The sequence below is a fragment of the Arthrobacter globiformis genome (assembly GCF_030818015.1).
Classification (GTDB): Bacteria; Actinomycetota; Actinomycetes; order Actinomycetales; family Micrococcaceae; genus Arthrobacter; species Arthrobacter globiformis_C.
In genome coordinates this window covers 3757660-3870399 of record NZ_JAUSZX010000001.1, presented here as the reverse complement: position 1 = coordinate 3870399, position 112740 = coordinate 3757660, and the positions used below count along the sequence as shown (strand labels likewise).

At 65.5% G+C, this 112740-nt stretch carries 113 protein-coding genes, 3 tRNA genes and 1 pseudogene; 84 read left to right on the top strand and 33 right to left on the bottom strand.

Translation table 11 applies throughout. The features are described from left to right. Positions 1 to 279: a putative quinol monooxygenase gene (locus tag QFZ23_RS18155; RefSeq protein WP_003804267.1), complete on the bottom strand. Its 279-nt coding sequence runs from the start codon at positions 277 to 279 to the stop codon at positions 1 to 3. A 103-nt stretch (positions 280 to 382) separates the two neighbouring features. Between QFZ23_RS18155 and QFZ23_RS18150 the strand changes: the two genes are divergently transcribed. After that, positions 383 to 2056: an AMP-binding protein gene (locus QFZ23_RS18150; protein ID WP_306925031.1), complete on the top strand. Its 1674-nt coding sequence runs from the start codon at positions 383 to 385 to the stop codon at positions 2054 to 2056. Between the two features lie 69 nt (positions 2057 to 2125). Here QFZ23_RS18150 and QFZ23_RS18145 read toward each other — a convergent pair whose 3' ends face one another. After that, positions 2126 to 3127, bottom strand: a complete 1002-nt coding sequence (locus tag QFZ23_RS18145; RefSeq protein ID WP_306925029.1) for a DNA-3-methyladenine glycosylase family protein — start codon at positions 3125 to 3127, stop codon at positions 2126 to 2128. 152 nt (positions 3128 to 3279) lie between these two features. Between QFZ23_RS18145 and QFZ23_RS18140 the strand changes: the two genes are divergently transcribed. The 8 genes from QFZ23_RS18140 to QFZ23_RS18105 all read left to right on the top strand — a co-directional run bounded on the left by QFZ23_RS18140 (position 3280) and on the right by QFZ23_RS18105 (position 12175). After that, entirely contained in the window at positions 3280 to 3684 is a 405-nt protein-coding gene (locus QFZ23_RS18140; protein WP_306925026.1) for a VOC family protein, read from the top strand. 277 nt (positions 3685 to 3961) lie between these two features. After that, on the top strand, positions 3962 to 5347 hold the full coding sequence (locus QFZ23_RS18135; RefSeq protein WP_306925024.1) for a cystathionine beta-synthase: 1386 nt from the start codon (positions 3962 to 3964) through the stop codon (positions 5345 to 5347). A 72-nt stretch (positions 5348 to 5419) separates the two neighbouring features. After that, positions 5420 to 6583: a cystathionine gamma-synthase gene (locus QFZ23_RS18130; protein ID WP_306925023.1), complete on the top strand. Its 1164-nt coding sequence runs from the start codon at positions 5420 to 5422 to the stop codon at positions 6581 to 6583. Then, positions 6580 to 7905: a glycosyltransferase 87 family protein gene (locus QFZ23_RS18125; RefSeq protein WP_306925021.1), complete on the top strand. Its 1326-nt coding sequence runs from the start codon at positions 6580 to 6582 to the stop codon at positions 7903 to 7905. Before QFZ23_RS18130 ends, QFZ23_RS18125 begins: the two co-directional genes overlap by 4 nt. Positions 7906 to 7937: 32 nt before the next feature. Next, positions 7938 to 8486 carry a winged helix-turn-helix transcriptional regulator gene (locus QFZ23_RS18120; RefSeq protein WP_306925019.1) on the top strand — a complete coding sequence of 183 codons (549 nt, stop codon included), beginning with the start codon at positions 7938 to 7940 and terminating at the stop codon, positions 8484 to 8486. Next, positions 8483 to 9970: an MFS transporter gene (locus tag QFZ23_RS18115; RefSeq protein ID WP_306925016.1), complete on the top strand. Its 1488-nt coding sequence runs from the start codon at positions 8483 to 8485 to the stop codon at positions 9968 to 9970. Before QFZ23_RS18120 ends, QFZ23_RS18115 begins: the two co-directional genes overlap by 4 nt. Positions 9971 to 10082: 112 nt before the next feature. Then, positions 10083 to 11435, top strand: a complete 1353-nt coding sequence (locus QFZ23_RS18110; protein WP_306925014.1) for a glycosyltransferase 87 family protein — start codon at positions 10083 to 10085, stop codon at positions 11433 to 11435. Next, positions 11432 to 12175 carry an SDR family oxidoreductase gene (locus tag QFZ23_RS18105; protein ID WP_306925012.1) on the top strand — a complete coding sequence of 248 codons (744 nt, stop codon included), beginning with the start codon at positions 11432 to 11434 and terminating at the stop codon, positions 12173 to 12175. Before QFZ23_RS18110 ends, QFZ23_RS18105 begins: the two co-directional genes overlap by 4 nt. A gap of 46 nt (positions 12176 to 12221) precedes the next feature. Here the strand turns inward: QFZ23_RS18105 and QFZ23_RS18100 are convergent, their stop codons facing one another. The 5 genes from QFZ23_RS18100 to QFZ23_RS18080 form a co-directional block, all read right to left on the bottom strand. Then, positions 12222 to 13886, bottom strand: coding sequence for a phospholipase D family protein (locus QFZ23_RS18100; protein ID WP_306925010.1), 1665 nt, complete (start codon positions 13884 to 13886; stop codon positions 12222 to 12224). Positions 13887 to 13936: 50 nt separating this feature from the next. Continuing rightward, positions 13937 to 15157, bottom strand: a complete 1221-nt coding sequence (locus QFZ23_RS18095) for an acyl-CoA dehydrogenase family protein (protein ID WP_306925008.1) — start codon at positions 15155 to 15157, stop codon at positions 13937 to 13939. A 74-nt stretch (positions 15158 to 15231) separates the two neighbouring features. Further along, the gene (locus QFZ23_RS18090; protein WP_306925006.1) at positions 15232 to 16755 is read right to left on the bottom strand and encodes an APC family permease; all 1524 of its coding nucleotides are present in this window, start codon (positions 16753 to 16755) and stop codon (positions 15232 to 15234) included. A 13-nt stretch (positions 16756 to 16768) separates the two neighbouring features. Next, positions 16769 to 17989, bottom strand: coding sequence for a glutathionylspermidine synthase family protein (locus QFZ23_RS18085; protein WP_306925005.1), 1221 nt, complete (start codon positions 17987 to 17989; stop codon positions 16769 to 16771). 2 nt (positions 17990 to 17991) lie between these two features. Next, positions 17992 to 18675 carry a Tat pathway signal protein gene (locus tag QFZ23_RS18080; RefSeq protein WP_306925003.1) on the bottom strand — a complete coding sequence of 228 codons (684 nt, stop codon included), beginning with the start codon at positions 18673 to 18675 and terminating at the stop codon, positions 17992 to 17994. 192 nt (positions 18676 to 18867) lie between these two features. Here QFZ23_RS18080 and QFZ23_RS18075 point away from each other — a divergent pair, with 192 nt between their 5' ends. The 4 genes from QFZ23_RS18075 (at position 18868) to QFZ23_RS18060 (ending at position 22643) form a co-directional block, all read left to right on the top strand. Continuing rightward, positions 18868 to 19521: an MOSC domain-containing protein gene (locus tag QFZ23_RS18075; protein WP_306925001.1), complete on the top strand. Its 654-nt coding sequence runs from the start codon at positions 18868 to 18870 to the stop codon at positions 19519 to 19521. 506 nt (positions 19522 to 20027) lie between these two features. Then, a complete protein-coding gene (locus QFZ23_RS18070; RefSeq protein WP_306924999.1) occupies positions 20028 to 22157 on the top strand; it encodes a DEAD/DEAH box helicase in 2130 nt (709 codons plus the stop codon). Between the two features lie 279 nt (positions 22158 to 22436). Next, a tRNA-Thr gene (locus QFZ23_RS18065) sits at positions 22437 to 22508 on the top strand. A 61-nt stretch (positions 22509 to 22569) separates the two neighbouring features. After that, positions 22570 to 22643, top strand: a tRNA-Met gene (locus tag QFZ23_RS18060). A 210-nt stretch (positions 22644 to 22853) separates the two neighbouring features. Here the strand turns inward: QFZ23_RS18060 and QFZ23_RS18055 are convergent. Further along, positions 22854 to 23615 (bottom strand): HNH endonuclease family protein, encoded by a 762-nt coding sequence (locus QFZ23_RS18055; protein WP_306924997.1) that lies wholly within the window; start codon positions 23613 to 23615, stop codon positions 22854 to 22856. Positions 23616 to 23827: 212 nt separating this feature from the next. Here QFZ23_RS18055 and QFZ23_RS18050 point away from each other — a divergent pair, with 212 nt between their 5' ends. The 3 genes from QFZ23_RS18050 to QFZ23_RS18040 all read left to right on the top strand — a co-directional run bounded on the left by QFZ23_RS18050 (position 23828) and on the right by QFZ23_RS18040 (position 26892). Further along, on the top strand, positions 23828 to 24391 hold the full coding sequence (locus tag QFZ23_RS18050) for a dihydrofolate reductase family protein (RefSeq protein WP_306924995.1): 564 nt from the start codon (positions 23828 to 23830) through the stop codon (positions 24389 to 24391). Positions 24392 to 24452: 61 nt separating this feature from the next. After that, positions 24453 to 25112, top strand: coding sequence for an NAD(P)H-binding protein (locus tag QFZ23_RS18045; RefSeq protein WP_306924993.1), 660 nt, complete (start codon positions 24453 to 24455; stop codon positions 25110 to 25112). 208 nt (positions 25113 to 25320) lie between these two features. Next, positions 25321 to 26892, top strand: a complete 1572-nt coding sequence (locus tag QFZ23_RS18040) for a Na+/H+ antiporter (protein ID WP_306924991.1) — start codon at positions 25321 to 25323, stop codon at positions 26890 to 26892. Positions 26893 to 27025: 133 nt separating this feature from the next. Here the strand turns inward: QFZ23_RS18040 and QFZ23_RS18035 are convergent, their stop codons facing one another. Next, on the bottom strand, positions 27026 to 28228 hold the full coding sequence (locus QFZ23_RS18035; protein WP_306924989.1) for an ROK family transcriptional regulator: 1203 nt from the start codon (positions 28226 to 28228) through the stop codon (positions 27026 to 27028). A gap of 229 nt (positions 28229 to 28457) precedes the next feature. Here QFZ23_RS18035 and QFZ23_RS18030 point away from each other — a divergent pair, with 229 nt between their 5' ends. The 5 genes and pseudogenes from QFZ23_RS18030 to QFZ23_RS18010 all read left to right on the top strand — a co-directional run bounded on the left by QFZ23_RS18030 (position 28458) and on the right by QFZ23_RS18010 (position 34542). Beyond that, the gene (locus QFZ23_RS18030; RefSeq protein ID WP_306924987.1) at positions 28458 to 29765 is read left to right on the top strand and encodes an ABC transporter substrate-binding protein; all 1308 of its coding nucleotides are present in this window, start codon (positions 28458 to 28460) and stop codon (positions 29763 to 29765) included. Between the two features lie 23 nt (positions 29766 to 29788). Beyond that, positions 29789 to 30737 (top strand): annotated as a pseudogene (locus tag QFZ23_RS18025) (carbohydrate ABC transporter permease). Then, on the top strand, positions 30737 to 31663 hold the full coding sequence (locus tag QFZ23_RS18020) for a carbohydrate ABC transporter permease (protein ID WP_306924985.1): 927 nt from the start codon (positions 30737 to 30739) through the stop codon (positions 31661 to 31663). The pseudogene QFZ23_RS18025 and the gene QFZ23_RS18020 overlap by 1 nt, the downstream one beginning before the upstream one ends. A 52-nt stretch (positions 31664 to 31715) precedes the next feature. Continuing rightward, positions 31716 to 33425, top strand: coding sequence for a glycoside hydrolase family 13 protein (locus tag QFZ23_RS18015; RefSeq protein WP_306924983.1), 1710 nt, complete (start codon positions 31716 to 31718; stop codon positions 33423 to 33425). Between the two features lie 151 nt (positions 33426 to 33576). Further along, a complete protein-coding gene (locus QFZ23_RS18010) occupies positions 33577 to 34542 on the top strand; it encodes an aldo/keto reductase (protein WP_306924982.1) in 966 nt (321 codons plus the stop codon). Positions 34543 to 34646: 104 nt separating this feature from the next. Here QFZ23_RS18010 and QFZ23_RS18005 read toward each other — a convergent pair whose 3' ends face one another. Together QFZ23_RS18005 and QFZ23_RS18000 are read right to left on the bottom strand one after the other, a co-directional pair. Then, a complete protein-coding gene (locus QFZ23_RS18005; protein ID WP_306924980.1) occupies positions 34647 to 35567 on the bottom strand; it encodes a TauD/TfdA dioxygenase family protein in 921 nt (306 codons plus the stop codon). A 56-nt stretch (positions 35568 to 35623) separates the two neighbouring features. Continuing rightward, on the bottom strand, positions 35624 to 36661 hold the full coding sequence (locus QFZ23_RS18000; protein ID WP_306924978.1) for an ABC transporter substrate-binding protein: 1038 nt from the start codon (positions 36659 to 36661) through the stop codon (positions 35624 to 35626). Between the two features lie 318 nt (positions 36662 to 36979). On the opposite strand from QFZ23_RS18000, the gene QFZ23_RS17995 reads away from it, so the two are divergent. The 8 genes from QFZ23_RS17995 to QFZ23_RS17960 are packed head-to-tail and all read left to right on the top strand — an operon-like array spanning position 36980 to position 43543. Then, positions 36980 to 37843 (top strand): HpcH/HpaI aldolase/citrate lyase family protein, encoded by an 864-nt coding sequence (locus QFZ23_RS17995; RefSeq protein ID WP_306924976.1) that lies wholly within the window; start codon positions 36980 to 36982, stop codon positions 37841 to 37843. Positions 37844 to 37870: 27 nt separating this feature from the next. Next, positions 37871 to 38812: a DUF2797 domain-containing protein gene (locus QFZ23_RS17990; RefSeq protein ID WP_306924974.1), complete on the top strand. Its 942-nt coding sequence runs from the start codon at positions 37871 to 37873 to the stop codon at positions 38810 to 38812. Between the two features lie 32 nt (positions 38813 to 38844). Next, on the top strand, positions 38845 to 39069 hold the full coding sequence (locus QFZ23_RS17985; protein ID WP_306924972.1) for a DUF3188 domain-containing protein: 225 nt from the start codon (positions 38845 to 38847) through the stop codon (positions 39067 to 39069). A 35-nt stretch (positions 39070 to 39104) separates the two neighbouring features. After that, positions 39105 to 39566, top strand: coding sequence for an FAS1-like dehydratase domain-containing protein (locus tag QFZ23_RS17980; protein ID WP_306924970.1), 462 nt, complete (start codon positions 39105 to 39107; stop codon positions 39564 to 39566). 2 nt (positions 39567 to 39568) lie between these two features. Beyond that, positions 39569 to 40006: a MaoC family dehydratase gene (locus tag QFZ23_RS17975; protein WP_306924967.1), complete on the top strand. Its 438-nt coding sequence runs from the start codon at positions 39569 to 39571 to the stop codon at positions 40004 to 40006. Between the two features lie 12 nt (positions 40007 to 40018). Further along, entirely contained in the window at positions 40019 to 41290 is a 1272-nt protein-coding gene (locus QFZ23_RS17970) for an MFS transporter (protein ID WP_306924964.1), read from the top strand. Between the two features lie 34 nt (positions 41291 to 41324). Then, the gene (locus QFZ23_RS17965) at positions 41325 to 42392 is read left to right on the top strand and encodes a UDP-N-acetylmuramate dehydrogenase (RefSeq protein WP_306924961.1); all 1068 of its coding nucleotides are present in this window, start codon (positions 41325 to 41327) and stop codon (positions 42390 to 42392) included. A gap of 44 nt (positions 42393 to 42436) precedes the next feature. After that, entirely contained in the window at positions 42437 to 43543 is a 1107-nt protein-coding gene (locus QFZ23_RS17960) for a winged helix DNA-binding domain-containing protein (RefSeq protein WP_306924959.1), read from the top strand. 398 nt (positions 43544 to 43941) lie between these two features. Here QFZ23_RS17960 and asd read toward each other — a convergent pair whose 3' ends face one another. From asd to QFZ23_RS17895, 13 genes are all read right to left on the bottom strand, one after another. Continuing rightward, the gene (gene asd, locus QFZ23_RS17955; protein ID WP_306924957.1) at positions 43942 to 45084 is read right to left on the bottom strand and encodes an aspartate-semialdehyde dehydrogenase; all 1143 of its coding nucleotides are present in this window, start codon (positions 45082 to 45084) and stop codon (positions 43942 to 43944) included. A 76-nt stretch (positions 45085 to 45160) separates the two neighbouring features. Further along, positions 45161 to 45562 carry a hypothetical protein gene (locus tag QFZ23_RS17950; RefSeq protein ID WP_306924955.1) on the bottom strand — a complete coding sequence of 134 codons (402 nt, stop codon included), beginning with the start codon at positions 45560 to 45562 and terminating at the stop codon, positions 45161 to 45163. Further along, a complete protein-coding gene (locus tag QFZ23_RS17945; RefSeq protein WP_306924953.1) occupies positions 45549 to 46202 on the bottom strand; it encodes a hypothetical protein in 654 nt (217 codons plus the stop codon). The genes QFZ23_RS17950 and QFZ23_RS17945 overlap by 14 nt, the downstream gene beginning before the upstream one ends. A 9-nt stretch (positions 46203 to 46211) precedes the next feature. Continuing rightward, on the bottom strand, positions 46212 to 47291 hold the full coding sequence (locus QFZ23_RS17940) for a WXG100 family type VII secretion target (RefSeq protein WP_306924951.1): 1080 nt from the start codon (positions 47289 to 47291) through the stop codon (positions 46212 to 46214). A gap of 119 nt (positions 47292 to 47410) precedes the next feature. Then, positions 47411 to 47629 (bottom strand): NF038396 family protein, encoded by a 219-nt coding sequence (locus tag QFZ23_RS17935; RefSeq protein ID WP_306924949.1) that lies wholly within the window; start codon positions 47627 to 47629, stop codon positions 47411 to 47413. Between the two features lie 3 nt (positions 47630 to 47632). Further along, positions 47633 to 48217: a dihydrofolate reductase gene (locus QFZ23_RS17930; protein ID WP_306924947.1), complete on the bottom strand. Its 585-nt coding sequence runs from the start codon at positions 48215 to 48217 to the stop codon at positions 47633 to 47635. Beyond that, positions 48214 to 49017, bottom strand: a complete 804-nt coding sequence (locus tag QFZ23_RS17925; RefSeq protein ID WP_306924945.1) for a thymidylate synthase — start codon at positions 49015 to 49017, stop codon at positions 48214 to 48216. Before QFZ23_RS17925 ends, QFZ23_RS17930 begins: the two co-directional genes overlap by 4 nt. 9 nt (positions 49018 to 49026) lie before the next feature. Next, positions 49027 to 49494: a GntR family transcriptional regulator gene (locus tag QFZ23_RS17920; protein WP_306924943.1), complete on the bottom strand. Its 468-nt coding sequence runs from the start codon at positions 49492 to 49494 to the stop codon at positions 49027 to 49029. Then, positions 49491 to 51149, bottom strand: coding sequence for a hypothetical protein (locus QFZ23_RS17915; protein ID WP_306924940.1), 1659 nt, complete (start codon positions 51147 to 51149; stop codon positions 49491 to 49493). Before QFZ23_RS17915 ends, QFZ23_RS17920 begins: the two co-directional genes overlap by 4 nt. 159 nt (positions 51150 to 51308) lie before the next feature. Next, the gene (locus QFZ23_RS17910) at positions 51309 to 52280 is read right to left on the bottom strand and encodes an NUDIX hydrolase (RefSeq protein WP_306924938.1); all 972 of its coding nucleotides are present in this window, start codon (positions 52278 to 52280) and stop codon (positions 51309 to 51311) included. A gap of 11 nt (positions 52281 to 52291) precedes the next feature. Beyond that, positions 52292 to 54541, bottom strand: a complete 2250-nt coding sequence (locus QFZ23_RS17905) for an RNA degradosome polyphosphate kinase (RefSeq protein ID WP_306924936.1) — start codon at positions 54539 to 54541, stop codon at positions 52292 to 52294. A gap of 105 nt (positions 54542 to 54646) precedes the next feature. Then, on the bottom strand, positions 54647 to 55618 hold the full coding sequence (gene mshD / locus QFZ23_RS17900) for a mycothiol synthase (protein WP_306924935.1): 972 nt from the start codon (positions 55616 to 55618) through the stop codon (positions 54647 to 54649). Between the two features lie 272 nt (positions 55619 to 55890). After that, on the bottom strand, positions 55891 to 56589 hold the full coding sequence (locus tag QFZ23_RS17895; protein WP_306924933.1) for a winged helix-turn-helix transcriptional regulator: 699 nt from the start codon (positions 56587 to 56589) through the stop codon (positions 55891 to 55893). A 221-nt stretch (positions 56590 to 56810) separates the two neighbouring features. Between QFZ23_RS17895 and QFZ23_RS17890 the strand changes: the two genes are divergently transcribed. The 6 genes from QFZ23_RS17890 (at position 56811) to QFZ23_RS17865 (ending at position 62291) form a co-directional block, all read left to right on the top strand. Then, positions 56811 to 57602, top strand: coding sequence for a permease (locus QFZ23_RS17890; protein WP_306924932.1), 792 nt, complete (start codon positions 56811 to 56813; stop codon positions 57600 to 57602). 163 nt (positions 57603 to 57765) lie between these two features. Further along, positions 57766 to 58410 (top strand): FABP family protein, encoded by a 645-nt coding sequence (locus QFZ23_RS17885; RefSeq protein WP_306924930.1) that lies wholly within the window; start codon positions 57766 to 57768, stop codon positions 58408 to 58410. Between the two features lie 120 nt (positions 58411 to 58530). Continuing rightward, positions 58531 to 59253 carry a flavodoxin family protein gene (locus QFZ23_RS17880; RefSeq protein ID WP_306924928.1) on the top strand — a complete coding sequence of 241 codons (723 nt, stop codon included), beginning with the start codon at positions 58531 to 58533 and terminating at the stop codon, positions 59251 to 59253. A 41-nt stretch (positions 59254 to 59294) separates the two neighbouring features. Beyond that, positions 59295 to 60380 carry a CAF17-like 4Fe-4S cluster assembly/insertion protein YgfZ gene (gene ygfZ, locus QFZ23_RS17875; protein WP_306924926.1) on the top strand — a complete coding sequence of 362 codons (1086 nt, stop codon included), beginning with the start codon at positions 59295 to 59297 and terminating at the stop codon, positions 60378 to 60380. Further along, complete coding sequence (locus tag QFZ23_RS17870) at positions 60377 to 60769, top strand: ankyrin repeat domain-containing protein (RefSeq protein ID WP_306924925.1); 393 nt, start codon at positions 60377 to 60379, stop codon at positions 60767 to 60769. Before ygfZ ends, QFZ23_RS17870 begins: the two co-directional genes overlap by 4 nt. A 4-nt stretch (positions 60770 to 60773) precedes the next feature. Continuing rightward, positions 60774 to 62291: a DHA2 family efflux MFS transporter permease subunit gene (locus QFZ23_RS17865; protein ID WP_306924924.1), complete on the top strand. Its 1518-nt coding sequence runs from the start codon at positions 60774 to 60776 to the stop codon at positions 62289 to 62291. Here the strand turns inward: QFZ23_RS17865 and QFZ23_RS17860 are convergent. The 5 genes from QFZ23_RS17860 to QFZ23_RS17840 all read right to left on the bottom strand — a co-directional run bounded on the left by QFZ23_RS17860 (position 62288) and on the right by QFZ23_RS17840 (position 66543). Further along, the gene (locus tag QFZ23_RS17860) at positions 62288 to 63013 is read right to left on the bottom strand and encodes a GNAT family N-acetyltransferase (RefSeq protein WP_306924922.1); all 726 of its coding nucleotides are present in this window, start codon (positions 63011 to 63013) and stop codon (positions 62288 to 62290) included. The genes QFZ23_RS17865 and QFZ23_RS17860 overlap by 4 nt on opposite strands. Before the next feature lie 124 nt (positions 63014 to 63137). Beyond that, positions 63138 to 64163, bottom strand: coding sequence for a 6-phosphofructokinase (locus QFZ23_RS17855; RefSeq protein ID WP_306924920.1), 1026 nt, complete (start codon positions 64161 to 64163; stop codon positions 63138 to 63140). Between the two features lie 237 nt (positions 64164 to 64400). Continuing rightward, positions 64401 to 64655, bottom strand: coding sequence for a PspC domain-containing protein (locus QFZ23_RS17850; RefSeq protein ID WP_306924917.1), 255 nt, complete (start codon positions 64653 to 64655; stop codon positions 64401 to 64403). Positions 64656 to 64658: 3 nt separating this feature from the next. Further along, positions 64659 to 64943, bottom strand: coding sequence for a hypothetical protein (locus QFZ23_RS17845; RefSeq protein ID WP_306924914.1), 285 nt, complete (start codon positions 64941 to 64943; stop codon positions 64659 to 64661). A 1-nt stretch (position 64944) separates the two neighbouring features. Beyond that, complete coding sequence (locus QFZ23_RS17840) at positions 64945 to 66543, bottom strand: PspC domain-containing protein (protein ID WP_306924913.1); 1599 nt, start codon at positions 66541 to 66543, stop codon at positions 64945 to 64947. A gap of 125 nt (positions 66544 to 66668) precedes the next feature. On the opposite strand from QFZ23_RS17840, the gene QFZ23_RS17835 reads away from it, so the two are divergent. After that, a complete protein-coding gene (locus tag QFZ23_RS17835; protein ID WP_306924911.1) occupies positions 66669 to 68084 on the top strand; it encodes an ATP-binding protein in 1416 nt (471 codons plus the stop codon). After that, positions 68081 to 68758, top strand: coding sequence for a LuxR C-terminal-related transcriptional regulator (locus tag QFZ23_RS17830; protein ID WP_306924909.1), 678 nt, complete (start codon positions 68081 to 68083; stop codon positions 68756 to 68758). Before QFZ23_RS17835 ends, QFZ23_RS17830 begins: the two co-directional genes overlap by 4 nt. A gap of 213 nt (positions 68759 to 68971) precedes the next feature. Here QFZ23_RS17830 and QFZ23_RS17825 read toward each other — a convergent pair whose 3' ends face one another. After that, on the bottom strand, positions 68972 to 70189 hold the full coding sequence (locus QFZ23_RS17825) for a pyridoxal phosphate-dependent aminotransferase (protein ID WP_306924908.1): 1218 nt from the start codon (positions 70187 to 70189) through the stop codon (positions 68972 to 68974). 273 nt (positions 70190 to 70462) lie between these two features. Here QFZ23_RS17825 and QFZ23_RS17820 point away from each other — a divergent pair. From QFZ23_RS17820 to rplL, 9 genes are all read left to right on the top strand, one after another. Then, positions 70463 to 70535 (top strand) — tRNA-Trp (locus tag QFZ23_RS17820). Positions 70536 to 70631: 96 nt separating this feature from the next. Further along, a complete protein-coding gene (gene secE, locus QFZ23_RS17815; protein WP_306924906.1) occupies positions 70632 to 70901 on the top strand; it encodes a preprotein translocase subunit SecE in 270 nt (89 codons plus the stop codon). A gap of 116 nt (positions 70902 to 71017) precedes the next feature. Then, positions 71018 to 71941 (top strand): transcription termination/antitermination protein NusG, encoded by a 924-nt coding sequence (nusG, locus tag QFZ23_RS17810; RefSeq protein ID WP_306924904.1) that lies wholly within the window; start codon positions 71018 to 71020, stop codon positions 71939 to 71941. A gap of 133 nt (positions 71942 to 72074) precedes the next feature. Then, positions 72075 to 72506: a 50S ribosomal protein L11 gene (gene rplK, locus QFZ23_RS17805; protein WP_003803853.1), complete on the top strand. Its 432-nt coding sequence runs from the start codon at positions 72075 to 72077 to the stop codon at positions 72504 to 72506. 184 nt (positions 72507 to 72690) lie between these two features. Further along, the gene (gene rplA, locus QFZ23_RS17800; protein WP_306924901.1) at positions 72691 to 73398 is read left to right on the top strand and encodes a 50S ribosomal protein L1; all 708 of its coding nucleotides are present in this window, start codon (positions 72691 to 72693) and stop codon (positions 73396 to 73398) included. Between the two features lie 189 nt (positions 73399 to 73587). Further along, on the top strand, positions 73588 to 74679 hold the full coding sequence (locus tag QFZ23_RS17795) for a GNAT family N-acetyltransferase (protein WP_306924899.1): 1092 nt from the start codon (positions 73588 to 73590) through the stop codon (positions 74677 to 74679). Positions 74680 to 74760: 81 nt separating this feature from the next. Beyond that, on the top strand, positions 74761 to 75870 hold the full coding sequence (locus tag QFZ23_RS17790; RefSeq protein WP_306926927.1) for a GNAT family N-acetyltransferase: 1110 nt from the start codon (positions 74761 to 74763) through the stop codon (positions 75868 to 75870). A 293-nt stretch (positions 75871 to 76163) separates the two neighbouring features. Further along, on the top strand, positions 76164 to 76766 hold the full coding sequence (gene rplJ, locus QFZ23_RS17785) for a 50S ribosomal protein L10 (RefSeq protein ID WP_306924897.1): 603 nt from the start codon (positions 76164 to 76166) through the stop codon (positions 76764 to 76766). Between the two features lie 74 nt (positions 76767 to 76840). Then, positions 76841 to 77218 (top strand): 50S ribosomal protein L7/L12, encoded by a 378-nt coding sequence (gene rplL, locus QFZ23_RS17780; protein WP_306924895.1) that lies wholly within the window; start codon positions 76841 to 76843, stop codon positions 77216 to 77218. Between the two features lie 113 nt (positions 77219 to 77331). On the opposite strand, the gene QFZ23_RS17775 is transcribed toward rplL, so the two are convergent. After that, entirely contained in the window at positions 77332 to 77838 is a 507-nt protein-coding gene (locus QFZ23_RS17775) for an aminoacyl-tRNA deacylase (RefSeq protein WP_306924893.1), read from the bottom strand. Further along, positions 77838 to 79037, bottom strand: coding sequence for an acetyl-CoA C-acetyltransferase (locus QFZ23_RS17770; RefSeq protein WP_306924891.1), 1200 nt, complete (start codon positions 79035 to 79037; stop codon positions 77838 to 77840). The genes QFZ23_RS17775 and QFZ23_RS17770 overlap by 1 nt, the downstream gene beginning before the upstream one ends. Before the next feature lie 392 nt (positions 79038 to 79429). Here QFZ23_RS17770 and rpoB point away from each other — a divergent pair, with 392 nt between their 5' ends. From rpoB to QFZ23_RS17735, 7 genes are all read left to right on the top strand, one after another. Further along, positions 79430 to 82936 carry a DNA-directed RNA polymerase subunit beta gene (gene rpoB, locus QFZ23_RS17765; protein WP_306924889.1) on the top strand — a complete coding sequence of 1169 codons (3507 nt, stop codon included), beginning with the start codon at positions 79430 to 79432 and terminating at the stop codon, positions 82934 to 82936. Between the two features lie 101 nt (positions 82937 to 83037). Next, on the top strand, positions 83038 to 86937 hold the full coding sequence (locus QFZ23_RS17760; protein WP_306924887.1) for a DNA-directed RNA polymerase subunit beta': 3900 nt from the start codon (positions 83038 to 83040) through the stop codon (positions 86935 to 86937). A gap of 413 nt (positions 86938 to 87350) precedes the next feature. Continuing rightward, positions 87351 to 87725, top strand: coding sequence for a 30S ribosomal protein S12 (rpsL, locus tag QFZ23_RS17755; RefSeq protein WP_003803830.1), 375 nt, complete (start codon positions 87351 to 87353; stop codon positions 87723 to 87725). A 1-nt stretch (position 87726) separates the two neighbouring features. Next, entirely contained in the window at positions 87727 to 88197 is a 471-nt protein-coding gene (gene rpsG / locus QFZ23_RS17750) for a 30S ribosomal protein S7 (protein ID WP_003803829.1), read from the top strand. A 69-nt stretch (positions 88198 to 88266) separates the two neighbouring features. Beyond that, positions 88267 to 90381, top strand: coding sequence for an elongation factor G (gene fusA / locus QFZ23_RS17745; RefSeq protein ID WP_306924884.1), 2115 nt, complete (start codon positions 88267 to 88269; stop codon positions 90379 to 90381). 255 nt (positions 90382 to 90636) lie between these two features. Next, positions 90637 to 91827, top strand: coding sequence for an elongation factor Tu (gene tuf / locus QFZ23_RS17740; RefSeq protein ID WP_003803827.1), 1191 nt, complete (start codon positions 90637 to 90639; stop codon positions 91825 to 91827). Positions 91828 to 91988: 161 nt separating this feature from the next. After that, positions 91989 to 92114, top strand: a complete 126-nt coding sequence (locus QFZ23_RS17735; RefSeq protein ID WP_306924882.1) for a hypothetical protein — start codon at positions 91989 to 91991, stop codon at positions 92112 to 92114. Positions 92115 to 92159: 45 nt separating this feature from the next. Here the strand turns inward: QFZ23_RS17735 and QFZ23_RS17730 are convergent, their stop codons facing one another. Further along, entirely contained in the window at positions 92160 to 93620 is a 1461-nt protein-coding gene (locus QFZ23_RS17730; RefSeq protein WP_306924879.1) for a GH1 family beta-glucosidase, read from the bottom strand. 397 nt (positions 93621 to 94017) lie between these two features. On the opposite strand from QFZ23_RS17730, the gene rpsJ reads away from it, so the two are divergent. From rpsJ to truA, 31 genes are all read left to right on the top strand, one after another. After that, on the top strand, positions 94018 to 94326 hold the full coding sequence (gene rpsJ / locus QFZ23_RS17725; RefSeq protein ID WP_003803825.1) for a 30S ribosomal protein S10: 309 nt from the start codon (positions 94018 to 94020) through the stop codon (positions 94324 to 94326). Positions 94327 to 94343: 17 nt separating this feature from the next. Next, positions 94344 to 94994 carry a 50S ribosomal protein L3 gene (gene rplC, locus QFZ23_RS17720; RefSeq protein ID WP_003803812.1) on the top strand — a complete coding sequence of 217 codons (651 nt, stop codon included), beginning with the start codon at positions 94344 to 94346 and terminating at the stop codon, positions 94992 to 94994. 4 nt (positions 94995 to 94998) lie between these two features. Then, positions 94999 to 95619 (top strand): 50S ribosomal protein L4, encoded by a 621-nt coding sequence (rplD, locus tag QFZ23_RS17715; RefSeq protein ID WP_306924875.1) that lies wholly within the window; start codon positions 94999 to 95001, stop codon positions 95617 to 95619. After that, positions 95616 to 95921 carry a 50S ribosomal protein L23 gene (gene rplW, locus QFZ23_RS17710; protein WP_011692807.1) on the top strand — a complete coding sequence of 102 codons (306 nt, stop codon included), beginning with the start codon at positions 95616 to 95618 and terminating at the stop codon, positions 95919 to 95921. The genes rplD and rplW overlap by 4 nt, the downstream gene beginning before the upstream one ends. Positions 95922 to 95950: 29 nt before the next feature. After that, positions 95951 to 96790, top strand: a complete 840-nt coding sequence (rplB, locus tag QFZ23_RS17705; RefSeq protein ID WP_003803804.1) for a 50S ribosomal protein L2 — start codon at positions 95951 to 95953, stop codon at positions 96788 to 96790. Positions 96791 to 96802: 12 nt separating this feature from the next. Continuing rightward, positions 96803 to 97084, top strand: coding sequence for a 30S ribosomal protein S19 (rpsS, locus tag QFZ23_RS17700; protein WP_003803803.1), 282 nt, complete (start codon positions 96803 to 96805; stop codon positions 97082 to 97084). 38 nt (positions 97085 to 97122) lie between these two features. Further along, entirely contained in the window at positions 97123 to 97488 is a 366-nt protein-coding gene (rplV, locus tag QFZ23_RS17695) for a 50S ribosomal protein L22 (protein ID WP_003803798.1), read from the top strand. Beyond that, complete coding sequence (gene rpsC, locus QFZ23_RS17690) at positions 97489 to 98325, top strand: 30S ribosomal protein S3 (RefSeq protein WP_003803796.1); 837 nt, start codon at positions 97489 to 97491, stop codon at positions 98323 to 98325. Then, on the top strand, positions 98326 to 98742 hold the full coding sequence (gene rplP / locus QFZ23_RS17685; RefSeq protein ID WP_003803795.1) for a 50S ribosomal protein L16: 417 nt from the start codon (positions 98326 to 98328) through the stop codon (positions 98740 to 98742). 2 nt (positions 98743 to 98744) lie between these two features. Next, positions 98745 to 99074, top strand: a complete 330-nt coding sequence (rpmC, locus tag QFZ23_RS17680) for a 50S ribosomal protein L29 (RefSeq protein ID WP_003803792.1) — start codon at positions 98745 to 98747, stop codon at positions 99072 to 99074. Beyond that, positions 99071 to 99376: a 30S ribosomal protein S17 gene (gene rpsQ / locus QFZ23_RS17675; protein ID WP_076801234.1), complete on the top strand. Its 306-nt coding sequence runs from the start codon at positions 99071 to 99073 to the stop codon at positions 99374 to 99376. Before rpmC ends, rpsQ begins: the two co-directional genes overlap by 4 nt. Positions 99377 to 99783: 407 nt before the next feature. Continuing rightward, the gene (gene rplN, locus QFZ23_RS17670; protein ID WP_003803789.1) at positions 99784 to 100152 is read left to right on the top strand and encodes a 50S ribosomal protein L14; all 369 of its coding nucleotides are present in this window, start codon (positions 99784 to 99786) and stop codon (positions 100150 to 100152) included. Between the two features lie 3 nt (positions 100153 to 100155). Beyond that, positions 100156 to 100515: a 50S ribosomal protein L24 gene (gene rplX / locus QFZ23_RS17665; RefSeq protein ID WP_003803770.1), complete on the top strand. Its 360-nt coding sequence runs from the start codon at positions 100156 to 100158 to the stop codon at positions 100513 to 100515. Next, positions 100515 to 101096, top strand: coding sequence for a 50S ribosomal protein L5 (gene rplE, locus QFZ23_RS17660; RefSeq protein WP_003803769.1), 582 nt, complete (start codon positions 100515 to 100517; stop codon positions 101094 to 101096). Before rplX ends, rplE begins: the two co-directional genes overlap by 1 nt. Before the next feature lie 78 nt (positions 101097 to 101174). Beyond that, on the top strand, positions 101175 to 101573 hold the full coding sequence (rpsH, locus tag QFZ23_RS17655) for a 30S ribosomal protein S8 (RefSeq protein WP_018769139.1): 399 nt from the start codon (positions 101175 to 101177) through the stop codon (positions 101571 to 101573). A gap of 18 nt (positions 101574 to 101591) precedes the next feature. Beyond that, entirely contained in the window at positions 101592 to 102128 is a 537-nt protein-coding gene (gene rplF / locus QFZ23_RS17650) for a 50S ribosomal protein L6 (protein ID WP_306924873.1), read from the top strand. 2 nt (positions 102129 to 102130) lie between these two features. Then, the gene (gene rplR / locus QFZ23_RS17645) at positions 102131 to 102514 is read left to right on the top strand and encodes a 50S ribosomal protein L18 (RefSeq protein ID WP_003803763.1); all 384 of its coding nucleotides are present in this window, start codon (positions 102131 to 102133) and stop codon (positions 102512 to 102514) included. Continuing rightward, positions 102511 to 103227, top strand: coding sequence for a 30S ribosomal protein S5 (rpsE, locus tag QFZ23_RS17640; RefSeq protein ID WP_306924872.1), 717 nt, complete (start codon positions 102511 to 102513; stop codon positions 103225 to 103227). Before rplR ends, rpsE begins: the two co-directional genes overlap by 4 nt. A 3-nt stretch (positions 103228 to 103230) precedes the next feature. Continuing rightward, the gene (rpmD, locus tag QFZ23_RS17635) at positions 103231 to 103437 is read left to right on the top strand and encodes a 50S ribosomal protein L30 (RefSeq protein ID WP_003803757.1); all 207 of its coding nucleotides are present in this window, start codon (positions 103231 to 103233) and stop codon (positions 103435 to 103437) included. Beyond that, positions 103437 to 103922: a 50S ribosomal protein L15 gene (gene rplO, locus QFZ23_RS17630; protein ID WP_306924871.1), complete on the top strand. Its 486-nt coding sequence runs from the start codon at positions 103437 to 103439 to the stop codon at positions 103920 to 103922. Before rpmD ends, rplO begins: the two co-directional genes overlap by 1 nt. A gap of 196 nt (positions 103923 to 104118) precedes the next feature. Next, the gene (gene secY / locus QFZ23_RS17625; protein WP_306924870.1) at positions 104119 to 105429 is read left to right on the top strand and encodes a preprotein translocase subunit SecY; all 1311 of its coding nucleotides are present in this window, start codon (positions 104119 to 104121) and stop codon (positions 105427 to 105429) included. Between the two features lie 5 nt (positions 105430 to 105434). Next, on the top strand, positions 105435 to 106004 hold the full coding sequence (locus QFZ23_RS17620) for an adenylate kinase (protein ID WP_306926926.1): 570 nt from the start codon (positions 105435 to 105437) through the stop codon (positions 106002 to 106004). 121 nt (positions 106005 to 106125) lie between these two features. Continuing rightward, complete coding sequence (gene map, locus QFZ23_RS17615; RefSeq protein WP_306924869.1) at positions 106126 to 106953, top strand: type I methionyl aminopeptidase; 828 nt, start codon at positions 106126 to 106128, stop codon at positions 106951 to 106953. A 128-nt stretch (positions 106954 to 107081) separates the two neighbouring features. Continuing rightward, complete coding sequence (locus QFZ23_RS17610; RefSeq protein WP_306924868.1) at positions 107082 to 108080, top strand: P1 family peptidase; 999 nt, start codon at positions 107082 to 107084, stop codon at positions 108078 to 108080. A gap of 169 nt (positions 108081 to 108249) precedes the next feature. Continuing rightward, a complete protein-coding gene (gene infA / locus QFZ23_RS17605) occupies positions 108250 to 108471 on the top strand; it encodes a translation initiation factor IF-1 (protein ID WP_011775571.1) in 222 nt (73 codons plus the stop codon). A 70-nt stretch (positions 108472 to 108541) separates the two neighbouring features. Further along, entirely contained in the window at positions 108542 to 108655 is a 114-nt protein-coding gene (gene rpmJ, locus QFZ23_RS17600; RefSeq protein WP_009358722.1) for a 50S ribosomal protein L36, read from the top strand. A gap of 173 nt (positions 108656 to 108828) precedes the next feature. Beyond that, positions 108829 to 109203: a 30S ribosomal protein S13 gene (gene rpsM, locus QFZ23_RS17595; RefSeq protein ID WP_003803743.1), complete on the top strand. Its 375-nt coding sequence runs from the start codon at positions 108829 to 108831 to the stop codon at positions 109201 to 109203. A gap of 71 nt (positions 109204 to 109274) precedes the next feature. Then, the gene (gene rpsK, locus QFZ23_RS17590; RefSeq protein WP_102973678.1) at positions 109275 to 109676 is read left to right on the top strand and encodes a 30S ribosomal protein S11; all 402 of its coding nucleotides are present in this window, start codon (positions 109275 to 109277) and stop codon (positions 109674 to 109676) included. A 131-nt stretch (positions 109677 to 109807) separates the two neighbouring features. Further along, the gene (locus QFZ23_RS17585; protein WP_003803733.1) at positions 109808 to 110818 is read left to right on the top strand and encodes a DNA-directed RNA polymerase subunit alpha; all 1011 of its coding nucleotides are present in this window, start codon (positions 109808 to 109810) and stop codon (positions 110816 to 110818) included. 78 nt (positions 110819 to 110896) lie between these two features. Then, the gene (rplQ, locus tag QFZ23_RS17580; RefSeq protein WP_306924866.1) at positions 110897 to 111496 is read left to right on the top strand and encodes a 50S ribosomal protein L17; all 600 of its coding nucleotides are present in this window, start codon (positions 110897 to 110899) and stop codon (positions 111494 to 111496) included. A gap of 31 nt (positions 111497 to 111527) precedes the next feature. Then, the gene (gene truA, locus QFZ23_RS17575; RefSeq protein ID WP_306924864.1) at positions 111528 to 112418 is read left to right on the top strand and encodes a tRNA pseudouridine(38-40) synthase TruA; all 891 of its coding nucleotides are present in this window, start codon (positions 111528 to 111530) and stop codon (positions 112416 to 112418) included. Positions 112419 to 112740: the final 322 nt, after the last annotated feature.

The window sequence follows — 112740 nt, the reverse complement described above, 5'->3', positions numbered from 1 at the left end:
CTAGAGGCGTTCCACCTGGACGGGTTCGGCCAGGAGGGCGCTGAGGGATTCATTCAGGTCCTGCAGCGCAATGCCTTTGGAGTGCGCGTCGAGGGCCTCTTCGGACTCCCACCGCTCGGTCAGGACCAGCTTCTCCTCCGTCGCCTCGGTGAGCTCGTACCGGATGCAGCCGGGCTCGTTGACTACCTCGTCAATGGCGATTTCCAGGGCGAGCTTCACGCGGAAGAACTCGCCGTCGTTGGGGATGAACGTGGCCTGCAGGTCGATGGGTGCACTCATGGATTTCACAATACCGGCCGGCGTGAGTGCGCCCGGACCGGTCACGCCAAACGGGCCGGCCGTATTGCTTCTCTTGCACCGGGCTGCTTGATAGCGTGCCATCATGCGCGCTTACACCGCCGGGGACGCGGACGTCCCCCTGCTCGAGGAGACCATCGGCGAGAACTTTGAGCGCGTGGTGGCGCAGTTCCCCCTGCACGATGCGCTGATCGAGGCTGCCGCCGTGCCGGGGGCGGACGCCCGCCGATGGAGCTACACCAAACTGAACGACGACGTCGACCGCCTCGCCCGCGGTCTCCTCGCCCTGGGCGTCGCGAAGGGTGAGCGGATCGGCATCTGGAGTCCGAACTGCGCGGAATGGACCATCCTGCAGTATGCCACGGCGAAGATCGGGGCGGTCCTGGTCAATGTGAATCCGTCCTACCGCAGCCACGAGCTGGAGTTCGTGGTGAAACAGAACGGCATGCGGATGCTGGTCACGGCGCCGTCGGACCGGAACAGCGACTACGTGGGGATGGCACGCCAGGCGCTCACCGGTTGCCCGGACCTCCGTGAGCTCGTGTTCCTGCCCGACTTCGAATTAGAAGGGCTCGACGCCGGCGTCCCCTTGGGTGAGCAGGAGCTCACGTACGCTGAGCTGCTCAAGCGGGCGGACGCCGTCGGGCATTCCGAACTGAGGGCCCGCATGGCGGCCCTCGATCCGCACGATCCGATCAATCTGCAGTACACGTCGGGAACCACGGGCTTCCCCAAGGGCGCCACGCTGACGCACCACAACATCCTCAACAACGGGTACTCCATCGGCGAGCTGCTGGGCTATACGGAGCATGACCGGGTGGTGATTCCGGTGCCGTTCTACCACTGCTTCGGGATGGTGATCGGCAACCTGAACGCGCTGAGCCACGGTGCCGCGACGATCATCCCGGGACGCGGGTTCACGCCGGCCGCCGCGCTGGAGGCGGTGCAGGATTTCGGCGGCACCTCCCTGTACGGGGTTCCCACCATGTTCATCGCCGAGCTCGCGCTGCCCGACTTCGCCTCGTACGACCTCTCCACGCTTCGCACCGGGGTGATGGCCGGTTCGCTGTGCCCCATCGAGGTGATGAACCGGGTGATTTCCGAGATGAACATGAAGGATGTGGCCATCTGCTACGGCATGACCGAGACGTCGCCGGTGTCCACCATGACCCGCGCCGGGGACACGCTGCAGCAGCGGACGGAAACCGTGGGACGGACCATGCCGCGGCTGGAAAGCAAGATCGTCGACCTGGCAGGGGAAGTTCTGGAGCGCGGCGAGATCGGTGAACTATGCACCCGCGGCTACGCAGTCATGCAGGGGTACTGGAACCAGCCGGACAAGACTGCCGAGGCCATCGACGCGGACGGCTGGATGCACACTGGCGACCTGGCACGCATGGACGACGACGGGTACGTGGTGATCGAGGGCCGAATGAAGGACATGGTGATCCGCGGCGGCGAGAACATCTACCCGCGCGAGATCGAGGAGTTCCTCTACACGCATCCGTCCATCCAGGATGTGCAGGTGATCGGGGTGCCCGATGCAAGATACGGCGAGGAGCTCATGGCCTGCATCATCCTCAAGCCCGGGGCCGAACCTCTGGACGCGGCGGCGGTGGCCGAGTTCTGCCGGGGCAAGCTGGCTCACTACAAGGTGCCCCGCTACGTCGACGTGCGCGACAGCTTCCCCATGACCGTGTCCGGGAAGGTCCGCAAGGTTGAGATGCGCGAGGAAGCCGTCGCCCGGCTGGGCCTCTGAGCGCGAACGGACACTTGTGGCCCCGGAAAGAGGGGCATAAGTGTCCGTTCGCGCTTGGTCTGTGGCGGGTCAGTGGCTGCGGTGGTCCTGGATGGTCATCCGCGGACCGAAGGTGGGTTTCCGGAAGCCGCTGAGACCGAGCATGCGAACCACCCGCTGCCGGTGTCCCGCCCACGGTTCCAGCAGGGCCAGCATGCCGGCGTCGTCCGTCCGCCGTCCGGTCAGCGCCGCGCCAACGTATGCGGCCAGATGGTAATCACCCACCGCGATGGAGTCGGGACAGCCGTGCGTCCGCTGCACCACTTCAGCGGCCGTCCACACGCCTATTCCCGGGATGGTCTGCATGTTGGCGGCTGCCTCCGCTGCCGGGAGGGAAGCCAGGCGTTCAAGCGCGACGGCGGAGCGCAGGGCGCGCATGACGGTCGCCGACCGCTGTGGGCCGACGCCCGCCTTGTGCCACTCCCAGGACGGAATGCCGAGCCACCCCTCAGCGGTGGGCCGGACCAGCAGCCCGGGAGGTGCGATGGTACCGGTGCCGGGGGCGGGCGTTCCGTGGCGGTACATGAGGTAACGGAAACCCCGCCGCGCCTCGATGACGGTGACCTTCTGCTCCAAAATGGTGGGCACGAGGGAGTCAACCATCCGCCCGGTGGACGGGAGTCGGACGCCGGGGTTCCGGCGTCGGGCTTCACGGACCATATGGGGGAGCGTCGTGGAGAACGAAGGCTCGTCGAACGGCGACCAGTCGTCACCGGCGCCAAGGAGCCGGGGAACGCCTGCGAGGGCAGCGCCCGAGCCGGGGCCCCAGGCCTGGGCATCGACGTAGGGGCCGCCGTTGCCGTCCGGTCCGGATCCCGCCGGACCATCCACGGTGAGCCGCAGCGTTACCGGTCCCTCCGGCGTCGTGAACGCCATCCACAGCCCGTCCGGCAGGGAGGAGAAGGAGGGGTCACCGTTGCCGCGCATCAGGATGCCCAGGGTGCGGTGTAGGTCATACGGGCCGCCCGGATGCCATCTGAGGGACGCATCCGCCGCGGCTGCCAGCCGGGCGGGGGCGTCAGCAATGGTCATACAAACATCGTCCCACGCCGGGCCGACAAACCTGCCGCCGGTCCCGCCGGGAGGGTTTCGCCAGGCCCTTACCGGGGACTGTGCCCAGGTCTAGAATCCCGAGTGTGGCGCGGGTCCGCCGTGTCCCTTCCTTCGAGTTGTAGGTGATCGCAATGGGTGGAGTGGTGCATTTTGAAATCCCCGCGGACGACCAGGACCGGGCGAGAAACTTCTACAATCAGGCCCTCGGCTGGCGGATCGACCCCATGCCGGAGATGGACTACAACGTGGTGATCACCACGCCGATGGACGAGAAGACGGGCAGGCCCACGGAGCCGGGCGCCATCAACGGCGGCATGATGGCCCGGGAAGGGGAGCTGACCACGCCCGTCATCACCGTGGACGTAGAAGACATTGATGCCACCCTGCGGACGGTAGAGCAGCTGGGCGGTTCCGTAGTGAAGCCCAAGGACACCATCCCGGGCATGGGCCACTACGCGTACTTCAAGGACACCGAGGGCAACATCCTGGGGCTCTGGGAGAACCTCCCCGCTGATTCCGGCGGTGCTTCCGGCTGAGTCCAGCTCGGTCGGCTGAGTCCAGCCCGGCCGACTGAGGCCGCTGCCGGCAGACCCAGGCGCGGCCCGCCGGACGCCGGCCCGGGCTACCCCTCGCAGCACAACCACTTAGAGGGTCCAGTCCAAGGCACGGTTCCTTTCAACGACACTGATGCGGCGCCCGGTCCCGGGTGCCGTAGCCGGCTTGCCCTGCCGGCTCGGTCCTTGGCTAGGCATGGCCGCCGGGACGGCGCGTGCCCGCGCAGGTCCCTCGGTCCAAGACGGTAAGTTGGTACCCATGAAGTACGCCCAGTCTGTCCTGGACCTCATCGGCAACACCCCGCTCATCAAGCTCAACCACGTCACCGAGGGCATCAAGGCCACCGTCCTCGTGAAGCTGGAATACGTGAACCCCGGCGGATCCATCAAGGACCGCATCGCGGCGAAGATGGTCGAGGAAGCCGAGCGCGACGGCAAGCTCAAGCCCGGTGGCACCATCATCGAGCCCACCTCCGGGAACACCGGCGTGGGCCTTGCCCTGGTGGCGCAGCAAAAGGGCTACAAGTGCATCTTCGTGGTACCGGACAAGGTGGGCGAGGACAAACGCGCCGTCTTGGAGGCCTACGGCGCGGAAGTGGTGGTGACGCCCACCGCCGTCGAACCTGACAGCCCGCAGAGCTACTACGGCGTGTCCGACCGCCTGGTCACCGAGATCCCCGGCGCGTACAAGCCGGACCAGTTCTCCAACCCCGCGGCGCCGCTGAGTCACTATGAGACCACCGGCCCCGAGATCTGGCGGGACACCGACGGCAAGGTGACGCACTGCGTCATCGGCGCCGGCACCGGCGGCACCATCACTGGCACCGGCCGCTACCTTAAGGAGGTGTCGGCGGACCGTCCGGAGTCCGACGGCGGCCGGGTCAGGATCATCGGGGCCGATCCCGAAGGCTCTGTCTACTCAGGCGGCACCGGGCGACCCTACTTCGTGGAGGGCGTAGGCGAGGACATGTGGCCCGCCAACTACGACAAGTCGGTCCCGGACCACGTCCTCGCGGTGAGCGACGCCGATTCCTTCGCGATGACCCGGCGGCTTGCCCGCGAGGAGGGCCTGCTGGTGGGCGGCTCCTCGGGAATGGCCGTGGTGGCAGCCCTGCGGACCGCGCGGGACCTCCCCGAGGACGCAGTGGTGGTGGTGATCCTGCCCGACTCCGGCCGCGGCTACCTCGCCAAGATCTTCAACGACCAGTGGATGCGCTCCTACGGCTTCCTTTCCGGCGGCGAGGAGACCTCCGTGGGCGAAGTCATCAAGTCCAAGACGGGCGAACTGCCGGACCTGGTGCATATCCATCCGAACGAAACCGTCCGCGACGTCATCAACATCATGAACGAGTTCGGCGTCAGCCACATCCCGGTCCTCTCGCAGGAACCGCCCGTGGTGATGGGCGAAGTGCTCGGCGCCGTGGACGAACGGACCCTGACCGCCAAGCTGTTCCGCGGCGAGGCCAAGCTGACGGACAAGATCGCCGAGCACATGGGGGAGAAGCTGCCGGTGATCGGCTCGCTCGAAACGATCTCGGCAGCCCGCGAACTGCTCTCCGACGTCGACACTGTGATGGTGACGTTCGTTGGCGCTCCCATAGGCATCCTGACCCGCCACGACCTCCTCGCCTACCTCAGCAACTGACCCGGTGGTTGAGCCTGTCGGAAGCTGGATCCCGACACGCTCGATCAGCGGTTTCAAGCCGAAAGGAAACTTATGTCTGTCTCTGAGAACCAAGGATTCAACACCCGCGCCGTGCACGCCGGCCAGGCTTTCGAGCCACGGACCGGCGCCGTTGTTCCGCCCCTGCACTTCAGCTCGACATATGCCCAGGACGGCATCGGCGGGCTGCGGGACGGCTACGAATACGGCCGCGGCGGCAACCCGACCCGTGACGCCCTGCAGGAACAGCTCGCGGCGCTCGAGGGCGGCACCCACGCCTACTCCTTCAGCTCGGGACTCGCGGCCGAGGACTCGCTCATCCGCGCCCTGATGCGGCCCGGGGACCACATCGTTCTCGGCAACGACGCCTACGGCGGAACTTACCGGCTGATCAGCCGCGTGCTGGGCGAGTGGGGGATCGGCAACACCCCCGTGGACATGTCGGATCTCGATGCCGTTCAGGCTGCGGTTGCCGCCAACAAGACCCGCTTCGTCTGGGTGGAGACACCGTCCAACCCGATGATGAAGATCACGGACATCGCGGCACTCGCCAAGGTGGCGCACGACGCCGGGGCCCTCCTGATCGTCGACAACACCTTCGCGTCGCCCTACCTGCAGACCCCGCTCGACCTGGGTGCCGACGTCGTGGTCCACTCCACCACCAAGTACATCGGCGGCCACTCCGACGTGGTGGGCGGTGCGATCGTGGTCAATGACGCCGGCCTGGCCGAGAAGATCGGCTTTGTGCAGTTCGCCGTTGGCGCCGTTTCCGGCCCGATGGACGCCTTCCTCACCACGCGCGGGCTCAAGACCCTGGGCGTGCGCATGGACCGGCACAGCGACAACGCCCAGGCCGTGGCCGAATGGCTCCTGGAACGCCCCGAGGTGGAAGCGGTCCTGTACCCGGGCCTGCCCTCGCACCCCGGCCACGAGCTGGCCAAGAAGCAGATGAAGAAGTTTGGCGGCATGATCTCGGTGCAGTTCAAGGGCGGCGAGGCCGCTGCACGCAAGGTGGCCGAATCGACGTCGGTCTTCACCCTGGCGGAATCGCTCGGCGGCATCGAATCGCTGATGAACTACCCCTCCGAGATGACCCACGCCTCGGTCAAGGGCACCGAACTGGCCGTCCCCGTGAACCTGATCCGGCTCTCCTGCGGCATCGAGGACGTCGAGGACCTCATCGCCGACCTTGAGCAAGCCTTCACGCACATCCAGTGACGGCCTCCCCGCAGACGCAGGAAGGCGCCGGCGCCCGGCAGGAAACCGGGAGTCCGGGTAAAGCCCGCCGGGCCGTCCTCGGCTGGCTGGCGACGGCCGGCGGTGCTGCCGCCGTCGTCCTCGCTTTGATGTGGCTGTACGCCGAGTATGCCCCGGTCATGAACGACTTCGAGGTCTACTACTACGGCGGCACCAAGGTGCTGCAGTCCGGCGAGGCCGGCATCAGCGAGCTGTACGCGCCCCGGGACGGGCTGCCGTTCACCTATCCGCCGTTTGCCGCGCTGCTGTTCGCCGGCCTGGCCAGTATGAGCCTGGGCCAAAGCGGGCAGCTCTTCATCTGGGCCGCGCTGGGCGGGGCCGCGGTGGTTTCCGCCTGGCTTGGCCGGCACTACTTCGGGCTGACCCGCTGGCGCGACGCTTTTGCGGACTGGCGGTTCCGGACCGTGGCGCTAGCCGGGACCGGGGCCATCGTGCTGCTGGGGCCGTGGCGGGACACCTTCGTGTTCGGGCAGATCAACATCATCCTGATGGGCCTGATCCTGGCCGACTTCGCGCTGCACGGAAAATCCCGGGCGGGTGAGATCCGCTGGCCTGCCGGCCTTCTGATCGGGGTCGCTGCCGGCATCAAGCTGACACCGCTCGCGTTTGGCCTCTACTTCCTGGTGCGCCGCGACTTCAAGGCCCTGGGCTGGATGGCGGCCGGTTTCCTCGGCTCCATCGCCGTGGCCTGGGCCGCCCTGCCGCAGGCGTCCGTGACGTTCTGGACCAAAATCCTGCCCAACACCGGGCGTATCGGCGATCCGGGGTACGTGGACAACCTGTCCCTGAAGGGGCTGCTGCTCCACCTCGGACTGCCGGACTCGGGATTCACCAGCCTGCTCTGGCTGGTGCTCGCGCTCGCCCTGGCCGCACTCACTGCGCTGGTGATCCGGTGGGCGGTGGCCGTTGAGGAAAACTTCGTGGCGGTGTCCGCGACAGCGGTGCTCATGCTCCTGGTCAGCCCGGTCTCGTGGTCCCATCACTGGGTATGGATCGCGGTGGCACTGCCGTCCATGGCCTTCGCCATGCACCGCGTTCCCTCCCGGACGGGCCTGATGCGGCTGGCCGGCTGGCTGGTGGTGGCGGCCTCCGCCGTGGCCTTCTACCTTGCGCCCAAGGACCTCGCGATGGCCGCCGGGGCCGAGGTGTGGGGCGTGAACCCGCGGACGCAGTGGCCGCTGATGGTCTCCAGCCTGGGTGTGCTGTGCGGCGTGGCCCTCCTGGTGTACTGGGCCGCCGCGTACCGGCCCTCACGTACAGGGATCCGTCTCCAGAGCGCCTAGCTTTCTTCAAGAAAGTCAGCTATGGTCGCAACATGGCTCTCCGCTCCGACTGGTCCCAGCGCAACTGCAGCATGGCCCGCGGCCTGGACATTTTCGGTGACCCTTGGGGCATGCTGGTCCTCCGCGAGGTCTTCTTCGGCAACGGCCGCTTCGACGCGATGAAAACGCGCCTCCAGGTGGCTGACTCGGTCCTCACCCGGCGGCTTGCCTTCCTGGTGGAGTCCGGCCTGCTGGCAAAACAGCCCTACGACGACGGCGGCCGCACCCGCCAGGAATACGTCCTCACCGCAAAAGGCGAGGACGCCCTGCCGGTGCTCAACGCAGTCGTCATCTGGTCCGAAAAGCATTTGCAGGCGCCGTCGGAGCTGGCCCATATGTACGTCGTCCACGCCACCTGCGGGCAGCGCACGGCGTCGGCTGACACCTGCACGGAATGCGGTGAACGGCTCACCGCGGAGAACACCCGCTGGCACAGCCTGACCCGGAGCAGCGCACCGCTCCCGCTGGCAACTGCCCGACAGCGACCCGACAAACCGACCAACCGCGTTCAAGGCGGCGGAGACGAAGGAACAGCCGCATGACCACACCCGAGGACACCGGAGTTTTTGTACAGATTTCGCGCCCTGAAGGCTTAGAGGACGATACGAGTACAAGAACCCCAGAGCAGGGGGCGAAAACCCCGGAAGAGGGGCCGAAGAAACGGCGGCGCCTGCATCCGGCATGGGCCGTGGCGGCGGTGGCGTTCCTGGCGCTCGTGGGTGCCGCCGGGTTCCGTGCCGCGCCCGGTGTTCTGATGGTTCCGCTGCAGCAGGAGTTTGGCTGGTCCACCACGGTGCTGTCGTCCGCTGTAAGCATCAACCTCGTGCTGTTCGGGCTGACGGCTCCGTTCGCCGCGGCCCTCATGGAACGGTTCGGCATCCGGGCCGTCACCGCCGTCGCCCTCGGGCTGATCGGCGCCGGCAGCGCCCTGACTGTGCTCGTCAACCAGTCCTGGCAGATCCTCCTCACTTGGGGCCTGCTTATCGGACTGGGCACCGGTTCCATGGCCCTGGTGTTCGCGGCCACTATCGCCAACACCTGGTTCACCAAGAGCCGGGGCCTGGTGATCGGCATCCTGACGGCCGGCAGCGCCGCCGGGCAGCTGGTCTTCCTGCCGTTCATCGCGATGCTCGCCCAGGATCCGGGCTGGCGCCAGGCCTCGCTGCTCATCGCCGCCGGCGCGCTGGCCGTGGTTCCGCTGGTGCTGAAGTTCCTGAAAAACTCACCGGCCGACGTCGGGGCGTTGCCTTACGGCGCCGAGGAACCGTCCGGTGCGGGCGAAGGAACGACGGCTGTGGCCCCTGCCGGGGCCGCGAACGGGACCGGCGGCGGGAACACCGACCGCGGGAACGCCGCCGACGAGGCGGCGGCGGAACCCCGCCGCAACGCCGCCGTCCGGGCACTGCAGGTGTTCAGGCGTGCCAGCAGGAACCGCACGTTTTGGGCGCTCGCCGCCGGGTTCGCCATCTGCGGCGCCACGACGAACGGGCTGATCGGCACCCACTTCATCCCGTCGGCCCACGACCACGGCATGCCCGAAACCACCGCCGCCGGCCTGCTCGCCGTCGTCGGGATCTTCGACATCCTGGGCACCATCGCCTCCGGCTGGCTGACCGACCGGTTCAACCCGCGGATCCTGCTGGCCGTGTACTACCAGTTCCGCGGGATCGGGCTCCTGGTGCTCCCACTGTTGCTGGGCTCGTCGGTCCAGCCCAGCATGATCGTGTTCGTCGTGATCTACGGCCTCGACTGGGTGGCCACGGTTCCGCCCACCGCCGCGATCTGCCGCCAGGTGTTCGGCGCCGACGGCAGCGTGGTGTTCGGCTGGGTGTTCGCGGCGCACCAGCTGGGCGCCGCCGCAGCCGCCCTGGCCGCCGGGGCCATCCGGGACGCCACCGGCCACTACACGTATGCCTGGCTGGGAGCCGCCGCGATGTGCACCATCGCCGCCGTCATCAGCGCCACCATCCGCAAAGACGCCGGACGACGCAAGCCCGTAGCGGTGGCAGTTGCTTCAGTAGACTGAGCGGGGCGCCCTCGGGCGCGGCTCTTGCGGCAGAACGCGCTACGCGTCCCGGAGGCGCACATTGCCGGACGACAGCGGGGAACACTGAATGGCACTGCTTACTGCCCGAACAATGGATGAAAGACCCGCCGGCCGGCCCGATCAGTCAGCGGAACCGCGGCTGGCTTGGGGCCTGCGGCTCCGCGGCCGCTGGCCCGCCCTCGCCGGCCTCGAACTGGTTGTCCTTCTGGCCGTGCTCGCCGCCGCCGTCTTCGTCGCGTCCCGGCTGGACGCCTGGGGCGACAAGGGCCTGGACTTCAGCGTCTACTGGTACGGCGGCAGGATCCTCAACGACGCCGGCCTGGCGACGTCGGGCCTCTACCAACCCACGGTGAATTGGGCAGGCGGGCCGGAATTGCCCTTCACTTACCCGCCGTTCGCAGCGCTGCTCTTCAGCCTGCTCGCCAAACTGCCGCAGACCACCGCTCTGCTGCTGTTCAACGCCGCCGGCGTGGCTGTGGCGGCTTGGGTGGCCGCACTCGGAGTCCGCTACTGGAACAGCAAGCCCGGCTGGCGCAGCACCTTTGCCACCCTGACCTTCCGGTCCGCGCTCAACCGGCTCGGTGCCGTTGTGCTTTTCCTGGCTGTCCTGAATCTGGGGCCATGGCGTGAAACCCTGGTCTTCGGTCAGATCAACATCCTGCTGCTCGGGCTGATGGCGGCGGACCTGCTGTCCCGCAGCCCGCACTGGCGGAACGGCGTTCCCGGTAGCGGCTTCCTGGTGGGAGTGGCGGCCGGCATCAAGCTCACGCCCCTGGCCTTCGGCCTGTATTTCCTGGTGCGCAAGGACTGGCGCGGACTGCTGAACATGGGCGCCGGCTTTGCCTTCACCGTGCTGCTCGGCTGGGTGCTCCGCCCGGCCGAATCCCTCAGCTTCTGGCTGGAGATACTTCCCGACACGTCCCGGATCGGCGGCGCCGGTTACGTGGACAATCTCTCCATCAAGGGCGCCTTGCTGCACTTCGGGGTTCCGGCGGACGCCGTGAACGTGCCCTGGCTGCTCCTGAGCGTGCTCGTTGTGGGTCTGGGCGCGGCCGTCATCAGGACCGCCAGCAGCCAGGGCTCCAGGGTGGTGGCCATTTCCGCCACCGCCCTCACCATGCTGCTGGTCAGCCCCGTCTCTTGGTCGCACCACTGGGTCTGGATGGCGGCAGTGCTTCCGGCGTTCGCCTGGACGCTGCGCGAAACTCCGCAGCGGCACCGGCTCTTGCGATGGGGAATGGGCGCCGTCCTGGGCGTGTCCGCGGTGGTGTTCCTGTTCTCGCCGAAGACCATCGGCACAGCCCTGGGCGCCGAAAACCTTGACCTTCAGACGCCGGTGCCGTGGATCATGGCGTCCAGCGCCGGGGTGTTCTGCGCGCTTGCCATCATGGTGTGCTGGCTCGTTGTCCTCCGGCGCGATGCCGTGGCGGAGCTGGCGGAATGAGCAGCGCACTGGTCACCGGAGTCGGCCGGCTCGCCGGAATCGGGGCGGGGATCGCCCGACACCTGGCCACCGACGGCTGGGACCTGGTGCTGACCTACTGGCAGGACTACGACGCCCGCATGCCCTGGGGAATCCGGCCGGACGACGTCGGCCGGCTCACCGCCGAACTGGAGGCCATCGGCTCCAAGGTGGTGGCGCTGCCCGCCAACTTTCAGGACCCGGGTGCCGTGGACCGGCTAATGGCAGAGGTGGCCGCGCAGGCAGGAACGCTCCACGGGATGGTGCTCAGCCACGCCGAATCCGTCGACTCGGGCCTTCTGGACACCACCCTCGAAAGCTTTGAGCGCCATTTCGCCGTGAACACCCGGGCCAGCTGGCAGCTGATCCGCGCCTTCGCGCAGCAGGCAACGGGCGACGGCGGCGCGATCGTCGCGCTGACCAGTGACCACACAGCGTTCAACCTTCCGTACGGTGCGTCCAAGGGGGCGCTCGACCGGATCGTGATCGCCGCAGCCCGTGAGCTCGGACCGCTGGGCATCAGCGCCAATGTGCTGAATCCCGGACCCGTGGACACCGGCTGGATGGATGACGAGACCCGCGAACGGCTGGCCTTGCACCAGCCCGGCGGCAGGCTGGGCACCCCCGCCGACGTGGCGGGAACGGTGGCTTTCCTGCTGTCCCCGGCAGGTCGCTGGGTGTCAGGGCAGCTCATTAAGGCCGACGGCGGGTTTTCTGCTTAACGCTTTTGGCGGCAGAGCCGCTGAGGGGCAGCGCTGCTTCTAGTACCTAGAACGGGGTAGTGCCGCGCATCCGGCGGGGGCGGCCGTCCGGGTCCACTACAAGGCGGTTTGCAGCGTCCGCCCAGAGACGCTGAAGGGGCGGCACGGGTTCTGGAATGTGGTGCCGCACATGTCCCTTGGGACGTGGCGAGCGGCGGCCGGTTTTGTGCCAATGGTCCAGGGCATCGGCGGCGGCGTTCCACAGTTTGAGCCCGGCCGCCGGGGCGCCTAGCTGAGGGTCATTCTGGTCCAGACCCAGGTGTTCAGCCCAGAGTTGGAGCCGCAGCCCGTAGGCCAATGGTCGGGAAGCGCCGGGGCCCGAGTCTGCGCCGGGCGGTTCCCAGTGACTGGCAGTGGTGTCGATCACGGCGCAGGTGAGCTCGCTGTCAGTGGTCCAGGATCGACGGTTGAAGTTGTCCGATCCGCAGGTGAACCAGATGTCGTCGATGATGCAGATCTTGGCATGGACATAGATCGGAGTCCCGGCGCTGTTTTCCAGGTCAAACACCCCAACTCTGTCGGGTGCAACTCGGCGCATCATGCTGATCGCGCGCATTTGCCCGACCCGCTTGGGTGGCCCTGCGAGAATACCGTCAGAGTCCGGGTAGCGGGGGACGACGGCGATCACGTTCAACTCGGGGTTGCGTTCGAGGGCCGCTGCGATTCCGGCTGCGACCTCTGCCGACCACAGGTACTGGTCCTCGATGTAGATCAGTGAGCGGGCCCGGGCGAAGGCTTTCGTGTAGGCCCGGGCAATGCTCCGCTCACCATTAGGTGCGAACGGGAACGGCGGATGCTTCATGCCGTAGGTGCGCAGCAGCTGCACGGCGTGCGGTCCCGCAGGCGGTGGGGGCGGCGCAGTGGCGGGGAGCGGTTCGGGGTGCCGTGGCATATCGGCCAGGCGTTGCAGCAGCATCCGGTAGGGTGTGCGGCGGTCCAGGGGATGGGGGTCATTCCACCGTTCGGCGAATAATGCCAGCACATCTGCCACAACCGGGCCACGCAGTTCGAGCGCGGCATCGTGCCATGGTGGTCGTTTCCCGTACCGGGAATCCATGGCCACCGCCTGCGGGTCCCCCGCGTGATCGGCATCGTCCCGACGGCTGTGGGAAAGGTCGATCCCGCCCACGAATGCGACGTCCCGCGAGGGGTCGTCACGCCGGCGGATGACGACCAATTTTTGGTGATGGCAGCCGAAGAGGCGCACGCGCTGATCCAACAGCACCTCCCCGCCCGCGTCGTTGATCTGGCGGCTGAGGAGCTCGTTGGACCGGCCACTCATCGGGGCCGACACGCGCTCCCCGTGGGATCGCCAAATCAGGCCGCGCACTTCCACTCCCGCTCGGGCTAACCGCGTCAACAACTCACCGATGGTCGGTCCGTCCGCCGTCAGCCGCTCGTCGGAATCGCCACGCCAGTCGGTGAACCACACACGGTCTCCCGCATGCAGGGCCGACAGCTCCTCATGCAGCCGGGCGAAGTAGGCCGCCCCATGAATCAGGGGCCGCACGAGGTTGCCCTCCGACCAGGACGGCGATTCGGCACCGCCCGCGTGCACGTCGGCGGCCGCATTCCCCCGCTCAGCGCCACTCAAGAACCAGGCACCGGCACTCCTGTCCACTCGATGTTCCCCGGTCCTTCCCAAGGCCAGGAAATCGTCAGCGTCGGCCATGTGCCCAGTATGCTCCGGCAATGCGGCCCGGCGAGAGCTGAACGTTGGGCTCACCGGAACGCCGGCAGGCCGGTGATGTGCTGGCCGAGGATCAGGGTGTGCACCTCGTCCGTTCCTTCGTAAGTCCGCACCGACTCGAGGTTGGCGGCGTGCCGCAGGGGCGCATAGTCGAGCGTGATGCCGTTGCCGCCCAGGATGGTCCGGGCTTCCCGCGCCACCTTGATCGCCTCGCGGACGTTGTTCAGCTTGGCCAGCGAGATCTGCTCCGGGCGGAGCCGGCCGGAGTCCTTGAGCCGGCCCAGGTGCAGGGCGAGCATGGTGCCCTTCTGGACCTCGATCAGCATGTTGACGAGCTTCTCCTGCGTCAGCTGGTAGCCGGCCAGCGGCTTCCCGAACTGCAGGCGCTCCAGCGAATACTGCAGCGCCGCCTCATAGGAATCACGGGCCGCGCCCATGGCACCCCACGCGATGCCGTACCGTGCTTCGTTGAGGCAGCTGAACGGGCCGCTCAGTCCCCGGGCACCCGGCAGCAGCGCCTCCGGACCCAGCCGGACGCCGTCGAACGTCACATCGCACTGGATCGACGCGCGCATGGACAGTTTCCGCCCGATCGGCGTGGCGGTGACGCCCGCCGTGCCGGCAGGCACGAGAAAGCCGCGGACGCCGTCGTCGGTCCTTGCCCAGACCACCAGGACGTCGGCGACGGAGGCGAGCCCGATCCAGCGCTTCGCGCCGTCCAGGACCCAGCCGGCGTCCTCGCCGGTCCCGTCCTGCCGTGCGGCGGTGGTCATCGACGACGGGTCCGAGCCCGCCGTCGGCTCGGTCAGCGCGAAACAGCCGATCACCTCGCCGGCGGCCATCCGGGGGAGCCACTCCTGTTTCTGGTCCTCCGAGCCCCATTTGTGGATGGCGCTCATCGCCAGTGACCCCTGGACCGAGACGAACGTGCGGATTCCGGAGTCGCCGGCCTCCAGCTCCATGGCAGCCAGACCGTACTCGACGGCGGACCGGCCGGGGCAGCCGTAGCCCTCCAAATGCATGCCCAGGACGCCCAGCTCACCCAGCTGCGCGGGCAGGTGCAGAGGGAAGACGCCCTGCTCGTACCAGTCGGCGATGTCTGGGCGGATCTGCTGGTCGGTGAAGTCCCGGATCCGCTGCCGCAGGGCCAGCTCATCGGGGGTCAGCAGGGAATCCAGGGCCAGGACATCCGAAGGGTCCGGGAGACCGTACTCGGCCGAAGCCTCCGCAGGATCAAGGGCGTCATTGCTCATTGCAGCATCCTACGTGCCCAGTGATCCCGTACCGCGACATTGGCCGTCCCGCGCCGCGGTCTACCGGCCGCTTCTCACCGGTCCGCAGGAACCCTCGTTCCGCCCAGGAAGTACTCGCGGGTTGACGGCAGGAACCGGCAGACCGCGGCCAGCACCACGCCCAGGGCCAGCAGCACCACGCCGCTGACAAAGGCCCCGCCGACGCCGAAGATCTGCGTGTTCCCGTAGGCCGGATCCCACATCTGCGCCGCCGAGACGAAGAACGCCGCGGTCAGCAGCAGCGCCCCGAGCAGCGGAAGGATTCCGCGGAACCACAGGTTGCGCGCGGACTCACGCAGGGTGTCCCGGAAGTACCAGGCGCAGGCAAAACCGGTGAGGGCGTAGTAGAAGGCGATGAACAGGCTGATGGAACTGATGGAATCGGACAGCAGGTTCTCGCTGAGGAAGCTCATGGCCACGTAGTACACGATGGCCGCGGCGCCCATCACCTGGGTGGAGAAGCCGGGGGTCTGGTTCCGCTCGTGGACTTCCCCGAACTTCGGCGGCAGTGCCCGGTGCACGCCCATGGACAGGGTGCCGCGGGCGGTGGGAAGGATGGTGGTCTGGGTGGAGGACAGCACGGATGCCAGCACCGCCACGACAATCAGCCAGCCCCACGGACCCAGCACCACGTCCTTCATCGCCAGGAACACGTCGTCCTGGTTGTCGGCGTTGGCCAGCCCGATTCCTTCCGTCCCCACGGACGCGTACATCATCACCAGCAGCGCCACCGAGACATAGATGGCAACCAGCACGAATGCGGAGATCACCGCCCCGCGGCCCGGGGTGGTGGCCGGATTCTCGGTCTCCTCGTTCACCGCCAGGCACGTGTCCCAGCCCCAGTAGATGAACAGGGCCAGCAGGATGCCGTGGACCACCGCGCCGGGATCGGCGAACGCCCCGGCCGCGTTGAACCATTCAACGTCGAAGGGCTGGCCCGCCGGCGCCCCGCCGGTGAGGCCCGCGATCCTGGCAATGATGGCCACGGCGAAGATGCCCAGTGAGATGTACTGGACGTAGGTCAGGGTCCGCTGGACGTGCTCACCCAGCCGGATCCCGCGGTAGTTGACGAGGGTCATGAAGGCGATGAAAACGACGCCGGTGGCGGTCACCACCGCCTTGTTCCCCGCCAGGGACCCGTCGCCGACGAGGAGCCAGAGGTACTGGCCTGCCACCTGCGCCAGGTTCGCCAGGACCACGACGCCGGCCAGGGCCACGCCCCAGCCGCCCAGCCATCCCGCCCACGGGCCGAAGGCGCGGCGGGCCCAGATGAAGGTGGTGCCGCAGTCCGGCATGGCGCTGTTGAGCTCGCGGAACGCGTAGGCGATGAACAGCACGGGAATGAAGCCCAGGACCAGGATCAGCGGGGTGTAGTTCCCGTTGACGGCCACGATCAGGCCCAGCGTCGCGGCCAGGGAGTACACCGGGGCGGTGGAGGCGAGGCCCAGCATCACGGAGTCGCCAAGGTCCAGGATCCCGGCGCGGAGTCCTTTGCCGGGGACGGCACTGCCGGGCTGGCCCCCGGCGCCGCCGGCCGCCGTCGTCGTTCGGGTTCTCATTGGGTACCTGTTCTCATAGCGCAATACCTGCCTTGTTCGCGTTGGCCTGGGCCGCCTGGACGCTCAGCGGCGCCGGCGCGTCAATGGTGTTCGGGACGAAGCGGCAGAAATAGTCGGTGACCGGCCCGTCGGATTCGCGGATGCCGCAGCCCACCGATTCGCCGTCCACCACCCACAGGCCCAGAACCGGATGGTTGCCGTCGAAGTCGGGGAGGGAATGGTACTGCTGGTAACACCAGCCCTCGCGGCCGTATCCGCCCGGCTTCTCCAGGCTGATGCCCTCCGCGTGGATCCGGATGTTGTCGCCTTCGCGGCCGTGCAGCGGCTTGGCCACCCACTCCCGCAGCGGCCCCGGATCATTGAGATAGGCCGGGAGCAGGTTCGGGTGGTTCGGGTAGAGGTGCCACAGGGCCGCTAGGAGCGCCTTGTTGGACAGCAGCATTTTCCAGGCCGGCTCCACCCAGCGGGGATTGTGCGAGCGCTGCAGCAGGCGGTGGCCGAATGGCTCCTTCATCATCAGCTCCCAGGGGTAGAGCTTGAAGATGGTGCTGATCATGAAGTTGTCCATGTCCACGAAGCGGTTCAGGTTGGGGTCCCAGCCGATGTCCGACATGTTGATGCCGATGGTGGTCCACCCGGCCTGGCTGGCCACGTCCCGCATATAGGCGGCCGTCATCCAGTCCTCGCCTGACTCCTCGGCCTCGGAGTGGGCCACGTGCAGGGTGCTCATCCCCGTGCGGTACTGGAGCTTCTTCCACTGCCGGATCAGTGCCTCGTGGATCCCGTTCCACTGGTCCTTCTCCGGGAAGACGTCCTGCAGCCAGAACCACTGGGCCACTGCCGCCTCGATGAGGCCGGTGGGAGTGTCCGCGTTGTACTCGAGCATCTTGGCGGCACCGCCCTGGCCGTCATAGATGAAGTCAAAGCGGCCGTAGATGTCCTGGTCCCCGGCCTGCAGCGACTCGGCGGCCAGTTCCAGCGCCTGAGGGCCGATGCCGATGGGGCCCATCGCACCCGTGGCCAGGAACTTCGCGGCCTCCAAACACATCCTGTGCATGTCCTCGGCGGTGACCTCCAGCGCCTCCACCTCGTCCATGGTGAATTCGTAGTAGGCCGCCTCGTTCCAGTACTCGATCTTCTTGCCGCCGGGCAGGGTGGTGGTGGAAAACACCAGGCCCTGTTCTTCAATCTTCTGCTTCCAGTCCGGCCGGGGCTCCGAGAGTAACCGCTTCACGCCTAGCCTCCCGTGCTTCCGCCTTTGGAGCTGCTGCCGAAGCCGCCCCTGCTGACCGTGCCGCCTTTGCTGCTGTAGCCCGTGGACGTCTTGGCCCCCTGCGGCACCGTCCTGGTGAAGTTCGGATAGGCCGTCCTGTTCTGGCCGATGCCCGGAACGCTGGCCCCGCGCGCATAGAAGTACCAGGCATACAAGGCCCCGCCGCGCCCGGCCGAGCTGTTGCACTGGGTGTCCTCGACGCGCTCGCCGGTTTCCTCGTTGAAGCAGACCTGGGCGTAGTCGGGGTCCTGCTCGTTGCTGGCCACGATCGCCGTGATGGTGCCGGCCAGAAGCGCTGTGACGCCGAGGCCCACCACTACCGTGCGGCGCTGCGACCGCTTCTTCCGAGCTGCCGCATCGCGCTCGCGGTCACGCGCGAACGGATCGAAGACGGGGCTGGGCTGGGGGAAGCCTGTTTGCTTCTGGTTTCCTTCTCCCGGGGTTGCCTTGCCCGGGGTTTCCGTGTGGGGCTTTCCGCTGCCTGGCTTTCCCCGGCCTTCCTCTCCCGGCGTGCCGGGGGTCAGCAGCTCGGGGTGGAGTTCCGGTTTGGGCACCTGCCAGGGCGGCGGCTTGGCCGGACCGCCGCCAGGCGCGCCATCGCCCCGGTCCCCGTCAGCGTCCTTGCGCGGGTCTTTCTCCGGGTCCATGGTTTCCCCTTGCTGCTCCATGCTGTTGCCTACCTGTGCCGGTCACTGCCGATGAAGCAGCTGCCCGACTGCCAGTGAAATACTCCAGCAAGCCTAGTGGCTGGGACGGTCGCGAGGTGAATAAATTATCGGAAAACAACCCGGGCGGAAACACCAAAGGCGCTGGTCAGGCCGAGAACCTAGACTAATGCCATGCACACAGCCACTCTTCTTGCCGTTTGCCGGGTCCACCAGCTCCTTCCGGACGAAGGAAGCGTCGGCGTTACCGCCATCGACAAGCGCCCCGTGGATGGGCCCGTGAAGGTGCACAAGCTGGGCCTGCACGGTGACATCCAGGCCAGCCGCATCCACCACGGGGGAGAGGACCAGGCACTGTACGCCTATTCCCAGACCGACGCCGACTACTGGATCGGTGAACTGCAGCGCGAACTGCCGCCCGGGATCTTCGGTGAGAACCTGCGCGTGGCAGGGATCGAGACCACCGGTGCCGTAATTGGCGAACGCTGGCGGATCGGCTTGGACGTCGAGGTTGAGGTCACCTCCCCGCGCGTGCCCTGCGCAACCTTCCAGCGGCGCATGGGGGAGACTCAGTGGGTCAAGCGCTTCACGGAGGCGGGCCGGGTGGGCGCCTACCTGCGTGTCATCAAGACCGGCACAGTGCAGGCAGGCGACCACATCCACCGCCTCTTCGTGCCCAAGCATGGCGTGACCATCGGCCGCTGGTTCAGCGAGCCCGACGTCGATGCCATCGAGGCCTTGCGCGACGCCGAGGCCGACGGCGAAATCCGCCTGCAGCCGGAGTACCACGAGCGATTTGAGAAGATGCTCCACCGCTTGGGCCGCTAGCAGCCCGTGTGTAGTGCGGCCGCGAGTCCCCCATTTCTGCGCCGCTATAGGCAGCCTGCACCGGGGGTGCCCCTGATTTGGCGACCGGGCAGGGCGCGCCCGGACGCAGAAACCGGTGCAGAATTGCCGCGTGTGCGCAAGGTCACCGCCCCTGCCGCAGCCCCGGTTAGCTTGCGGGCGGCGGCATGCTTTACACTTGAAACATCCCCCACTCCGGAAATCCCTTATTCCTGCCCAATTCTTGAGGCAGGACTGGCAAGTGTTGGGGCCCGCAAATGTGATGCGGGCATTTTCATAGGGAGAGCCGGCTGAAGAAAACGCTGTACAGACTGCTGGGATAGCAGCCAAGAGATGCAGTGCGAAGTCCTGCCACGGGATTGCGAAAGCGCCGGACTTCTACGTGACCGGCCGGTCAATGTATGCCCGGCGCCCACGGCACATGTACTGCGGCTCCGCTCACCTCGGGTTGTGCCGCCTGGCCCCCTATGGATGAGGAATATTTACCTATGCCCGAAAATCACGACAACGCCAACGAGACGGCTGCCGCCGAAACCGCCAACGTTGAATTCACCGAGGCTGCTGTCCCTGCAGCCGAGCCCGCCGTGGCCGCAGCCCCCGCCGACGCTCCTGCAGCCGAGCCCGCCGAGGCCGCAGCCCCCGCCGCTGAGGCCCCCGCTGCCAAGGCCGATGAAGACGATGAAGAAGGCGTGAAGTTCGCCGATCTCGGCATCGACGGCCGCGTGCTGGCCGCCCTGCAGGACGTCGGCTACGAAAAGCCTTCCCCGATCCAGGCAGCAACCATCCCGCTGCTGCTTGAAGGCCGCGACGTCGTGGGCCTCGCCCAGACCGGCACCGGTAAGACTGCAGCATTCGCAGTACCGGCACTGTCCCGCCTGGCCGAGCTCCACGACCTCAACGGCCCGTCCCGCAAGACGCAGGCCCTGGTTCTCGCCCCAACCCGCGAGCTCGCGCTCCAGGTTGCCGAGGCCTTCACCTCGTACGCCAAGCACATCGATGACTTCACCGTCCTCCCCGTCTACGGCGGCTCCGCCTACGGCCCCCAGCTCGCCGGCCTGCGCCGCGGTGCACAGGTTGTCGTCGGTACTCCCGGCCGAGTGATCGACCACATTGCCAAGGGCTCCCTGGATCTCTCCGAACTGCAGTACCTGGTGCTGGACGAGGCCGACGAAATGCTCCGCATGGGCTTCGCCGAAGACGTGGAGCAGATCTTCCAGCAGACCCCGTCGGACCGCCAGGTGGCACTGTTCTCCGCCACCATGCCGAGCCAGATCCGCCGGATGTCCAAGCAGTACCTGAACAACCCGGCCGAGATCTCGGTGAAGTCCAAGACCACCACCGGCGCGAACACCCGTCAGCGCTACCTGCAGGTTATGGGCCCGCACAAGCTCGATGCCATGACCCGCATCCTCGAGGTCGAAGAGTTCGACGGCGTCATCGCGTTCGTCCGCACCAAAATGGCCACCGAGGACCTCGCCGACAAGCTGCGCGCCCGCGGCTTCCAGGCTGCCGCCATCAACGGCGACATCCCGCAGCAGCAGCGCGAACGTACCGTTGACGCGCTCAAGGAAGGTCGCATCGACATCCTGGTTGCCACCGACGTCGCCGCCCGCGGCCTGGACGTCGAGCGCATCAGCCACGTGGTCAACTACGACATCCCGCACGACACCGAGTCTTACGTGCACCGCATCGGCCGCACCGGCCGTGCCGGCCGATCCGGCGATGCGATCCTGTTCATGACTCCGCGCGAGAAGTACTTGCTGCGTTCCATTGAGAAGGCCACGCGCCAGCCTGTAGAGCAGATGCACCTGCCCACCGCTGAGACCGTCAACACGCTGCGTCTGGGCAAGTTCGCCGAGCGCATCACTGAGACGCTCGAGTCCGAAGACGTGGCGGCATTCCGTGACCTGATCGCGTCTTACGAGGAAGAGCACAACGTGCCGGCAGCAGAAATCGCTGCGGCACTGGCTGTGATGGCGCAAGGCGGCCAGCCGCTGCTGGTCAAGGAACTGCCTGCTGCTCCGGAGTACCAGAAGCGCGAACGGTCCAAGGACGGCTTCGGCTCCCGCGGCCCGACCCGCACGCTGACCGAGGGCAACGCCACGTACCGGATCGCCGTCGGACGGCGCCAGCGCGTCATGCCGGGTTCCATCGTGGGCGCCATCGCCAACGAAGGCGGCATTTCGTCGTCGCAGATCGGCGGCATTGACATCCGCTCGGACCACTCGCTCGTGGAGCTCCCGGCCGACCTGAGCCCCGATCAGCTGAAGGCCCTGTCCCGCACGCGGATCGGCGGCGAGCTGATCCACCTCGAGCTGGACTCCGGCCGCAAGCCTTCCGGTGACCGTGGCAGCTACCAGGGCAACCGTGGCGGCGACCGCGGCGGCAACTTCAAGGGCGGCGGGGGCTTCAAGAAGGAGTTCCGCAAGAACGACGGCGAGCGTTCCTCCGCTGACCGCGGCGGCCGCTCGTACAGCGAGCGTTCCGAGCGCGGCTTTGGCGGCGACCGGGGTCAGTCGAGCGACTCCCGCTTCGGCGGTCACGGTGATGGCGCACGCAAGCCCCGCCACGGCAACGAGGGCGGCCACCGCGACTTCAACCGCAAGGGCAAGTGGTAGTCACCTCATCGCGACGAACCGCGTGATGATGACGCTGCGGTGAATTCCGCATCCGAATAGAAACAGGCCGGCTGATGCCGGCCTGTTCCTATTTAAGGTCGTTCTACCTGGCGGTGTGTTCGCTTCGTCACATCCGCGTCCTGAAGGTCCTGCAGCGGCATCCAACAGGGGCCTGCAGCCCGCTCCAAGCCTGTATTTCCGGGGTTTTTGACCCTGGAGAACCCCGTTCCGCCGCCGATTTGTTGAGTGCGAAATCTTCGGGTAGAGTATTTACTCGTTGCCCCCCTAGCTCAGTGGTAGAGCGCGTTCTTGGTAAGAACGAGGTCACCGGATCGATTCCGGTGGGGGGCTCGGAATGAGGGCCTGTGTCAAGGCGGTCTTGACCGGCTTGACACAGGTTTTTCTCATTCGTGGCGGTGTAGCTCAGTTGGTTAGAGCGCACGACTCATAATCGTGAGGTCGGGAGATCGAGCCTCCCCACCGCTACAGAATCTGCAGGCCAGAGGCAATCAGCCCCTGGCCTGCTTTTGTTTTTGGGCCATGGCTCATCCGGCCCGAGCCGTCGTGGGGCACTTTGGGGGAACCGGCGTCGTAATTACGAAAAGCCCCGCACTGCCTTTGCGGCGGTGCGGGGCTATTTGGCTGCGGGGGCTATTTGCCTGCGGCGTCTATTTGCCTGCGGGGCTCCCCGGAGGCCTACGCGCGGGTGACGCTGATGCGCACGTTCGGGCACGAGTCTGCCCAGCGGATCAGGGCGGCCTTCTCGGCGCTGTCCACCCGCAGGCCCCACCGGATCTTCACCGCGATCCAGTTGCCGATGTACTCGCAGCGGTTCGCCGGCGGCATCCATGCCTCTGGACCCCGGGCTTGCTTGGCGGAGTTCAGTGCCGCCGTCTGCGCGTTCAGGGACCGACCGTCGCCGAGGTCGTTGTAGAACGCCACCCGGCGCGCCTGCGACCAGTAGCGGGCGCCCGAGCCCCACGCCTCATGGACGGGAACCGTGTGGTCGATCTCCACGGCCGACGCCAGGGTGTGCGTGCGGTTGTCCCACCTGGTCACCCAGCGGGCCGTGCGCACGGTGCACCGGCGCGCGGTGGTGTACGTCGCGGTGGCCTTCGCCTCCTGCAGCAGGACCTCGGCCCGGGTGTTCTGGCAGTCACGGTTGGTGTCCAGCCAGGTGCCGAAGTAGCGGGTCCGGTCGTAGCCGGCATTGTTCTCCGCGGCCACCGTGAGGGCACGGGCGGCGGTCCGCAGCGGCGCGGAATAGTAGGTGGCAGCCTCGGCGGGGACTGCCAGCCCGGTGAGCAGCAGGCCGGCGGCCACGGCGGTCGCGGACAGCGACCGGGCCCAAAGGCCGGACCTGACGGACGCAGTGATGGCCACCACCCGGCGTCGGGCCGATTTGAACGGGCCGGTGTGGTTCGACGGGCCTGTGTGATTGAACGTGCCTAGCGGCATGATTCCCCCTGATGATTCCTGAAACAGTATGAATTGCTTGATGTGTCAACCAGCATGCCAGCCGGAATAGGGGAGAACCGGATCCTTGATCAGGTCCTGATGGAATCCTGTGGCAACGCTGCGGATGGCTCCGGAACCAGCGGAACCGTTGTCATCCGGGCGCCATGAACCTAAGGTCGGACTGCACACCGCAACGGACAACAGGAGCCGGCATGGCCAGACTGATCTACTCGGGACTCATGTCCCTCGACGGCTACATCGCGGACCGGGACGGCAACTTCGACTGGGCCGAGCCGGACGCCGAGGTGCATTCCTTCGTCAACGAGCTTCAGCGGTCGGCGGGGACGTACCTGCTCGGCCGCAGGATGTACGAAGTGATGGCCGTCTGGGAGCATCCGGAGGACTTCGGCGAGATCCCCGGTTACATCCGCGACTTCGCCGACCTCTGGAAGGCGGCGGACAAGGTGGTCTTCTCCCGCTCGTTGGAGGATGTGACCACCGCCCGGACCCGGATCGAGCGGGAGTTCAGCGCCGATGCCGTCGGACGGCTCAAGGCCGACGCTAGCCGGGACCTGGCCGTGGGCGGCGCCGAACTTGCCGCGGCAGCCATCCGGGCGGGGCTGGTGGACGAGTTCCAGATGTTCCTCTCGCCCGTGGCGGTCGGCGCCGGCAAGCGCTTCCTCCCGGACGACGTCCGCCTCCGGCTTGAGTTGCTGGAGGAGAAGCGGTTCGGCAACGGCACTGTCTTCCTCCGCTACGCCAACCGGACAGCGTGACCGGTCCGGATGAGGGAGTGCCGGCCTGCGGCGGGCACCGCGCCTGGGACACAATGGGGACATGACCCGCATCGCAATCATCGGTGGCCACGGCAAGGTGGCCCTGCAACTGTCCGCCCTCCTCACGGAACAGGGGCACAGCGTCACGTCCTTCATCCGTAACCCGGACCATGCGGCGGATGTCGCCGCCACCGGCGCGTCGCCGTCGGTCCTTGACGTTGAAAAGTCGACGACGGCGGACGTCGCCGCCGCGCTCGGGAACCACGACGCGGTGGTCTGGTCAGCCGGCGCCGGGGGAGGGGACCCGGCCCGCACGTATGCGGTGGACCGCGACGCCGCCATCCGTTCCATGGACGCGGCCGCGGAGGCCGGCGTCGGGCGCTATGTGATGGTGTCCTACTTTGGGGCGGGCCCGGACCACGGGGTTCCCGAGGGGCACAGTTTCCACGCGTACGCCGAGGCCAAGGCCGCCGCCGACGAGTACCTCCGCGGCACCAACCTCGAATGGACCATCCTGGGTCCGGGGTCGCTGACCGAAGGGCCGGGAAACGGGCTGATCGACGTGAGCCCCGAAGACGCCAGTTCCGGCACGCAGACCTCGCGAGCCAACGTGGCTATCGTTGCCGCCGCGGTGCTTGACCTGCCGGATACTGTCGGCCGGACCATCGAATTCCGCGACGGCACGCAGCCGGTGGCGGCCGCGCTGGCCGGCCTGCAGTAGCCCTGCAGCCGAAGCCCGACGAGAACAACAGCACAGCGCGAACGTACACTTGGGGCCCCAAAAAGAGGGTTCGTTTAGGGCCGCAAGTGTACGTTCGCCCCGGTCCGGGCGGCGTTGGGCAGGAGTAGGGCCGCGGTGTTCCCGGTAGGGTTGAAAGGCAACGGCCGCCCTCCGTCCGAGGCGTGGCGCACTCGGGGAAAGTGGGCACATGGACCAGCTGGCACTCATCATCGGCCTCCTGCTCGCCACCGTGGTCGCCGTGGGCCTCGGGGACCGGCTGCGGCTGCCCTATCCGGTCCTAATGCTGCTCCTGGCCGTGGCGCTGACGTTCATCCCGGGCTTCCCGGACATCGAGATTCCGCCGGAGCTGATCCTGCCGATCTTCCTCCCGCCGCTGCTGTTCGCCACCGCGCAGCGGAGCTCCTGGGCCGTCTTCCGGGTCCGGTGGCGCACGCTCATCATGCTCGCCGTGGCCCTGGTGGTCATCTCCACCGCCGTTGTCGCAGGCGCCGCGTGGATCATGATTCCGGGGATCGGCATCCCGGCCGCCATCGCGCTCGGAGCCATGGTGGCACCGCCGGACCCTGTTGCGGTGGAGTCCGTTGCCGGCCGCGTGCACATGCCGCGGCGCCTGATCACGGTGCTGCAAAGCGAAGGGCTCTTCAACGACGCCGCCGCCATTGTCATCTTCCAGGCAGCTGTTGCCGCCGCTGTCGGTGGCACCAGGATAGGGCCCGACGTCGTCCTCAAGTTCGTGGTAGGGGCGGCACTTGCCGTCGTGGTCGGCATTGCCATGGGCTGGCTGACGTCGCTGATCACCCGGCTTGTGGCGTCCATGGTGGCCCGCAGCGCCGTGACGCTGGTGGTGCCGTTTGCCGCCTACATCCTCGCGGAGGAATTCCACGCCTCCGGTGTGATCGCCGTCGTGGTCACCGCCCTGGAGATGCAGCGGCACGCCCGGCCGCAGGACGCCGCCGAGCGGGTGACCCGGACGGCCTTTTGGGACGTGGTGGAGCTGCTGGTGACGGGGCTTGCGTTTGGGCTCGTGGGGCTCGAGATCCAGGACGTGGTCCGGGCGGAAGGGGCCGGCATCCTGGGCATGGCGGGCACCGCCGCCGTGGTCTGCGTACTGGTCTTCGCCGTGCGGTTCGGCTGGCTGGGCCTGCTGGCCCTGTCCGCCCGCCACCGCACGAACCTGCTGCAGCCGACGTCCGCCAAGGAGGTGCTGATCCTGACGTGGTGCGGCATGCGCGGGCTGGCCACTCTGGCGCTTGCGCTGGCGCTGCCGCTCACTCTCGCGGACGGCACGCCGTTCCCGGCGCGGGACCAAGTACTCGTCACCGCCTGCGCGGTGCTGCTGGCGACCCTGGTGCTGCCGGGTCTGACCCTGCCGTGGCTGATGAAGGTCCTGAAGGCGTCCCAGGACGGCACGGAAGAGCGTGATGCAGCGCGGCTCCTGGCCCGCCGTGCGCAGGCGGCCGCCGTGGCCGCGCTGAAGGACAACGAGCTCGTGAAGGAGCTGCCGCCGGAGAAGGTGGCGCTGGTGAAGGAGAAGATGACCCGGCTCCATGCCGAACTGCTGGACGGAAGCCTCCGCAACGAGAGCCTGGCCGAGAAGCGTGAGCGGGGCAGGGAGCTGGCCATCACGGTCCAGACAATCGCCTTGGACGCCGCGCGGCAGGAGGTCGTCGCAGCCCGCAGCGAACCGGACATGGATCCCGAGGTGGCGGACAGGGTGCTGCGCCAGCTCGACCTGCGGACCATGATCATGCCGGAGTAGCCCAGCGCGAACGTACACTTGGGGCCCCAAAAGGGACATGCTTTTTGGGGCCCCAAGTGTACGTTCGCGCTCGTCGTGGGTCGCTGCGGGAGGGGTCTGCTGCGGGAGGGCGCCTGTCTCCTGAGGGCCGCGGCTAGGCCGGGACGTTGAGCTCCAGGTCCAGGGTGTTCGCCTCCACGTAGTCTAGGGCCCGCCGGACCGCGCCCACGGTGACGATCGAATCGCCCAGCGGCGAGACCGCCACCCGCGGCGGGGTGGCCGTGAATTCCGGGAGCCGGGTCGCAATAGGCTCGATCAGGACCCCGGCAGAGTTGGCCACGGCCCCGCCGATCACCACGAGGTCGGGGTTGATCAGGGTGGCCACAGAGCCGATGACCCGGGCCATCCTGTCGGCCAGCCGGTCAAGGATCTTCAGTGCCTCCGCGTCGCCAGCAGCTGCCGCGGCAAAGACGTGCTCCGCCTCGGCCCCCGTGGCGGCGTGTTCGCGGAGGGACGTCTCGGCGGTGCCCTCAAGCGCCTCCGCAGCCCAGGTCCTCGCCAGCGTCGCGATGCCGAAGGTGTCGCCCACGCCCTCTACCAGGTCCAGGTACGCGAGTTCACCGGCGCCGCCGCCGCTGCCGTGCAGCAGGCGGCCGTCTTCGATGACGCCGGAACCGAAGCGTTCACTGGCCAGGATCACGACCACGTCGTCCACGCCCGCCGCGGCGCCCCGCCACCGGTCGCCGAGGGCGGCGAGATTGGCGTCGTTCTCCAGCAGCACCGTCCATCCGTGCAGCTTGTCCAGCGCGGATTTAAGCCCGACGTCGAACAGCCCCCAGAAATGCTGGGCCGTGAGGATGTTGCCTTTCCGGTCCACCGGAGCCGCCATACCGGCGCACACGGCCAGCACTGCGTCGGGAGAGGCCCCCACACTGTGCAGCGCCATCATGGCGGCCCGGTCAATGACAGCAACGCGTTCCTCGGCGGAGATGTCCTCGATCTCAAACGGCTGGCTGGCCCGTCCCAGCGCCTTGCCGCGAAGATCGGACACCACCACCGTCGCTTTTGAGAACCCCACGTCCATTCCCAGGACGTAGCCTGCCCGCTCGTTGAGTTCGAACCGGCGGGCGGGCCGTCCCTTCTGGTAGCCGCCAAAGGCGCGCTGGTTCTCCAGCTCGGTGATCCACCCGCGCTGCATGAGGTCCTCGCATACTGAAATGGCGGTGGCCCGGGTCAGGCCGGTGGCTTGGATGACCTCCGTCACCGTCACCGCGCCCGAGGCGCGCATGAAATCCAGGACCGCTCCGGCGCTCACGCGGCGAAGCAGCTGTGGCGTGGCCGCCGTCATCTCGGACATGGTGTTGACCTCCTTGTGCTCTGCCCCACATAATACTTGAGGAACTAAATTTAGATTCCATATAAAGTACTCACGTGGGCCGGACGGCCGCCGGCCACGGGATTCTCCTTCCAGCTTTTTCCTCAGCCTTTTGCAAAGGAGCAACTGTGAACTGCCCTTCCCAGCACCGCCGGTTCCGGAATCCGCAACGCCGCGCCACCTCCCAGCACTCCGTCCAGGCCTCCGCACTGTGAGTGCAATCCCGCTCAGCCGCGAGACTCCGCTCAGCCGGCGCGCGCTGTTCAAGGCGGCCGGCCTTGCAGGTGCAGCAGCTGTCCTTCCGCTGGGGGGCTGCGGCTCCGTGCCCAGCAGCCAGAACGGCGTCACCACCCTGCGCTTCATGCAGAACAAGCCCGAGGTGGTGGCCTACTTCAACCAGGTGATCAAGGACTTTGAGGCGCTCAACCCGGACATCCGCGTCATCCAGGACTTCAATGAGGGCAACTTCGTTCCGGGCCTGGTCCGCAACGACCCGCCCGACGTCGTGACCCGCGGCTTCGCCCAGGCCACCGCCGACTTCGTCCGCAAGGGCGTGTTTGCAGATCTTTCGGACCATCCAGCGGCAGCCACCATCGACCCCAAGGTCCAGGACCTGATCAGTTCCTGGGGACAGTACAACGGGCACGAAACCAGCGCCCTCCCGTTCTCCCTGGCAGCCGCCGGGGTCATCTACAACCGGGACATCTTCGAGGCCCGGGGCGTGTCCGTCCCCGCCACCTGGGACGAATTCGTGGCGGCCTGCGAGAAGTTCAAGGCCGCCGGCATCACGCCCATCTACGGCACGTTCAAGGACAGCTGGACCCTCGGCCAGGGGATGTTCGACTACCTCGCGGGCGGCTCCCTGGACGTCGCCGACTTTTTCGCCGAGCTCGCCGCCAAGGGTGCCACCATCAGCGAAGACGCCAAAGAGTCGTTCACCAGCAACTTCGGTCCGGTCCTACCCAAGATGCTTGAGCTTGCAGCCTTCTCGCAAAAGGGCGCCACGAGCAAGAACTACGCGGACGGCAACGCCGCATTCGCCAAGGGCCAGGCGGCCATGTACCTGCAGGGCCCGTGGGCGCTGTCCCAACTGGTGGCTGCAAACAAGGACGTCAGGCTCGGCAGTTTCCCGCTGCCCGTCACCAACAACCCCGCGGACACCAAGGCCCGGGTCAACGTGGACATGGCCCTGTCCATCACACGCAACACGCCGAACATGGCCGCGGCACGCAGGTTCGTCAGCTACCTGCTGGAGCCCTCCGTCGTGGACGCCTACAACGAGAAAAACGCGGCGTTCTCACCGCTTAAGGAAGCACCCGCCGTCGAAAATCCCCAGATCACCGGCCTCGCCGCCTCCGTGCGGGAGGGGCGGTACTACCAGGGAGCAACCACCTACTTCCCGCCGTCGGTACCGCTGTACAACTACATCCAGTCCTTCGTGTACGGCAAGAACGGCGAGCAGTTCCTTTCCGCCCTCGACGACGAATGGCGCCGGGTCGCCGAGCGCACCGCGGTCTGACCCGCCCGAATCCAGGAGCCCCCATGACTACAACCTCAGAGATGGCGCAGGCAGCCCCGCCCGCCGCCTCGACCGTTCCCCCGAAGACCCCGCTGCGGTCCATCCGCGCCAAGGGCCGCATCGACCCCGCGTACTACTGGATGGTGGTGCCGGTCCTGGCGCTGTTCGCCTTCTTCATCACCCTGCCGGCACTGGTGGGCGTATTCTTCAGCCTGACGAACTACGCCGGCTACGGCGACTGGAAGTTCATCGGACTGTCCAACTACGTCAACATCTTCCGGGACCCGGCCATCCTGCAGTCCTACATCTTCACGTTCGTCTTCGCACTGACCACCACCGTGGTGGTCAACATCGTGGCCCTCGCAATCGCCCTTGGCCTGAACGCCAAGATCAAATGGCGCACCGGCATCCGCACCGTCTTCTTCATCCCCATGGTGCTCTCCGCCCTGGTGGTGTCCTTCGTGTTCAACTACCTGTTCTCCAACACCCTGCCCGTGCTGGCGGACCGCTTCGGTGTGACGCCCCTGGCCACGAGCATCCTGGCCAACGAGAATCTCGCCTGGCTGGCCATCGTGCTGGTCACGGTCTGGCAGGCGGCTCCCGGCGCCACCATCATCTACCTGGCCGGGCTGCAGAGCGGTCCCGTCCGAGGTGTATGAGGCCGCGGACCTCGACGGCGCCGGCAGCTTCCGGCAGTTCGCGAGCCTGACGCTGCCGCTCATCCTCGGGTACCTCGTCATCAACGTGATCCTCGGCTTCAAGGGCTTCCTGGGTACCTACGAAATCATCGTGGGCCTCACCGGCGGCGGGCCCGGCATGGCAACTCAGTCTGTGGCTATGCGCATCTTCTCCGGCTTCACCGGCGGGGATTACTCCTACCAGATGGCGAACGCCGTCATCTACTTCCTGATCACCCTGCTGATCTCCGTCATCCAGCTGCGCCTTATCCAGCGCCGGGGGGTTTCTCTCTAATGACAGCTTTTCCACTGGCCGCCCGCCGCACCGGCCGTTCAAACAACCCAGGCCGCGCCAAACACCCAACCAACCCAGTCCGCCGGAAGAACCGCTCCGGCCGGGAGGGCTACAAGATCAACTGGTGGCTCACCGCGCTGATGCTGGTGGCCTCCCTGACCGTGCTGCTACCGCTGTACTTCACCGTGGCCATGGCCCTGAAGTCCCCAGACCAAATCGGAACCGGCACGGGGTTGGAATGGCCCGGCCCGGTGAACTGGGAGAACTTCGGCGCCGCCTACGTGGCAACGAATTTCCCGCGGGCGTTCATGTCGACGGCGTTCGTCACCGTGCTTAGCGTCCTTGGTTCGCTCGCCTGCAGCTCGCTGGTGGCGTACGCCATCGCCAGGAACTGGAGCCGGAGGTTCTTCCGGGGCTCCTTCGTGTACCTGCTCTCGGCCATGTTCATCCCGTTCCCGGTGATCATCCTGCCCCTGATCAAGCAGACGGCCCTCCTCGGCCTGGACAACCCGGGCGGCGTGGTGTTCCTGCACGTGCTGGGCGGCATCTCGTTTAACACGCTGCTGTACATCGCCTTCGTCCGCTCCATTCCAGTGGAGCTGGAAGAATCGGCCCGGCTTGACGGCGCTACCACGTGGCAGGTGTTCCGCAGGATCATCTTCCCGCTGCTGGCCCCCATGAACGCCACCGTGGGCATCTTCGCCTTCCTCGGCTCATGGAACGACTTCCTGCTCCCGCAGATGATGATCGCCGATCCCGCCCTGCAGACCCTTCCCGTGGTGCAGATGCTCTTCCAGGGAGAGTTCAACACCAACTACAGCCTCGCGTTCGCGTCCTACCTGATGGCCATGGCACCCACTTTGGTGGTTTACATCCTTGCCCAGCGTTGGGTACTGTCCGGAGTCATGCGCGGGGCCGTCAAGTAGACCCATCAAACCAGTCCAGCAACAACCCCAACCACAAGAAAAGGATCATCCCTTGTCCACCACCGCCACGCTGGCAACCCTTTCCGATTCCGACCGTTTGGCCGATCCGAACTGGTGGCGCCAGGCGTCCGTCTACCAGATCTACCCCCGCAGCTTCTCCGATTCGAATGGCGACGGCCTGGGCGACATCAAGGGCATTACGGCCAAGGTCCCGTACCTGAAGTCGCTCGGAATCGACGCCGTCTGGCTCAGCCCGTTCTACCCGTCGGCGCTCGCCGACGGCGGCTACGACGTGGATGACTACCGCAACGTTGACCCGAAGCTCGGCACGCTGGAGGACTTCGACGAGATGGCCGCCGCCCTCCACGCCGTCGGCATCAAGCTGATCGCCGACATCGTTCCGAACCACTCCTCGGACCGGCACGAATGGTTCAAGGAAGCCCTGGCCTCCCCGAAGGGCTCCCCGGCCCGGGACCGCTACATTTTCCGGGACGGCAAGGGCCCCAACGGTGAGTTCCCGCCGTCGGACTGGGATTCCGTCTTCGGCGGCCCCGCGTGGGAGCGCATCACCGAGCCGGACGGCACCCCCGGCCAGTGGTACATGCACATCTTCGCCAAGGAGCAGCCGGACCTGAACTGGGCCAACAGGGAAGTCCGCGACGACTTCCTCAAGACCCTGCGCTTCTGGTCGGACCGCGGCGTGGACGGTTTCCGCGTTGACGTGGCGCACGCGCTCACCAAGGACCTCACCGAACCGCTGCTGTCCAAGCTGGAGCTTAGCGCCGCCAACACCGGCACGGACGGGTTCGACGACGGGTCGCACCCGTTCTGGGACCGCGACGAGGTGCACGAGGTCTACGCCGAATGGCGCGAGGTCTTCAACGAGTACAACCCGCCGCGCACCGCCGTCGCCGAGGCCTGGGTGCACGCCACCCGCCGGGCCCGCTACGCCAGCCCCGAAGGCCTGGGCCAAGCGTTCAACTTCGACCTCCTGCAGGCGGACTTCGACGCCGAGGAGTTCCACGAGATCATCACCCGCAACCTGGCAGAGGCAGCAGCCACCGGCGCCTCCTCCACTTGGGTGTTCTCCAACCACGACGTCGTCCGGCACGCCACCCGCTACGGCCTGCCCAAGGGCTCCAAGGGCCAGCACGCCAAAGGCCAGGACGGCAAGGCCTGGCTGCTGGCCGGCGGGCCCGAAAAGGATCTCGACGTCGAGCTCGGCAAGCGCCGCGCCCGCGCCGCCACGCTCCTCATGCTCGCGCTGCCCGGCTCCGCCTACCTGTACCAGGGCGAGGAACTGGGCCTGCAGGAAGTGGCGGACATCCCGGAATCCGAACGGCAGGACCCGTCGTTCTTCCGCAACAGGGGAGTGGAAGTGGGTCGCGACGGCTGCCGCGTGCCGCTGCCGTGGTCCGTGGAGGGCACGTCCTTCGGGTTCGGCGACGGCGGCGCTCACCTGCCGCAGCCCGACTGGTTCAGCAGCTACGCCGTTGAGGCGCAGGACGGCACCCAGGGCTCCACGCTCGAGCTCTACCGCACTGCCCTGAAGCTCCGCCGTGAGCTGCAGGCCGCCGAAGAGCTGGAATGGATCGAAACCGGAAACCCGGACGTCCTGCACTTCAGCCGCCCGGGCGGCTGGCAGGCAGTGACCAACTTTGGGGACACCGCCGTCGACCTTCCCGCGGGCACGGTGCTGGTGAGCAGCGCACCGCTGGAAGGCGGCAAGCTGCCGGCCAACACCACGGCCTGGCTGCGCTGACTCCAACTGGCTGCGCTGACCACTGACTGAATGACAAGCCGCTGGCGCACCCCGGTTCTGACCGGGGTGCGCCAGCGGCCCGCTTTAACCGCCTTGTGGGCACCCGGGCCAGCCTCTGTGCGGGGCCCGGAACAAATGAAAGAGTGATGCCATGACTGAACAGACTGCAGCACCCTACGGCCGGCTGCTCTACGGCTGCATGGGCCTGGGCGGGGACTGGTCGACTGAACCCCACGAAATCACCGACGTCGAGGCCGCCGCCGAGGCCATCGATGCGGCCCTGGACATCGGCGTCACGCTCTTTGACCACGCCGACATCTACCGGCACGGAAAAGCCGAGGCCGTCTTCGGCGAGGTCCTGGCCGGCACCAGCGGGCTGCGCGAGCGCATCCAACTGCAGACCAAATGCGGGATCCGGCTGAACGAGCGGGGGCTGGAAACCCACTACGACCTGAGCGCGGACGCCATCATCGAGCGCGTGAACGGCAGCCTCGAGCGCCTGCGCACCGACTACGTGGACATCCTCCTGCTGCACCGCCCGGATCCCCTGATGGACCCCGCGGAGGTGGCGGCCGCCGTCGGGAAGCTGATGGCGGAAGGCAAGGTTCGGGCGCTGGGCGTGTCCAACATGTGCGCCGCCCAGATCGAGTTCCTGCAGGACAGCCTCGAGACTCCGGTGGTGGCCAACCAGCTGGAGCTCAGCCTGCTCAAGCGCGACTGGCTGGAGAGCACGGTGCTGGTCAACCATCCCGATGCCCAGGGCTACAGCTTTCCGCACGGGACGCTGGAGTACTGTGCCCGGGAGGGCATCACCTTGCAGGCCTACGGCGCCCTGGCCCGCGGCCATTACACCGGCAACCCGCCCGAGCGGCCCACTCCGGCCGAGAGCGCCACGGCTGCGCTGCTCTCGGAGATGGCCCGCGAGAACGGCACCACCGTCGAGGCGGTGCTGCTGGGCTGGCTCATGAAGCACCCGGCCGGCATCGTGCCGGTCATCGGCACGGCCAACCCCGACCGGATCCGTGCCTGCGCAGGGGCAGCCCGCGCGGCCGAGGCCATGACGCGGGCCGAGTGGTACCGGCTGTGGGTCACGGCCCGGGGTAGCAACATCCCTTAAACCCAACTAGGTCGCAGCTGACGGTGTTCTGAGCACTTAGAACGCCATCTGCTGCGACCTACTTGGGGGGGCGGAAGCGCCGCGGGCCCATCAGGCCAACAGCCCTAGAGCGGGGCGACCTCCGAGTACGTGGAGGCATCACCCTTCAGGGCCTGGCTCTGCTTGCCGTCCACGCCCACCGGGATGTCCCCGGCGATGGTGACGCGGTTGAGCTTGCGCGGCTGGCCGTCGTAGTTGTCCGGTGCGTAGTGCTGGGTGATGCGGTTGTCGAAGAGCACCAGCTGGTTGGGCTCCCAGTTCACGCGGACCACGTTTTCGGGACGGGTCACGTAGGCCTGGAGCAGGCGGATGATGTCCTTGGACTCGGTGTTGGACAGACCCACGATCCGCAGGCGCTGCGCGAAGCCCCCAATGAACAGTCCGCGCTCGCCGGTCAGCGGGTGGACCCGCACCACGGGGTGGGCCGTCTCGAACTTGAGCCGGCTGAACTCCTTGCGGCGCTCCTCGGCGTTGGCGTGCTCCAGGTTCTTGGGCACCGAGTAGTCATAGTCGTTGGTGTGGATGGCCCAGAGGGTGTCGGCGAAGTTCCGCAGCTCGTGCGGCAGGTCGCTGTAGGCGCCGGCGGAGGAGGCGATCAGCGTCTCGCCGCCGTAGGCCGGGACGTCGATGCTGCGCAGGGTGGACGCCTGCGGCGGGTTGACCACGAACGTGACATCCGTGTGCCAGTTGTTGGCCGAACCGTTCTCGCTGTCCACCGGCAGGACGTTCTCTTCGCCCTCCACGGACGCCACGGTGGGGTGCGCTTTGGTGAGCGGGCCGAAGTGGCTGGCGAACTTCACCTGCGCCTCGTCGGAGAGGATGTTGGCTTCACGGAACACCAGGGCCTTGTGCTCGTTGAGGGCCGCACGGATCTGTGCAACGGTCTCTGCCGGCAGGTCGCCGCTGAGGTCCAGGCCGCGGATCTCGGCGCCGATGCGGGAGCCCAGCTTGGAGAATTCGAGCTTTGTTTCGGTAATGACAGTCATCGTTCTTTCCTCACTTTGTGTTGCGGTTACTTCGAATCGGGCGTTACTTGAGGGCGTTACTTTGAATCGGTCAGGAGTCCGTTGAACTCATTGGTGTACAGCTTCTTGGCGTCCAGGTCGGACTTGATGATGCCGGCGGACTTCAGATACTCCTCCCAGCGGGTGAAGTCCTCGTCCTTGATCTCGCCCTTGGCGGGGACGCCGACGCTCTTCCAGTACTGCAGGGCGGCAGGGTTCTCATTGCGGCCGCGTTCCTTCAGGATCTTGGTGAGCCGGGCAATGACTTCCTTGCGGGGCGTGGTCCGTTCCCACTCGATGGCCTTCGCCACGCCCGTGGTGAAGGTCCGGACCGTGTTGGGGTTCTGGGCGAGGAAATCCTCCCGGAAGACATAGGGTCCGCCGGCAAACGAGCCGAACAGGTCAAAGTCGCTGAAGACGGACCGCAGCCCGCCGTTGGCGACGGCTTTGTCCTGCAGGATGCTGCCAAGCGCGCCGGCGTCCACCTGGCCGCGGCGGATGGCTTCCTCCGTGTCGTTCGGCGGCACCACCACGAGCTGGACCTGCTTGATCTCGTCCGCGCTCAGGCCGTTCTTGCGGAGATAGGTGTTGATGACCGCCTCGGAATGTGCGCCTAGGGTGTTCACGGCGATCTTCTTGCCAATGAAGTCCCGGGCAGTCTTGATCGGGCTGTCTTCCTTCACGTAGAAGCCGTTGAAGGTCTTGCTGTCCTCGCCGTAGTAGTTGATGACGGCCTTCACCGGAGCGCCGGCCTCCACGAGCTTCACCACAGCGCCGGCGAACGCGCCGCCGAAGTCGGTCTGGCCCGTCGCTGCGGACTGGATGTCCTGCGGGCCGCTGATGGTGTTGCCCACCCAGTTCAGCTTGACGTCGCCCAGGTAGCCGAGGTCCTGCGCCAGCTCCGGAAGCGTGACGTTGTTGGCCCAGCCCTGGTAGCGGAGCTCCTTCACTTCATTGGCACCGGGAGCGCCGGTGCCGCCTGTGTCATCGCCGGCGGCGCTCCCGCCGCAGCCGGACACCGTCAGGGCGATGACGACGGCGGCCGCAGCACTCAGGATGGTCAGGTGTCGTTTCATTGGGGGTTCCTTCAGGGGGTTGGTTGGCTGGTGAGCCAGGTTCTTGGCGGCCACTGCAACGACCGATGGATCGATGTAAGCGCACTCGACAGGACGCAGAAAAGTGCCCGGGTCACGGCGGGCAACCGTTGGAAATCCGCGGAAACACGGCGCAACAGCGGGTCATGAGGCGCCCCGTTGCGGCCGGTGAATCCTCGTGACGGGAGGTGCCGGGACGTCATTCCGTCGGCGGTACACTGTGGCTTTTGTTCGTATTGGTCTGCCCGGCGGGGCCGATCTGCGTCGCGCACACGGGCGCGCGCCCGATACGGTAGAACCATGACGTCTACTTCCACAGCCGAGATCACCCGGCACGAACGCAATATCCCCGCCGAGATCGCCCGGTCGTGGCTGCTTGTCAACGCAATGAAAACCGAGCTTTTCGACCAGTCCGCCGTGTCCCGCGCGGACTCGATCATCCTGGACATCGAAGACGCCGTTGACCCCTCGCAGAAGGACGTTGCCCGCGAGAATGTGGTGAACTGGCTCTCCGGCGGTGGCCGGGCCTGGGTGCGGATCAACGACGCCACCAGCAAGTTCTGGGCCGACGACCTCGCGGGCCTGCGCGGCACGCCGGGGCTGCTCGGCGTCATGCTGGCCAAGACGGAGTCGGCCGACCAGGTCACCGAGTCCTTCCACCGCATGGACGGCAAGACGCCGGTCATCCCGCTCGTGGAATCGGCTCTTGGCATCGAGGAAGCCAACCACATCGCCAAGGCCCAGGGTGCGTTCCGCTTGGCCTTCGGCTCCGGCGACTTCCGCCGCGACACCGGCATGGCGAACACCCAGGAGGCCATGGCCTACCCGCGCGCCAAGCTCGTCGTCGCCAGCCGGGTGGGCAACCTGCCGGGCCCCATCGACGGGCCCACTGTGGGCACCAACCACCCCATCCTGCGCGAGCAGACCGGCGTCACCGTAATGATGGGTATGACCGGAAAGCTCTGCCTGGCCATCGACCAGACCAGCGTCATCAATGAGGTCATCAGCCCCACGCCGTCGGACGTGGCTTGGGCCACCGACTTCATGGCCGACTTCGAGGCCAACGGCCGCGTCATCCGCGACGGCTCCGACCTGCCCCGCCTCGGCCGCGCAGAGAAGATCATGAAGCTCGCGGTAGCGTTTGGCGTACAGCCAGCGCTCTAGTCTGCATCAGCATTACCAGGAGACCCCGTGACCGATACCCGTTATCTGGTGCACGGGGTCTTTTGGGATGGGCCGCCGGCCGTTTCCGCATCGTCCGACGGCGGCCGGCCGGTCCTGCGCCTCCAGCACCGTTCCGGCGGGTTCAGTGAGATGACGCTCGACGCCGGCACCCGCCTCGGGTTCCGGCTAGCGGACGGCGTCAAGCACTGCCTCGGCCACACCAGGGTTTTTTCCGCCACCGAGCGCCGGCACGTGACGTGCCCGGGCAGCGCCCCTGCGGTCCGGGGCAGCCAGTGCGAGACCTGCCAACTGGCAGACGACACCCGGCTGATCCACGACTTCCACCGCGGCGGACGGGTCCCGGCCGGCCTGCGGGACTACCTCATGCAGCCGCACTCGCTCTATGTCGCCACGTTCGCCAACGGTGCCAGCAAGATCGGCACGGCGTCGCGGCCGCGCAAATGGAACCGGCTGGCTGAGCAGGGTGCGGTGGTTGCCCGTTACGTCGCGCTGGCGGAGGACGGGCGGGTGGTGCGCGTCCTGGAGGACCTGGCCACGAGCGAAGCTGGCCTTGCCCAGCAGGTGCGCGGCGCGGTGAAGACTGCCGCACTGACGGACCCGCTCCCCGGCGAAGAGCTTGACCTCCTGAACCGGAGCCGGGCGGAGGACGTGCGGACGCTCCTGGCAGGCACCGCCGTCGGGGGTTTTGCCATCGTGGATGAACAGTGGGTCCGCCCGGCGCAGGCCGCGGAGCTCTGCGCGGCTGCTGCCCGGCACGCGTACCCTCACGGGATGCACAGCGGAAGTCACGGCTTCACCCTCAGAGCCTTGTGCGGCAGCCACGGCTTGGCCGGTCTGGACGGCTCGGAGCTGGACTTCGTGGTGAACCTCGGGCTGCTGAAGGGCCGCCTGGTGGAACCGGGGGAGTACAGCTCGGAAGTGCCGGCGGTGCAGGAACCCCTTTTCTGAGGGCACACAGGCTGACTGGGTAAACTGGCACGGTGCTGCACGAATTCTGGGCCACCGCGCCCAAGTCCTACAAAATCCTGGTCTTCGCCGCGATGGGCCTTATCGCCGTCGGTCTCATCCTCAACATCGCAGGCAATGTCGCCGCCAACCAGGGACTCATGATCGGTTCCTTGCCGGTGATCGGCCTGGGCCTGGTGCTGCACATGGTCGGTCTGGTGGTCCGCGGCCAGAGTGTGCGGAAGAACATCCCCAAGTAGGAAACCCGCGTGCCGGCCCCGATAGGCTTGAACCCATGACTATCAATCCGGACCTGCAGGGCCGAAGCTACCCTGCCGCAGAGGTTTATGACGTCGGCCGCGAGAAAATCCGCGAGTTCGCCCGAGCCGTCAAGGCCACCCATCCCGCCCACTTCGATCTTGACGCCGCACAGGGCCTCGGCCACCCCGACCTCGTGGCACCGCCCACATTTGCGATCATCATCGCCCAGCGCGCCGACGCCCAGCTGATCGAGGACCCGGAGGCCGGCATCGACTTCTCCCGCGTCGTCCACGCGGACCAGCGCTTCACCCACCACCGCCCCATCTTTGCCGGCGACCGGCTCGTCGCCGAACTGCACGTCGACGGCGTGCGTGCGATGGGCGGCGGCGCCATGATCACCACGCGCAGCGAGATCTTCGCGCTGACGGACGGGGACGGGCGCGAGCCGGTTTCCACCACCAAGTCATCCATCCTGGTCCGCGGAGAGGGACAGTAGCCATGAGCCCCACATTCGAAGAACTCAGCGTCGGCCAGGACATCGGCAGCCGCAGCATCGAGGTGACCAGGCAGGACCTGGTCAAGTACGCCGGCGCATCGGGAGACTTCAACCCCATCCACTGGAACGAGGCCTTCGCCACGGGCGTCGAGCTTCCCGGCGTCATTGCCCACGGCATGTTCACCATGGGTGCGGCCGTGCAGTTGGTCAGCGACTGGGCTGGTGACCCGGCCGCCGTCGTCGACTACCAGACCCGCTTCACCAAGCCGGTGCTTGTCACGGACACCACGGGAACCGGCGACGCCGGTGCAGTGATTGACGTCAGCGGAGCCGTCGGCGCGCTGGATGCCGAAGCGCGCACCGCACGCGTGGACCTCACCGTCGTGTTCGACGGGCAGAAGGTCCTGGTGAAGGCCCAGGCCCTCGTCCGGTTGGCGTGACGTGATGCTGTCTTGAGCTCCACCGCCGTCCAGGCGCGGGAAGTCAGCCTCTGGCGCAACGCCGTCGTGGTGGCCTACGCCGCCAGCGGGCTCGCGTTCGCGTCCTGGGTTTCCCGCCTGCCCGCGATCCGGGACGGCCTCAGCCTCACGCCCGGCACGGTGGGGCTGCTGCTGCTGTGCATGACGGCCGGGTCCTTCCTCTCGGTATCCGCGTCGGGGCTGATCGTGCTCCGGCTTGGTTCCCGGCGGACCATCCGGACTGGAAGCATCATGGTGGGCTGCGGCCTGCTCCTGGCCGGCTTCGGCACGTCCGTCCTGTCCAGTCCGGTTGCGGTTGCAGCGGGACTGGCCGTCGTCGGACTGGGCACCGCCAGCTGGAACACGGCGTCCAACGTGGAGGGAGCCGCCGTCGAACGGGCCATCGGCCGCCACATCATGCCCCGGCTGCACGGCTCGTTCAGCCTGGGCACGGTTGCCGGAGCGGGGCTGGGCGCCTGGGCCGCCGGTGCGGGCGTGCCGGTCGTGTGGCACCTCGCCGCCGCCGGGCTCGTCGTCGCCGGTTCGGTGACGACGGCGGCACGCTGGTTGCGTGCGGACGTCACCCCCGCGGAACGCAGGGCACCGTACCGGCCCGACAACTTCGAGGACCCCTCCACCGGGCCGATCCCCGTCATCCGTTCGGGAAGCGATGGCGCCGGCGAGGCCCCGCTGGACAACAAGCGCAAGATCGCCCAGGCCTGGCGGGACCGGCGGACGCTGCTCCTGGGCGTCATGGTGCTGGGCCTGGCACTGGCGGAAGGCGCGGCCGGGGACTGGGTGGCTCTGGCGCTTGCTGACGGGCACCACCAGTCGGACGCGGCCGGCGCTGCCGGGTACGGGCTGTTCGTCACCTTCATGACCATCGGCCGGTTCGCCGGAACAGTGGTGCTCGACCGGTTCGGCAGGGTTCCCGTGATGCGCTGGTGCTCGGCCATGGCCGTCCTTGGCCTGGCGCTGTTCGTGTTCGCTCCGGCGCCGTGGCTGGCTTACGCCGCCCTGGCAGTATGGGGGCTGGGCGCCTCGCTGGGTTTCCCGGTGGGCATGTCCGCAGCGGCTGACGATCCCGCCAAGGCTGCCGCCCGGGTATCCGTGGTATCCACGATCGGGTACGGGGCCTTCCTGTGCGGCCCGCCGCTGCTGGGACTCCTCGCCGAGCACGTCGGGATCCTGCACTCGCTGCTGGCCGTCATGGCGGTGCTGGTGGCAAGCTTTCTGCTGTCTCCGGTGGCCCGCAAGCTTCCCTAGCTTTCCCTGCTTCTGTTCCCTATAGGCTGGACTGGTGACCTCCCCAATGCTTTCCGACCTGACCACGGCCGCCGTCGGCGGTCCCGCCGGCAAATACGTCGAGGCCCGCACCGAGGCTGAGATCATCGAGGCGGTGCGCGCCGCGGACGCCGCCGGTGAGCAGCTGCTGATCATCGGCGGCGGTTCCAACCTCCTGATTTCCGACGACGGGTTCCCCGGAACCGTCCTGAAGATCGCCTCCGAGGGGTTCACCGTCAACGCCGAGGACTCCTGCGGGGGCGTGGCAGTGGTGGTGCAGGCCGGCCATAATTGGGACGCCCTGGTGGAGCATGCCGTGCTCCACGCCTGGTCCGGCATTGAGGCGTTGTCCGGGATCCCCGGCGCCACCGGAGCCACGCCCGTGCAGAACGTTGGCGCCTACGGCGCGGACGTCTCGCAGACCATTGCAGCGGTCCGCACCTGGGACCGGGAGCGCAACGCCGTGAGGACCTTCACCAACTCGGAGCTGAAGTTCGGGTACCGCGATTCCATCCTCAAGCAGACCACCGTCAACGGCTCTCCGCGCTACGTTGTGCTGACCGTCGAATTCCAGCTGCCGCTGGGCCGCATGAGCGCACCCATCCGCTATGCCGAGCTGGCGCGGGTCCTGGGCGTAGGGCAGGGCCAGCGAGCCTACTCGAACGACGTCCGCCGCGAGGTCCTGCGGCTGCGCGCCTCCAAGGGCATGGTGCTGGACCCGGCGGACCGCGACACCTACTCCACGGGTTCGTTCTTCACCAACCCGATCGTCCCCGCCGACGTGGCGGCAGGGCTTCCGGAATCCGCACCCCGGTACCCGGGCGGCGCCGACGGGCAGATCAAGCTGTCCGCGGCCTGGCTGATCGACCACGCCGGCTTCGGCAAGGGCTTCGGGCTGGAGGCCGGGAGCGTCTCCGGCGGCCGGGCCTCGCTGTCCACCAAGCACACCCTGGCCATCACCAACCGCGGCTCGGCCAGCGCCGCCGACATGGTGGCGATTGCACGCGAGGTGCGTGCCGGCGTCGTCGGGCGTTTTGGCATTGAACTGCACCCCGAACCGCTCCTGATCGGCCTCACGCTCTAGCGCTGCGGCGCCTGCTTCGTTACCGGGCGTCCTAGGATGGGCCCATGGCAGCTGTGGTGAAGATCCGGGTTTCGCCCAAGGTGATGGGCCGGCTGAGGCTGGCGTCGCAGGGGCTGCTGGGACCCGGATTCGACGGCGTGCCGGAGGCCGTCCGTGCGATGACCGCGATGCAGGCCCAGGATCTCCAGTCGGCGCTATGGGCTGTGGGTGTCCGGGTTCCCGGCGCCGGCCTGAGCGACGTCCGCCGGGCTTTGAATGACGGGTCCGTGGTCCGGTCGTGGCCCATGCGGGGCACGCTGCACCTGCTGGCGCCGGAGGATCTGCGCTGGATCCTGAACATCACCACGGCCCGTATGATCCAGGGCACGGCCGGCCGGCACCGGCAACTGGAAATCACCGGCAGCGACGTGGAGGCCTGCCGGGAGACAGCCCTCGGCCTGGTTGACGGAGGGCGGGCCGCCACCCGGGAGGAGCTGTTCGCGGCGTTCGAGGCTGCCGGGCAGGCCACCAAGGCTCAGCGCGGGGTCCACCTGCTGTGGATGCTGTGCCAGAGCGCCTCACTCGTCCACGGGCCGCTGGACGGCAACCAGCAGAAGTTCGTTGCATTCGACCGGTGGATCACGTCCTCACGGGACCTGGGCCGTGAGGAGGGGATCGCAGAGCTGCTGCTGAGATACCTGCGCGGCCACGGACCCGCCACGCTGCGCGACTTTGCCTGGTGGTCAAGCATTCCTTTGACCGAGGGAAGGGCGGCGCTTCCCGCGGTCAGCGGCCAGCTCGTGGAACTTGAGTTTGGCGGAACGAGCTACTGGCTCTCACCCGAGACAGCGGCGCTGCTCGACGACGGCGTGCCCGGCCAGCGGACAGTCCTTGCCCTGCCTGGGTTCGACGAGTTCGTGCTCGGTTACACGGACCGGAGCATCGTGCTGCCGCCCGAGCACGCGCAAAAGATCGTCCCGGGCGGCAACGGGGTGTTCAAGAAAGCCATCGTGGCCGGCGGCGAGGTGACCGGCACCTGGGTGAGACAGGGGAGCGGGCGGACGGCCGCCGTCGTGCCCGTTCCCTTCGACGACACGAAGCCCCTGGGCCAGGCCGCCTTGGCGGGTTTCCACCGCGCAGCTGAAAGGTACGAGCGGTTCCTGGCGTCCTGACGGGCGGGGCATACAGGACCGGGCCCGCGACCGCCCGGGGCAGACGCGAAACCGGCCCCCGCTCCGCGTGAACGGCCCGCACCGCATGACCGGCCCGGGACTATTGCGACGCTTCCTCAGATCTGGTCGCCTTTTTTGGCACGCGTCCTCACTTCCTGTAGCCAAAGGGGAAACGCTCCGGCAACTTTTTGCGGGAGCGTCGGGTTGGAAGCGGCGGGATGTGAGGACGCGTCGGGTTGGAAGCGGCGGGATGTGAGGACGCGTTCGGTTGGAAGCGACGGGATGTGAGGACGCGTCCGCGACCGCCCGGGGGCAGACGCGAAACCGGCCCCGCTCCGCGTGAACGGCCCCCGGGCGGGGCTGGTCGTGCGGGCAGGGCCGGTTAAGGTGAAAGCTGGCTACAGCGTGCCGGTGGCGATGTTGAGCATGCGGCGCAGCGGCTCGGCGGCGCCCCAGAGCAGCTGGTCGCCGACGGTGAAGGCGCTGATGTACTGCGGACCCATCTCGAGCTTGCGGATACGCCCCACCGGAATGGTCAGCGTGCCGGAGGCTGCCACGGGCGTCAGGTCGGCCATCGAGGCTTCCTTGGAGTTGGGCACTACCTTGGCCCATTCGTTGTCCTCGTCGAGCAGCTTCTCGATCTCGGCAACGGAGAGGTCCTCGCGCAGCTTCAGGGTGAGCGCCTGCGAGTGGGAGCGCATGGCCCCGATCCGTACGCAGAGGCCATCCATGATCACGTGGTTCTCATCCGAGGTGCCCAGGATCTTGTTGGTCTCGACACCGGCCTTCCACTCTTCCTTGGACTGGCCGTTACCGAGATCGGCGTCGATCCACGGGATGAGGGAGCCGGCCAGCGGCACACCGAACTGGGTGGCGTCGACGCCGGTGCGCTGGTGGGCCAGCACCTTGCGGTCGATGTCCAGAATGGCCGACGCCGGGTCGTTCAGTTCCGTGCTGACCTCGGCATTGAGCGTCCCGAACTGGCTGAGCAGCTCGCGCATGTGCCGGGCACCGCCGCCGGAGGCGGCCTGGTAGGTCATGGACGTGCCCCACTCGACGAGGCCGTTCTTGAAGAGGCCGCCGAGGCCCATGAGCATGCAGGAGACGGTACAGTTGCCGCCGATGAAGTCCTTGACGCCGTTGGCCAGTCCCTTGTCGATGACGTCGCGGTTGATGGGGTCAAGGACGATGATGGAGTCATCGTTCATGCGCAGGGTGGAGGCGGCGTCGATCCAGAGGCCGTCCCAGCCCCGGCTGCGCAGCTCGCCGTGGACCTGCTTGGTGTAGTCCCCGCCCTGGGCGGTGACAATAATCGGCAGCTTGGCCAGCGTCTCGACGTCGAACGCGTCCTCGAGCTTGCCGGCCGCGCCCGCGGCAGCACCGGCAAGAGTCGGGGCGGCACCTCCCGCGTTTGAGGTGGAGAAAAATACCGGGTTGATGCTGGCGAAGTCGCCCTCGTCCTGCATGCGCTGCATCAGGACGGAGCCGACCATGCCGCGCCAACCGACCAGTCCAACGGACGGAGTAGCTGCTGTAGTCATTTAGCCAGTTTATCTTTGGATTTGGCAGGCCGCAGTCGGTTACGTCACGGCCGCTGCAGCACTGGACGCAAAGACGTCAGTCGAGGGGCCGCGGAAGGTTGCGGGCTTTGCGCAGCTTCTCTGCCCTGCGCTCCTTGGCGTACGCGGACCACGCCGCCAAGGGTACGAGAATTCCGACAGGCACCACCCACCAGACTTCGCCCAGGATTCCCCACGTGCCGTCGAGAGCGATTCGGACAATGCCGTAGACGATCCCGCCCGTGAACAATGAGGCAAGAACCGCCAGGAAGAGCAGCCCGGCGGAGCTGTTGACGGGCTTGACCAGGCCGTGGCCGTCGTCCTTGCGCACGCCATATTCGGCCGGCGTGTAGCCCACCATGTCGCCGTTCTCGGCCCGGCGGTACAGCAGCTTGTCGTCGGGGGTCTGCGACGGAACGTAGCCCGGCTCCTGCGGGACACCCTCGCTACGCCTCGCCACGGGCATCCTCAATCGCCGCCAGCAGCCCGGCATCATCCAGCCCAGCTGTTTCTGCTACCTCGTCCTTGTCGAAATCGGGAACCCCGGTGGTCCAGGAGGTCTCCTCACGGCGGACCAGCAGGTGCTGCTCGGAAGCCAAGGTTTTGAAAACCAGGTATGCGGAGCCGCCACGGTTTTGTTCGACGTGCTGGCGGATCACCCGGAGTGTCGCCTCCGCCGAGGAGATGGCGGGATCCTGGGCAAAGACGAACCAGGTGCCCAGGAGCCGGGGCTGGAGCATCAAGGAAACGCCCGGTGCTTCCAGCATCGCCACGTTGTCCATCGCTTCGCCGGTCAAGAGGGAGATCTCCGTCCACCGGGTCGCCTGGCCCAGCGCAGTGGCGACGGCAGCCGCCACGCCTTTCACGCCCAGATCACCGTCGTCATCAACCGCAGCCAAGTCACGGGCCAGCAGCGAGGACGCGCCGGCGGTGGAGAGGGTGACGTCGTCGATCATCTCTTCGGCGCGGAAGACGCTGACTGAACGGTCGCGGGCAGGGCCCTCAAAAACGTTCAGCAGGTAGGCGAACTCACCCACGCCGAAGCCGATGACGTCGATGCCGAGGCGCGGTTCCTGCTGGGTTGGGTCCTGAACAGTCATGCTTGTCTCCTAATCGCCGAATCCGAAGAACTTGCCCACGGATTTGCCTGCGTCAACCAACGTATCCTTCGTGTCGCTGACGAACTTTCCGGGGTCCTTCACGGCGTTGACGACGCCTTCGCCGATGTCCTTGCCAACGCTGCTGATGGTGTCCCAGTTCTCGTACACCGCTATGCCGACGCTGGCGACCTGGCATACAGTCCCGGCGGGGGGCGGCAGGAAGCACCCGACACCCAGGAGTCCCTTACCTGCGCTGGCCAACCCGCCCTTGATGTCGCCGTCGGAAAAGCTCTTGACGGAGTCGTAGGCGCTGAAGCCGACGCCGGCCCAGCCAAGTCCCCGCGCGAGGCCCGACTTACCCAGCCATTCGAGCTTGGTGCCGGCCCCGATCCACGGTTTCTCCTCCAGGAGGGGACCGAACTTGGAAAGGATGCCAATGTGTTTGTTCAGGTTCTTCAGCGACGCAATGTCAGTAGCCTTGTCGATCAGCCCGAGCCCGCGATGGGCGGACGCCGACCCCTTCAGCAGGTCGTCCAGGGCCGAGTTGCCGAGGAGCCGGTGTGCAGCAAAGCCGGGGCCGCCGATGCGGTGGCGGCCCTGTAGGAACGACTTGATGAAATCGGCCCGCTGGTTCTTCAGCACCCAGCCGTACTGCCCGAGGTGCTTGGCCAGGGTGAAGGGGGCCTTGATGAACTTGTGCAGGGTCATGCCCGCCTTGAGCGCTCCGATGCCCCCGAGCAGCACGCCGCCCAGTGTTCCTGCCAGCGAGCCGCCGGGATCGCCAAGAGTTACGGGACCGCCGCCGGAACCCGGGGCGGCGTCGCTGGCCTTCTCCTGCTCGTTGGCGTTGTCCAGCAGCTTCCTGGACTCGTCCTTGAGGGCGCGCGCTGTCCGCTGGATGAGCGCCCGGTGGTTGCCGTTCCAGTCCGAGCGGAACTGGGTGGCGTCGTTGCCCTTCCATGAAGGGTTGTTGTTGATCTGGTTGGTCAGCTGCGATGACGTCTGCAGCAGGGTGTCGGAGACCTTTCCGAACTGCTGTGCGAGGGTTCGAAGCTGCGCGACGTCGGCGCCCCACAAGTTACCTGTCACTGCGGCATCATCCCCCAAAATCCTGACCGTTCCGCGTGGGCACGGTTGCTGCTAAGTCCAGCCATCACTCTAGTTCGGGCCCAAGGCCGCCGCGATGGGCAGCACTCCCCATCCGGACGCTACTGCCGGTCGGGCTCCTCCAGCAGCGCATTCTTGCGGGCGCGCAGGGCAAAGAAGGCGCCGAACGCAAACACCTGCGTCACCACCACCAGCACGATGATCCCGGCGATCTTGTTGCCGCCCAGGATCATGGTCAGGCCCACGATCGCGGACAGCAGCGCAAGCAGCGGCAGCAGCATGTAGCCGAGCACAAAGAGGGTTTCAGGTTTACGCAGCATCTTCTAACCTTCCGAGCGGTTCCACTTGGTGAACCGGTAGCGGGTGCCGTTGGCCCCGGTCAGCCAGCCGTCGGAGGGCACGGACGTGCCGGCGACCCAGCCGTCACCGAGCTCCGGGGCGTAAGTGTCGCCGTCGGCGTCCACATCGATGGTGGTGACCACCGCGACGTTAGCCAGGCCAGTGGACTCCTTGAAAATTTCGCCTCCGCCGAGGATCCAGACTGCTTCGCAGCCCGGGGCGAACTGTGATTCCAGCAGGGCGTCGTCGAGGGATTTAACGACGACGGCGCCCTCCGCCTCGGGCGTGCTGCCCCAGTTCTCCTGCCGGGTGATGACGATGTTGGTCCGGTTGGGCAGCGGACGGTACTTCGCCGGGAAGGAGAGCCAGGTCTTGCGGCCCATGATGACGGGATGGCCGGTGGTGACCCTGGTGAAGTGTTTCAGGTCCTCGGGCAGGTTCCACGGCATGTCGCCGTCCTTGCCGATGACGCCGGCAGGCGTCTGTGCCCACACGAGTCCAATCCCGGACATCCCTGCGGCGATGTCCTCGCTGAAAGCCTGCCCGTCCATAGTGCCCTCCGTGCTCATACGGCGATCGGCGCCTTGATCGTGGGGTGGTGCCGGTAGCCCACCACTTCGAAGTCGTCCAGGGTGTAGTCGAAGATCGACGCCGGCTTGCGGGTGATCTTTAGCTGCGGGTACTCGTAGGGTTCCCGGTCCAGCTGCTTCAGGACCTGGTCCATGTGGTTGTCGTAGATGTGCACGTCGCCGCCGGTCCAGACGAATTCGCCGGGCTCGAGGCCGGTCTGCTGCGCCAGCATGCAGGTCAGCAGCGAATAGGAGGCGATGTTGAACGGCACGCCCAGGAACATGTCCGCGGAGCGCTGGTACAGCTGGCAGGAGAGCTTGCCATCCCCGACGTAGAACTGGAAGAACGCGTGGCAGGGCGGCAGTGCCATGTCCTTGAGCTCGCTCACGTTCCAGGCCGAGACGATGTGCCGGCGCGAGTCCGGGTTCGACTTCAGGCTCTCCACGAGCTCGGCGATCTGGTCAATGTGCCCGCCGTCCGGGGTGGGCCAGCTCCGCCATTGGACGCCGTAGACCGGCCCGAGTTCCCCCTCGGCGTCGGCCCACTCGTTCCAGATGGTCACGCCCTGGTCCTGCATCCACTTCACATTGGAGTCGCCGCGGAGGAACCAGAGCAGCTCGACGGCCACGGACTTGAAGTGCACCCGCTTGGTGGTGATCAGCGGGAAGCTCTCGCCCAGATCAAAGCGAATTTGGCGTCCGAAAACGCTGCTGGTTCCGGTGCCGGTGCGGTCTGATTTGTGCGTGCCGTTGGCCATGACGTCGCGCAGAAGGTCTTCATAGGGCGTTGGGGTGCTCACCCGTCCAGTCTAGTCGGAGGCCGCCGAAGGGTCCGAAGGCAGGCCGCGGCGGCGCTGCAGACTACCACGGAGCAGCGCAAGAAGCTCCTCGTCGGGCAGGCCCGCCTTGGTTCCGGCCAGGATGAGACGCTCGACGGCGGCACCCAGTTCCGCTGCGACCGCACGCGAGCCGGCGGTAACGGAACCGGCCCCTCCGGAGCCGGGCACACCGGTGTCCGGCGCACCGTATGCCGGCAGCCCGACGACGACGGTTCCGTTGCGGCGCCGGGTTTCGATCAGCCCGCCCTGTTCAAGTTCCTTGTACGCGCGGGCGACGGTCCCTGCGGCAAGACCCAGGTCGGCCGCCAGGCTGCGGACCGCCGGCAGCCGCGTCCCGGCCGTGAGCCCGCCCGCGGCGATCAGCGCGCTGATCTGCAGCCGGATCTGTTCATACGGCGGAGTGGGGGAGCCAAGGTCCACCGAAATGCCAGCTGTCATCGCGCAGGTTCCACCGGTGCACGCCGAGCGGCCGGCGCGCTGCCCGGGCCGAATGCGGTCACGTGGATCAGGGAAAGCACCACGGCGGCTGCTACCAGCACGTACCCGGCGGCGGCCGCGGACGCTTCCCACATTTCCGCCGGAACCGTCTGCGTTCCCAGCAGCACACCCCATGCCCGGTTTGCCGATATCAGCAGGCCGCCCGCCTGTGCCAGCAGGACGGCGGCCAGAATCCGCACAATCCTGTTGAGCGTGACGGCACGGAGCGCCGCGTCCAGCCCGTCATCCGAAGTGACGATGCCGCGGCGCCGGCGTGCGGCTTGGGTTGCGGGCACAGCCGTGACGGCGACGGCGGCAGTTGCCACCGCCGTCGGAATCCAGCCCGGGGCCACCGACGTTCCGGGCGGAAGCGCTGCTTCTCCAACGGAGGTCATCACGATCACGACTGCGAGCAGCAGCAGGCCAATGATCGCGGCGGTGAGGAGGGCAGGCGCCACCGGCTGGACGGGCCAGCCGCGGACGGCCGGGGAAGCGCCGTAATTCCGTTCGAGGAGCAGTTCGCCTGCCAGGATGGCCAGCAGGACGCACGAGGCCATCACAGCTGAGACGACGGTGGCCCGGACCGGATTGGTGGAGCCCAGAAGGAACAGGACGGCAGTCCCCGGCGCCACCGCGGCGAGTCCGAGGAGGGCGCCGAGGGACACGGTGAGCACCGCGGCGGGATGCTTCTCGTTGCGGAGGTTCCGCACATTTTTCCGGCCGGACGGCGAAGCCCGGCCGCTTCGGACGTTGCGGTTTTGGACGCCGGCCAGCTGCGGTGGCTGCCACAGCCACATCACGAAAAGCACCACCACCGGCACCAGCCCGACGGGGTTGATCCACGTGGTGGTAACTGCCGGATCCGGACGGGTGGCATAGTTTCCGGCGATGGCCGCCAGTCCCGCGGCAACGGTGGAGACAGTCCGCAGCAGACGGTTCATGGCGATCGTGCGGAGGAGGACGTTGTCGCCGGCATTCAGTGCTTCGAGCTGCCGGCGGCGGGAAATCAGCCACAGGACGAGCATGGTTCCGGCCGCCAGCAGCAGGAGGGCGGCGCCAAGGCAGGCGGCCAGTTCGGTGCCGGCAATACGTCCGTCGCCGCCCACAGTGGGGCCGGATTCCCCGTATGGCGGGGAAGCGTAGGGCAACGGGCGGTACGCCTGCTGCATGGCCGTCCATGCGATGGTTGCGGCGGAGGCGGCGAAAATGCCGAGGGTGGTCCACGCGAGCTTCCGCGGAAGAGAGTCCCTTACCCGCCGGACGGACAGGGTTGCCAGCCGCCGCGGACTGCGGGGACCCGGATAGCTGAGCTGGCCAAGCGCGTGGACACCGAGGCAGCCGGCTACCGGCCACGCCAGCGCCTTCAGGATGTCGGCAGGTTGCTGCAGTGACGGCGTCTGCGGGTTGAGCGGAATGATGCCGGCGTTCGCTGCTCCCTGCAGTGTGCTTGCCAGCCAGCCGATGACACCAACCCAGAGCACGTGGTCCGAAACTGACTTCGGCGAGGTGCCGGCGCCCGGCGCCCAGACAACCCAGCGCAACAATCCGTAAATGCCCACTGCGGCAAGCAGCGGTCCCAGCAGCGCCATGGGCGGCAGCTCGAACTGTATTGGCATCAGATCCCCCAATGATCTCCAAAGCGCCTATTCCGCAGCGCCGTCTTTGTATCAAGTATTTGATACAAAGACGGCGCGGTCAAGGCTGCCTGGCTCAAGGCGGGGCGGGTTAAGAGGGCCAGGGCAAGGAGCGGGCGCCTAGAAGGCGGAGCCAGGGGCTCAGTCGTCGAAGGGCTTGAACTGCTCCACGGACACGATCCTGCTCTTGCTGCCGTGCGCCACGTGGCAGATGATCATTTCCCCCGGGGCGAGGTATGGGTCAGCCACCGGCAGCAGGCCCTTGAGCCGGGGGGTCATGTACCCGGCAAGCCGGCCCAGGACGGTGGGGAGGGCCGGCCGGTGCGTGCACAGGACCACCGCTCGCTGCTTGTCGAACAAGGCGTCGACGACGGCAGCAGTCTTTTTGGGGTTGCGGGCATGCCGGTGCTCCGTCAGCGCATCCACCAGTTTGACCTTGGCGTCCGAGGACTTGACGTAGGGTGCGATGGTGGCCACGCAACGCAGCCACGGGCTGCTGACCACACGCTGCGGTTTCCACGCCTTCAGCAGCCGGTGCACGGCCTGTGCCTGGCGGATACCGGTGGCGGCCAGCGGCCTTTCGCCTTCGGCCTTGGTCCACGACGAGCGCGGTTTGGCCTTGGCATGGCGCACTATGACGAGGGGCCAGGTCTGCAGTTCCTTCCGGGCATGCGCCGCCGCCAGGTACTCCAGCGGCGCCCGGTCCGAGGGGTTGGACAGCAGTTCGGCGGCCCGTTCCGGGCTGCACCACATGACGCTGTCCACTTCCTTGCCGTCAGGTCGCAGGGAATTGCCCGTGACCTCAACGGCCCAGTAGTGCACAACCTTCAGCCCGGCGGAAACATGGTAGTGGATGGGCGGGAGCGGGATGCCCAGCGGCGCCACGAGGCCGATCTCCTCCTCCACCTCGCGGACCGCGCACTCTGGCACGGTTTCGCCCGGGTCAAGTTTGCCCTTCGGCCAGGACCAGTCGTCATACCGTGGCCGGTGGATCAGGAGGACTTCCAGTTGGTCCTTCTTGACGCGCCAAGGAAGGGCGCCGGCCGCCGTGACGGCTACCTGCTCGCCCGGGTGATCGGTCTGATCCGCTATGGGTGAGTCGCTGCTCTTCAAAGGCCGGGTTCCTACCGCCGGACGACGGCGCGCTGCCGGGAGCGTGATGCCAGGAGCCAGGATTGGACATCGTCAAGCTTGCTGCCGTCATCGCCGATATGGTGGCGGGTCCACTCGCCGTCGCTGTCCAGGTGCCAGCTGGACGTCTCGGGGTCCATGTACCGGCGCATGAGGTCCAGGACATAGGCGGTGTCTTCACCGCCGGACAGCTGCACTAGCGCCTCCACCCGGCGGTCCAGGTTGCGGTGCATCATGTCCGCGGAACCGATGTAGACCACGGGGTCGCCGCCGTTGCCGAAGGCGAAAACGCGTGAGTGCTCAAGGAAGCGGCCCAGGACGGACCGGACCGTGATGTTTTCGCTCAGACCAGGGATGCCGGGGCGCAGCGAGCAGATGCCGCGGACAACGACGTCCACCTGCACGCCGGCCTGGGAAGCACGGTACAGGGAATCGATGATGGACTCATCCACCATGGAGTTGACCTTGATCTGCACGCGCGCGGGAATCCCTGCGCGGGCGTTGCGGATTTCGGCCTCGATCCTTTCGATCAGTCCCGAACGTACGGAACGGGGTGCCACCAGGAGCCGCTTGAAGGTCGACTTGGGGGCGTACCCGGACAGCTGGTTGAACAGCTTGGAGAGGTCCTCGCCCACCTGCTCGTTGGCTGTCAGGAGTCCGAGGTCCTCGTAGTAGCGCGCGGTCCGCGGGTGGTAGTTGCCGGTTCCGATGTGGCAGTAGCGGCGCAGCCCGTCCACCTCCTGGCGGACCACGAGGGAGAGCTTGCAGTGCGTCTTCAGGCCCACGATGCCGTAGACCACGTGGACACCGGCCTGCTCCAGCTTGCGGGCCCAGGAAATGTTGGCCTGCTCGTCGAAACGTGCCTTGATCTCCACGAGGGCCAGCACCTGCTTGCCTGCCTCAGCGGCGTCGATGAGGGCATCGACGATGGGGGAGTCGCCCGAGGTGCGGTACAGGGTCTGCTTGATGGCCTGCACCTTGGGGTCCGCCGCAGCCTGTTCCAGGAACGCCTGGACGGACGTAGAGAACGAATCGTACGGGTGGTGCAGAAGAATGTCCCGGCGGCGCATGGCGGCGAAGACGTTCGCGGCTTTGGACGTCTCGGACTCGTTCAGGTATCGGGAGGTGTGGGGCACGTGCTTGGGGTAGTGCAGGTCCGCGCGGTCAATGCTGCCAATCACGGAGAGCCCGCGCAGGTCCAGGGGTGCCGGAACGGAGTAGACCTCCGACTCCTCCACGCCGAGCTCGCGGATCAGCAAAGCGCGGATGTTCGGGTTGATGTCGTTGGTGACTTCCAGCCGGACGGGCGGGCCGAACCGGCGGCGCAGCAGTTCCTTTTCGAGCGCCTGCAGGAGGTTCTCGGCGTCGTCCTCTTCCACCTCAACGTCCTCGTTGCGGGTCACCCGGAAAGTGTGGTGCTCCAGGACCTCCATGCCGGCGAAGAGCTGGTCCAGGTGGACGGCGATGACTTCCTCGAGGGCGATGAACCGTGCCACGCGGCCGGGCACCGAGCCGGCCCGGGGGCCATCGATGGAGATCAGGCGGGGGAGCTGGTCCGGCACCTTGACGCGAGCGAACAGCTCCTTGTCGCTGACCGGGTTCCGAACCACGACGGCAAGGTTCAGGGAAAGGCCCGAGATGTAGGGGAAAGGGTGGGCGGGGTCAACCGCCAGCGGAGTAAGGATGGGGAAGACTTTCTCCGCGAACATGACGCTGAGCCGGTGCCGGGCTTCGTCGTCGAGCTCGTCCCAGTGCATGAGGTGGATGTGCTCATAGGCCAAGGCCGGCCGGATCTGCTCCGCGTAGACCTGCGCGTGCCGCTGCTGCAGGCGGTGGGCTGCCTCGCCGATCTGTTCCAGGACCTGGACGGGGCTCAGCCCGGCGGGGGAGGGGACAGCGAGCCCGGTGGCGATGCGGCGCTTCAGGCCGGCCACGCGGACCATGAAGAATTCGTCGAGGTTGGAGGCGAAGATCGACAGGAAGTTGACGCGTTCCAGCAGGTACAGGTCAGGGTCTTCGGCGAGTTCGAGAACCCTGGCATTGAACGCGAGCCAGCTCAGCTCGCGGTCCAGGAATCGGTCAGGGCTGATCTCGCCTTCCGGTTCCAGGATGGCGGCGAACTCGGGGATGTCGATCCGGTCCTGCGTTGCGCGGGAGGCCGGCACTTCGGAGGAACCGAACCGGGCGCGCGCAGGGGCCACCTTGATTTCGGTCGTGGCTGTTCCGGCGGATTCCGGTTGCATGCGCTCTCCTTGAGTACTGGCGGGTTTAGTTTCAACCTTACAAGCATTCACCGGTCCGGGACCCGAAGATTTCAAGGCCGGCGGCACGCGTGCTGGAGGGTATGATCAGCGTCCCTCAAGCGGCCCGTACATGACGTCCATATCCCAGCGCGTGAAGCCCAGCCGTCGGTACAGCGAGACAGCCGGAGTGTTGTCCGCATCCGTGTACAGCATGACGGCGTGCAGGCCCTGCTGCTGGAGGTGCCGGATCCCGGCGATGGTCAGCGCCTTGCCCAGCCCCATGCCCTGGGCGGCGGGTGTGACACCCACGACGTACACCTCGCCGATGGCCGGGTGGGTCCCGTGCTGCGGATGCACTTTGGTCCAGTGGTAGCCGAGGAGCCGCCCGTCCCGGTCCTCCGCCAGCAGGAAGCCGGCGGGGTCGAACCAGGGTTCATCCATCCGGGCCTGCAGGTCGGCCCTGGTGAGGGAGCCCTGCTCCGGATGGTGCGCGAAGGCCTCACGGTTGGCCGCGAGCCACGCGTCCTCATCCTTGCCCGGCACGAAGGCGCGAATCGAGACCCCGTCCGGAAGGCCGGCGTCGGGCAGGTCGGCGGCGGCGGTGGTGAGCCGCATCTTCCACAGCTCCCGAACCGGTCCGTAGCCGTACCGGGCGGCCAGGTCCGCCGCTGCCTCATGGTTGCCGTGCGACCAGGCCTTGAGCCCGTCCAGGCCGCGGGAGGACTTGAGTGTGCCAACGAGCCGGTCCGCAACGCCCTGGTTCCGGTAGCTGGGGTGGACCGCGATTTCCACCACGCCTGTCCCGTCCGGCTCCTCGACGACCACGGCGAAGCCGGCCAGGTCCTGTGCCGTGGCTGGGTCCGACTGCTCGTCGGGCGCGTAGAGGGCAAGGGTCAGCAGCGTGTGCGGGCCCGTGTCCGCCGCGCGCATGGTCACGAGGGTCTGTTCGGAGACGGGGGGATTGCCGTCCGATTCCTCGGCGGCGGCCAGCAGGACGCGGACGTCTCGCAGCAGGTCTTCATCCGCACCGCCCTTGATGACAAGGACGGGCCATTTCTCCGGGTGCGCAGGACTCATGCTGTAAGGCTATACGGACGCCGCCAGGGCACGCCCGATTTGGAACAGGCCGTGGCGCCCCGTATAGTCATTACCTCAGCCGGCATTTATGGCAGGTTGTGAGGGGGATCCACCACTGGGGTGGCCTCGATACGTTCGACCCGTATGTCCTCCACTTGTAGCTAGAAATACAGAACGGCCCGGCTCTGGTGAGCCGGGCCGTTCTGCGTTCTGCTGCGGGTCGTGCCGGGAAGCCGACACCCTTGGGCGGGCCATATCGGGACCCTGGGGCCCTACGCTTCGGTGAGTTCGTCCTCCTGCTGGCGCATGAGCGTGAGCCGGTAGCCCACGTTGCGCACCGTGCTGATGAGGTTCTCGTGGTCGGCGCCCAGCTTGGCGCGCAGCCGCCGGACGTGGACGTCCACGGTACGGGTGCCGCCGTAGTAGTCGTAGCCCCACACCTCGGTGAGGAGCTGCTGCCGGGTGAAAACCCGGCCCGGGTGCTGCGCCAGGTACTTCAGGAGTTCGAATTCCTTGAAGGTCAGGTTCAGTGCCGCGCCGTTGACGCGCGCCGTGTAGCTCGCCTCGTCAATAACGACGCCGGCGGCCCGGATTTCGGAGGGAGCCTCGTCCTGGTCCGGTACAGCCCGGGCAACGGAAAGTCGGATCCGGGCCTCCACTTCGGCAGGGCCGGCGGAGTCGAGCACGATGTCATCGACGGCCCAGGCGGAGGATACGGCGGCCATGCCGCCTTCGGTGAGAATCAGGACCAGAGGTGCGCTCAGGCCGGTGGCCTTCAGGAGCTGGGTGAGGGAGCGGGCGCCCACGAGATCTTTGCGCGCGTCCAGAAGCACGATGTCGCAGGGGTCCGTCTCAAGCAGCGCTGTGGGCTCGGCGGGGAGGATGTGCACCCGGTGGTTCAGGAGCTCCAAGGCAGGCAAAATGTCCACCGATGAACCGGTGCTGTTGGTCAGTAACAGGATGTGCGACATTATTCCTCCATGGGGCTGTCCGCGCATCGTCGGGCGACTGAGCTGATGTCTGAGTATACCCAACGGCCCCCGGACGGACACTGATCGGCCGCACGCGCGCGCCTTGTTTACGACATATGGCGTTCACATAGGGCAGGATTGAAACCGTCAGGGGGCCGAGCCCTGCCCGTCAACGGCACAGCCAGGATGAGGTCGCAGCAGATTTGAGTGCAGAGTCCGAGATGAGTACGCCGGGGCCCGCTCCGGACGTGGGTGTTCCGGCCGCTGCAGGCCGGACGCTGAAGTCATGGAGCATCGGGGTCATTGGCCTGGTGGGCCTGGCGACGCTGGTGGCCAGCGTCTTCCGGACTTCCGACGTCCTCCTCGCGGTGGCCGTGCTGTTTGCACTGGCCATCGGCGTCGGCTGGCCGCACTACCTGGAAATCCCCGCCAAGAAAACCCTCGCCGCCGTGATCGGGCTGCCAGGGGCCGGCTCGGCCGTTGCCGCCGCCTTCGCCGCCGCCCCCGGCTACCTCAACTGGACACCCGGCTTCATCGCCCTGGGTGTCACCGCCGTCTTCCTCGTCCAGCTGGTGCGCGGCACCGGCCAGGCGCAGCGCCTCGAGTCGACGCTCGGCTGCTGCGTGGGCGTCCTCCTGTCCTGCCTGGGCTCGGGATGGATCGCCGGGGCCAGGTACAACGGAGTCAAGGAGATGGTGCTGGTGGCCGGCATCAGCGCCGCCGTCGCACTGCTCGCCGGCCTCATCCGCTGGCCGGACCGGATCATTGCGCCCCTGGGCATCACCCTGGCCGGACTGGCCGGCCCCCTCGCCGGCCTCGTGTTCTCCGACATCGCCGTTTTGCCCGCCGCCGTGTTCGGTGTTGTGGTGGGTGCGGTCCTGGTCAGTTTCCGCAGGCTCGTGACACTCCGGGGCGCTCCGCTGAACTTTCCGGCTGCCCTGGGCATGGGGCTGGCACCGATTGCGGCGGTCGGTTCGCTTGCCTACTTCATAGACAAACTACTCATCTCCTGACGTATTAGGATGGCATCATGTCCGTACTTGCATTTGAAATCTTCTTCCTTGTCCTGCTCGGCGTTGCCAGCCTGTCCATGGCCTGGTTTGCCGGTTTTGTTGTCTACCGACTGTTCAAAGGACAGCGGTAACCCCTGCTTAGCGGTTTCGAGAGGTAGCGGCTGTGCCTATTGAAATTCCTACAGACCTGACCCCCGAACTGGTTCCCCTCTCCTGGCTCATCGGTGAGTGGGAGGGCCGTGGCCGGCTCGGGGCCGGTGATGAAAGTTCAGAGCACTTCCTGCAGCATGTTTCCTTCACCCACAACGGTCTGCCGTACCTGCAGTACCGTGCGGAAAGCTGGCTCACCGACGAGGACGGGACCAAGCTCCGGCCACTCACAGTTGAGACCGGATTTTGGGCCCTGGAGCGCAAACAGCTGGAGGCCGACAGCGGCCCCGGCCTGGTTCCAGGGGACATCGTGCCCGTGCTTAAGAGTGCCGATGAGGTGGAGGCCCTCCGCAACAAGGATGGCGGCTTCGACATCTCGGTTTCGATCAGTCATCCGGGCGGCATTTCGGAGCTGTACTACGGCCAGATCAAGGGGCCGCAGATCCAGCTCAGCACCGACATGGTGATGCGCGGCAGCCACTCGAAGGACTACAGCGCGGCCACCCGGATCTTCGGGCTGGTCGACGGCAACCTGCTGTGGCGGTGGGACGTGGCCACGGGCCGCCCGTCGGCACCCGGCGCGGCTGCCCAACCGGCTGCTGAGGCTGGCAACGGCCTCGAGGCGCACGCCTCGGCGTTCCTTAAAAAGGTCACCTGACCGCAGCCACCCCGCTGTTCCGCACCCCTGCTTCCGCGGCACTGTTCGCCGGTGCTCCCTTCGGCTACTTTGGCTTCAGGTCTTCGATCCTGAGTCCGCAGCAACCCGATGGAGTGTCCGATGGATGAGTCCCAGCCCCCGGCTGACTACAGCGACCTCAAAGCCGTGTACTTCAACGGCACGCTCAAGCGTTCGCCGGAGAAGAGCAACACCGAGGGCCTGATCACGGTGAGCCGGCTGATCATGGAGAAGCAGGGCGTGGCCACGCAGGTCATCCGGACTGTCGACCACGACATCGCCAGCGGCGTGTACCCGGACATGCGCGAGCATGGCTGGGCAACTGACGAATGGCCGGAGCTGTATCCGGCCGTCAAGGAAGCGGACATCGTGGTGGTGGCCGGACCCATCTGGCTGGGGGACAACTCATCGCAGACCAAGAAGCTCATCGAGCGGCTCTACGCCCATTCGGGCCAGCTCAACGAGAAGGGCCAGTGGGCCTTTTACCCTAAGGTGGGCGGCTGCCTGATCACCGGCAACGAGGACGGCATCAAGCACTGTTCCATGAACGTCCTCTACAGCCTGCAGCACATCGGCTTCACCATCCCGCCGCAGGCCGACGCCGGCTGGATCGGCCCCGTCGGACCAGGACCCAGCTACCTCGATGAGGGCTCGGGCGGCCCGGAGAGCGACTTCACGAACCGGAACACCACGTTCATGACCTGGAACCTCCTGCACCTGGCCCGGACGCTCAAGGACGCCGGCGGAATTCCCGCCTACGGCAACCTTCCGGAAGAATGGAAGGCCGGAACCAAATTTGGTTTCGAAAACCCGGAGTACCGCTAGGTGGCCGGAATACCCTCCAAGCCAAGGACGTTCCCCTTCATATGACTACCAAGAGCCCTATGTTGTCGCGCCCTGGCGCCGTTGAAGCGGGCGGCGCCGACGCCGGTGTCGCATCCCACTATGGCGAACCCCTGCGGGAGCAGCGCGCCCTGGCGGACGGAACCGCCGTCGTCGATCTTTCCCACCGCGGCGTGGTGACGGTCACCGGACCGGACCGGCTGAGCTGGCTCAACACGCTGTCCTCCCAGCAGGTCACCAATCTCCAGCCCGGTGAGTCCAGCGAGCTGCTGCTCCTGAGTGTCCAGGGCCGCATCGAGTTCGATGCGCGCGTGGTGGACGACGGCGGGACCACCTGGCTGATCGTCGAGGCCGCCGAAGCGGGTCCCCTGGCCGAGTGGCTGACCAGGATGAAGTTCATGCTCCGCGTCGAGGTCGCGGACGTGTCGGCCAAGTGGGCGGTGGTGGGATCCACCAAGGCTGTGCCCGAATGGTCCGGCCTGCTGGTGTGGCAGGACCCTTGGCCCCACGTCGGCGTGGGCGGCTACTCTTACGCCGTGGTCCCGGAGGACGCCCACCCCGGCGCCGAACGCCCGTGGTTCGAATACCTCGTGCCGGCGGCGGAGCTCGAAGAGACGGTGGGGGACCGAAAGCTCGCAGGCGTCCTCTCCGCCGAAGCCCTGCGCGTCGCCGCCTGGCGTCCGCGGCTCGGCGCTGAAACGGACGACAAGACCATTCCGCACGAACTGGACCTGCTCCGCACCGCCGTGCATCTGGCCAAGGGCTGCTACAAAGGCCAGGAGACGATCGCCCGCGTGCACAACCTTGGCCACCCGCCGCGGCGCCTCGTGTTCCTGCAGCTCGACGGTTCCCAGCACACCATGCCGGCCCCCGGCAGCGAGGTCCGGGTGGGGGAGCGCAAGGTGGGCACCGTGACGTCCGTGGCGCAGCACTACGAGATGGGCCCCATCGCGCTGGCAGTCATCAAGCGTTCGGTCGCCCCGGATGAAATACTGACGGTAATGGACGGGGAGGAACCGTACACAGCCGCGCAGGAAGTGATCGTGGCGCCCGACGCCGGACAGGTCGTCGGAAGGCAGACAGGATTCCTGAGGGGGACCCACAAATGACAGACTCCACCGCGCCCGATGAGGAAACCCTCGCGCTGGCGCACACCCTTTTCGACGCCGCCCGCAATGGCGACATCGAGCTGCTGCGCAGCTACCTCAACGCCGGTGCCCCGGCCACGCTGACCAACTCCGCCGGCGATTCGCTGCTCATGCTCGCTGCCTACCACGGCCACGCAGAGACAGTGCAGCTCATCCTGCACCACGGTGGTGACGCCAACGCTGCCAACGACCGCGGACAAACCCCGCTGGCCGGTGCCGTCTTCAAGGGCTACTCGGACGTCGCCCGGGTGCTGCTCGATGCGGGAGCAGATCCCGATGCCGGCACCCCCTCTGCGCGTGCCGCCGCCCAGATGTTCGCCCGCGCCGACATCCTGGAATTGCTGGGCTGAGCTTTTGGAGAACGTCAACAGGCCCTGGCCTGCGCTCTGGTCCCTCGTCATCGGGTTCTTCATGATCCTGATCGACACAACGATCGTTTCGGTGGCAAACCCGCGCATCATGGAGGGGCTGGATACGGACATCAACGCCGTCATCTGGGTCACCAGCGCCTATCTTCTGGCGTATGCGGTTCCGCTGCTGATCACCGGCAGGCTCGGCGACAGGTTCGGACCCAAGCGGCTGTACCTCTCAGGCCTCGTGGTGTTCACCCTCGCGTCGCTGTGGTGCGGGCTGTCCGGCACCGTGGGGATGCTCATCGCCGCCCGCGTCCTGCAGGGCCTCGGCGCCGCCCTGATGACGCCCCAGACCATGGCTGTGATCACGCGAATCTTCCCGCCGGACCGGCGCGGCGCCGCCATGGGCCTGTGGGGAGCCACGGCCGGCGTGGCAACGCTGGTGGGTCCCATCCTCGGCGGCGTGCTGGTGGACGGTCTCGGCTGGGAGTGGATCTTCTTCATCAACGTCCCCATCGGGATCGTGGGCTTCATCCTCGCCTGGCGCCTGGTTCCATCCCTCACCACCCACCCGCACAGGTTCGACATCCCCGGCGTGGTGCTCAGCGCCGTCGGGCTTTTCCTGCTCGTCTTCGGCCTCCAGGAAGGTGAGACGTACAACTGGGGCGCCATCACGGGCCCCGTGACGGTCTGGGGCCTGATCATCAGCGGAATCGTGGTGCTCGCGCTGTTCGTTGGCTGGCAGGCGGTCAACAAAGGCGAGCCGCTGCTCCCGCTTTCCCTGTTCAAGGACCGCAACTTCTCGCTGGCCAACATCGGAATCACCACGGTGGGGTTCACGGTCACCGCCTTCGGCCTGCCCCTGATCTTCTACTACCAGATGGTGCGGGGCATGACCCCCACGCAGTCGGCCCTGATGATGGTCCCCATGGCGCTGATTTCCGGCGGCCTGGCACCGGTGGTGGGCCGCATCATCGACCGCGTCAACCCGAAGTACATCACCTCCGGCGGGCTGCTCCTGATGGCGGTGGCGCTGTTCTGGAATTCAGCACTCATGCATCCGGACACCCCGGTGTGGCTGTTCCTGCTGCCCAGCGCGGTGCTCGGCTTCGCTAATGCCGGGATCTGGGCGCCGCTGAGTTCAACGGCCACCCGCAACCTGCCGCCGCGGCAGGCGGGAGCCGGGGCCGGCGTCTACAACACCACTCGCCAGATCGGGGCGGTCCTTGGCAGCGCTGCCATCGCCGTGCTCATGCAGGCCCGGCTCGCCGCGGAACTTCCGGCGGCACCCGGCGGGACGCCCGAGGCCGGCGGTGAGGCCGGCGGCTTTGGGGGCCAGTTGCCTCCCGCCCTTCATGACGGCTTCGCGACGGCGATGGGCCAATCGATCATGCTGCCTGCGGCTGTGATTGTGCTCGGCGCCGCGGTGGCCCTGTTCTTCGCCCGGCCCAAGGCGGTCCAGGGCTGGGGCGGGCACCAGCCCGCCGCCGGCCAGGACGCAGAGGCGACGACGCGCTAGCGCGTTTGGCCGAGCAGCACGCTGGTTTGGATGCCGCCGGTGGAAAAGCCCAGGCTGCGTGCCGTGGCCAGTGATCCCTTGTTGCTGACGTCGGTGCGCCACTGCAGGGTCAGCCCGGAGGCCAAGGCTTCGTGGGCCGCCACCGAGGCCGCGAGCGATCCCAGTCCGCGGCGCCGCCACTCGGGGGCCACGAGAACGCCCATGTGGGCCAGGATGCCTTCCCATTCGGCGTAGGCGCCGCACGCCACCGGCACCCGCTGCCCCTCGTCGTCGTGAATGATGGTGTACCGGTTCTCGAGGTCGGACAGGCCCACCTCGTTCACGTCATCGGGCGGGCACAGGCCCTCAAGTTCGACCGCCTCCGGGTTGCCGTGCGACACTGTCAGCTCCTCCGCGGGCTGCAGCAGCGGCAGGTCGTCGGCGAAGAAGAGCGCGGCGGAGCCCTGGCCGTGGCCGCCGTGCCTGCGGGTGATGGTCAGCAGGGTGACGTGCTGGGCCATCTCCTCATCGGAGATGCCGGCCGCGGCGTCTAACGCCCACTGTGGACCCACCAGGGCCGAACTGCCGAACAGGCGCACGAACTCGACCGAGTGCGCAGAGTCGTCAACCCTGGTGATCCGCTCGCCGGTTTCCAGCGCGCGGGCGAAAGCGCCGTCGTCGAGCCCCAGACGGCGCGCCCAGGCAAGCTGGATGATGGCGGCGGATCCGGAGTCAAGACTCATGGTCCCAGCCTACCGATCCCGGCCGCCCATCGGGCGCGAACGGACAGTTGTGGCCCCTGACTCCGCAGAATCAGGGGCCACAATTGTCCGTTCGCGCTGCCAGAAGCCAGCCGGGGGAGCGGGCTTAGCCGAAGAGGACCGCGGCCTCGTCGTAGCGGTGCTGCGGGACGGTCTTGAGCTTGCCCAGCGCGGCTTCGAATGCCACGTGGTCAATGTCCGTGCCGCTCAGCGACACCATGGTGCCCCAGCGGCCCTCGACCACGGAATCGACGGCGGCCATGCCCAGTCGTGTGGCTAGCACGCGGTCGAAAGCGGAGGGGACGCCGCCGCGCTGGATGTGGCCCAGGATGGTGGCGCGGGTCTCGATGCCCGTCCTGGCTTCGATCTCCGGAGCCAGCTGGTCGGCGATCCCGCCCAGCCGCGGCCGGCCGAAGGTGTCCAGGCCGCGTTCGGAGTGCGGCGATTCCATGTGCGCCGGGACGAAGCCCTCGGCCACCACCACCAGCGGCGCGCGGCCACGGTCGTGGGCCTCGGTCACCCATTTGGTGATCTGCTCGATGCTGGTCCTCTGCTCCGGAATCAGAATGGCGTGGGCGCCCGAGGCCATGCCTGCGTGCAGGGCGATCCAGCCGACGTGGCGGCCCATGACTTCGGCGATCATGCAGCGGTGGTGGGATTCGCCGGTGGTCCGCAGCCGGTCGATGGCTTCTGTGGCGATCTGCACGGCGGTGTCGAAGCCGAAGGTGTAGTCCGTGGCGTCGAGGTCGTTGTCCACGGTCTTGGGGACGCCGACGATTTTCAGGCCGGCGTCGGTGAGGCGCTTGGCGGCCGCAAGGGTGCCTTCGCCGCCGATGGCGATGATGGCGTCGATCCCCAGCCGCTTCATGTGTGCCTTGATGACGTCGGGGCCGCCGCCGTTCTCGAACGGGTTGGTCCGGGATGTGCCCAAGATGGTGCCGCCCTGCTTGGCAATGCCGCGGACGAGCGTTCGCGGAATGGGGATGATGTCACCCTCAACCACTCCGCGCCAACCGTCGAGGAACCCCACGAATTCGTGGCCGTGGATGGCAATGCCTTTGAGGACGGCGCCGCGGATAACGGCGTTCAGTCCGGGGCAGTCGCCGCCGCTGGTGAGGATTCCGATTTTCATTTTCTTGGCTCAAATCCTGGTTCGAAGGTTTTACGGGCAGAGCGCCACGCTGAGCTCAATTAGAGATTCTAGTGGGGAGTGTGGGGAAGGACACAAACGGTTACACCTCCGACGGGTCCGGGCGCCGGGGCCCGGACCCGTCGGGACCGGCGAGGGCCCGGACAGCGGAGTGCCCCCGTTCCGGCGGGAACGGGGGCACTGTATAACGGACGACGGCGGGTGCCCGCCGGGCGGTCACTACCGGCCTGTGCCGCGCTTTTCCAGGAAGGACTCAAGCGCGATTGAGTTGTTCTGGTCCGGCAGGATCAGCCATGCCGCGAGGTAGAACACGATGGCCGGGCCCGGCAACAGGCAAATGATGAGGAAACCGATCCGGACGAATGCCACGTCCACGTTCAGCTTCTCGGCGATTCCGCCGCACACGCCGCCCAGCCAGCGCTGCGGTCCGCGCTTCAGGCCAAGGCCCCTGACAATGCTGAAGAACTTTTCCATGGTTCAAGACTTCCCGTTTGTTGTGCTGTTGTCACGTTTTCGTGCTGAGAGCAGCCCGCCGATCACCAGGGCAGCCCCGGCCCCGATCATCAGGCCGATCAGCACATATGTCCCGTTCAGGACCACGATTCCCAGTTGGGAGATGACGATCAGGATGGCCAGGGCGAGGACCACCAGCCCCCAGACGATGGTGCCTACCCGGGCCGGCGCTTCGGCGGGTTCATCCGTTCCCTTAGCGGACGGTTTGGGCAGGGGGTTGGTCTCCGGTGAGGGATCAAAACTGCTCATGTCAGTTTCCTTCCTGGATTGCGATATTGCTTACGGTGCCGTCGATCTGGAGGATCAGCCTGGCGCCGGGCTTGTCCGAGTTGTAGCTGCTTTGCCGGGAGGTGATGCCGCCGCGGCTGTCCGTGCCCTCGTTCAGGTTGCCCAGGGTCATGTCGGCCCGGACATCCACCGGCACGGTGCGCGGAATGATGACCGTCACGTTGCTGGCCGTGGCGTCGAGGGGGATCACGACGTCGGTGCCCAGTGGCGGGTTCAAGTTCAGGCCGGTCAGGTCGACAGTTCCGCGGCCTCCGGTGATCTGGAAGCCCTGGCGGGCCTGTTCGATGGTGACGGGATTCCAGTCCGCATTCTGGAAGCGGAACCGGTCACCGTTGGGCACGGCGCTGAACACACCGCCGACGATGAGCGCCACCACGGCGAAGAACCCGAGGACGCCCGAGGTCCTGCCGCGCATTCCGGCCAGCAGAATGCCAAGGCCAAGGACCGCTGCACCGGCTGCCCAGACCACGGCGTTGGCCGAATCGCCGAGATCAATCAGGTTGCCGGCGTCGAGCGCTTTGAGCGTGCCGCCTGCCAGCAGCGCCAGCCCGGCGGTGATGGCTACGGCCGGCGCACCTGGGCCGCTCGGCCGCGACTTGGGCGCCGGCGCCGGGACCGGGACGGGCCGGCCTGGCGGAAGGCCGCCGCCGTAGGGGGCTGTGAGGGCCGCGGAGCCATAGGACGGGATGGCGTCCGGAGTCGGCGGTACCGTGTAGGGCTGGGTAGGCGTGTGGCTGCCGGCAGCGAAGGAGGACCCCGGGAACTGCGAGGTGGAGGATCCGGCTGAAGCAGTCGCCGGTGCGTTGCCGGGGGTTGCATAGCCGTAGGCGGCCCGGCCACCGGTGGCGCTGTCCATTGGTGTTCGGCTGCGGTTCTTGTTGCGCTGGGTCAGGAAGTAGATGAGGTAGATGACGCCGCCGATCCAGAACAGCGCCCAGAAGAAGCCGAAGCCATCGTGGCCCCATCCCCAGAAGCCGCCGCCCATGCCGGTGAGTCCGACGATCGAGGTGATCAGCGCGCCCGTCATGCCCGTGCTCCAGCGGCCGGCGCCCGCCTCCTGGGTGTGGATCCGGCCGTCGGGCTCAGGCAGCAGGGCCCAGCCGAGGCCGTACAGGAGGACGCCGATGCCTGCGAACAGCGTCAGCACGATGAAGATGCCGCGCACGATCAGCGGATCGATGCCCATCCTTTCCGCGATGCCACTCGAGACGCCGCCGATCCAGCGGTCGGGTCCCCGGTGTACTCCGTGGCTGCGGATCCAGTCGAAGAAGTTCAGCGGCTGGGCGGTGCGGCCGTAGCCGGGAGCACCGTAGCCGGTGGCACCGTGTGCGGGCCCGGTGTGCATTCCGGCGTGGGTTCCGGAAGGAGGGGCGGAAGTGTGCGGTGGCTGATCCGCGGCGGGAGGCGGGAACACCGGCTCCGTGGGATTCTCCGGGGCAGTGTGGCTTTCCGGCTCCGTGTTTTCCGGTTCGACGGGGCGCTCCGGTTCCTGGCCGGTGCTTCCCTCGGACGGGGTGCCCGGCTGCTGGCCTTCATTGGGGTTGGGGTTCTGCGAGTTCATACTTCGATACTGCCGTTTGCGCTGGTCAGTCCTCTATTGGGGAACACCCTGAGCCGTCCCTGACTTACCCCGGGTTCACCCTCACAAGGGGACTCAGGAACCCTGATCCATGTTTGGATTGATGCATGGCCACAGCCCCTGTCCGCCCGCCTCTGGTCCGCAGCAGCGACCGCCTGATCGCCGGCGTCTGCTCCGGCCTGGCGGTTCATCTTGGCTGGCCGGTGCGCATGGTCCGGATCGGCATGGTGGTGGCTGCTTTCGCCGGGGGCGCAGGGCTCGCGTTCTACGCATGGTTGTGGATCATGGTTCCCACCGCGGACGAGAACGCCAAGCGCAATGCCCGCCGTCCGGTGTCGCCGATTGCCCCCGCCGTGAGCCTGCCGCCTGTGAGCCTGCAGTCCGGTCCGGCCCCCGCTCCTTCACCGGGCATTGTTCCTTCATTCACCGTTCCTTCATTCACCGCCGTCCCTCGGCCTGCGGTGGAGTACGACGCCGGCACCGCCTCCCAGCCGCCGGCGCCTGCCGCCGCTCCCGGGGCCGGTACGTGGTTCCGGATCCGGAGCATGCGCTACGGCAAGGAGATCCTGCTTGGCGCCGGTCTCCTGCTCGTCGCCGCAATCCTGATCGCCAGGCTGCTGGGCGTGGACGTGCCCCTCGGCACGCTGATCCCGGCGGCGGCGATACTCGGTGGCGCCGCGATTGCCTGGATGCAGCTGGATGAAACCCGGCGGGCCGGGCTCGTCGATAAAACCAAGGCGGACCAGGCCGGTGGATGGGCGCGGCTGGCAGCGGGCCTCGCGCTCGTGGTGGCTGGGGTGCTGGTCATGGTCTCCGGGTCGGGCTCATGGCAGCAGACCTGGCTCGCGCTGCTCGCGTCCGTGGCCGTGCTGGGCGGCGTGGCGCTGGTGCTGCTGCCCTGGGGCCTGAAGTTCTGGCGCGACCTGGAGACCGAACGGGCCGGCCGCGTGCGGGAAACCGAGCGGGCCGAGATCGCCGCCCACCTGCACGACTCCGTGCTCCAGACCCTTGCCCTGATCCAGCGCCGGGCCGGCAACGAGCACGACGTCGTCCGCCTGGCGAGGGCCCAGGAGCGCGAGCTGCGGGGCTGGCTTTTCAAAGATCCAGCCCGCGACGCCGGCCAGCTTTCGGACCGGATCAAGGCCGCCGCCGCGGAGGTTGAAGACGACCTCGGAAACGCCGTCGACGTCGTGACCGTGGGCGATACTGAGATGACCGAGCGCCACGAGGCGCTGGTCCAGGCCAGCCGCGAGGCCATGCTGAACGCTGCCCGCCACGGCGGCGGTCCCGTTTCCGTCTACCTCGAGGTGTCCGACGGCGGCGCGGAAGTCTTCGTCAAGGACCGCGGCCCGGGCTTCGAACTGAGCACAGTCCCGCACGACAGGCTGGGCGTGCGCGAATCAATCGTTGGCCGGATGAAACGGCACGGCGGCAACGCCGCAATCATCAGCGGACCCGACGGCACAGAGGTGCGCCTCAGGCTGCCGGCAGACGTCGCGGACAACGGGGAAGGGAAGTCATGAGTACACCAGCAGGGGCCGGCGCGGCGGGAAGAACCGTGCGGGTTGTAATCGTGGATGACCACGCGATTTTCCGGTCCGGCCTCAAGGCTGACCTGGACCCGAGCGTGGTGGTGGTCGGGGAGGCCGGCACCGTGGAGCAGGCAGTCGAGGTTATTGCCGCAGCACGGCCCGACGTCGTGCTGCTGGACGTGCACCTGCCCGGCGGCCGCGGCGGGGGAGGGCGGGAAGTCATCACAAGTTCCGCGGCGCTCCTGGGAACCACGCGGTTCCTTGCCCTGAGCGTCTCCGACGCCGCCGAGGACGTCGTGGCCGTGATCCGCGCCGGTGCCCGCGGCTATGTTACGAAGACCATTTCCGGCGCGGAGATCACCGACGCCGTTTTCCGGGTTGCCGGCGGCGACGCCGTGTTCTCCCCGCGGCTGGCAGGCTTCGTTCTGGACGCGTTCGGCACCGCCCCGGCCGACATCGCAGATGACGAACTGGACAAGCTCTCCGCCCGGGAACTCGAGGTGATGCGGCTGATCGCCCGCGGCTACAGCTACAAGGAGGTGGCCAAAGAGCTCTTCATCTCCATCAAAACCGTGGAAACCCATGTCTCGGCCGTGCTCCGGAAGCTGCAGCTGTCCAGTCGCCACGAACTGACCAAGTGGGCCGCCGAGCGCCGCCTCCTCTAGCCCAAACGCTTCCTCAGATCCTCCCGTTTTTTTCCAAGCCCTTCCTCAGGTCTTGCTGGTCATTCGCTGTTTTCGCTGGGGGTGGGCCACTTCCACGTCCGGGATTAAAGGCCAAACGCTCCCGCACCTTTTTCGGTGCGGAAGCGTTTAGGCATTTCCTGCAGGATGTGAGGGAGGATCCGTGTTTTTCCTGCAGGACGTGATGGAGCGTTGTTACTGTGCCTTGCCGAGGAAGTCCTGGAGGCGGCCAACGCCGGTGGCGAGGTCCTCGTCGCCCAGGGCGTAGGACAAGCGCAGGAAACCGGACGGGCCGAAGGCCTCTCCGGGAACCACGGCGACCTCCACCTCGTCCAGGATCAGCGCGGCCAGTGCAGCCGAGGTCTCCGGGCGGACCGGGCCGTTCGACGTCGGGAATTCCTTACCCAGCAGCGCGCGGACGTCCGCGTACACGTAAAAGGCGCCCTTCGGCGTCGGGCATTCAATGCCCTCGATCGCGTTGAGGCCGTCCACGATGGCCTTCCGGCGGCGGTCGAAGGCGACCTTCATCTCGTCCACCGCGGTGAGCGGACCGGAGACTGCTGCCAGGGCGGCGATCTGCGGGATGTTGGACACGTTGGAGGTGGCGTGCGACTGCAGGTTGGTGGCGGCCTTGATGACGTCGGCGGGCCCGATCATCCAGCCAACGCGCCAGCCGGTCATCGCATAGGTCTTGGCAACACCGTTAAGGATCACTACCTTGTCACCCAGTTCCGGGGCGGCGGTAGCGATGGAGGTGAACGGAACGCCGTCGTACGTCAGGTGCTCGTAGATTTCGTCGGTGACCACCCACAGGCCCTTCGCGGCGGCCCACTTGCCGATTTCGGCGACCTGCTCGGGCGAGTAGACGGAACCTGTGGGGTTCGACGGCGAGACGAACAGCAGGATCTTCGTGCGGTCCGTGACAGCTGTCTCGAGCTGCTCCACGGTCACTAGGTAATCCTGCTCCGGGCCGGCAAAGACCTCCACCGGGACGCCGCCGGCGAGTCGGATGGCCTCGGGGTAGGTGGTCCAGAACGGCGTGGGGACGATCACTTCGTCGCCCGGATCCACGAGGGTGGCGAACGTGTTGTAGACGGCCTGCTTGCCGCCGTTGGTGACCAGCACCTGTGACGGGTCGGCCTTGTAGCCGGAGTCCCGGAACGTCTTCTCGGCGATGGCCTTCTTCAGCTCGGGCAGGCCGCCAGCGGGGGAATAGCGGTGGTACTTCGGCTGGCTGGCGGCGTCGATGGCGGCCTGGACGATGTAGTCCGGGGTGGGGAAGTCGGGCTCGCCCGCACCGAAGCCAATCACCGGCCGGCCGGCCGCCTTCAGCGCCTTGGCCTTGGCGTCGACAGCCAGGGTGGCGGATTCGGCAATGGCGGAAATGCGTTGGGAAACGCGGGCGGAAGACATGGCAGGTCCGTTCTTCGCTTGCAGCTGGTGAGCTGAATGGTGGATTTCGACGGAATCTACTCTATGCTGTTCACCGGATCGTTCGAGGTGGAACACGGATTTGTGACTGCGGTGCGGCGCGGATCCAGAAGCTGAAAACGGTCCGAAATGAGGCTGGTTCGACGTGAGCGCAGTTGTTGCGTAGACTAGTTCTCCGGTGTTGAAACACGGATGATGACGTGCGCCCCAGACGGCCTTGGGGAAAAGTGCGGCCTCCATCGGTTTTTGATCCATAGGGTAGTGGCGCAATTGGTAGCGCAGCGGTCTCCAAAACCGCAGGTTGCAGGTTCGAGTCCTGTCTGCCCTGCGCAGGCTGTTCCGGCGAAAAGCCGGAGCAAGCGCAGCAACCAAAGGTTCAGTTCAGAGCCGGGTAATCCGACTTGCGAGGATGAGTGAGGAATAGGTGACCGAAACAGCTGCAAGCAGCTCCAAGGGCCGCCCCGCAAAGAAGGCCGCCAAGGCTGGCTTCTTCGCTCGCATCGCGCTCTTCATCCGCCAGGTCATTGGCGAACTGAAGAAGGTCGTTGCCCCCACCCGCAAGGAACTGATCAACTACACGCTCGTGGTGCTCGTATTCGTAGTCATCATGATGGTGATCGTCACTCTGCTGGACCTGGCGTTCGGCACCGCGGTGAGCTGGGTCTTCAGCGGTACAGGCGCCAAGGACCGCTAAGGCGATCGGTCCGCAGACTGCGTGGGCTCCCCGGCCGGATTCGGTGAGGAGCTGCGGAGTGTGCGGAATTGAGCCATTTAAATAGGCAATTAGGCAATGAGGAAGCAGGAGACCAAGTGTCTGAGCAGGAGCTCGAGGTAACTGAGACTGAGCTGGATGAAACCCAGAACCCCGCGGCTGAGTCCGCTGAGGGCTCCGAGGTTGAGTCTGCTGCGCCCGATTCCGAAGGCGACGCCGATTTTGAAGACGACGCTGAGACTGACGCTGACGACGAGACCGACGCTGCTGACGCCGACGCCGAGACCGACGCTGCTGACGCCGACGCCGTGACCGGAGACGACGCCGAGACCGACGCTGCTGACGCCGACGCCGTGACTGGAGAGGACGCCGAGGAAGGCGCCGAAGGGACCGACGTCCTGGCCGCTGCTGCCGCCCAGGCGACCGACCCGGCCGAGGAGTTCAAGTCCAAGCTGCGCCGCCAGGAGGGTGACTGGTATGTCATCCACTCCTATGCCGGCTACGAAAACCGCGTCAAGGCCAACCTTGAGACCCGCATCCAGACCCTGGACATGGAAGATTACATCTTCGAAATCCAGGTTCCGATGGAAGAGGTCGTTGAGATCAAGAACGCTCAGCGCAAGGTCATCAACCGCGTCCGCATCCCCGGCTACGTGCTGGTCCGCATGGACCTGACCGACGCCTCGTGGGGCGCCGTCCGCCACACCCCGGGTGTCACCGGCTTCGTGGGCAACGCCCACAACCCCGTGCCGCTGCGCCTTGATGAGGTCTTCTCCATGCTCGCGCCGGTCTTCGAAGAGGAGCAGGCAGAGAAGGGCAAGCCCACCAAGCAGGCCGCCGCTCCGGTGAACGTCGACTTCGAGGTCGGCGAATCGGTCATCGTCAAGGAGGGCCCCTTCGAGACCCTTCCCGCCACGATCTCCGAGATCAAGGTGGATTCCCAGACCCTCGTGGTGCTGGTCTCCATCTTCGAACGCGAGACCCCGGTCACGCTGGCCTTCAACCAGGTCACCAAGATCTAGCTGATCACCACAGATTTCGTTCCGGAGCGGCCCGCTTTAGCAGTTCCGGAACGGCCGACCGCCTCGCCATGGCGGTCAACCACCTGAGGCACGCTCCTGTGTCCCAGGACGCATTTGAGAGAAGGACCCTACATTGGCTCCCAAGAAGAAGGTCACCGGCCTCATCAAGCTGCAGATCCAGGCAGGTGCCGCTAACCCGGCCCCGCCGATCGGTCCTGCGCTTGGCCAGCACGGTGTCAACATCATGGAATTCTGCAAGGCGTACAACGCCGCGACGGAAGCCCAGCGCGGCAACGTTATTCCTGTTGAAATCACGGTCTACGAAGACCGTTCGTTCACGTTCATCACCAAGACCCCGCCGGCTGCAGAGCTCATCAAGAAGGCTGCAGGCGTCGCCAAGGGTTCGGCTACCCCGCACACCGTCAAGGTTGCCAAGCTGACCCAGGCCCAGGTCAACGAGATCGCCTCCACCAAGATGGAAGACCTCAACGCCACCAGCCTCGAAGGCGCAGCGAAGATCATCGCCGGCACCGCCCGCTCCATGGGTATCACCGTCGAGGGTTAATTTCCGCTGATGCGGTGCCGGGTCCGGGAAACCGGGAACGACGCCGGGCAGCACCGCCGGGAAACCGGCACCACTGAAACATTGAAATGTTGGAAATCGGTCCGGATAAAACAGCCGGATTTCCAACTGTGGCAGGGCCCAGCGCGGTCCGCAGACCACAACTGCACAAGGAGAAATAAGCAGCATGGCAAAGCGCAGCAAAGCATACGAGGCAGCCGCAGCCAAGATCGACGCGGAGAAGTTCTACGCGCCGTTCGAGGCAGTGACGCTCGCCAAGGACACCAACCCGTCCAAGTTCGACGCCACCGTTGAGGTCGCCTTCCGCCTGGGCGTTGACCCCCGCAAGGCCGACCAGATGGTCCGCGGTACCGTCAACCTGCCGCACGGCACCGGTAAGACCGCCCGCGTCCTCGTGTTCGCCACGGGTGAGAAGGCCGAAGCAGCAATCGCTGCCGGCGCCGACTTCGTTGGTTCCGACGACCTGATCGAAAAGATCGCCGGCGGCTGGACCGACTTCGACGCAGCCGTTGCCACCCCTGACCTCATGGGCAAGGTTGGCCGTCTCGGTAAGGTCCTGGGTCCGCGTAACCTGATGCCGAACCCGAAGACCGGCACCGTCACCCCCGATGTCACCAAGGCTGTCAACGACATCAAGGGCGGCAAGATCGACTTCCGCGTCGACAAGCACTCCAACCTGCACTTCATCATCGGCAAGGTTTCGTTTGACGCCGTCAAGTTGGCCGAGAACTACGCCGCTGCCCTCGAAGAGGTGCTCCGCCTGAAGCCGTCCGCTTCCAAGGGCCGCTACATCCAGAAGGCAACGGTTGCCACCACGTTCGGTCCCGGCATCTCCGTTGACCCCAACGTCACCAAGGTTCTGACCGAGGCATAAGTCTCACGAACCACCGGCCGGATCTCCGGTCAGCACCAAAGGACCGTCCGGCATCTGCCGGGCGGTCCTTGTGCATTTGCGGCGGCTCTTGTCACCCCTGGAGCACGACGGCGGGACTCCAGTCAGGCGCGCCAGCCCGCTCTGGAAGGGGCTCTGTCGGACTCAGCGTGTTGCGGCTAGGCTGATCCGGTGACGACGCCCTCCTACCGGATCGAGCCGCTGTTCCTGCCTGCGTCGCTTGACGCGCCCGACGCCACAGACTTCCTCGAGTTCAGCGACCTCAGCGATGCAGTTGTGCTGGAGACCTGGGGCAACCTTGACCGGGCAGCGCCCCGCAAGGCCAGGCTGGAAGCGTGGCGCGACGATGACTACGAGAAGCTGCGGCTCTTCTTCGTACGGCTGGACGGCCGCATGGTGGCAAGGTCCTGGGTAAGGCTGAGTCAAAAAGAGAACCTCCAGGATGCGTTCCTCAGGGTGGATGTCCTCAACGGGTTCAGCGGCCGCGGCATCGGCCAGGCTCTCCTGCGGCATGCAGAAGCACTGGCGGCGGAGGACGGACGCAGCACCCTGCAGTCCTTCACCGAGCACGCGCCCGGGTTCGATCCGGATGGCCCGGGAATCCTCAGGGCCGGAACGGGGACGGGCGGAGTCCCGGCCGCGGCCCGCGGCGTACGGTTCGCCGTGGCGGCCGGTTACACCCTCGAGCAGGTGACGCGTTTCAGCGCACTGGACATGCCGCCGTCGGACGGTGTCCTTGACGCGCTGGAAGGCGAGGCAGCCGGCATCGCCGGGGACCAGTACGAGATTCTCGATTGGACAGACTGCTGTCCGGATGAGTACGTCGACGAGATGGCGGTGCTCATGTCCAGAATGAGCACGGACACCCCGGCAGGGGCGCTGCACTACGACGCCGAGGTGTGGGACGCCAAGCGCGTCCGGCACGTAGAGGAGGAATGGAGGCGGACGGGCCTGGCCTCGCTGGTGGCGGTGGCCCGGCATAAGGCGAGCGGCGAGCTGGCCGCCTACTCGGTGCTGCAGCATTCGGACGAAAAACCGTGGCTGGCCGAGCAGGACGACACGCTCGTGGCCAAGACACACCGCGGGCACCGGCTGGGGATGCTGGTGAAGGTGCGCAACCTGCGGCGCCTGCAGCAGGACCATCCCGAAGTGGAACGGGTCCTGACATTCAACGCCGCGGAGAACGACCACATGCTGGCAATCAATGTGGCCCTGGGCTTCCGTGCGGCGGGGTACGACGGTGAGTGGCAGCGCCGGCGCTAACCGGCATATGCTGGCGACGGATACACCGCGTGGACTCAAGCCCGCAGCCTTCATGGCAAGCGGCGGAAACGGCTGGGGATGATGGCAATAGAGGTGCGGATCGAGCGGCTGTGGATTCCGGACTCCGTGGATGCTGCCGATGCAGCGGACTTTCTCGCCGCGGTGGAGGTGGGCCGCAAGGTCCGGATGGATACCTGGGGCAGTGACGACCTCGCCTACACGCCGCTGGAAAAGCTTCTCGAACTGGACGACCCGTACGAGCGCCAGGTGATCCTCGTGGCAAAGGTCGGCGACGACATCGTGGGCACCGTGGACATCGCACTGCCCCTCGCTGACAACCTGGACCTTGCCGAATTCACCCTGGACATCCTCCCCGAGTATCAGCGCCAGGGCGTGGGCCGGCAGCTGCTGGAGGCCGCCGAGCATTTCGCCCGGGAGGAGGGCCGCACCATGATCCTGGTGGACACCAACCACCCCGGCGCCTCCCTGCACGAATTCGCGCCCGAGCAGCTGGTGCCCGGATCGGGGCAAGGGTACGTGCCGCTCGGCAGCCGCGAGGTGGAGTTCGCCCAGCGCACCGGTTACACCCTGCAGCACATCGAACAGTTCAGCTCGTGCGCGCTGCCGCTGGACAGCAAGCTTGTGGCCGAGCTCGAGGCAGAGGCGCAGGAGGCCAACAACGGCCGCTACCGCCTGCACCACTGGACCGACCGCTGCCCGGAGCGCTGGCTGGAATCGGTGGCTGCCCTCGAAAACCAGGCCGGCGGTGACGCCGGGCCGGCGGAGGACGACGACAGCATGGTTTTCGACGCCAGGATCCTGCGTGAAGCCGAGGAAGTCATGATCTCCCAGGGACGGCGCACGGTGGTGACCGCCGTCGAACATATCGCCACGGGGACGCTCGTGGGGCTGACCACCATCAGCGTCCTGGCGCAGCGGCAGGACGTCGTCTTCCAGGACGATACCGTGGTGCTGCAGGCGCACCGCGGCAACAAGCTCGGCCTGCTCATCAAGGTGGCCAACATGGAGCGCCTCACCGAGCAGTTCCCCGCGGCGCGGGTGATCTATACCTGGAACGCACCGGAAAACCGGTACCTGCTCACGGTCAACCGCCAGCTCGGGTTCACGACGGCGGGAGTCACCGGGATCTGGCAGAAGGAACTACCGGACCTGGGACCCAGCAGAAGCTAGGCCGATTTGGTTATCCCCGGAACCCTCCCGTAAGCTTGAACTACCAAAGACCGTCGGTTGTTGGATTCCCACTCTTTCGAGCTCAGCTCAACTCTGCAGTTGTGTGAAAAAGAGCCAGTGGGTTTCCAGACGAAGGACCCTGAACATAGGGCGGCCGGCGCAGGTGAACGAAGCAAAGTTCCGCTGTTATGACAGCGTTGAGCCAAGCCCCGTGCATCTGCGCGGGGCGTTTTTAGTTTTAGCTCACCTGAGCGGGGACCCGGAATACCGGCACTATCCCCGGAAGGAGGGTTATGGCAACGCCTACCAAGGTTTCAGCAGTAGCTGAGATCACTAACGATTTCAAGGAATCGAACGCCGCTGTCCTGACCGAATACCGTGGGCTCACCGTTGCACAGCTCAAGCAGCTGCGTGTTTCTCTCGGCCAGGACACCAAGTTCGCGGTCGTCAAGAACACCCTGACCGCCATTGCAGCCAAGGAAGCTGGTGTCGAAGCATTCGACGGCCAGCTCGCCGGCCCCACTGCAATCGCGTTCATCAAGGGTGACGCAGTTGCAGCTGCCAAGAGCCTGACGGATTTTGCCAAGGCCAACAAGCAGCTGGTCATCAAGACCGGTTACTTCGAGGGCAAGGCACTGAACGCCAGCGAAGTTGCTGCCCTGGCAGCACTCGAGTCCCGCGAGCTGCAGCTCGCCAAGGTTGCAGGCATCCTCAAGGCACCTGCTGCCGCTGCTGCACGCATCATCGACGCACTGCGCCTCAAGCTTGAAGAAGAGAACGGTGCTCCGGCTGAAGCCGAAGCTCCCGCCGCTGAAGAAGCTCCCGCCGCAGACGCTGACGCAGTCGCAGAAGAAGCAGCTGAGGCTCCGGCCGAAGCCGCTGCCGAAGAGAACTAACTCTCTCCCAAAAAGACTCCGGTGGAACGGAGGGCATTCAGCCCCCGGCCACCTTTATAGGAAGGACGCCAACCATGGCGAAGCTCACCAACGAAGAGCTCATTGAAGCTTTCAAGGAACTGACCATCATCGAGCTCTCCGAGTTCGTCAAGCTCTTCGAAGAGACCTTCGAAGTTACCGCTGCTGCTGTTGCTGTTGCTGGCCCCGCTGCCGGTGGCGCTGCAGAAGAAGCTGAAGAGAAGACTGACTTCGACGTCATCCTCGAAGCTGCTGGCGACAAGAAGATCGCAGTGATCAAGGAAGTTCGCGCCATCACCTCCCTCGGCCTCAAGGAAGCCAAGGACCTGGTTGACAGCGCTCCCAAGGCTGTTCTCGAAGGCGCCACCAAGGAAGCCGCCGAGAAGGCAAAGGCTCAGCTCGAAGAAGCTGGCGCCACCGTTACCCTCAAGTAACACTGCTTGTTCAGGAAACCCCGTCCACTCCGGTGGGCGGGGTTTCCTGCGTTTAACCCAACGAGGTCGCAGTAGGTGTCGTTTTCACCCCTGAAAACGACACCTACTGCGACCTAGTTGGGGTCGCTGATGTCCGCGAGCACAGCGCCGAGGGCCGAGACCAGGGCGTCGGCATCCACGAATGCGCTGTAGCCGTGCTGGCCCGCGCCCATGGAGATCCGCTTGCCCGCGATAGCCCGGTCCGCATAGACAGGCCATGCCGTGGTGCTGCCGAGCGGGGTGATGGTGCCGCGCTCATAGCCGGTTGCCTCCAGCGCCACGTCGGCCGCAGGGAGTGAGAGCTTGTTGACGCCCACCAGGCTGCGCAGCTTGGGCCAGGAGATCTGGCGGTCGCCCGGGATGAGGGCGAAGAGGAAGCTGCCGTCCTTGTGCTTCACCACGAGGGACTTCACGATGTCCGCCGGGCTGATGCCAAGGATCGCGGCCGCCTCCTCGAGGCTGTGGGCCGCCAGCCGTTCGACGAGCTGGACATCCAGGCCGCGCGCGGCGGCGTCGGCAAGGAAACGCTCCCTGCCGCCGCCGTTCGTCCCGTCGGCGCCCGGCGCCGGAACGCCGTTCATCAGTCGCGGAACAGCAGGAGGGCCTCACCCTGGCCGCCGCCTCCACAGAGTGAGACTGCCGCCTTGCCCTGGCCGCGGCGCTTCAGCTCATGTGCCGCGTGGAGTGCCAGCCGCGCACCGGAGGCGCCGATCGGGTGGCCCAGCGCGATGGCACCGCCATGGATGTTGCACTGCTCCAGCGGGTAGTCCAGATCCTTGAGGGACTGCACGGCCACCGAACCGAACGCCTCATTGATCTCGATGAAGTCCAGATCCGCGGTACTCCAGCCGGCCCGGTCCAGGGCGTTCCGGATGGCGTTGGAGGGCTGGGAGTGGAGGGAGTTGTCCGGCCCGGCCACCTGCCCGGGCTTGCCTACGACAGCCAAGTACTCCAGGCCGTTCTCCTCCGCGAACTTGCGGGAGGCCAGGACCAGGGCGGAGGCACCGTCGGACAGGGGAGAGGAGTTGCCGGCCGTGATGGTGCCGTCGGTGACGAAGGCAGCCCGCAGGCCGGCCAAGGACTCCACGCTGGTATCCGGCCGGAGGCCCTCGTCGGTGGAAACCACCACCGGATCACCCTTGCGCTGCTTGACGCTGATCGGTGAGATCTCGTCGTCGAAAACGCCGTTCTTCGAGGCGATCGCGGCGCGCTGGTGTGAATTGGCGGCCACGTTGTCCTGTGCGGTCCGGTCAATGCCGAGGGTCAGGTTCTTGGATTCGGTGGACAGGCCCATCGACTGGCCGTCGAAGGCGTCGGTGAGGCCGTCGTGTGCCGCAACATCCAGCGCCTGGACGGTGCCGTAGTTCCAGCCCTGGCGGGATCCGGGGAGGACGTGGGGCGCCCGCGTCATGGATTCCTGCCCGCCGGCTACGACGACGGTGGCGTCGCCGGCACGGATCATCCGCGCCGCGTCGATCACTGCGGTAAGCCCGGAAAGGCAGACCTTATTAATGGTCACCGTGGGCACGTTCCAGCCGATGCCTGCGCCGATGGCGCTCTGGCGGGCCGGGTTCTGCCCGGCCCCGGCCTGCAGGACCTGGCCCATGATGACGGCGTCCACCTGGTCGGCGTCCACTCCGCTCGCCGCAAGGGCCGCTTTGATGGCGTGCGCCCCGAGCTCGACGGCGGTGAAGCTCGCCAGTTGCCCGTTCAGCCGGCCCTGCGGGGTGCGCGCGCCGGACAGGATGACAACGTCGCGGTTGTCCACGGAATTGCTCATGGATGTTCTCTCCCGATCTTTGGTCGATGGTTGGCCTAAGGGTATCGTGAGCCCGGTCACCTATCTATTCAACGCTGGGAAGGCGGGGCGCATTCCGGTTAGGTGCCCGTGGCAACGGTGCTTGCATTCTGCTGGCAAGTGGGGTAGACACGCGTGGGGTTTTGCCGTATCGTAGATATTTGCGTCTTCCCTGTTTACCTTCAGCCTTCATATAGCGGTGGGCTTAGCCTGTTAGCTGTTCCATCAATGTGCCGTGAACAACGTCACCAGCATGGGCAGAACCAGGTTCCGGGTCATATAGCGGAACCGGATGGTAGCACTGCGGAGTCACTCCGCAGGGTGAAAAGCGGGGGAGATCTGAAAACGCCTGAAGGTCTGTGGAAGGATCCCTCTTGGTCGCCTCGAGCACCTCTAATAACGAAACCGCTAATACGGCAAGCACCGATGGTGCGACTCGCCGGCTCTCATTCGCAAAGATTCACGAACCTCTTGACGTTCCGAATCTGCTTGCCCTGCAGACGGACAGCTTCGACTGGCTGGTCGGAAATGAACGCTGGCAGGCCCGCGTTGCGAAGGCCGTCGAAGAAGGCGACCTGAGCGTCGCCACCACCTCCGGTCTTTCCGACATCTTCGAAGAGATCTCCCCGATTGAGGACTTCCAGGGCACCATGTCCCTGAGCTTCTCCGATCCGGAGTTCGCTGATCCGAAGTACACCATGGCTGAATGCAAGGACCGGGACGCTACGTACTCGGCACCGCTGTACGTCAAGGCCGAATTCATGAACAACAACACGGGCGAAATCAAGCAGCAGACCGTGTTCATGGGTGACTTCCCGCTGATGACCGAGAAGGGCACCTTCGTCGTCAACGGCACCGAGCGTGTCGTCGTTTCCCAGCTGGTCCGTTCCCCGGGCGCCTACTTTGAGCGCGCCGCTGACAAGACCAGCGACAAGGACATCTTTACCGCAAAGATCATTCCGTCCCGCGGCGCCTGGTTCGAGCTCGAGATCGACAAGCGCGACCAGGTCGGCGTGCGCCTCGACCGCAAGCGCAAGCAGTCGGTCACGGTGCTGCTGAAGGCCCTCGGGTGGACCGAAGGCCAGATCCTCGAGGAGTTCGGCCAGTACGACTCCATGCGTGCCACGCTGGAGAAGGACGCCACCGAAACCCGCGAAGACGCCCTGCTGGACATCTACCGCAAGCTGCGTCCAGGCGAGCCGCCCACAGTCGAGGCTGCCCAGTCCCTGCTGGACAACCTGTACTTCAACTCCAAGCGCTACGATCTGGCCAAGGTTGGCCGCTACAAGATCAACCGCAAGCTTGGCATCGACCGCTCCCTTGGCGACAAGGAAGCCTCGGTCCTGCACGTTGAAGACATCGTGGCCATGATCAAGTTCCTCGTCGCGCTGCACGCCGGCGAGAAGACCCTCATGGGCAAGCGCGACGGCGAAGACCACGAGCTGCGCGTCGAGATCGATGACATCGACCACTTCGGCAACCGCCGCATCCGCGCCGTCGGCGAGCTCATCGAGAACCAGGTCCGCACCGGCCTGTCCCGCATGGAGCGCGTCGTCCGCGAACGCATGACCACGCAGGACGTCGAGGCCATCACGCCGCAGACCCTGATCAACATCCGTCCCGTGGTGGCAGCCATCAAGGAGTTCTTCGGAACCTCCCAGCTGTCCCAGTTCATGGACCAGAACAACCCGCTCTCGGGTCTGACCCACAAGCGCCGCCTGTCCGCGCTTGGCCCGGGTGGTCTGTCCCGTGACCGCGCCGGCATGGAAGTCCGAGACGTCCACCCGTCCCACTACGGACGTATGTGCCCCATCGAAACCCCTGAAGGCCCGAACATTGGCCTGATCGGTTCGCTGGCGTCCTACGGCCGCATCAACCCGTTCGGTTTCATCGAGACGCCGTACCGCCTGGTCAAGGACGGCGTCGTCTCCGACGACGTCCAGTACCTGACGGCCGACGACGAAGCAGAGGTCCTGATCGCACAGGCCAACGCTCCGCTCGACGAGAACAAGCGCTTCGCTGAAGAGACCGTCCTGGTCCGTGCCCGTGGTGGTGGAGGCGAGCCCGTGCTCGTTCCCGCCGCTGACGTTCAGTTCATGGATGTTTCCCCGCGCCAGATGGTGTCCGTGGCAACCGCCCTGATCCCGTTCCTCGAGCACGACGACGCCAACCGTGCACTCATGGGTGCCAACATGCAGCGCCAGGCTGTGCCGCTGGTCCGTTCCGAGGCCCCGTTCGTGGGTACCGGCATGGAGCGTGCTGCTGCCGTCGACGCCGGTGACGTTGTCATCGCGAAGAAGCCCGGTGTGGTCACCGAGGTCTCCGCCGAGCTCGTTGTCATGCTCAACGACGACGGCACGGAAACCAACTACCGCATCAACAAGTTCGCCCGCTCCAACCAGGGCAACTGCTACAACCACCGCGTTTTGGTGAACGAAGGCCAGCGCCTGGAAGTTGGCGGCATCATCGCCGACGGCCCGGCAACGGACCAGGGCGAGCTCGCCCTCGGTAAGAACCTCCTCGTGGCATTCATGTCATGGGAAGGCCACAACTTCGAGGATGCCATCATCCTGTCCCAGCGCATCGTGGCAGAGGACGTCCTTTCCTCCATCCACATCGAGGAGCACGAGATCGACGCCCGCGACACCAAGCTTGGTGCCGAGGAAATCACCCGTGACATCCCCAACGTGTCCGAGGAAGTCCTGGCTGGCCTGGACGAGCGTGGCATCATCCACATCGGTGCCGAGGTTGAAGCCGGCGACATCCTGGTCGGAAAGGTCACCCCGAAGGGTGAAACCGAACTGACCCCGGAAGAGCGCCTGCTGCGCGCCATCTTCGGTGAGAAGTCCCGCGAAGTCCGCGATACCTCCCTGAAGGTTCCGCACGGCGAGTCCGGCACCGTCATCGGCGTGCGCGTCTTCGACCGCGACAATGACGACGAACTGCCCCCGGGCGTCAACCAGCTGGTCCGCGTCTACGTGGCTGCCAAGCGCAAGATCACCGACGGCGACAAGCTCGCCGGCCGCCACGGCAACAAGGGTGTTATCTCCAAGATCCTCCCGGTCGAGGACATGCCCTTCCTTGCTGACGGTACCCCCGTTGACATCGTCCTGAACCCGCTGGGTGTTCCGGGCCGTATGAACGTCGGCCAGGTGCTGGAAACGCACCTCGGCTGGGTTGCCAAGACGGGCTGGAAGATCGAAGGCGAGCCGGAGTGGGCCAAGCAGCTGCCGAACCTGCCGCGCGAGAGTGGCCAGACCACTGTTGCAACGCCGGTCTTCGACGGCGCCCGCGAAGAGGAAATCACCGGGCTGCTGGACTCCACCAACCCGACCCGTGACGGCGAACGCCTGATCAACTCCTCGGGTAAGACGCGCCTGTTCGACGGCCGCTCCGGCGAGCCGTTCCCGGATCCGATCTCGGTCGGCTACATGTACATCCTGAAGCTCCACCACCTGGTGGACGACAAGATCCACGCCCGCTCCACCGGCCCGTACTCCATGATCACGCAGCAGCCGCTGGGTGGTAAGGCACAGTTCGGTGGCCAGCGCTTCGGTGAAATGGAAGTGTGGGCGCTCGAAGCTTACGGCGCCGCCTACACGCTCCAGGAACTGCTCACGATCAAGTCCGATGACATCCACGGTCGTGTGAAGGTCTACGAGGCGATCGTCAAGGGCGAGAACATCCCCGAGCCGGGTGTTCCCGAATCCTTCAAGGTGTTGATCAAGGAAATGCAGTCGCTGTGCCTGAACGTGGAAGTGCTTTCCACGGACGGAACCACAATTGAAATGCGTGACTCTGATGACGCAGTCTTCACGGCTGCGGAAGAACTGGGCATCGATCTGTCTCGTGCAGAGCCCAGCTCCGTAGAAGAGGTCTAGCAGGGGTCCCGACGGCGGGTGGTGACCACCCGTCGTCGGCCTCTCCCTCTCCCCGTAAACAAGACTTCAGAATTTAGAGAACAAGAGAGAACAGGGACCATATGTCCAGCGAATCCTCCTTCGGCCTCATGCAGATCGGCCTCGCCACCGCGGAAGACATCCGCGGCTGGTCGTACGGCGAGGTTAAGAAGCCGGAAACCATCAACTACCGCACGCTCAAGCCCGAGAAGGACGGCCTCTTCTGCGAGAAGATCTTCGGCCCGTCCCGTGACTGGGAATGCTACTGCGGCAAGTACAAGCGCGTGCGCTTCAAGGGCATCATCTGTGAGCGGTGTGGCGTCGAGGTCACCCGCGCCAAGGTGCGCCGTGAGCGCATGGGCCACATCGAACTGGCTGCTCCCGTAACCCACATCTGGTACTTCAAGGGTGTTCCGTCCCGCCTGGGCTACCTCCTTGATCTGGCTCCGAAGGACCTCGAAAAGGTCATCTACTTCGCTGCCTACATGATCACCAGCGTCGACGAAGAAAACCGCCACGCGGAACTGCCCAACCTGCAGGTTGAGCACGACGTCGAGAAGAAGCAGCTGATCGACAACCGCGACTCCGACATCGCGGCGATCGCCCGCGACCTTGAGGGCGAGCTTGCCCGTCTCGAGGGCGAGGGTGCCAAGGCTGCCGACAAGAAGAAGGCACGCGACTCCGCTGACCGCCAGATGGCGAACGTCCGCAAGCGCGCCGACGCGGAGATCGAGCGCCTCGAGCAGGTCTGGGACCGCTTCAAGAACCTGAAGGTCGCCGACCTCGAAGGTGACGAGGGCCTGTACCGCGAACTGCGTGACCGCTACGGCATGTACTTCGAAGGCTCCATGGGTGCCGAGGCCATCAAGAAGCGCCTTGAGAACTTCGACATGCAGGCCGAGTCCGACAACCTGCGCGACATCATCGCCAACGGCAAGGGCCAGCGCAAGACCCGCGCCCTGAAGCGCCTGAAGGTGGTCAACGCGTTCCTGACCACCAACAACAGCCCGCTCGGCATGGTGCTGGACGCCGTCCCGGTGATCCCGCCGGAACTGCGCCCCATGGTCCAGCTGGACGGTGGCCGCTTCGCGACCTCCGACCTCAACGACCTCTACCGCCGCGTGATCAACCGCAACAACCGACTCAAGCGACTGCTTGACCTGGGTGCTCCGGAGATCATCGTCAACAACGAGAAGCGCATGCTTCAGGAAGCTGTTGACAGCCTCTTCGACAACGGCCGCCGCGGCCGTCCCGTCACCGGACCGGGCAACCGTCCGCTGAAGTCCCTGAGCGACATGCTCAAGGGCAAGCAGGGCCGTTTCCGCCAGAACCTGCTCGGCAAGCGCGTCGACTACTCCGGCCGTTCGGTCATCGTCGTCGGCCCGCAGCTGAAGCTGCACCAGTGTGGTCTGCCCAAGCAGATGGCACTGGAGCTCTTCAAGCCGTTCGTGATGAAGCGCCTGGTTGACCTCAACCACGCCCAGAACATCAAGTCGGCCAAGCGTATGGTCGAGCGCTACCGTCCGCAGGTCTGGGACGTGCTGGAAGAGATCATCACCGAACACCCGGTGCTGCTCAACCGTGCACCTACCCTGCACCGCCTCGGTATCCAGGCATTCGAGCCGCAGCTTGTTGAAGGCAAGGCCATCCAGCTCCACCCGCTGGTTTGTGGCGCGTTCAACGCCGACTTCGACGGCGACCAGATGGCAGTCCACCTGCCGCTGAGCCCCGAAGCCCAGGCTGAGGCACGCATCCTGATGCTGTCCTCCAACAACATCCTGAAGCCGTCTGACGGCCGCCCGGTGACCCTGCCTTCGCAGGATATGATCATCGGCCTCTACCACCTGACCACCAAGCGTGTGGGTTCAGCCGGTGAAGGCCGGATCTTCGGCTCGGTGTCCGAGGCGATCATGGCGTTCGATGCACACGAGCTGCACCTGAACTCCCAGGTCAAGATCCGTCTTGAGGGCTTTGTTCCTTACGCCGGCTGGGAAGCTCCGGACGGCTGGGAGCAGGGTCAGCCCGCACTGGTGGACACCTCCCTGGGCCAGGTTCTCTTCAACGAGACCCTGCCCGAGGACTACCCATGGGTTGAGGCTGTTGCCGACAAGGGCGAGCTTTCCCGCATCGTCAACGACCTCGCAGAGCGCTACCCGAAGGTTGTCACGGCCGCAACGCTGGACAACCTGAAGGACGCCGGTTTCTACTGGGCCACCCGCTCGGGCGTCACCGTCGCCATCTCCGACATCGAGGTTCCGGAAGCCAAGCCGGCCATCCTTGCCGGTTACGAGGAGCGCGCCGCCAAGATCCAGGGACAGTACGACAAGGGCCTGATCGACGACGACGAGCGTCGCCAGGAACTGATCGAGATCTGGAACAAGGCGACCAACGAGATCGCCCAGGCTATGCGCGACAGCCTGTCGCCGATGAACACCATCAACCGCATGGTGTCCTCCGGTGCACGTGGTAACTGGATGCAGGTCCGCCAGATCGCGGGTATCCGTGGCCTGGTGGCCAACCCGAAGGGTGAAATCATCCCGCGTCCGATCAAGTCCTCCTACCGTGAGGGCCTGTCGGTGCTGGAATACTTCATCGCCACGCACGGTGCACGTAAGGGTCTTGCCGACACCGCGCTGCGTACCGCCAACTCGGGTTACCTGACCCGTCGTCTGGTGGACGTCTCGCAGGACGTCATCGTCCGTGAAGAGGACTGCGGCACCGAACGCGGCCTCGTCACCCCGATCGCCGTGGTTGACGCCAACGGTGAGCTGACCCTGGACGAGAACGTCGAGAACAGCGCCTACGCCCGTACGCTGGCCGTGGACGTCGTCGACTCCAAGGGCAACGTCCTGGCTCCGGCCGGCACCGACTGCGGTGACGTCGTGATCGCTGAGCTGTTCGCAGCCGGCATCACCGAGGTCAAGGTCCGCTCCGTGCTCACCTGTGAGTCCAGCGTCGGAACCTGTGCCCTGTGCTACGGCCGTTCGCTGGCCACCGGCAAGACCGTGGACATCGGTGAAGCTGTGGGCATCATCGCCGCACAGTCCATCGGTGAACCCGGTACCCAGCTGACCATGCGTACGTTCCACACCGGTGGTGCTGTTTCCGCCAGCGGTGGCGACGACATCACCCAGGGTCTGCCCCGTATCCAGGAGCTCTTCGAAGCCCGTACCCCGAAGGGTGTGGCGCCGATTGCGGAAGCAGCCGGTCGCATCACCATCGAGGAATCCGAGCGTCAGATGCGCCTGGTGATCACTCCGGACGACGGTTCCGAAGAGATCGCCTACCCGGTCCTGCGCCGGTCGCGTCTCCTGATCGAGGACGGCCAGCACGTGTCGGTGGGCCAGAAGCTCGTCAACGGTCCGGTCGACCCGAAGCAGGTCCTGCGCATCATGGGCCCGCGTGCCGCACAGAAGTTCCTCGTGGACGAAGTGCAGGGCGTGTACCGCAGCCAGGGCATTGGCATCCACGACAAGCACGTGGAAGTCATCGTCCGGCAGATGCTGCGCCGCGTCACGGTCATCGAATCCGGCGACTCCGACCTGCTCCCGGGTGAGCTGGCCGAGCGCAGCCGGTTCGAGGACGCCAACCGCCGTGTTGTATCCGAGGGCAAGACTCCGGCTTCCGGACGTCCCGAGCTCATGGGTATCACCAAGGCGTCGCTGGCCACCGAGTCCTGGCTGTCCGCAGCGTCCTTCCAGGAGACCACCCGCGTCCTGACGCAGGCGGCCATGGAAGGCAAGAGCGATCCTCTGCTCGGCCTCAAGGAGAACGTCATCATCGGTAAGCTGATCCCGGCCGGCACGGGCCTCCCGCGCTACACCGAGATCACGGTGGAACCGACTGAAGAAGCAAAGGCCAACCTGTTCACCGGCCCGAGCGCATTCAGCGATTTCTCCTACGACACGCTGGGCGGCGACGGAGCTCCTGAGTTCCACGCCATCCCGCTGGATGACTACGACCTGGGCAACGACTTCCGGTAACGAGTCAACCCCTTGAACTGACGGGCCCCGTTTCCACGGCTGTGGGAACGGGGCCTTTCAGTCCCCGCAATCCGCCCGGATTAAGGCCTCAGGGCAGTCCGTGCTAAACTTGAGACCAATTGTTATTGTGGCAGTGGATGAGTGCGCCCGGTATTTGCTAGAAGGCTGTATCAGCCGTAAGGCAGGACCGAGAGCGACGTTTCCGGTTTGCAGGGTTCTTGTGCAACGTATGCCACATTTTCGCATGCCTAGGGACATTTGCGGCCGAGAGCTGCAGGGTCCTCCGCATGCGAATCCGACATCAAGGCTTCGCCTCAGCTGCTCTGGAGACTTCTTCAAAGCTCGGGCGGCGAGGCAAAGAAACAGGAGAGCGGCTGTCAGAGGCCGCTCCGGATAAAACGGAGAACACGAAAGTGCCTACGATTAACCAGCTGGTCCGCAAGGGCCGCACGCCGAAGGTCTCAAAGACCAAGGCTCCCGCGCTTAAGGGCAGCCCCATGCGCCGCGGTGTCTGCACCCGCGTCTACACCACCACCCCGAAGAAGCCGAACTCGGCTCTGCGTAAGGTTGCACGTGTGCGCCTCAACGGTGGCATCGAAGTTACCGCCTACATCCCCGGTGTTGGCCACAACCTCCAGGAGCACTCCATTGTGCTCGTCCGTGGTGGTCGTGTGAAGGACCTCCCCGGCGTCCGCTACAAGATCGTCCGCGGTGCCCTCGATACCCAGGGTGTCAAGAACCGTAAGCAGGCACGCAGCCGCTACGGCGCAAAGATGGAGAAGAAGTAATATGCCTCGCAAGGGTCCGGCCCCCAAGCGGCCGCTCGTATCAGATCCCGTCTACGGCTCCCCGCTGGTCACCCAGCTGATCAACAAGGTGCTGGTTGACGGCAAGAAGTCCACCGCAGAGCGCATCGTTTACGGTGCCCTCGAAGGTGCCCGCGCGAAGTCCGGCGGCGACCCCGTTGCAGCCCTCAAGAAGGCCATGGACAACGTCAAGCCCTCCCTCGAGGTCCGCTCCCGCCGTGTCGGTGGCGCCACCTATCAGGTTCCGGTTGAGGTCAAGCCGGGCCGCTCCACCGCCCTCGCCCTGCGTTGGCTGGTCGGCTACTCCAAGGCCCGCCGCGAAAAGACGATGACCGAGCGTCTCCAGAACGAAATCCTGGATGCCTCGAACGGTCTCGGTGCCGCTGTGAAGCGTCGCGAAGACACCCACAAGATGGCCGAGTCCAACAAGGCCTTCGCCCACTACCGCTGGTAAAACTTCCCGGACGCCGCCGGCTCAGACGAGCCGGCGGCGAACGCGTAGTCCATCCGAAAGGGAGACACCGTGGCACAGGACGTGCTTACAGACCTTAGTAAGGTCCGCAACATCGGCATCATGGCCCACATCGATGCCGGCAAGACCACCACCACCGAGCGCATTCTGTTCTACACAGGTGTGAACCACAAGATTGGCGAAACGCACGACGGCGCTTCGACCACTGACTGGATGGAACAGGAAAAGGAACGCGGCATCACCATCACGTCTGCCGCCGTGACCTGCTTCTGGGAAAACAACCAGATCAACATCATTGACACCCCGGGCCACGTGGACTTCACGGTTGAGGTTGAGCGCTCCCTGCGCGTCCTCGACGGTGCAGTTGCCGTCTTCGATGGCAAGGAAGGCGTTGAGCCGCAGTCCGAAACCGTTTGGCGCCAGGCTGACAAGTACAACGTTCCGCGTATCTGCTTCGTCAACAAGATGGACAAGCTCGGCGCTGACTTCTACTTCACCGTAGACACCATCGTCAGCCGCCTCGGCGCCAAGCCGCTGGTCATGCAGCTGCCCATCGGTGCCGAGAACGACTTCATCGGCGTCGTGGACCTGCTCTACATGCGCGCACTGGTGTGGCCCGGCGATGCCAAGGGTGACGTCACCATGGGCGCCAAGTACGAAATCCGCGAGATCCCGGAAGACCTCAAGGCCAAGGCCGAGGAATACCGTTCAACTCTCGTGGAGACCGTTGCAGAGGCCTCCGAAGAACTCATGGAGAAGTACCTCGAAGGTGAAGAACTCACCATCGACGAACTCAAGGCCGGCATCCGCAAGATGACGATCAACTCCGAGCTCTACCCGGTGTTCTGTGGTTCCGCGTTCAAGAACCGTGGCGTTCAGCCGATGCTCGATGCAGTCGTCGACTACCTGCCGAACCCGCTCGACGTCCCGCCGATGATCGGTCACGATCCCCGCGACGAAGAGAAGGAACTGACCCGCAAGCCGTCCGCTGAAGAGCCGTTCTCCGCTCTCGCGTTCAAGATTGCTGCGCACCCGTTCTTCGGTCAGCTCACCTTCATCCGCGTGTACTCCGGTCACGTGGAAGCAGGCGCACAGGTGGTCAACTCCACCAAGGGCAAGAAGGAGCGCATCGGCAAGCTGTTCCAGATGCACGCCAACAAGGAAATGCCCGTTGAGGGCGCTACCGCTGGCCACATCTACGCAGCGATCGGTCTGAAGGACACCACCACGGGCGACACCCTGTGCGACTCCTCCAACCAGATCGTCCTCGAGTCCATGAGCTTCCCGGAGCCCGTGATCTCGGTTGCCATCGAGCCGAACACCAAGGGTGACCAGGAGAAGCTCTCCACGGCCATCCAGAAGCTCTCCGCTGAGGACCCGACCTTCCAGGTCTCCCTCAACGAAGACACCGGCCAGACCATCATCGCCGGCATGGGCGAGCTCCACCTGGACATCCTGGTGGACCGCATGCGCCGCGAATTCAAGGTCGAGGCAAACGTTGGCAAGCCGCAGGTCGCTTACCGCGAGACCATCAAGCGTGCTGTAGAGCGTCACGACTACACGCACAAGAAGCAGACCGGTGGTTCCGGCCAGTTCGCAAAGATCCAGATCGCGATCGAGCCGCTGGACACTGCGGAAGGCGAGCTGTACGAGTTCGAGAACAAGGTCACCGGTGGCCGCGTTCCGCGCGAGTACATCCCGTCGGTCGACGCCGGTATCCAGGACGCACTGAATGACGGTGTCCTGGCCGGTTACCCGGTTGTTGGCATCAAGGCAACGCTGGTTGACGGCGCGTACCACGATGTTGACTCCTCGGAAATGGCGTTCAAGATCGCCGGCCGTATGGCTTTCAAGGAAGCCGCACGCAAGGCGAACCCTGTTCTGCTCGAACCGCTGATGGATGTTGAGGTCCGCACCCCTGAGGAATACATGGGTGAAGTTATCGGTGACCTCAACTCCCGCCGTGGCCAGATGCAGTCCATGGAGGATGCCCAGGGCGTCAAGGTTGTCCGCGCACACGTACCGCTGTCCGGCATGTTCGGCTACATCGGTGACCTGCGTTCGAAGACCCAGGGCCGCGCTGTGTACTCCATGACGTTCAACAGCTACGCCGAGGTCCCGAAGGCAGTTGCCGACGAGATCATCCAGAAGTCCCGCGGCGAATAGTCCCCAGGACTGTCCACGCGACAAGCTGCGAAAAACCAGGTGCGTTTCCCTGCGGAACACACTTAGTGCGGATGGCCGGAACACTGGTTCCGGCCCGGTTCCGGCCATCAGCACGAACAGGCTCTAGGCACTAGTATTAGTTCCTGAATCTGCAATTTCATCAATCCAAAGCCCCCCAAGTAGACTTACTGGAGTTTCTGCCGCGACAAGCGCGGTCGAAGGTAAGCCATTTGAAAAACGTTCTAGGAGGAACCTGTGGCAAAGGCAAAGTTCGAGCGGACTAAGCCGCACGTTAACATCGGTACCATTGGTCACGTTGACCACGGTAAGACGACGTTGACGGCCGCCATTTCCAAGGTGCTGTACGACAAGTACCCGACTCTCAACGAGAAGCGTGACTTCGCGTCGATCGACTCTGCTCCGGAAGAGCGTCAGCGCGGCATTACCATCAACATCTCCCACGTTGAGTACCAGACCGAGAAGCGCCACTACGCACACGTAGACGCTCCGGGTCACGCTGACTACATCAAGAACATGATCACCGGTGCTGCTCAGATGGACGGCGCAATCCTCGTGGTTGCCGCTACTGACGGCCCGATGGCTCAGACCCGCGAGCACGTTCTGCTCGCCCGCCAGGTTGGTGTTCCCTACCTGCTGGTCGCGCTGAACAAGGCAGACATGGTTGACGACGAGGAACTCCTCGACCTCGTTGAAATGGAAGTTCGTGAGCTCCTGAGCTCGCAGGGCTTCGATGGCGACGAAGCACCGGTTGTTCGCGTTTCCGGCCTGAAGGCTCTGGAAGGCGACCCGGAGTGGGTCAAGTCCGTTGAGGACCTGATGGCTGCTGTCGACGAGTCCGTTCCGGACCCCGTACGTGACCGCGACAAGCCGTTCCTGATGCCGATCGAAGACGTCTTCACGATCACCGGTCGTGGCACGGTTGTGACGGGTCGCGCCGAGCGCGGTACCCTCGCCATCAACTCTGAGGTCGAGATCGTCGGTATCCGCCCGGTCCAGAAGACCACCGTTACCGGTATCGAGATGTTCCACAAGCAGCTCGACGAAGCATGGGCCGGCGAGAACTGTGGCCTCCTGCTCCGCGGTCTGAAGCGCGACGACGTCGAGCGTGGCCAGGTTGTCGTCAAGCCGGGTTCCATCACCCCGCACACCGACTTCGAGGCCAACGTCTACATCCTCTCCAAGGACGAAGGCGGACGTCACAACCCGTTCTACTCGAACTACCGCCCGCAGTTCTACTTCCGTACCACGGACGTGACCGGCGTTATCACCCTGCCGGAAGGCACGGAAATGGTTATGCCTGGCGACAACACTGAGATGACCGTTGCGCTCATCCAGCCGATCGCTATGGAAGAGGGCCTCGGCTTCGCAATCCGTGAAGGCGGCCGCACCGTTGGTTCGGGACGTGTCACCAAGATCATCAAGTAACTCTTGCTGATTACAGGCCGGTTATCGGCCTGATCTTCAAAAACAGCCCCGCTGCTACTGGCAGCGGGGCTGTTTTTGTATCTGCAGTTCCTGCCTGTGGACCGCGCCCAGCCCTGATATGGTTGGGGCTCGCGACAGATTCGTCACAAAGAGGGAGCATCATGAGTTGGCTAATTTTCCTGCTGGTGGTTGCCGCCGTGGTGGTGGGCGTGGTTTGGGCGAAGAAGCACTTCCGCCACGAGATTGAACGCGCCAAGCGGATCAACCGGGCGAACAAGAACCAGTAGCGCCGGGACCCAATAAGGGTCCGACGCCCGCACACCCGTCCGCCCTCAGGCCGTGCGCGCCCGTGCCCGGCTTACTGCCTGCAGCCAATAGAAGGATTTCTTGGGCGTCCGTTTCAGGGTCTCGAAGTCCACGTGCACCAGACCGAAGCGCTGTGAATACCCGGCGGCCCATTCGAAGTTGTCCATGAACGTCCAGACGAAGTAGCCGAGCAGCTCTACGTCGTGCGCGATGCCGCCGGGCGCAGTGGCGTTCATCGCCTGGTCAAGATGGTGCGCCAGGTAGTCGATCCGCCCCGAGTCCGCGATAGGCCCGGTGACATGCTCGGGCTCCGGAAAGCTTGCACCGCTCTCGGTGATGTAGACCGGCGGCAAGGCCGACCCGTACCTGTCCTTGAGCTCCCGCAGCAGGACGCCCAGATGCTCCGGCGCCACCGGCCACCCGAATCCGGTGGTGGCGTATTCGGGGAAGGCCGCGAGATGGAACGGCACCCGTGCCATGGCCTGCGCATTGCCTGCAGGGGTGCCCGTCGGTCCCTGACCGGCGGCGACGCGAACAGGGTAGTAATAGTTCACCCCGTAGAAGTCCAGCGGCTGGCTGATCAGGCGGAGGTCGTCGTCGGACGTCCGGGACAAAAACCTGAACCAGGGGCGGGCGGCAAGCGGCGGGGCGGGGTAGCGCCCCAGGAGGATGGGATCGGCGTACATACGGTTGAGCACAAGGTCGAAGACCTTGGCCAGCAGCCTGTCCGCCAGCCGCCGGGTGGCAGGGCGTACGGGGGAGTGGAGGTTGGTGACGCCGATGGTCCCCGCCACGCTGGCGGCGCGCAGGGCCTGGACCGCGAGTCCGTGGCCGAGCAGCTGGTGGTGGACCGAAGGCAGCGCCTTGAACAGCAGGTCGCGGCCGGGCGCATGGACGCCGAGTGCGTAGCCGTTCAGCGTGACGGACACGGGCTCGTTAAGCGTGACCCACTGCGCCACCCGGTCACCGAGCCGCCTGCCGGCTGCCGCCGCGTACTCGGCGAAGCGCTCGGCCGTAGCGCGGTTCATCCACCCGCCATCGCGCTCAAGGGGGAGGGGAGTGTCCCAGTGGTAGAGCGTGGCCATGGGGGCGATGCCGGCCGCCAGCAGCAGGTCGACCAGCCGGTCGTAGAAGTCCAGGCCCCGCGGGTTGGCTGCCCCGTGGCCCTCCGGATGGATCCTGGGCCATGAGATCGAGAAGCGGTAGGAGTCGATGCCGAGTTCGCGCATGAGGGCAACGTCTTCCGGCACGCGGTTATAGTGGTCACAGGCCACTTCCGGCGAATGCCCGTTGAGGATGTTGCCCGGTGTGGCCGCAAAGGCATCCCAGCCCGAGGGTCCGCGGCCGTCTGCCGCAAGGGCGCCTTCGATCTGGAAGGCGGCGGCAGCGACGCCCAGCGTGAAATCCGGGCGCAGGCGTGCGGCGAGGTTTTGCACTGAATCTGCGCTGATCGCGCCTTTACCGGCGTCGACGTTCTGCACGGCCATTTACCCATCATCCAACCGATGATTGCCGGCGGCAATGACCGTTTGGGCGGCGGGATCCGTGGCGGCGAGGGCCCGATTCGCATCCTGGGATAAATTCCGGCATACTAGGTGAGTTGTTCAAGCGCTTCTTCGTGTCCCGATCCGGATAATGCCGGGTGCCAGGGTCCAGGCTGAAGCCCAAACATAACCCAACCCCCCAAGGAAATGCGGGCTCGTGCGTTTTGCACAGCGCGACACGCCCGACCGCGGGGGTCGGTTACGCCGGCAGGTTGAGGAACCCGGAGTCATCCGGATTCAGCTTGTGCGGCGGGCGGTAGTTACGACTTCAAATGCTTCGGCAGCCGCATGCAACACGCAAGTAAACAGAGCAGCACTTACTGAAAGAGAGTCAGGCGACATGGCGGGACAAAAAATCCGCATCCGGCTGAAGTCATACGACCACGAGGTCATTGACGTTTCAGCACGGAAGATCGTTGAGACGGTCACGCGCGCAGGCGCAACGGTAGTCGGCCCCGTGCCGCTGCCCACGGAGAAGAACGTGTACTGCGTTATCCGCTCTCCGCACAAGTACAAGGACAGCCGCGAGCACTTTGAAATGCGCACGCACAAGCGTCTGATCGACATCATCGACCCCACGCCCAAGGCTGTTGACTCGCTCATGCGTCTCGACCTGCCGGCCGACGTGAACATCGAAATCAAGCTGTAGGGAGGTGCTGAGAGACTATGACCGCAACCCGTAACGTAAAGGGCCTGCTGGGCACGAAGCTCGGCATGACCCAGGTCTGGGACGAGAACAACAAGCTCATCCCCGTCACTGTTGTCCAGGCTGACTCGAACGTCATCACCCAGCTGCGTAACGCAGAGACTGATGGCTACGTCGCCGTTCAGATCGGCTACGGCCAGATCGATCCCCGCAAGGTCACCAAGCCGCTGGCTGGTCACTTTGAAAAGGCAGGCGTCACGCCTCGCCGCCACGTCGTAGAACTGCGCACTGCAGATGCTGACTCTTACGAGCTGGGCCAGGAGCTTTCTGTTGAGCTCTTCGAAGCCGGCCAGAAGATCGACGTCGTTGGCACCACCAAGGGTAAGGGCTTCGCCGGTGTTATGAAGCGTCACGGCTTCCACGGCGTTGGAGCTTCCCACGGTGCCCACAAGAACCACCGTAAGCCCGGTTCTATCGGTGGAGCATCCACCCCGAGCCGCGTCTTCAAGGGCATGAAAATGGCCGGCCGCATGGGCGCCGTACGTCACACCACGCTGAACCTCACCGTTCACGCGGTTGACGTCGAGAAGTCGCTGCTCCTGATCAAGGGCGCCGTTCCCGGTGCCCGCGGCCAGGTCGTACTCGTACGCACCGCCGTGAAGGGAGCCTAGTTAAATGGCTAACACTGTCAAGGTTGACCTGCCTGCAGAGATCTTCGACGTTCAGACCAACGTGCCGCTGCTGCACCAGGTCGTCGTTGCGCAGCTCGCTGCTGCTCGCCAGGGTACCCACAAGACCAAGACCCGCGCCGAAGTTTCCGGTGCAGGCCGCAAGCCGTTCAAGCAGAAGGGCACCGGCCGCGCCCGTCAGGGTTCGATCCGCGCTCCGCACATGACCGGCGGTGGCGTCGTCCACGGGCCCACCCCGCGTGACTACAGCCAGCGGACCCCCAAGAAGATGATTGCTGCTGCACTGCGCGGCGCTCTCTCTGACCGCGCCCGCAACGGCCGCGTCCACGTCGTTTCTGAACTGGTTGCCGGCGACAAGCCGTCCTCCAAGGCAGCACTGGCAACCCTGCGCGGAGTCTCCGAGCGCAAGAACCTGCTGGTCGTCATCGAGCGCGCGAACGATGTTGCTGCACTGTCTGTGCGCAACCTCGCCGAAGTTCACGTCCTGTACGTGGACCAGCTGAACACCTACGACGTGCTCGTTTCCGACGACGTAGTCTTCACCAAGGCTGCCTACGAAGCATTTGTTGCTGACAAGGCTGCAAAGAACGAGGAGGATGCCAAGTGAGCGCAGCCACCATCAAAGACCCGCGCGACGTCGTGCTTGCACCCGTCGTCTCGGAAAAGAGCTACGGCCTGATCGACGAGGGCAAGTACACCTTCCTGGTGGACCCCCGCTCGAACAAGACCGAGATCAAGCTGGCCGTGGAGAAGATCTTCTCCGTCAAGGTCGAATCGATCAACACCATCAACCGTGCCGGTAAGCGCAAGCGCACCAAATTCGGATGGGGCACCCGCAAGAACACCAAGCGTGCCATTGTGACCCTCAAAGAAGGCACTATCGACATCTTCGGCGGTCCGCTCGCGTAGCGGAGACCACTTTAACGAGGAAATAAATTATGGGAATCCGTAAATACAAGCCGACTACGCCGGGCCGTCGCGGCTCGAGCGTAGCTGACTTCACCGAAATCACACGGTCGACGCCGGAAAAGTCGTTGGTACGTCCGCTGCCCAAGAAGGGCGGCCGTAACAACACCGGTAAGATCACCACCCGTCACAAGGGTGGTGGACACAAGCGCCAGTACCGTCTGATCGACTTCCGTCGCCACGACAAGGACGGCGTCAACGCCCGCGTTGCCGAAATCGAGTACGATCCGAACCGCACGGCTCGCATCGCCCTCCTGCACTACGTTGATGGCACCAAGCGTTACATCATCGCCCCGAACAAGCTCTCGCAGGGCGACTTCGTGGAAGCCGGCGCCAACGCTGACATCAAGCCTGGCAACAACCTGCCCCTGCGCAACATCCCCGTGGGTACCGTTATCCACGCGGTGGAGCTGCGCCCGGGCGGCGGTGCCAAGATGGCCCGTTCCGCCGGTGCTTCTGTTCAGCTCGTCGCCAAGGAAGGCCGTTTCGCCCAGCTGCGTCTGCCCTCCGGCGAAATCCGCAACGTTGACGTGCGCTGCCGCGCCACGATCGGCGAGGTCGGCAACGCCGAGCAGTCGAACATCAACTGGGGCAAGGCCGGCCGTATGCGGTGGAAGGGCGTTCGCCCGACCGTCCGTGGTGTCGCCATGAACCCGGTTGACCACCCGCACGGTGGTGGTGAAGGTAAGACCTCCGGTGGCCGTCACCCGGTCAACCCGAACGGTAAGCCTGAAGGCCGCACCCGCCGCCCCAACAAAGAGAGCGACAAGCTTATTGTTCGTCGCCGTCGTACTGGCAAGAACAAGCGATAGGAGCCTGGACACATGCCACGCAGCCTGAAAAAAGGTCCTTTCGTTGACCAGCACCTCTTTGTGAAGGTCGCCAGGGAAAACGAAAAGGGCACCAAGAACGTCATCAAGACCTGGTCCCGCCGCTCGATGATCATCCCCGACATGCTCGGGCACACGATCGCCGTGCACGACGGACGCAAGCACATCCCGGTGTTTGTCACCGAGTCGATGGTCGGGCACAAGCTCGGCGAATTCGCTCCCACGCGGACATTCCGCGGCCATGTCAAGGACGACCGTAAGGGCAAGCGCCGCTAGGCGCCTGCACTTACGTCAAAGACGAGAGAAGGAAAGCAATGGAAGCCAAGGCAATTGCGCGCCACATCCGCGTAACGCCTATGAAGGCCCGGCGCGTCGTCAACCTTGTTCGTGGAAAGCAAGCGAACGAGGCTCTGGCAATTCTGAAGTTTGCCCCCCAGGCAGCTTCGGAGCCGGTATTCAAGGTAGTTCAGTCGGCAATCTCCAACGCCCGGGTCCTCGCGGACCGCGACGGTGTTGCGTTCGACGAAGGTGACCTCATCATCAGCGAAGCGTTTGTTGATGAAGGCCCGACCATGAAGCGGTTCCAGCCGCGTGCTCAGGGTCGTGCATTTCAGATCAAGAAGCGCACCAGCCACATCACCGTGGTAGTCGCTACCCCGGAGAAAGAGGAGGCTCGCTAAGTGGGACAGAAAGTAAACCCGCACGGGTTCCGACTCGGCATCACCACCGATCACGTATCGCACTGGTTCGCTGACAGCACCAAGTCCGGCCAGCGGTACAAGGACTTCGTTCGCGAAGACATCCGTATCCGCCAGCTCATGTCCACGGGCATGGAGCGCGCCGGCATCGCCAAGGTTGAGATCGAGCGCACCCGTGACCGTGTCCGCGTGGACATCCACACGGCACGTCCGGGCATCGTCATCGGCCGCCGCGGCGCCGAGGCAGACCGCATCCGTGGCGAGCTCGAAAAGCTCACCGGCAAGCAGGTCCAGCTGAACATCCTCGAGGTCAAGAACCCCGAGATGGAAGCCCAGCTTGTTGCCCAGGGTGTTGCAGAGCAGCTGACTTCCCGCGTGGCATTCCGCCGTGCGATGAAGAAGGCCATGCAGTCCGCACAGCGTGCCGGTGCCAAGGGTATCCGTATCGCTTGCTCGGGCCGTCTGGGTGGCGCAGAAATGTCCCGCTCGGAGTTCTACCGCGAAGGCCGTGTGCCCCTGCACACCCTCCGCGCGAACATCGACTACGGCTTCTACGAAGCCAAGACCACCTTCGGCCGCATCGGCGTGAAGGTCTGGATCTACAAGGGTGACGTCACCTCCAAGGAACTGGCTCAGCAGGCAGCTGCTGCACCGTCCCGTGGCCGCTCCGGCGACCGCCCGGGCCGCCCGGGTGGCGCTGACCGTGGTGACCGCCGCCGTCGTAACGACCGTCCGGCAGCCGACGCAGCACCTGCTGCTGCAGCTCCGGCAGCCGAGGCAGCAGCACCGGCACAGGCAGCAGAAGGAGGACAGGCTTAAATGCTTATCCCACGTCGAGTCAAGCACCGTAAGCAGCACCACCCGGGTCGTTCCGGCGCTGCCACGGGCGGCACCAAGGTCTCCTTCGGTGAGTACGGCATCCAGGCCCTGAGCCCGGCATACGTCACGAACCGTCAGATCGAATCTGCCCGTATCGCGATGACCCGCCACATCAAGCGTGGCGGTAAGGTCTGGATCAACATCTACCCGGACCGTCCGCTGACCAAGAAGCCTGCCGAAACCCGCATGGGTTCCGGTAAGGGTTCGCCGGAGTGGTGGGTCGCCAACGTCAAGCCGGGCCGGGTTCTCTTCGAACTCTCCGGTGTCAATGAAGAGGTAGCTCGCGAGGCCCTGCGCCTGGCAATCCACAAGCTGCCGTTGAAGGCACGCATTGTGCGTCGCGAAGGTGGTGAGTAGAAATGGCAGTAGGGTCGAAGGATCTCGCACCCGCACAGCTGGACGGTTTCGACAACGAGCGTCTCGTTGAAGAACTCCGCAAGTCCAAGGAAGAGCTGTTCAACCTGCGTTTCCAGTCCGCCACCGGACAGCTGGAGAACCACGGTCGTCTGCGCGCGGTAAAGAAGGACATCGCACGCATCTACACCGTTCTCCGTGAGCGCGAGCTGGGCATTCGTGCCGAGGTTGCCGCACCGGTTGTGGAAGCCAAGGAAGAAAAGAAGTCCAAGAAGTCTGCAGCTAAGAAGGCTGAAAAGCCGGCCGAGGCTGAGACCGAGGAGGACGCCAAGTGAGTGAAAAGGACGAGAACGTGACGGAAACTGCTACGGCAGCTACGGCTGAGCAGCGCGGTTACCGTAAGACGCGTCGCGGCTACGTGGTCTCTGACAAGATGGACAAGACCATCGTTGTTCAGGTTGAAGACCGCGTGAAGCACGCCCTGTACGGCAAGGTCATCCGCCGCACCTCCAAGGTCAAGGCACACGACGAGCAGAACACCGCCGGCATCGGCGACCTGGTTGTCATCGCCGAGACCCGCCCGCTGTCCGCCACCAAGAACTGGCGGCTCGTGGAGATCCTCGAGAAGGCTAAGTAACACCTGCAGCATCGCCTCCGGCGGCTGTACCGGACACCCCCGTTCCCTTTGGGAGCGGGGGTGTCCGCGTTAAGCGGGGAGCGTCCGACGGCGGCCGGCCGGGTGGGTGGGGGAGTGGATCGGCCCCTGCCGGTTGTGATATGGGGATGCCGGGCAAATGTGCTAGGATATTGAGTTTGTATGGCGCCTGTTGTGCGCCGACAGCAAACCTCGTAAACAATCGTGCCACGGCATAGTGCCCCCCTGCGCCTCCACGGGCTGGGAGGCAACTGTTTGTGGCACGGGCGTTTAGGCCTGGTCTGGCAAAATCCAGTCAGGTCAAGAGACACCCCGATCAACCGTTCCGCAAGGCTCATTCCGTAGGAAGATTTTCGGTCTGAGAACCGGCGCGACGCAAGGAGTAAATAGTGATTCAGCAGGAGTCGCGACTCAAGGTCGCCGACAACACGGGTGCTAAGGAAATCCTTACCATTCGCGTTCTCGGTGGATCTGGCCGTCGCTACGCAGGCATTGGCGACGTCATCGTCGCAACCGTCAAGGATGCAATTCCGGGCGGCAACGTAAAGAAGGGCGATGTCGTCAAGGCTGTCATCGTCCGTACCAAGAAGGAACGCCGCCGTGCGGATGGTTCCTACATCAAGTTTGACGAGAACGCAGCCGTCATCCTGAAGAACGACGGTGACCCCCGCGGTACCCGTATCTTCGGACCGGTTGGTCGTGAGCTCCGTGACAAGAAGTTCATGAAGATCGTTTCTCTGGCTCCGGAGGTGCTCTAGTCCATGGCTAAGATCAAGAAGGGTGACCTGGTTCAGGTCATCACTGGCGCCAAGGCTGAGCGCGGCGGCGACCGTGGCAAGCAGGGCAAGGTTCTGCGCGTGTTCCCGGACACCAACCGCGTGCTGGTTGAGGGTATCAACCGCGTAACCAAGCACACCAAGGTCGGCCAGTCGCAGCGCGGCACCAAGACCGGCGGCATCGAGGTTGTCGAGGCTCCGATCCACGTTTCCAACGTGGCTCTCGTTGACCCGTCCACCAAGAAGCCGACCCGCGTTGGTTTCCGCCTCGACACCGTTGAGAAGGACGGCGTCAAGAAGACCGTCCGCATCCGCGTGGCCAAGAGCTCCGGGAAGGACATCTAATGACTGAGACTCTCGAGACTCCGGCAACGAAGATCGTTCCTCGTCTGAAGACCAAGTACGCCGATTCCATCAAGAGCGCGCTTCTTGAGGAATTCAAGTACGAGAACGTGAACCAGGTTCCCCGTCTGGTCAAGGTTGTAGTGAACATGGGTGTTGGAGATGCCGCCAAGGACTCCAAGCTGATCGACGGCGCTGTCCGCGACCTCACCCTGATCACCGGCCAGAAGCCGCAGGTCACCAAGGCCCGCAAGTCGATCGCCCAGTTCAAGCTGCGCGAAGGCATGCCCATTGGTGCACACGCAACCCTGCGTGGCGACCGCATGTGGGAATTCGTGGACCGTCTGGTCACGCTTGCTCTGCCCCGTATCCGCGACTTCCGCGGCCTCAGCGGCAAGCAGTTTGATGGCAACGGCAACTACACCTTCGGTCTGACCGAGCAGGTTATGTTCCACGAGATCGACCAGGACTCCATCGACCGCACCCGCGGCATGGACATCACGGTTGTGACCACCGCCAAGACCGACGACGAAGGCCGCGCGCTGCTCAAGGCGCTTGGTTTCCCGTTCAAAACCGAAGCTTAATTAACTACGTAAAAGGTCCGGCCGCCGGGTGTTGAACCACGACGGCGGAAACCGTTACGAGGAAGGGCAAGTGCCCAAATGACAATGACAGATCCTGTCGCAGATATGCTTACGCGCCTGCGTAACGCAAACTCGGCATACCACGATTCCGTGTCTATGCCTTACAGCAAGCTCAAGGCTCGCGTTGCTGACATCCTGAAGGCCGAAGGCTTCATCGCCGGCTGGAAGGAAGAGGACGCTGAAGTCGGCAAGAAGCTGACACTCGAGCTCAAGTTCGGTCCGAACCGCGAGCGTTCAATCGCGGGTGTCCGTCGTATTTCCAAGCCGGGTCTCCGCGTTTACGCGAAGTCCACCAACCTGCCGCACGTGCTGGGTGGCCTGGGTATCGCAATCCTGTCCACCTCTTCCGGCCTCCTGACTGACAAGCAGGCCGGCAAGAAGGGCGTGGGCGGCGAAGTCCTCGCTTACGTCTGGTAACGGGAAAGGAAGAGAATAATGTCACGTATTGGACGTCTCCCCATCACCGTTCCTGCCGGCGTTGAGGTCAAGGTTGACGGCTCTGTCGTCAGCGTCAAGGGTTCCAAGGGCGAGCTGAGCCACACTGTGGCCAGCCCGATCGAGGTTGCGCTGGAAGACAGCACCCTGACCGTCACCCGCCCGAACGACGAGCGCGCCTCCCGCTCGCTCCACGGCCTGACCCGCACCCTGATCGCCAATATGATCCAGGGCGTTACCGCAGGCTACGAGAAGAAGCTCGAAATCGTCGGTACCGGTTACCGTGTTCAGGCCAAGGGTTCTGACCTTGAGTTCGCTCTCGGCTACAGCCACCCGGTCAACGTTTCGGCTCCGGCTGGCATCACCTTTGCAGTAGAGGGGCCGACCAAGCTCTCTGTCTCAGGCATCAATAAGCAGCAGGTCGGCGAGGTTGCTGCCAACATTCGCAAGCTGCGCAAGCCTGACCCGTACAAGGGCAAGGGCATTCGCTACGCGGGCGAAGTCATCCGCCGCAAGGTCGGAAAGGCTGGTAAGTAACCATGGCCATCGCCATTAACAAGAAGCGTACGAACAAGAGCAAGTCTGCTTCGCGCAGCCGCCGCCAGCTTCGTATCCGCAAGCGCATCTCCGGAACGGCTGTACGTCCTCGCCTGGTCGTCAACCGCTCCGCCCGCCACGTATTTGTCCAGGTTGTCGACGACACCATTGGCCAGACCGTAGCGAGCGCGTCCACTCTGGAAGCTGACCTTCGTGCATTCGACGGTGACAAGACCGCCAAGGCCAAGCGCGTTGGCGAGCTCGTAGCCGAGCGTGCCAAGGCTGCCGGTGTCGAAGCTGTTGTCTTCGACCGTGGTGGTAACAAGTACCACGGCCGGATCGCCGCCGTCGCTGACGGTGCACGCGAAGGTGGGCTGTCACTGTGACCGAAGCAAACAAGGAAAAGGACACTGTGTCTGCAGAAGAGAAGGCGACCGAAGCCGCAGCTGCTGAGACCACTGCCCCCGCTACCGAGGACCGCCGTGGTGGCGCCCGTCGCGGCGAGCGTGGCGACCGTGGCCAGGGCCGCGGCGACCGCGGTGGCCGTGGTGGCCGCGATGGCGGACGTGAAGCCGAGAAGAACCAGTTCATCGAGCGCGTAGTTACCATCAACCGCGTTTCCAAGGTCGTCAAGGGTGGTCGTCGCTTCAGCTTCACCGCACTCGTCGTCGTTGGTGACGGTAACGGTCTGGTCGGCGTCGGTTACGGCAAGGCCAAGGAAGTTCCCGCAGCTATCGCCAAGGGTGTTGAAGAGGCCAAGAAGTCCTTCTTCCGCGTTCCCCGCGTTGGCAACTCCATCCCTCACCGCGTTCAGGGTGAAGCGGCCGCTGGTGTCGTAATGCTGCGTCCGGCTTCCGCCGGTACCGGTGTTATTGCCGGTGGTCCGGTCCGTGCAGTACTGGAGTGCGTGGGCATCCACGACATCCTCTCCAAGTCGCTCGGTTCCTCCAACGCCATCAACATCGTTCACGCGACCGTTGATGCCCTGAAGCGCCTCGAAGAGCCGGCAGCCGTGGCAGCACGCCGTGGCCTGCCGCTGGACGAGATCGCCCCGCCGGCACTGGTGAAGGCTCTGATGAACCAGAAGGCAGGTGTCTAAGTCATGGCGAAGAACCTGACTCCCTCCGACGCCAAGTTGGAGATCACCCAGATTAAGGGCGTCATTGGCGCCAAGCAGAACCAGCGCGACACCCTGCGGTCCCTCGGCCTGAAGCGGATCGGACACACCGTTGTCCGCACCGCCGATGCCGTGACCGTTGGAATGCTCAACACGGTTCCGCACCTCGTGAATGTTGAGGAGGCGAAGTAATGGCAGAGAAGAACACGGCCGAGACCGCAGCTGCTGAGAAGCAGAGCGCTCTGAAGGTTCACCACCTGCGTCCCGCCCCTGGTGCCAAGACCGCCAAGACCCGTGTTGGTCGTGGTGAAGGTTCCAAGGGTAAGACCGCCGGTCGCGGTACCAAGGGTACGAAGGCCCGCTACCAGGTGAAGGCTGGCTTTGCCGGCGGCCAGCTGCCGCTGCACATGCGCCTGCCGAAGCTGCGCGGCTTCAAGAACCCGTTCCGGGTTGAGTTCCAGGTTGTGAACCTGGAGAAGCTCAACGAGCTGTTCCCGGAAGGTGGCGCTGTCACCGTGGAGGACCTGGTTGCAAAGGGTGCTGTTCGCAAGAACCAGCCCGTGAAGGTGCTTGGCACCGGCGACATCACCGTCAAGGTTGACGTCACCGCCCACGCCTTCTCAGCCAGCGCTACTGAAAAGATCGCTGCAGCCGGCGGCAGCACCACCGCGCTCTAAGGGATTCCGTCCCGGAGCCGGTGGGCAATAGCCCGCTGCGCAAACTCCCGGCACGGGGGCCGAGGCCCCTGTGCCGGGAGTTTTTTCATACCCATTGGGTCTTCCGGATTGTTCGCATGCCGCAAACACCGGTTAGACTCGGTTGTTGGGTTTATAGACCTGCATCACGAGACTTATTAACAACTGAGGAGGACGCTTGCTAAGCGCATTCGGCCGGGCGTTTCGAACGCCTGATCTGCGACGCAAGTTGTTGTTCACGCTGGGAATCATCACAATCTTCCGCTTGGGAGCCTTTATCCCCTCGCCCGGTGTGAGCTACCAGAATGTCCAGCAATGCTTGTCGAACGGGCAGACCCAGGGCGGGATCTACCAGCTCGTCAATCTTTTCAGCGGCGGAGCATTGCTGCAGGTCTCCATCTTCGCCCTGGGCATCATGCCGTACATCACGGCGAGCATCATTGTGCAGCTGCTGCGCGTGGTCATCCCGCGCTTCCAGCAGCTGTACGAAGAGGGCGCCTCCGGGCAGTCCAAGCTGACGCAGTACACGCGGTACCTGACGATCGCCCTTGGCCTGCTGAACGCCACGACGCTGGTGTCGCTGGCGCGGTCAGGGCAGTTGCTGCCCGGCTGCAACCTGCCCATCATCCCGGACCAGAGCGTCATCACCACCATCCTCATCATCATCACGCTGACGGCCGGCACCGGCCTCATCATGTGGATGGGTGAGCTCGTGACCGAGAAGGGCGTCGGCAACGGCATGTCGTTGCTGATCTTCACAGCCATCGCTGCTGGCTTCCCCACCTCGCTGGGCGCCATCTGGACCGCACAGGGTCCGGGCACGTTCTTCATTGTGCTGGCCATCGGCCTGCTGACGGTTGCCCTGGTGGTCTTTGTGGAGCAGTCCCAGCGCCGCATCCCGGTGCAGTACGCCAAGCGCATGATCGGGCGCCGCACAGTGGGCGGCACCAGCACCTACATTCCCATCAAGGTGAACATGGCCGGCGTCATTCCTGTCATCTTCGCTTCCTCGATGCTCTACCTGCCGGCGTTGATCTCGCAGTTCAACCAGCCGAAGGCGGGGGAACCGATCCAGCCGTGGGTTGAGTGGATCAACAACAACCTGACCCGCGGGGACCACCCCATCTACATGGCGCTGTACTTCGCCATGATCGTTTTCTTTACCTACTTCTATGTCGCGATCACCTTCAACCCTGAAGAGGTCAGCGACAACATGAAGAAATACGGCGGCTTCATTCCGGGTATCCGTGCCGGCAAGCCGACCGCGGATTACCTGCAGTACGTCCTGTCGCGCATCACGCTGCCTGGAGCCTTCTACCTTGGCTTCGTGGCACTGATACCGCTGGTGGCGCTCGTGCTGATCAACGCAAACCAGAACTTCCCGTTCGGTGGCACCTCGATCCTGATCATGGTGGGCGTTGGCCTGGAAACCGTCAAGCAAATTGACGCGCAGCTACAGCAGCGTCACTACGAAGGGCTATTGCGATGACCAGAATGTTGATTATCGGACCACCCGGTTCGGGCAAGGGCACGCAGGCGGAACGCATTTCAGAACGCCTCGGCGTCGTTGCGATCTCCACCGGCGACATCTTCCGCGCCAACGTCAAGGGCGAGACGCCGCTCGGCGTTGAGGCCAAGAAGTACATGGACAACGGGGATTTCGTCCCGGACAGCGTGACCAACAAGATGGTGCGCGACCGTCTCAGCGAAGGCGACGTCGAGGACGGCTTCCTGCTGGACGGCTACCCCCGCACCACCGCCCAGGTTGACTACCTGGACCAGATCCTGGCCAACGGCGACCAGAAGCTGGACGTCGTCCTGCAGCTCACCGCCGATGACGAGGAACTCGTGACCCGCCTGCTGGGCCGCGCGAAGGAAACCGGACGCAGCGACGACAACGAAGCCGTCATCCGCCACCGCCTGGACCTCTACCACGAGCAGACCGAGGCTGTTGTGGCCAAGTATGCCGAACGCGGCATCCTGACCCAGGTGGACGGCATCGGCCAGATCGACGAGGTCACCGACCGCGTCATGCAGGCGATCAAAGAGGCACAGGCCGCCTGATATCAGTTCCAACGCTGCGAGGCTCCTCCCGGACCATGGGGAGGGGCCTCCGGCTTTTAGCGGTTTTGGTCCCGCATCCGGCAACCAGAACGGCTAGGCACATTGAGAGGAAACACCGCTGATGGCATTCGGCCAGCCACGGATTGAATACAAGACCAACGCCCAGATGCGCATCATGCACGAGGCCGGGCTCGTCCTGAGCCGCGCCCTCGACGCCGCCGTGGCCGCCGCAGCCCCGGGCGTCACGACGAAGCAGCTCGACGAGGTCTTCGCTGCCGTGCTCCTGGAGGCAGGGGCGAAGTCCAATTTCCTGGGCTACCACGGCTTCCCGGCGACCATCTGCACGTCCGTGAACGAGGAAGTGGTCCACGGCATCCCAGGGTCCAAGGTCCTGCAGGACGGCGACATCATCTCGATCGACGGCGGCGCCATCGTCAACGGCTGGCACTCCGACTCGGCCCGGACCGTCATCGTGGGAACGCCGGACCCGGAGGACCAGCGCCTCTCCGACGTCACCGAGACGGCCCTGTGGCACGGCATCGCCGCCTTGGCCAAGGGCAAGTTCGTGGGCGACATCGGCGCGGCAGTGGACGACTATGTCTCATCGGTGCCGGGCAAGCCCCTGGGCATCCTCGAGGATTACGTGGGCCACGGCATCGGCTCCGAGATGCACATGGCCCCCGACGTGCTGAACTACCGCACCAGCCACCGCGGCCCGAAGATCCGTCCCGGCCTCTGCCTGGCCATCGAACCGATGCTGGTGCGCGGCGGCATCGAGACGGCAGTGCTGGAGGACGATTGGACCGTGGTCACCACGGACGGCAAGCGTTCGTGCCAGTGGGAGCACTCCGTGGCGGTCCATGAGAAGGGCATCTGGGTACTCTCGGCGCCCGACGGCGGCGCGGCCAGACTCGCGCCCCTTGGCGTGGTGCCGGTTCCGATCCCCTGAGGACACGCTTTTTCCTCGGCGACACAGAAAATCCCTTGGGACACCCGGATACGGCTGTCCCAGGGGATTTTCTGCATCCCGACGGGATTTCCGTGTCCCCAGGAGGCGGGTGGGCCACAATAAGAGCCATGGGACCGAGTGGCGGAGCCGGAGTACAGGGAAAGATCACCGATGTGCCGGGTGTGCGTGTGGGTCACCAGCAGAAGTCCGACGGCGGGTGGTTGAGCGGGGTGACAGTGGTCCTGCCCCCTGCGGGGACAGTCGGTTCGGTGGACGTCCGCGGGGGAGGACCCGGAACCCATGAGACGGATGCGCTGGGCCCCACTACCTTGGTGAGTACCGTGGACGCCGTGGTGCTCACCGGCGGCAGCGCCTACGGCCTGGTTGCTGCACACGGCGCCCAGCGGTGGTGCGAGGAGCAGGGCCGCGGCTTCGCCGTGACGGGAGGGGTGGTGCCCATCGTTCCGGCGGCAGCCATCTTCGACCTCGGCCGCGGCGGCAACTTCAGTGCCCGCCCGGATGAGGCCATGGGCTTTGCGGCAGCCGCGGCTGCGGGGGCGCAGACGGAAGGGCATGACGTCGAACGCGGCAACGTGGGAGCCGGCACCGGTGCAGTCATCGGACGCGGGAAATACAAAGGGGGAGTGGGCACAGCGTCGGCCACCTTAAAAGACATCTCTGACGGTGGACCGGTCGTTGTAGGTGCGATAGCGGTGGTGAATGCGCTCGGCCTTCCGCTGGTTCCAGAAGCGTCTGGTGAGCCTGGCACACCGGAGCAGCGGGTGGAACCCGGCACTCAGCTCAACACCACGCTCGTGGTCGTCGCCACCAATGCGGCGCTGGATGTGGCCGAGTGCAAGCGGACCGCATCTGCCGCCCACGCGGGGCTGGCGCGGGCGCTTAATCCGAGCCACACGCTGGCCGACGGGGACACCGTGTTCTGCCTCGCCACCGGTGGCCAGGACCTCGACAGGAGTACCGAAGCTGCCCGGCAGATAAGCCTCATTACGCTGCAGAGTGCGGCAGCCGACGTCGTACGTTTGGCCATCCTGGACGGGGTCAGCAGCGCCCAAGCGGTGACAACTCCTGCGGGCGAATTTGGTGCATACCCGGGCAATGTGCGCTAACATAGCTGGATTTAACTTTCCGGTCCTAATGCCGTACAGTTGCATGTTGGTTGTCTGCCCTGCCACGCCCATTTGTGGCCGGAGGGCGACGATCAATCAAATCAAAAACGTCCGCAGTCATGCCCGGCGCCAGCCGGAGGTCTGTGGCAAACAACAGTTAGCGGAGGATATGGCCAAGAAGGACGGGGTCATTGAGATCGAGGGCGTAGTGACTGAGGCGCTGCCCAATGCGATGTTTCGTGTTGAGCTCACCAACAAGCACGTCGTCCTGGCACACATCTCTGGAAAGATGCGCCAGCACTACATCAGGATTCTCCCTGAGGACCGCGTAGTGGTGGAGCTGAGCCCTTACGACCTGACACGTGGTCGTATCGTCTACCGCTACAAGTAAACGTTGGGCGGCCAAGGCAATTGCCATAGGCCGCTCCATCGGCCCAACTGCTATCACGCAAAGGAACGCCATGAAGGTCAAGCCGAGCGTCAAGCAGATCTGCGAAAAGTGCAAAGTGATCCGCCGTAACGGCCGGGTCATGGTGATCTGCGAGAACCCGCGCCACAAGCAGCGCCAGGGCTAATTCCCGTCAGGGAATCCCTGGGTTGCTAACCCACGCAAGTAAATAAAGGCAGCACAAGCTGAACTGGGACGTATGGGCCCGGACAGCTAACCCCCGGTCGGAGGCTGGGGCCGCACTGAAAGTGCGGGTGTACTGCCTACGACCTCCGGTTTAGTTCAAGGAGTACCGCCACTATGGCTCGTCTCGCTGGCGTAGACATTCCCCGCGAAAAGCGGCTGGAAATTGCGCTTACTTACATCTACGGCGTGGGCAAGACCCGTGCACACGAAACCCTGGCTGCCACCGGCATCAGCGCTGACGTTCGGGTCAAGGACCTGACGGATGCGCAGCTGGTAGAGCTGCGTGACTACATTGAAGGCAACTACAAGGTTGAGGGTGACCTTCGCCGCGAAGTGGCAGCAGATATCCGCCGCAAGGTTGAAATCGGCAGCTACGAAGGCCTGCGTCACCGCAAGGGCCTGCCCGTACGCGGTCAGCGTACGAAGACCAACGCTCGTACCCGCAAGGGCCCGAAGCGTACCGTCGCCGGCAAGAAGAAGGCCCGCTAAACCGCATTTGCCTGACGGCAAATGTGGGATCAGCACGGCCTTCCCCCAAATAACTTTCTGTAGGAGAAGAAATGCCCCCGAAGACTCGTGGCGCGGTTCGCAAGCCGCGTAAGAAGGACAAGAAGAATATCGCGCTTGGCCAGGCGCACATCAAGAGCACGTTCAACAACACCATCGTGTCCATCACGGACCCGTCCGGTGCTGTGATCTCCTGGGCTTCCGCCGGTGAGGTTGGATTCAAGGGCTCGCGTAAGTCCACCCCGTTCGCTGCGCAGATGGCTGCCGAAGCCGCCGCCAAGCGTGCACAGGAGCACGGCCTGAAGAAGGTTGACGTGTTCGTCAAGGGACCGGGTTCCGGACGCGAAACCGCCATCCGTTCGCTGCAGGCTGCCGGCCTCGAGGTTGGCTCCATCCAGGACGTCACCCCCGCCGCGCACAACGGCTGCCGTCCGCCGAAGCGCCGCCGCGTCTAAGCACTTTCCGCAGCCGGAGCTTGCCCGGGCCCGTTTCGGGTCCGGGCAAGCCCGCCGCGTTAAGTCCTCAGACCGATTTTCCACCACCTGTGTTGCGTCATATAGCGGATGCTCGCCGAAAGGAAACCTAAGTGCTCATTGCACAGCGCCCCACCCTCTCCGAAGAGGTCGTCTCCGAAAACCGCTCCCGTTTCATCATTGAACCGCTGGAGCCGGGCTTCGGATACACCCTCGGAAACTCCCTCCGCCGTACCCTGCTCTCCTCCATTCCCGGTGCCGCTGTAACCAGCATCCGGATCGATGGCGTGCTGCACGAGTTCACGACGGTTCCGGGTGTCAAGGAAGATGTCACCGAGATCATCCTGAACATCAAGAACCTGTCCGTGTCCTCCGAGCACGACGAGCCGGTTGTTGCTTACCTGCGCAAGCAGGGACCCGGAGTCGTCACCGCTGCGGACATCGCTCCGCCGGCCGGCGTCGAATTCCACAACCCGGATCTGCACATTGCCACGCTGAACTCGAAGGGCAAGTTCGAACTCGAACTGACCATCGAGCGCGGCCGCGGCTACGTTTCGGCAGCTCAGAACAAGTCCGGCGACGCAGAGATCGGCCGCATTCCGGTTGACTCCATCTACTCGCCGGTGCTGAAGGTTACTTTCCGCGTGGAAGCTACCCGTGTTGAGCAGCGCACCGACTTCGACAAGCTCATTGTCGACGTCGAGACCAAGCAGGCCATCGCCCCGCGCGATGCCGTCGCTTCCGCTGGCACAACCCTGGTGGAACTGTTCGGTCTGGCCCGCGAGCTGAACACCGCAGCTGAGGGTATCGAGATTGGCCCGTCGCCGACGGATGCTGCCCTGGCAGCAGACATGGCTCTGCCGATCGAGGATCTGGACCTCACCGTCCGTTCCTACAACTGCCTCAAGCGTGAGGGCATCCACACCGTGGGTGAACTCGTTGCCCGCTCCGAGGCTGACCTGATGGACATCCGCAACTTCGGTGCGAAGTCCATCGACGAGGTCAAGGCAAAGCTGGTTGAACTGGGCCTGTCCCTGAAGGACTCGCCTCCCGGTTTCGACCTGGCAGCCCGCGCCGCAGCCATCGAAGAGGACGACGCCGCGTTCAGCGACGACGAGCTCTAACAAGCAGATCTTGGCCGAGGGGCTGGTCCGCACCGTGTTGTGCACAGCCTCCCGGCTTCCATATGAGGAGAAACAATTATGCCTACCCCCACTAAGGGTCCGCGCCTCGGAGGCGGCCCGGCTCACGAGCGTCTGATGCTCGCGAACCTGGCTTCCGCACTGTTCGAGCACAAGCGGATCACCACCACGGTCACCAAGGCCAAGCGCCTGAAGCCGTACGCAGAGCGCCTGGTCACCTTCGCCAAGCGTGGCGACCTCGCTTCCCGCCGCCGCGTTCTCGGCCTGATCAGCAACAAGGGCGTTGTCCATGAGCTGTTCACCGACATCGCCCAGGCTGTGGAGAACCGCAACGGTGGCTACACCCGCATCACGAAGATCGGCAACCGTAAGGGCGACAACGCTCCCATGGCTGTCATCGAGCTGGTTCTCGACCCGGTTTCCGCCAAGCAGGCTGTTGTAGCCGAGGCCACCCAGGCCGCTGCCGCTGCTGCTCCGGCCGCTGAGGAAGCTCCCGAGGCAGAGGTCGTTGAGACCGAGGCTGCAACCGAAGAGGCCCCGGCCTCTGAGGAAGCCGCCGCTGAGGAAGCTCCGGCTGAAGAAGCTGCCGCTGAAGAGGCTCCGGCCGAGGAAGCTGCCGCTGACGAAGCTGCTGCCGACGAGGCCAAGGACGCGAAGTAATTCGCAAAATCCTTCGCATAGACTTGAGTCTATGACCCACCAAGAACCCGCTGCCCCCGTTTTGGGGGGCGGCGGGTTTTTGCGTATCCGGCTTGATTTGGCGTACGACGGCGGTCCGTTCAGCGGGTGGGCAGTGCAGCCAGGACTGCGCACCGTCCAGGGCGTATTGGAGGCCGCGCTGGAGCTGTTGCTCCGTCGGCCGGTGCGTGTCACGGTTGCCGGGCGCACCGACGCCGGCGTGCATGCCCGCGGCCAGGTGGTCCACCTCGACCTGACGGAAGCCGAGTGGCTGGGACTGAACCGTGGTGCGGCCGTTGATCCCGCCGTCGCCCTTCTGCGCCGTCTGAGGGGAACGCTCAGCCGCGGGCTGGGGGATCAGACCGGCGCCATCGTCGTCCACCACGCAGCGGTCGCCCCTGAAGGCTTCGACGCCCGCTTCTCCGCGCTCTGGCGCCGCTACAGCTACAGGATCGGGGACGGCCCGGAGAAGTGGGATCCGCTCAGCCGCTACGACACGCTCTGGCACAAGACGCGCCTGGACGTGGACCTGCTGAACGAGGGCTCGGCCAAGCTGCTTGGGCTGCACAACTTCCTGTCCTTCTGCAAGCCACGGGAAGGTTCCACCACCGTCCGCGAGCTGCAGCGGTTCGAGTTTTCCCGCGGGCCGGACGGCGTCATCGTCGCCACCGTCCAGGCCGATGCCTTCTGCCACAACATGGTGCGCGCCCTGGTGGGCTCGGCGCTGTACGTGGGGGAGGGGCAGGAGCGTCCGGAGTGGCTGCACGAGCGCCTGCTGGCACGGAAGCGCGACGCGCGTTCCGTCCTGGCCCCGCCGCACCCCCTGGTGTTCGAAGAGGTGGCCTACCCCTCCGATGACGAACTGCTCGCCCGGGCAGAGCTCACACGGGCGCTGCGGGAGTAAGCCTGCCCCGTTGGTCAGCGACAGACCGCCTATGTGTTTGGGGATCCACAGGCACAGGGTGTGTGGTCTACGTGGAGATGGCCCGAGACTGGAGAAGCAGGGCATCCAAGGCATCGGTGTTCACACTAAAGTGACCGTCGTCGTGGAGGAGGAGTCCGAGCTCCTGTAGCACTGCTAGGTGCGGCAAGGCTTCCTGTGCCGACAATCCGAGTAAATCTTCGATCTCTCTGCCGGTATGCCATTCCCCGGCTCTGATACTTCTCAGGATGGCCATTCTGGGTGCCCGTTTTATCGCGTTCAGCGCGTGCAGGGCTGTCCCGCG

What these genes read in the sequence shown, in the direction of transcription:
- QFZ23_RS18155 (WP_003804267.1), bottom strand. Translation starts at nt 279, where the DNA reads ATGAGTGCACCCATCGACCTGCAGGCCACGTTCATCCCCAACGACGGC.
- QFZ23_RS18150 (WP_306925031.1), top strand. Translation starts at nt 383, where the DNA reads ATGCGCGCTTACACCGCCGGGGACGCGGACGTCCCCCTGCTCGAGGAG.
- QFZ23_RS18145 (WP_306925029.1), bottom strand. Translation starts at nt 3,127, where the DNA reads ATGACCATTGCTGACGCCCCCGCCCGGCTGGCAGCCGCGGCGGATGCG.
- QFZ23_RS18140 (WP_306925026.1), top strand. Translation starts at nt 3,280, where the DNA reads ATGGGTGGAGTGGTGCATTTTGAAATCCCCGCGGACGACCAGGACCGG.
- QFZ23_RS18135 (WP_306925024.1), top strand. Translation starts at nt 3,962, where the DNA reads ATGAAGTACGCCCAGTCTGTCCTGGACCTCATCGGCAACACCCCGCTC.
- QFZ23_RS18130 (WP_306925023.1), top strand. Translation starts at nt 5,420, where the DNA reads ATGTCTGTCTCTGAGAACCAAGGATTCAACACCCGCGCCGTGCACGCC.
- QFZ23_RS18120 (WP_306925019.1), top strand. Translation starts at nt 7,938, where the DNA reads ATGGCTCTCCGCTCCGACTGGTCCCAGCGCAACTGCAGCATGGCCCGC.
- QFZ23_RS18115 (WP_306925016.1), top strand. Translation starts at nt 8,483, where the DNA reads ATGACCACACCCGAGGACACCGGAGTTTTTGTACAGATTTCGCGCCCT.
- QFZ23_RS18110 (WP_306925014.1), top strand. Translation starts at nt 10,083, where the DNA reads ATGGATGAAAGACCCGCCGGCCGGCCCGATCAGTCAGCGGAACCGCGG.
- QFZ23_RS18105 (WP_306925012.1), top strand. Translation starts at nt 11,432, where the DNA reads ATGAGCAGCGCACTGGTCACCGGAGTCGGCCGGCTCGCCGGAATCGGG.
- QFZ23_RS18100 (WP_306925010.1), bottom strand. Translation starts at nt 13,886, where the DNA reads ATGGCCGACGCTGACGATTTCCTGGCCTTGGGAAGGACCGGGGAACAT.
- QFZ23_RS18095 (WP_306925008.1), bottom strand. Translation starts at nt 15,157, where the DNA reads ATGAGCAATGACGCCCTTGATCCTGCGGAGGCTTCGGCCGAGTACGGT.
- QFZ23_RS18090 (WP_306925006.1), bottom strand. Translation starts at nt 16,755, where the DNA reads ATGAGAACCCGAACGACGACGGCGGCCGGCGGCGCCGGGGGCCAGCCC.
- QFZ23_RS18080 (WP_306925003.1), bottom strand. Translation starts at nt 18,675, where the DNA reads ATGGACCCGGAGAAAGACCCGCGCAAGGACGCTGACGGGGACCGGGGC.
- QFZ23_RS18075 (WP_306925001.1), top strand. Translation starts at nt 18,868, where the DNA reads ATGCACACAGCCACTCTTCTTGCCGTTTGCCGGGTCCACCAGCTCCTT.
- QFZ23_RS18070 (WP_306924999.1), top strand. Translation starts at nt 20,028, where the DNA reads ATGCCCGAAAATCACGACAACGCCAACGAGACGGCTGCCGCCGAAACC.
- QFZ23_RS18055 (WP_306924997.1), bottom strand. Translation starts at nt 23,615, where the DNA reads ATGCCGCTAGGCACGTTCAATCACACAGGCCCGTCGAACCACACCGGC.
- QFZ23_RS18050 (WP_306924995.1), top strand. Translation starts at nt 23,828, where the DNA reads ATGGCCAGACTGATCTACTCGGGACTCATGTCCCTCGACGGCTACATC.
- QFZ23_RS18045 (WP_306924993.1), top strand. Translation starts at nt 24,453, where the DNA reads ATGACCCGCATCGCAATCATCGGTGGCCACGGCAAGGTGGCCCTGCAA.
- QFZ23_RS18040 (WP_306924991.1), top strand. Translation starts at nt 25,321, where the DNA reads ATGGACCAGCTGGCACTCATCATCGGCCTCCTGCTCGCCACCGTGGTC.
- QFZ23_RS18035 (WP_306924989.1), bottom strand. Translation starts at nt 28,228, where the DNA reads ATGTCCGAGATGACGGCGGCCACGCCACAGCTGCTTCGCCGCGTGAGC.
- QFZ23_RS18020 (WP_306924985.1), top strand. Translation starts at nt 30,737, where the DNA reads ATGACAGCTTTTCCACTGGCCGCCCGCCGCACCGGCCGTTCAAACAAC.
- QFZ23_RS18010 (WP_306924982.1), top strand. Translation starts at nt 33,577, where the DNA reads ATGACTGAACAGACTGCAGCACCCTACGGCCGGCTGCTCTACGGCTGC.
- QFZ23_RS18005 (WP_306924980.1), bottom strand. Translation starts at nt 35,567, where the DNA reads ATGACTGTCATTACCGAAACAAAGCTCGAATTCTCCAAGCTGGGCTCC.
- QFZ23_RS18000 (WP_306924978.1), bottom strand. Translation starts at nt 36,661, where the DNA reads ATGAAACGACACCTGACCATCCTGAGTGCTGCGGCCGCCGTCGTCATC.
- QFZ23_RS17995 (WP_306924976.1), top strand. Translation starts at nt 36,980, where the DNA reads ATGACGTCTACTTCCACAGCCGAGATCACCCGGCACGAACGCAATATC.
- QFZ23_RS17980 (WP_306924970.1), top strand. Translation starts at nt 39,105, where the DNA reads ATGACTATCAATCCGGACCTGCAGGGCCGAAGCTACCCTGCCGCAGAG.
- QFZ23_RS17975 (WP_306924967.1), top strand. Translation starts at nt 39,569, where the DNA reads ATGAGCCCCACATTCGAAGAACTCAGCGTCGGCCAGGACATCGGCAGC.
- QFZ23_RS17960 (WP_306924959.1), top strand. Translation starts at nt 42,437, where the DNA reads ATGGCAGCTGTGGTGAAGATCCGGGTTTCGCCCAAGGTGATGGGCCGG.
- asd (WP_306924957.1), bottom strand. Translation starts at nt 45,084, where the DNA reads ATGACTACAGCAGCTACTCCGTCCGTTGGACTGGTCGGTTGGCGCGGC.
- QFZ23_RS17945 (WP_306924953.1), bottom strand. Translation starts at nt 46,202, where the DNA reads ATGACTGTTCAGGACCCAACCCAGCAGGAACCGCGCCTCGGCATCGAC.
- QFZ23_RS17935 (WP_306924949.1), bottom strand. Translation starts at nt 47,629, where the DNA reads ATGCTGCGTAAACCTGAAACCCTCTTTGTGCTCGGCTACATGCTGCTG.
- QFZ23_RS17930 (WP_306924947.1), bottom strand. Translation starts at nt 48,217, where the DNA reads ATGAGCACGGAGGGCACTATGGACGGGCAGGCTTTCAGCGAGGACATC.
- QFZ23_RS17920 (WP_306924943.1), bottom strand. Translation starts at nt 49,494, where the DNA reads ATGACAGCTGGCATTTCGGTGGACCTTGGCTCCCCCACTCCGCCGTAT.
- QFZ23_RS17915 (WP_306924940.1), bottom strand. Translation starts at nt 51,149, where the DNA reads ATGCCAATACAGTTCGAGCTGCCGCCCATGGCGCTGCTGGGACCGCTG.
- QFZ23_RS17905 (WP_306924936.1), bottom strand. Translation starts at nt 54,541, where the DNA reads ATGCAACCGGAATCCGCCGGAACAGCCACGACCGAAATCAAGGTGGCC.
- mshD (WP_306924935.1), bottom strand. Translation starts at nt 55,618, where the DNA reads ATGAGTCCTGCGCACCCGGAGAAATGGCCCGTCCTTGTCATCAAGGGC.
- QFZ23_RS17895 (WP_306924933.1), bottom strand. Translation starts at nt 56,589, where the DNA reads ATGTCGCACATCCTGTTACTGACCAACAGCACCGGTTCATCGGTGGAC.
- QFZ23_RS17890 (WP_306924932.1), top strand. Translation starts at nt 56,811, where the DNA reads ATGAGTACGCCGGGGCCCGCTCCGGACGTGGGTGTTCCGGCCGCTGCA.
- QFZ23_RS17880 (WP_306924928.1), top strand. Translation starts at nt 58,531, where the DNA reads ATGGATGAGTCCCAGCCCCCGGCTGACTACAGCGACCTCAAAGCCGTG.
- ygfZ (WP_306924926.1), top strand. Translation starts at nt 59,295, where the DNA reads ATGACTACCAAGAGCCCTATGTTGTCGCGCCCTGGCGCCGTTGAAGCG.
- QFZ23_RS17870 (WP_306924925.1), top strand. Translation starts at nt 60,377, where the DNA reads ATGACAGACTCCACCGCGCCCGATGAGGAAACCCTCGCGCTGGCGCAC.
- QFZ23_RS17860 (WP_306924922.1), bottom strand. Translation starts at nt 63,013, where the DNA reads ATGAGTCTTGACTCCGGATCCGCCGCCATCATCCAGCTTGCCTGGGCG.
- QFZ23_RS17855 (WP_306924920.1), bottom strand. Translation starts at nt 64,163, where the DNA reads ATGAAAATCGGAATCCTCACCAGCGGCGGCGACTGCCCCGGACTGAAC.
- QFZ23_RS17850 (WP_306924917.1), bottom strand. Translation starts at nt 64,655, where the DNA reads ATGGAAAAGTTCTTCAGCATTGTCAGGGGCCTTGGCCTGAAGCGCGGA.
- QFZ23_RS17845 (WP_306924914.1), bottom strand. Translation starts at nt 64,943, where the DNA reads ATGAGCAGTTTTGATCCCTCACCGGAGACCAACCCCCTGCCCAAACCG.
- QFZ23_RS17840 (WP_306924913.1), bottom strand. Translation starts at nt 66,543, where the DNA reads ATGAACTCGCAGAACCCCAACCCCAATGAAGGCCAGCAGCCGGGCACC.
- QFZ23_RS17835 (WP_306924911.1), top strand. Translation starts at nt 66,669, where the DNA reads ATGGCCACAGCCCCTGTCCGCCCGCCTCTGGTCCGCAGCAGCGACCGC.
- QFZ23_RS17830 (WP_306924909.1), top strand. Translation starts at nt 68,081, where the DNA reads ATGAGTACACCAGCAGGGGCCGGCGCGGCGGGAAGAACCGTGCGGGTT.
- QFZ23_RS17825 (WP_306924908.1), bottom strand. Translation starts at nt 70,189, where the DNA reads ATGTCTTCCGCCCGCGTTTCCCAACGCATTTCCGCCATTGCCGAATCC.
- rplA (WP_306924901.1), top strand. Translation starts at nt 72,691, where the DNA reads ATGGCAAAGCGCAGCAAAGCATACGAGGCAGCCGCAGCCAAGATCGAC.
- QFZ23_RS17790 (WP_306926927.1), top strand. Translation starts at nt 74,761, where the DNA reads ATGGCAATAGAGGTGCGGATCGAGCGGCTGTGGATTCCGGACTCCGTG.
- rplJ (WP_306924897.1), top strand. Translation starts at nt 76,164, where the DNA reads ATGGCAACGCCTACCAAGGTTTCAGCAGTAGCTGAGATCACTAACGAT.
- rplL (WP_306924895.1), top strand. Translation starts at nt 76,841, where the DNA reads ATGGCGAAGCTCACCAACGAAGAGCTCATTGAAGCTTTCAAGGAACTG.
- QFZ23_RS17775 (WP_306924893.1), bottom strand. Translation starts at nt 77,838, where the DNA reads ATGAACGGCGTTCCGGCGCCGGGCGCCGACGGGACGAACGGCGGCGGC.
- QFZ23_RS17770 (WP_306924891.1), bottom strand. Translation starts at nt 79,037, where the DNA reads ATGAGCAATTCCGTGGACAACCGCGACGTTGTCATCCTGTCCGGCGCG.
- QFZ23_RS17760 (WP_306924887.1), top strand. Translation starts at nt 83,038, where the DNA reads ATGTCCAGCGAATCCTCCTTCGGCCTCATGCAGATCGGCCTCGCCACC.
- rpsG (WP_003803829.1), top strand. Translation starts at nt 87,727, where the DNA reads ATGCCTCGCAAGGGTCCGGCCCCCAAGCGGCCGCTCGTATCAGATCCC.
- QFZ23_RS17735 (WP_306924882.1), top strand. Translation starts at nt 91,989, where the DNA reads ATGAGTTGGCTAATTTTCCTGCTGGTGGTTGCCGCCGTGGTGGTGGGC.
- QFZ23_RS17730 (WP_306924879.1), bottom strand. Translation starts at nt 93,620, where the DNA reads ATGGCCGTGCAGAACGTCGACGCCGGTAAAGGCGCGATCAGCGCAGAT.
- rpsJ (WP_003803825.1), top strand. Translation starts at nt 94,018, where the DNA reads ATGGCGGGACAAAAAATCCGCATCCGGCTGAAGTCATACGACCACGAG.
- rplC (WP_003803812.1), top strand. Translation starts at nt 94,344, where the DNA reads ATGACCGCAACCCGTAACGTAAAGGGCCTGCTGGGCACGAAGCTCGGC.
- rplD (WP_306924875.1), top strand. Translation starts at nt 94,999, where the DNA reads ATGGCTAACACTGTCAAGGTTGACCTGCCTGCAGAGATCTTCGACGTT.
- rplB (WP_003803804.1), top strand. Translation starts at nt 95,951, where the DNA reads ATGGGAATCCGTAAATACAAGCCGACTACGCCGGGCCGTCGCGGCTCG.
- rpsS (WP_003803803.1), top strand. Translation starts at nt 96,803, where the DNA reads ATGCCACGCAGCCTGAAAAAAGGTCCTTTCGTTGACCAGCACCTCTTT.
- rplV (WP_003803798.1), top strand. Translation starts at nt 97,123, where the DNA reads ATGGAAGCCAAGGCAATTGCGCGCCACATCCGCGTAACGCCTATGAAG.
- rplP (WP_003803795.1), top strand. Translation starts at nt 98,326, where the DNA reads ATGCTTATCCCACGTCGAGTCAAGCACCGTAAGCAGCACCACCCGGGT.
- rpmC (WP_003803792.1), top strand. Translation starts at nt 98,745, where the DNA reads ATGGCAGTAGGGTCGAAGGATCTCGCACCCGCACAGCTGGACGGTTTC.
- rplX (WP_003803770.1), top strand. Translation starts at nt 100,156, where the DNA reads ATGGCTAAGATCAAGAAGGGTGACCTGGTTCAGGTCATCACTGGCGCC.
- rplE (WP_003803769.1), top strand. Translation starts at nt 100,515, where the DNA reads ATGACTGAGACTCTCGAGACTCCGGCAACGAAGATCGTTCCTCGTCTG.
- rpsH (WP_018769139.1), top strand. Translation starts at nt 101,175, where the DNA reads ATGACAATGACAGATCCTGTCGCAGATATGCTTACGCGCCTGCGTAAC.
- rplF (WP_306924873.1), top strand. Translation starts at nt 101,592, where the DNA reads ATGTCACGTATTGGACGTCTCCCCATCACCGTTCCTGCCGGCGTTGAG.
- rplR (WP_003803763.1), top strand. Translation starts at nt 102,131, where the DNA reads ATGGCCATCGCCATTAACAAGAAGCGTACGAACAAGAGCAAGTCTGCT.
- rpmD (WP_003803757.1), top strand. Translation starts at nt 103,231, where the DNA reads ATGGCGAAGAACCTGACTCCCTCCGACGCCAAGTTGGAGATCACCCAG.
- rplO (WP_306924871.1), top strand. Translation starts at nt 103,437, where the DNA reads ATGGCAGAGAAGAACACGGCCGAGACCGCAGCTGCTGAGAAGCAGAGC.
- QFZ23_RS17620 (WP_306926926.1), top strand. Translation starts at nt 105,435, where the DNA reads ATGTTGATTATCGGACCACCCGGTTCGGGCAAGGGCACGCAGGCGGAA.
- map (WP_306924869.1), top strand. Translation starts at nt 106,126, where the DNA reads ATGGCATTCGGCCAGCCACGGATTGAATACAAGACCAACGCCCAGATG.
- QFZ23_RS17610 (WP_306924868.1), top strand. Translation starts at nt 107,082, where the DNA reads ATGGGACCGAGTGGCGGAGCCGGAGTACAGGGAAAGATCACCGATGTG.
- infA (WP_011775571.1), top strand. Translation starts at nt 108,250, where the DNA reads ATGGCCAAGAAGGACGGGGTCATTGAGATCGAGGGCGTAGTGACTGAG.
- rpmJ (WP_009358722.1), top strand. Translation starts at nt 108,542, where the DNA reads ATGAAGGTCAAGCCGAGCGTCAAGCAGATCTGCGAAAAGTGCAAAGTG.
- rpsM (WP_003803743.1), top strand. Translation starts at nt 108,829, where the DNA reads ATGGCTCGTCTCGCTGGCGTAGACATTCCCCGCGAAAAGCGGCTGGAA.
- rpsK (WP_102973678.1), top strand. Translation starts at nt 109,275, where the DNA reads ATGCCCCCGAAGACTCGTGGCGCGGTTCGCAAGCCGCGTAAGAAGGAC.
- rplQ (WP_306924866.1), top strand. Translation starts at nt 110,897, where the DNA reads ATGCCTACCCCCACTAAGGGTCCGCGCCTCGGAGGCGGCCCGGCTCAC.
- truA (WP_306924864.1), top strand. Translation starts at nt 111,528, where the DNA reads ATGACCCACCAAGAACCCGCTGCCCCCGTTTTGGGGGGCGGCGGGTTT.